Genomic DNA, 115,343 nt, shown 5'->3' with positions numbered 1-115,343 from the left:
ACCTGTTCGCCTTCTTCAAGCGCGACTACCGCCGCGTCGCGCAACTGCACATCGACTCCGGCTGGGTGCCGGCCGAGACCAAACTCAACGAATTCGAAGCGGCGATCCGCACGGTATGCGAACCGATCTTCGAAAAACCGTTAAAAGATATTTCATTCGGCCAGGTGCTGATGCGCCTGTTCCAGACCGCGCGTCGCTTCAACATGGAGGTTCAGCCGCAGTTGGTACTGTTGCAGAAAACCTTGCTGAACATCGAAGGCCTTGGTCGCCAGCTATACCCGGACCTGGACCTGTGGAACACCGCCCAGCCGTTCCTCGAACGCTGGATGCGTGAGCGCGTGAGCCCCAAAACCTTGCTGGGCAACGTGCAGAGCCAGTTCGAGCAGCTCCCGCACCTGGCCAACATGACCCGCGACCTGCTCGAACGCATGTCCCAACCCCACGCCCACGATCCCGCGCCGCCGTGGAAAGAGCGCGGGGACGACTGGTTCATGCGCCTGCTCGGCGCCGCTCACCTGGGTGGCGGTGCAGTACTGGCGAGCGGGGGTCCGTTGAGTCAGCTGGGCCACTGGCCCGCCGGCATCATGGTCATCGTTGGTTTGTATCTGGTCGTTCGTCGATAGCCAGCATCGGTTCACGCTGGCACACTGTTTCAAGGCTGGGCCCGTCGACTTGAGATGCGCGGCCCATTGTCGGAGTCGAAGATGAAAAACTGGCAGGACGAGATCAAATGGGACGCTGACGGCCTGGTGCCGGCCATCGCCCAGGATCACAAGACCGGGCGCGTGCTGATGATGGCCTGGATGAACCGTGAAGCGCTGGCCCTGACCGCCGCCGAGAACCGCGCCATCTATTGGTCACGTTCGCGTGGCAAGCTGTGGCGCAAGGGTGAAGAATCCGGGCACGTGCAGCACCTGCACGAGATGCGCCTGGACTGCGACGGCGACGTCATCATCCTGATGGTCGAGCAGGTCGGTGAGATCGCCTGCCACACCGGCCGTCAAAGCTGCTTCTATCGCGTCTTCGAGAACGGCGACTGGAAAACCGTCGACCCGGTGCTCAAGGACCCGCACGCCATTTATTCAGGACATACCCATGAGTGACACCCTGACCCGCCTGGCCCAGGTGCTGGAAGAGCGCAAAGGCGCAGCGGCCGACAGTTCCTATGTCGCCAGTCTGTACCACAAGGGTTTGAACAAGATTCTGGAAAAGGTCGGTGAAGAGTCGGTCGAGACCATCATCGCCGCCAAGGACGCCGCCATCAGCGGCGACTGCAGTGACGTGATCTACGAGACCGCCGACCTGTGGTTCCATAGCCTGGTCATGCTTGCCCAACTGGGGCAGCACCCGCAGGCTGTACTGGATGAACTGGACCGTCGTTTCGGTCTGTCCGGGCACGTCGAGAAAGCCTCGCGTCCGTCCGCCTGATCAACTTACGAGAGGAATAGCCACATGGGTATTTTTGACTGGAAACACTGGGTCGTCATTCTGGTGGTCGTGGTACTGGTGTTCGGCACCAAGAAACTCAAGAACCTGGGCACTGACGTTGGCGAGTCGATCAAGGGCTTTCGCAAGGCCATGAACGACGACGAAAAACCGGCCGACCCGGCAGCGACGCCAGCTCAACCAGCGCAGCCGAGCCAACCGGTACACCCACAGGCCACTCAACCTGTGAATGCCCCGCACACCATCGATGTGCAGGCACAGAAAGTCGAAGAGCCGGCCCGCAAAGACTCGTGAGCACTGACTAATGTTTGGGATCAGCTTCACTGAACTGCTGCTCGTCGGCCTCGTCGCCCTGCTGGTACTGGGCCCCGAGCGGCTGCCGGGCGCTGCGCGCACCGCAGGTCTATGGATCGGGCGGCTCAAGCGCAGCTTCAATGCGATCAAACAGGAAGTTGAACGTGAAATCGGGGCCGACGACATTCGTCGGCAACTGCACAACGAACACATTCTGTCTCTGGAGCAGGAAGCGCGGAAAATCTTCACCCCGACCCAGCAGGAGCCGACACCGGTTCAGCCAGCGGTCGAGCCGACGATTGCCCCCCAGGCGCCGGTGGATGACACGCCGCCTGTAGCAGCCGCGCCCGCGAACCCCGTGGAGCCCGCCCCGACAGTGGCGGCACCAGCCGTTCCTAACGACCCTACTTTGCCGCCGCGAGCCCCATGAGCGATATTCCTGAAAACGACCAGCCGATGCCGCTGGTATCGCACCTCACCGAGTTGCGCACCCGCCTGTTGCGTTGCGTGGCGGCGATTTTCGTCATCTTCGCCGGGCTGTTTGCCTTCACCCAACAGATCTACACCTTCGTTTCCACACCGCTGCGCCAGTACCTGCCGGAAGGCGCGACGATGATCGCCACCGACGTGTCGTCACCGTTCCTGACGCCGCTCAAGCTGACGATGATGGTCTCGTTGTTCCTGGCGATCCCGGTGATCCTGCACCAGATCTGGGGCTTCATCGCGCCAGGCCTGTACAAGCATGAAAAACGCGTTGCCGTGCCGCTGCTGGTGTCCAGCATTCTGCTGTTCTATACCGGCATGGCCTTCGCCTACTTCTTCGTATTCCCGTTGATCTTCAAGTTCTTTGCCGCCGCCACTCCCGCGGGCGTGGAAATGATGACCGACATCACCAGCTACCTGGATTTCGTCATGACGCTGTTCTTCGCCTTCGGCGTGGCGTTCGAAATCCCGGTAGCCGTGGTGCTGTTGGTGTGGATCGGCGTGGTCGACGTTGCGTACCTGAAGAAAATCCGTCCGTACGTGATCATCGGCTGCTTCGTGGTCGGCATGATCCTGACCCCGCCGGACATCTTCTCCCAGACCCTGCTGGCCGTGCCGATGTGGCTGCTGTTCGAGATCGGCATCCTGTTCGGCGGTCTGGTGCGCAAGCGCCGGGAAGAAGTAGACGATCAGCCGGTCGACGACCATAACGACCAGCCGCCAGCGACCCAAGCGTGAACCTGCTGCTGCTTGAAGAGGCCGACTTCATCGGGCCTGACCGCGTCGTGCTGAGCGATCGCCGCTTGACCCACATGCAGCAAGTGCACCGCAGCGCCGTCGGCGACAGTCTGCGGGTCGGGCGCATCGGCGGGTTGATGGGCACGGCCCAGGTGCTGCGCCTGGAAGCCCATGAAGCCGAACTGCAAGTGACACTCGACCAACCTGCGCCGGCCAAGCTGCCGCTGACACTGGTGCTGGCCCTGCCTCGACCGAAGATGCTCCGACGAGTGTTCCAGACCATCGCCAGCATGGGCGTGCCGCGCGTGGTACTGGTCAACAGTTACCGCGTGGAAAAGAGCTTCTGGCAGACTCCATTCCTGGAGCCCGAGGCCATTCGCGAACAACTGATCCTTGGCCTGGAGCAGGCGCGTGACAGCGTGCTGCCAGAGATCATCATCGAAAAGCGCTTCAAGCCCTTCGTTGAAGACCGCCTGCCGGCCATGGTGGATGGCACCCGCGGTCTGGTCGGTCATCCGGGGAACTACCCCCCCTGCCCTCGCGCGCTGGACGAACCCGTGACCCTGGCCATCGGCCCCGAAGGCGGCTGGATTCCTTACGAAATTGACCTGCTGGCCAAGGCCGGACTGCAACCGGTACAACTGGGCGAACGCATCCTGCGCGTCGAAACCGCCGTTACCGCGCTGCTCGCACGGCTGTTCTGAACCCCTGTCGCTTGCCCGTTTTTTGTGGCGAGCACCAGGATCCTCAGTTCATTTCTACAGATCCCTCCCGCCCCGCCGATACAGCTCCCATAAAACCAATTCAGTGCAGCAAGGGAGAAATCAGCATGTTCCGAATGCTTACCCAGAGTCTGGGAAACGTAAGCGTCAATCGCAAACTCGGCTTCGGCTTCGGTCTGGTGCTATTTCTAACCTTGATGATCGCTTTCACCGGCTGGAGCGGCTTGGGCAATGTCATCAGCCGTGGCGACAAGCTGGGCTACATTTCCAGCCTGAACGAGTTGAGCAAGGACCTGCGCCTGGCACGCCTGGACTACTACACCACGCGGGGTGAAAACGGTCCGCAGGAAGTCAACGATCTGCTTGCCAAACTCGAGACCGGCCTGACCGCAGCCCGCCAGATGATCGAGCAGCCGGCCGACGTGGCACTGATCGACAAACAACTGGCCGCTGTGGCCGAGTACAAAAGCGCCTTCGCCGAGATGGCCAGCGCCACCGTCAGCCGCGAAGATGCCCGCAGCAAACTCGGCGCCAGCGCCGACAACGCCGTGGCCCGCGTCGCCGAGGTTGAAAAAGCCACGCTGCAAAGCGAGAACGTCGCCCAGTTCAACAGCGTGGTATCCCTGAGCAAGGCGATCCAGCAAGCGCGTTATCAGGTTCGCGGCTACACCTACAGCGGTAAGAACGAAGCCCAGCAACCGGCCCTTGACGCCATTACCGATGCCCTCAAACTTCTCGCACGCCTACCGGCGCAGTTGCCTGAGGAGCACTCCGCCAACCTGCAGCAAGCCAGCGATTCGATCAACGCCTACCGTGCGGCGGTCAGTCAGTTTCGCGATTCCCAGCTTGATACCGCCGCGGCGCTCAAGCGCATGACCGAGCAAGGCGAAGTATTGCTTGAGTCCAGCAAAAGCCTGACCGTGTCCCAGACCGCCGTGCGCGACCAGGACGCCGCCCAGGCCAAGACCGTCCTGGTATCGGCTGCCGTGCTGGCCATGTTGTTCGGCGTGATCGCAGCATTGGTCATCACCCGGCAGATCGTCGGCCCGCTGGACCAGACCCTCAAAGTCGCCGAGCGCATTGCCGCGGGCGACCTGACCCACAACCTCACCTCCGAGCGCCGCGACGAACTGGGCCAATTGCAGCGCGCCATGCAGAGCATGACCGTGGGCCTGCGGCAATTGATCGGCGGCATCAGCGACGGCGTGACGCAAATCGCCAGCGCCGCCGAACAACTCTCGGCCGTGACCGAACAGACCAGCGCCGGGGTCAACAGCCAGAAAGTGGAAACCGACCAGGTCGCCACCGCCATGCACGAAATGACCGCCACAGTGCAAGAAGTGGCGCGCAATGCCGAGGAAGCTTCCGAAGCGGCCGTCGCGGCTGACCAGCAGGCACGCGAGGGTGAAAAAGTGGTCGGCGAAGCCATCGCCCAGATCGAACGCCTGGCCCTCGAAGTGGGTAACTCCACCACAGCCATGGGCGACCTCAAGCGCGAAAGCGACAAGATCGGCAGCGTACTGGACGTGATCAAGTCCGTAGCCCAGCAAACCAACCTGCTGGCCCTCAACGCGGCCATCGAAGCGGCCCGTGCGGGCGAAGCCGGACGTGGTTTTGCGGTGGTGGCTGACGAGGTCCGCAGCCTGGCCCAGCGCACTCAGAAGTCCACTGAAGAAATCGAAGAACTGATCGTCGGCCTGCAGTCGGGCACCGAGCAGGTCGCGACCATCATGGACAACAGCCGCACCCTGACTGACAACAGCGTCGAACTGACCCGCCGCGCCGGTGGATCCCTGGAAAACATCACCCGCACGGTCTCGGCCATTCAGTCGATGAACCAGCAGATCGCCGCTGCGGCCGAGCAGCAGAGTGCCGTGGCCGAGGAGATCAACCGCAGCGTGCTGAATGTGCGCGATGTGTCGGAGCAAACTGCGTCGTCCAGTGAAGAGACGGCCGCTTCGAGCGCTGAATTGGCGCGGTTGGGGGTTCATTTGCAGACGTTGGTGGGGCGGTTCAGGGTTTGACCCGGTGTGGTGTTAGGGTTGTGTGAATATCCGTTACCTAAATAACGGATATACCTACAAAAATACTGCGCCCCACAATCCGTCATCCCAAGGCTACGGAGCCTTGCACCATTGCCTACAACTACGCCAGAATCCGCCGGCTTGTGCGCCTGGGGCCTGGGGCCTAACGTTTGCAGGTCGCTGTCAGTTCAGCGATCGGGTTTAGCAGCCTGGACAATCCTAGACGTACGCTCCCACATGCGTGAGCAGGTTTCAGTGCCTGTACATTTATGTCATGGCGGTTGTGCGTGGGAGACCTACGGGTCTGCCGGGTTCTAGGGTCCCGGTCTGCTAACCCGCGTACAGCTGCCACCCTTCTCGTTTAGCAGCGATAGCTGGCGGCTCCACTACCCTAGGAGCGTCAACCATGTACAAGGTCACACCCAACCCACCAGCACCAGAAACCGACCCCAGGAAAATCCAGGAAGCCACCGATCGCGCGCTCGACTTCTACCTGAACCCCAAACAGACCAGCCCCGAAGACGAACAGCCACCGGGCCAGCTCTTCAAGGTAGTGGATGGCATCGACACCGAAAGCCTGCTCGCCAACCTCAGCGAAACCCTGGCTTCAGCCGATGCAATGGTCAGCGACCTGGCATTCGACCTGAAAGGCTCACGGCGCCATATCGCCCTTGGCATTCAGCAACTGATCGAGTTGAGTGGCTTGTTGGCGAGTCGAGTGCTGGATAAGGTCAATACACAACCCTGACCGCACCACGGGCAGTACTCACATACTCAAACAGCCCCCAACAAAAAGCCCCGCTTCCTTTCAGAAGCGGGGCTTTTTGCGTATCAGGCCAGTTGAGGCTGTGCGCTCATGGGCTGAAGCGGTAGTAGCGGTGCGTGAGGATCGGCCTTGACCGATGCACGCCACGCCGCCAGCCATTCGGTATGCCCCTCGCTCCAGACCTGCTCATGCAGGCGGGACAGGGCCACCGGGTCGCTCAGCAGCGCCAGTCGCTCGCTGTTGTTCAGGCCCGCCGGACCAACCTTGAGGGCATGACGAACCCGTTCGATCCGCAGCCATTCGATCGGCTCGGCCTGGCCGTGACGCGAGGTGGCCAGCGCAAAGGCCAGGGCGTTCTGTTGCGGATCGACCACTGCACGGATGAAACCGTCGTTCAGCGCATGCCAACGGTTTTCATGAGTGTACTGGTCAGTCGACAGCAGTTCCTGTGGCGGTGCGTATTCCTCGGGGATCAGGAACAGGCTTTCATCCCGGGACTTCAAGCCAAGGCCCACTCGGCTGGAGATCACCGACACCGGGATCGACAGCATCAGCGAACCGACGATCGGCACCAACCACCACAAAAAGCTCGGGTTCAGCCAGATCACCAGCAAGGCCCAGAAGAAGCCCAGCAGGGTTTGCGGGCCGTGGCGCTTGACGGCTTCGCTCCAGGGCGTGGAGTCGTCGTCACGTTTGGGCGAGTTCCAGGTAGCGGCCCAACCCAGGAAGGCGGCGAGCACGAAGCGGGTGTGGAAAATCATCCGCACCGGCGCCAGCAGCATGGAGAACAACATCTCCAGCAGCATCGACATCGTTACTTTGAACTTGCCACCAAACTCTTTCGCGCCCTTGGCCCAGATCAGGATGATGCTCAGCAGCTTGGGCAGGAACAGCAACACGATGGTGGTGGAGAACAGCGCGATGGCTTTTTCCGGATGCCACTGCGGCCACAACGGGTACAACTGGCGTGGCTCGAGGAAATATTGCGGTTCCATCAGCGTGTTCACCGCCAGCAGCGCGGTGGATAGCACCAGGAAGAAGAACCACAGCGGTGCGGACAGATAGGACATCACGCCAGTCAGGAATACCGCGCGATGCACCGGGTGCATGCCCTTGACCAGAAACAGCCGGAAGTTCATCAGGTTACCGTGGCACCAGCGACGGTCACGCTTGAGTTCGTCCAGCAGGTTCGGCGGCAACTCTTCATAGCTGCCCGGCAAGTCATAGGCAATCCAGACGCCCCAGCCGGCACGGCGCATCAGCGCTGCTTCAACGAAGTCGTGGGACAGGATGGCCCCGGCGAACGCCCCTTTACCAGGCAACGGCGCCAGGGCGCAGTGCTCGATGAACGGCTTCATGCGGATGATCGCGTTGTGACCCCAGTAGTGGGATTCCCCCAACTGCCAGAAGTGCAGGCCGGCGGTGAACAGCGGACCGTACACCCGAGTGGCGAATTGCTGCATGCGCGCATACAGCGTGTCCATGCCCGAGGCGCGTGGCGCGGTCTGGATGATGCCGGCATCCGGCGTGGCTTCCATCAAGCGCACCAGGCTGGTCAGGCACTCGCCGCTCATCACGCTGTCGGCGTCGAGCACGACCATGTACTTGTAGTCACTGCCCCAGCGACGGCAAAAGTCGTCGAGGTTACCGCTCTTGCGCTTGACGCGACGACGACGGCGGCGATAGAAAATCTTGCCAAAGCCCCCGGCTTCACGGCAGACGTCCAGCCAGGCTTGCTGCTCGGCGACACAGATATCGGTTTCGTTACTGTCGCTGAGTACGAAGAAGTCGAAACGATCCAGGTCCCCGGTGGCCGCAACCGACTCGAACGTGGCGCGCAAACCGGCGAACACTCGCGGCACGTCCTCGTTGCAGATCGGCATCACCAGCGCGGTGCGGGCGTCCTTGGGAATCGGCTCGTTGCCGGCACTGGCACCGGAGATGCGGTACTTGTCGTGACCGGTGAGCAGCTCGAGAAACCCCATCAGCGCCGTCCAGAAACCGGCCGATACCCAGCAGAACAGGATCCCGAACAGAATCAGGATGCTGGTCTGCAAAGCATAGGGCAGCACCTGGGTAGCGGTCTGCAACAGCGGCTGGTGCAGGACTTCGTCCAGGTCCACCAACGACCAGCCCTGGTACGGCATGATGCCCTTCATGTACCAGCCGGCGACGATGGTCTGGCCGAGCATCAGGATCAGCAGGATATAGCGACGGATCGAACCCACGGTGCGCCAGCGTGCGTGTGGCAGCACGCGCTCGTCCTTGGGTGGCTTCGGCGGGTTGGTGCGACCTGTCAGGCGACGCCAGGCGCGCACCAGGATATTGGTGCGCCACGGCTCCGGTACCACCTTGGTCCGACGAATCGGCGGCGTGGCTTTGAGACAGACACGCCCGCTGGCGTCGAGCGCCAGCATTTCGGCGTCTTCGAGTTCTTCGGCGGTGCTCAGGGTCAGCCGACGACCCACCGAGGCTTGCGCCGCCTCGGTGGGTGCATCGAAGGTCGACGACGAAAGGCGCTCGTGCAACTCGCTGAAAGACTTGCAGCCCGCCAGCTCGGCACGCTGCGCATCGGTCATGGGCAAATGGGCCAGATACTCGCTGAGCGTCTCTGGCTGTACTGGAGTATTACTCATCGGCTGGCAACTGATAGCTCCAGGTCTCGGTCAGGACTTGTTCAGTCGGTTCCGGTTCCTGCGGGGTTGGGGTCGACTCAGCGGCAGTGGACGCGTTGTCGGCCTTGGCTTCTTTTTCCTGCTCTTTTTCTTGCGCGGTTTCCTTATCGCTCTGCTGCCTGGCGACCTTGTCAGCCTTGGCAAGGGTCGTGGTCACCGCATGGGACGCGGCCGGCGCTTCAACCGGAACCAGCGGACGGACCAGCGCGGCGCGCAATTCAGTGGACTGTTTCGGGTCTTTGATCTTCAGTCGCAGGGTCAGGCGCCAGCCCTTGGTTTCAGGGTTGTAACGCACATTATTCTCGACGATCTCGCCGTTTTCGCCGACGCTCACCTGACTACGCACTTCGGCGTCTTCCGGCAGGGCTTGCAGGGAAGGACCTTCGAAGTCCACCAGATAAGCCACGCTGCCGTCCGGCTGACGGATCAGGTTGGACTGCTTCACGTCACCGGTCGAACGCAGGGTCTGCTTGACCCAGGCGCTGTCCGGCGAATGCAGGTTGGCTTCGTCGAGGGTCCAGTGCAGGCGATAGGCGAAGTCCAGCGGCTGACCTGGCTCAGGCAGCTTTTCCGGGCTCCAGAACGCCACGATGTTGTCGTTGGTTTCGTCAGCGGTCGGAATTTCAACCAGATCGACGGAACCCTTGCCCCAATCGCCTTTCGGTTCGATCCAGGCACTTGGACGCTTGTCGTAGCGGTCATCGAGGTCTTCGTAGTGGCTGAAGTCACGACCGCGTTGCAGCAGGCCGAAACCACGCGGGTTTTCTACCGAGAAGTTGCTCACGGCCAGGTGTTTCGGGTTGTTCAACGGGCGCCAGATCCACTCGCCGTTGCCGGCATGGATCGACAAGCCGCTGGAGTCGTGCAGCTCTCGACGGTAGTTCAGGATCTTGGACGGCTGGTTGGCGCCGAACAGGAACATGCTGGTCAACGGAGCAATGCCCAGCTTGGTGACGCGATCTCGCAGGAACACGCGCGACTTCACGTCGACGACGGTGTCGGTGCCCGGACGCAGGATCATGCGATAGGCACCGGTAGCCCGTGGCGAATCCAGCAGGGCGAAGATCACCAGGTGCTTATCGGTCGGCTTCGGACGCTGGATCCAGAACTCGCGAAAGCGCGGGAATTCCTCACCCGATGGCAGGGCGGTATCGATGGCCAGGCCACGGGCGGACAAGCCATAAACCTGACCCTTGCCGATGACGCGGAAGTAGCTCGCGCCCAGCATGGTCATGATTTCGTCTTGCTTGTCGGCCTTGTTGATCGGGTACAGCACGCGAAAACCCGCGTAGCCCAGTTTCTCCGTGGACTTGGGATCGAACTTGACGTCACCGAAATCGAAGCGCGTCGGGTCATACTTGATTTCATCGACGGTGGTCGCGGTGATCTCGTTGATCTTCACCGGCGTGTCGAAATGCATGCCTTGGTGATAGAAGGACAGCCTGAACGGCGTCTTCTGATCGGCCCACTCGGCTTTTTCGGTGCGGAAACGGATTTTTTGATAGTCAGCGAATTTCATTTCGCGGAATTCGTTCGGCAGATTGCTGCGCGGGGCTTCGAATTTTTGCCCGGCCAGTTCTTGAGCCTTCGCCGATACATCATCCAGGCTGAATGCCCACAGTTGGCCCGCGCCAAACAGGCACAGCAGGGCCGAGCCCGCTACCAGAGCGTTTCTAAACCGTTTGGCAGTCATTTTTGGTGCATTACAGGGACTAACAATCACGAGCAACCCTCGCCGAAAACAGATCAAAAAACCAACGGCCAGATAAAGTATCTGCACGGTATCGGCATTGAAAAACCGCACCTGCAGGCCACTCTTGCCAAGTTGGCGAGCATTGTTCCGACTCCGATGGGACAAAATGATTCCCCAAACGGCCCAGGACAAGTCTCTACCTAAGTCAAATGGACCAGCGAACGCTGGTCCCCCGTAGCGCGCGATTATCTAGTAGCCCGCGTGACAACGCATCAGGGGTAACAAAGTATTTATCGAGAAAACTCACTGTTTTGCCTCGAAACAGGACCGAAAAGATGTTTCAAACACTTTCAGACCTGTAACAGGAAGGTTACCGGGCCGTCGTTAACCAGATGCACCTGCATGTCGGCGCCGAATCTACCTGATGCCACAGTGCCATGCACCTGTTTCGCTTGGGTGAGCAGATAGTCAAAGAGTTCCTCGCCCAAGGCCGGAGGTGCGGCCGTCGAAAAGCTCGGGCGTAATCCGCTTTTGGTGTCCGCCGCCAGGGTGAACTGCGACACCAACAGCAAGCCACCACCGACATCTGCCAAGGACAGGTTCATCTTGCCATCAGCGTCGCTGAACACCCTGTAGTTCAGCAGCTTGTGCAGCAGCTTGTCGGCGCTGGCCCGGGTGTCCTCGGGCTCGACCGCTATCAGGACCAGCAGGCCTTGGTCCACCGCGCCAACGACTTCCCCTGCAACCTCGACCCGGGCGCCGCGGACCCGCTGCAACAAGCCCTTCATGCTTCTTCGGGCGGCAGGTCGAGCAGACGCCGGGCCATTTGTGCCGCGGCGCGCACCAAAGCATCGGTGATACCCGGCTCCGAAGCGGCGTGACCGGCGTCGCGGATCACCTGCAGTTCGCTGTTGGGCCAGTTCTGATGCAGTTCCCAGGCATTGTCCAGCGGGCAGATCACGTCGTAGCGGCCGTGCACGATGACGCCCGGCAGATGGGCGATCTTGCCCATGTCACGGATCAACTGGTTGGGTTCGAGAAAAGCGTTGTTGGTGAAGTAATGACACTCGATCCGGGCAATCGACAACGCCCGCTGCGGCTCGGAGAAGCGATCGACCACCAGCGGGTTCGGACGCAGGGTCGCCGTGCGGCCTTCCCAGGTCGACCAGGCCTTGGCCGCGTGCATCTGGGCGATCTGGTCATTGCCTGTCAGGCGTTTGTGAAAGGCGCCGAGCAGGTCGTCGCGCTCGTCCAGGGGGATCGGCGCGATGTAGTCCTGCCAGTAATCGGGGAACAGGCGACTGGCGCCGGCCTGGTAGAACCACTCGATTTCCTGCGGACGGCAGAGAAAGATCCCACGCAGAATCAGGCCATGTACCCGCTCGGGATGGGTCTGGGCGTAAGCCAAGGCCAGGGTCGAGCCCCAAGAGCCGCCAAACAGCACCCATTTTTCGATGCCCAGATGTTTGCGGATGCGCTCCAGGTCTTCGACCAGATCCCAAGTGGTGTTGTTTTCAAGGCTGGCATGAGGGGTGGAGCGGCCACAGCCGCGCTGGTCGAAGGTAACGATGCGGTACAGGTTCGGATCGAAGTAGCGACGGCTCTGGGCATCGCAACCGGCACCCGGGCCACCGTGAATGAACACCACAGGCAGGCCTTCCGGGGAACCGCTTTCATCGACATAGAGCGTGTGGGTGTCATCGACAGCCAGATCGTGCCGGGCATGAGGTTTGATCTGCGGGTACAAAGTCTGCATTGCGCGCTCCGTAAGGGGTCGAGTCATCCCTGGGGGGACTTCTATTTAATCTGCCGTCCGGCATCATAAACCCGAATTACCCGAATGAGCATGTCCCCTGCGCAGTCAAAGCGTGTCAGCCAGATACGCCAGCAGTGTGCGATACATCTGATCGACCTCCGGCACTTGGCCCCGGCCACGTAAACAGCCGTGAACCAATCCTCCCCCGACATACAGCACAGCATCCACACCTGCGCTGTTCAGCCGCTCGCTGTAAAGGACACCATCGTCGCGCAACGGGTCCCATTGCGCCACGACGACCAGCGCTGGCGGCAGGCCGCTCAGGTCATCGGCGAGCAACGGCATGGCGAGGGAAGACGGTTGAGCGTCGCTCAGATAGAGGGCGTGATAACTGTCCAGATCGCTGCTGCTCAACAGTGGCGCATCGGCACATTCGCGCCGCGAGGGCAGATGGGCCGGGCCACCGAGGGCGGGATAAATCAGCACCTGACCCCGTGGCAGCGCTTGCCCGGCATCGCGCAAGGCCAGGCATAACGCGGCGGCGAGATTGCCTCCGGCGCTGTCACCGGCCACCAGCCGACGGCGAGGGTCGATGGCAAAGGGGGTGGCCGCCAGGTGATGCCACACCGTGAGGCAATCTTCGAAACCCGCCGGAAACGGATGCTCCGGGGCCAACCGATAATCCACCGCCATGACCAGCACGTCGAGGGTCGCGGCCAGTTCCATGCAGATGAAGTCGTGGGAGTCCAGATCACCCACCACCCAGCCGCCACCGTGCAGATAAAGGATGCATGGCCAGCCTTCGGACGGCGGCGCGCTCCGAGGGCAGTAAGCCCGCACAGCTACCCCGGCCAGCTCGAAATCCTCGACTGCCAGCGCTTGCGGGCATGGCGGGGTGAAGGCCCGGCACATCTGGCTGTAGGCCTGGCGCAGACCAGGGAGGCTGTTGTCCGGGGCGTTGAAGCTCAGGGTTTGGTCGATGAAGGCGGACATTGCCTGGGAGAGTGGATAAGTAGCCATGGAACGACGCCAACATAGAGGATCGGGATGGGCGCTGATTATGTGGCGAGGGGATCTAAGCCTTGCTCCTACAGATAAATCCCCTCGCCACGATCATCTAATCGTCAATTCTTGAGACTGGCCTGCACCGCCGCCACGCCATCCTTGCCGTCAAAACTGGTCACCCCGGTGAGCCAGCGCTGCAGATCCTCGGGGTGCTCACGCAGCCATTGCCGGGCGACGTCCTGGGGTGTCTTGCGCGCCATGATCGGCACCATCAACTGGCTTTCCTGGGCGGCGGTGAAGGTGAGGTTTTCCAGCAAGCGGTTCACGTTCGGACAACGCTGGGCGTAGTCCGGCGCGGTCACGGTGGAGACCGTCGCGGCGCCTTCGTTCGGGCCGTAGACGTCTTCGCTGCCTGTCAGGTAGGTGATGTTCATATTGATGTTCATCGGGTGCGGGGTCCAGCCGACGAACACCACGAACTCCTTGCGATTCACCGCCCGCTGCACCGCCGCCAGCATCCCGGCCTCACCGGACTCGATCAGCTTGAAGTCCTTGAGGCCAAAGTGATTGGTTTCAATCATGGTCTTGATGGTGGTGTTGGCACCGCTGCCCGGCTCGATGCCGTAGATTTTTCCGCCGAGCTGCTCCTTGAACCGGGCGATGTCGGCGAAAGTCTTGAGGCCCGCTGCGGCCACGTAGTCCGGCACCGCCAGCGTGGCTTGGGCATCGGCAAGGCTTGGCTGGTCCAGGACTCTCACCTGGTTGGCCGCCAGGAACGGAGCGATGTTGTTGTCCATCGCCGGTTTCCAGTAGCCCAGGAAGATATCGAGACGCTTGTCACGGATGCCGGCGAAGATGATCTGCTGCACGGCGCTGGTCTGTTTGCTTTCATAACCCAGCCCCGTGAGCAACACATCGGCCATGCCACTGGTGGCGATCACGTCGGTCCAGTTGACCACGCCCATGCGCACGGTCTGGCAGGACGCCGGCTCGGCGGCCATTGCCCCGCTGCTCAGGATGACGGTACCGCAGAGGATCGACAGACAGCGTTTGAACAGTCTTTTCATCGGGAAGGTCTCGTGCGGCAGCGATTATTGTAGGTCGGTGTCTTAGTGCACCGTGACCCGAACATTACGCAGCGTCGAGGGGCTGAAGATGAACTGTGGCGACCCGGTTTTGCACGGTGGCGACCGTTCCCCTGCGAGGCTCAAGGACACATCTATCTGTGGGAGCAAGCCTTGCTCCCACACCCCCCTAGCCCCAGGAAACAGGCATTATTTCTTGTAGGCCTGCTGCCCCCACGCCAGCAAGCCTTCCAGCAATTCCCTGAGCACCACCTGGGTCGGTTCCGCCAGATCCGCACGGTAGTTGAACGGCTCGAACTCTTCCATGTAGGTGCTCTGGCACAGTTCCAGTTGCACCGCGTGGATGTCCTCAGCCGGGTTGCCGTAGTGCCGCGTGATATGTCCGCCCTTGAAACGTCCGTTGAGCACGTGGGTAAATTCGCCGTGGCGGGCGCAGATGGCTTCGAGCTGGTGGGCCAGCGCCGGGGCGCAACTGGCGCCGTTGAAGGTGCCGAGGTTGAAGTCCGGCAACTTGCCGTCGAACAGGTGTGGGATCACCGAACGGATCGAGTGGGCGTCGAACAGCAAGGCATAGCCGAATTCGGCCTTGAGCCGCGCCAGTTCCTGCCGCAGGGTCTGGTGGTAAGGCACCCAGATCTGTTGCAGATAAGTCGCCCGCTCCGCGGCGGACGGCTCCAGCCCCTGGCGAAACAACGGTACGCCATCGAACAGGATCGAAGGATACAAACCGGTGGTGGCACCAACGTACATCGGTTTGTCATCGTCGGGGCGGTTCAGATCGATCACGAACCGTGAATATTCAGCGGCCAGGGTGCTGGCGCCCAGTTCGGCGGCGAACTCGTAAAGCTTGGGAATATGCCAGTCGGTGTCCGGCAAGCTCTGGGCCTCAGGGATCAAACCAGTCTTCACCGCCGGGGTCAGGCGCAGGCCGGCGTGGGGCATGCTGATCAACAGCGGCACGCGCCCTTGCTTGAAATTCAGGACCTTCTCCACAACCGTTCTCCTTAATCGATTTCCACGCCGTGACGCACGACGCGTTTTTCCAGATCGCCACCCAGCCAGTACGACAGGTCGGCCGGGCGGTCGATGTGCCAGGCGACAAAGTCCGCGACTTTGCCGACTTCCAGCGAACCGTGAGTGGCAGCCATGCCCAAGGCCTGGGCCGCATGAATCGTCGCCCCCGCCAGGGCCTCCTCAGGGGTCATGCGAAAGCAGGTGCAGGCCATGTTCAACATCAAGCGCAACGACAGCGCCGGCGAGGTGCCGGGGTTGAGGTCGCTGGCCACGGCGATCTTCACGCCGTGCTTGCGCAGGGCATCCATGGGCGGCAGCTGGGTTTCGCGCAGGAAATAAAATGCCCCCGGCAGCAGCACCGCCACCGTGCCGGATTCGGCCATGGCCCTGGCGTCGTCCTCGGTCATGAACTCCAGGTGATCGGCCGACAGCGCCTGATAACGGGCCGCCAGGCTTGAACCGTGCAGCGACGACAATTGTTCAGCGTGCAGCTTCACCGGCAGGCCCAGTTGTTGGGCGGTGATAAACACCCGTTCGACCTGCGCCGGGGTAAACGCCAGGTACTCGCAAAATGCATCCACCGCATCCACCAACCCTTCGGCGGCGAGGGCCGGGAGCATTTCGGTGCAGATGTGCTCGATGTAGTCATCGGCGCGATCAGCGTATTCCGGTGGCAAGGCGTGGGCCGCCAGGCACGTGCTGCGCACGCTGACCGGCAGCTGTTCACCCAGGCGACGGATGGCCCGCAGGATCTTGCGTTCGCTGGCCAGGTCAAGGCCGTAGCCGGACTTGATTTCCACCGTGGTCACGCCATCGCGCATCAGGCTTTTCAGGCGTTTGGCGGCGCTGTTGAACAGTTCATCTTCGCTGGCGGCCCGGGTAGCGCGCACGGTGCTGGCGATGCCCCCGCCGGCCGCTGCGATCTCGGCGTAGCTGACGCCCTGCAGGCGCTGTTCGAATTCACCGCTGCGGTTGCCGCCGAACACCGTGTGGGTGTGACAGTCGATCAGCCCAGGAGTGACCCAGGCGCCCTTGAGGTCGTTGACGGCCGGATAGTCACCGGCCGGCAGCTCGGCGCGCGGGCCGATCCATTGAATCAGCTCGCCGTGGGTGACGATGGCGACGTCTTCGATGATCGAGTAGACGCCCTGGGCCATGGTGGCGGCGTGGCAGTTTTGCCAGAGGGTTTTCATCCCGGTTTCCTCGTCGCATTCAAAATCGAATCGCGAGCAAGCTCGCTCCCACAAGGGCCAGGGTGTATCCCAAATGAATGTTCAACCCCTACCCCTGTGGGAGCGAGCTTGCTCGCGATGAGGTCCTTACAGGCTCGGCAACAACTGCGCCGTGACCAGCTCATTCAGGCAACGACTGGCCAATAATTCGCTCGCCGCATTGATGTCCGGCGCGAAGAACCGGTCTTTTTCATAGAACGGCACTTCTGCGCGCAAGAGGGCGCGGGCCTGCTCCAGCTTGGCAGAGGTTTTCAAACCGCCGCGCAGATCCAGCCCCTGGCACGCCGCCAGCCATTCCACCGCCAGAATCCCCCGGGTGTTCTCGGCCATTTCCCACAGCCGCTTACCGGCGGCGGGGGCCATGGACACATGGTCTTCCTGGTTGGCCGAAGTCGGCAGGCTGTCCACCGAATGGGGATGGGACAACGCCTTGTTTTCGCTGGCCAGGGCAGCAGCGGTGACCTGGGCGATCATAAAGCCCGAGTTCACCCCGCCATTGGCCACCAGAAACGGCGGCAGTTGCGACATGTGCTTGTCCATCATCAGCGAAATACGCCGCTCACTCAGCGAACCGATTTCGGCGATTGCCAGGGCCATGTTGTCAGCGGCCATTGCCACCGGCTCGGCGTGGAAGTTGCCACCGGAAATCACGTCGCCCTCGGCGGCGAACACCAGCGGGTTATCCGATACGGCGTTGGCTTCGATCACCAGCACCTCAGCGGCCTGGCGGAACTGGGTCAGACAGGCGCCCATCACTTGTGGCTGGCAGCGCAGGGAATACGGGTCCTGGACCTTGTCGCAATTCTGGTGGGAAGCGGAGACTTCGCTGCGCTCGCCCAGCAGATCGCGATAAGCAGCGGCGGCATCGATCTGGCCTTTCTGGCCGCGCGCGGCGTGAATACGCGCATCGAATGGCGAACGCGAACCGAGCACCGCTTCTACCGTCAAGCTGCCCAGAGCCAGGGCGCCGGCGAACAGGTCTTCGCCTTCGAACAGGCCACGCAGGGCAAACGCAGTGGACACCTGGGTGCCGTTGAGCAGCGCCAGTCCTTCTTTTGCAGCCAGGGTCAGCGGCGCAAGGCCGGCCACTTTCAGCGCTTCGACAGCCGGCAACCATTCACCTTTGTAACGGGCCTTGCCTTCGCCCAACAGCACCAGGGACATGTGGGCCAGCGGCGCCAGATCACCCGAAGCGCCGACCGAGCCTTTCAACGGAATGTGTGGATAGACCTCGGCATTGATCAGCGCAATCAGCGCATCGATCACCTGCCGACGGATACCGGAAAAGCCCCGGCTCAGACTATTGACCTTGAGCACCATGACCAACCGCACCAGCGCATCGCTGATCGGCTCGCCCACGCCGGCGGCATGGGACAGCACCAGAGAGCGTTGCAGGTTTTCCAGGTCTTCACTGGCGATGCGGGTCGAGGCCAGCAGACCAAAACCGGTGTTGATGCCATAGGCCGTGCGATTCTCGGCGAGAATCTGCTCCACGCAGGCGACGCTGGCTTCGATCTGCGCCGAAGCACTGGCGTCGAGGCTCAGGGTCACGGGTTGCTGATAGATGTCACGCAATTGAGCCAGGCTCAATTGGCCGGGAATCAGGTTTAAGGCAGTCATGTATTGCTCCTTTTGAGAGTTTTGTTTTCACCCGCCAGTCGCTCCGGAATGTTCCGTTATCCGTCACCCTCGCCTTTTGGGCGGTGGATGCCTTGGCACGCTGGCGGTTTTTTGATCAATTCAAATTCGGTAAAGCGTTGTGCAGCACGGCTGGATCTTTAAGCAGCGCGGCGGCGCTAGCGATGTCCGGCGCCAGCCAGCGGTCCTGGTCGTAGGCCGGCACATGTTCACGCAGCAGTTTCCAGGCAACGTCAGTGCCGGCACCGAAGCGTTGCGTCTTGAGGAATTCAAAAGCCTGGGCGGCCAGCAGGTATTCGATGGCGAGGATCTGCGTGCAGTTTTCCAGCGCCCGGTGCAGCTTCAGGGCGGCGTTGGTGCCCATGCTCAGGTGATCTTCCTGCAAGCCCGAGGTGACAAAGTTGTCGAGCACCGCCGGCTGGGCCAGTTGGCGATTTTCCGCACACAGCGACGCGGCGACGTATTGCACGATCATCATCCCCGAATTCACCCCAGGGTTGGCCACCAGAAAGGCCGGCAGGCCGCTGACGTGGGGGTTGATCAAACGGTCGAGACGACGTTCGGCGATGGAGCCGATTTCGGCCATGGCAATCGCCAGCAGATCCGCCGCCAAAGCCACCGACTGACCGTGGGGGTTGGCCTGGGACATGACCCGGAAGCTCTCCGGCGTGCCCAGCAACAGCGGGTTATCGGTGGTGGCGTTGAGTTCGGTTTCGATCTGTTGCCGGGCATGCGCCAGTTGGTCGCGAGCGGCACCGTGGACCTGAGGAATCGAGCGGATGCTCAACGCATCCTGGGTGCGAATGCCCAGGCTCGAAGCGATGACTTCGCTGCCGTCCAGCAGTGCCCGCAAGTTGACGCCGACCTGTTGCATGCCAGGGTGCGGCTTGAGGGCGATGATTTGGGCATCGAACGCCGCGATCTGCCCGCGCTGGGCCTCGAAACTCATGGCGCCGATCACGTCGGCCCATTGCAGCAACCGCGTCGCATCGGCCAGGGCCAGGCAACTGAGGCCGGTCATGCACGGCGTGCCGTTGACCAGGCACAAACCGTCCTTGGCCCCCAGTTGCACCGGTTGCAAGCCCTCTGCGGCCAGAGCCTGTTGCGCCGAGACGATTTGCCCGCGATAGCTGACATTACCAACCCCCAACAACGCGATGCTGATATGGGCCATGTGGGTCAGGTAGCCCACCGAACCCTGGGATGGCACTTGCGGGGTGATGCCGCGATTGAGCAGCGCCAGCAGGGCTTCGACCACCCGGCGATGAGTGCCGGACTTGCCCTGGCTGTAGTTGAGAATGGCCGCGCAGATAATCGCCCGGGTCTGTTCATCGGCCAGCGGCGCGCCGACGCCACAGGCATGGCTGAGCAGTGTGTTGCGCGACAGCTGGCTGAGCTGTTCGTCCTTGAGCGAGACATTGCACAGGGCACCCAGGCCGGTGTTGACGCCATAAGCGCGCTCGCCGCTTTCGACGATGCGCTGGACGATGGCCTGGGCATTGTCGATCCGCGCCCAGGCCTGGGCCGACAGCTCAAGCTCGGCACCGAAGCGGGCGACGGCGACCACATCCTGCCAACGCAACGGCGCGTCGGCGATTACGATTTTTTCAGCCTGGGACATCTTCAACCTCATGCTTATAACCTGAACATTGATGCAGCTTTACCGGCGCCATCGCGAGCAGGCTCGCTCCCACAGGGATTTCCTTTGGACACAGAATTTGTGAACAGGAGAGATCCCATTGTGGGAGCGAGCTTGCTCGCGATGGGGCCAGCCCAGCCACCACACATTCCTCAAACCACCGCCGCACGCCGCTGCACAAACCGATCAACATACTCATCCGCCGGCGAGTGCAGGATCTCTCGGGGTGTGCCGACCTGGATCAGCTTGCCATCCTTGAGAATCGCGATGCGGTTGCCGATGCGCACGGCTTCGTCGAGGTCGTGGGTGATGAACACGATGGTCTTGTGCAGGGTCTTTTGCAGTTCCAGCAACTGGTCCTGCATTTCCGCGCGGATCAGCGGGTCGAGGGCGCTGAAGGCTTCGTCCATCAGGATGATATCGGTGTCCGCCGCCAAGGCACGGGCCAGGCCCACGCGCTGGCGCATGCCGCCGGAGAGCTGGTGCGGGTATTTGTTCTCGTAGCCCTTCAGGCCCACGGTGTTGATCCAGTGCAGCGCCCGCTCAGTGCAGACCTGCTTGCTCTCGCCACGCACTTTCAAGCCATAGGCGACGTTGTCCAGCACGCTCTTGTGGGGCAACAGGCCGAAGCTCTGGAACACCATGCTGATCTTGTGCCGGCGAAATTCGCGCAGGGCTTCCATGTCCAGTTGCAGGATGTCTTCGCCGTCCACCAGGATCGCACCGCTGGTGGGGTCGATCAGCCGGTTGAAGTGCCGCACCAGGGTGGACTTGCCGGAGCCGGAAAGCCCCATGATCACGAAGATCTCACCGGTGCCAATGCTCAACGACAAGTCGTTCACACCGACCACGCAACCGGTTTCGGCCAGCACCTGGTCCTTGGTCTTGTTCTGGCGGATCAGCTCCAAAGCCTCCTTGGAGCGATTGCCGAAAATCTTGAAGACGTTCTTGACTTCGATCTTGCTGATGGCTGCGTTGTTCATTTGCTCACCTCATGCCGAGGACGACCATAGGCCTGGGTAATGCGGTCGATGACCACGGCGAGAATCACGATCGCCAGCCCGGCTTCCAGGCCGCGTCCGACGTTGAGGGTCTGGATGCCCACCAGCACATCTTCGCCCAGGCCTCGGGCGCCGATCATCGAAGCGATGACGACCATCGACAGGGCCATCATGGTGGTCTGGTTGATCCCGGCCATGATGCTTGGCAGGGCCAGGGGCAGTTGCACGCCGAACAGCTGTTGCCAACGGTTGGCGCCGAAGGCATTGATGGCTTCCATCACTTCGCCGTCCACCTGGCGAATGCCCAGGTCGGTCAGGCGAATCAATGGCGGCGCCGCGTAGATCACCGTGGCGAAAATCGCCGGGACCTTGCCCAGGCCAAACAGCATCAATACCGGAATCAGGTACACGAAGCTCGGCATGGTCTGCATGATGTCCAACAACGGCATCAACACCGAACGCAGGCGATTGCTGCGGGCCGAGAGGATGCCCAGCGGAATGCCGATCAACACCGAAATAAATGTCGCCACCAGCATCAGGGCGAGGGTCTGCATCAGTTTGTCCCACAGGCCCACCGCGCCCACCAGGAACAGCAGGCCGACAATCACCGCCGTGGTCGCGACCTTGCGGGTGGCGTGCCAGGCAATGCCGCCGACGATGGCCAGCATCAACCACCAGGGTGCCATGCGCAGCAGGCCTTCGAGGTTGACGATGGCCCACAGCAAGGTGTCGGAAATGTGCCGGAACACATCGCCGTAGTTGGTCACCAGGGAGTCGACCCAACTGTTGACCCAGTCGGCGATGGAGAAGGTAAAGCTTTCGGGAAACATAAGAGACTCTCGATCAAGTGGATGCAGTGAACGTCCCGGCCAGCCCTAGGGTTGGCCGGGTGTATTCGACCTACAGAGCCGCGTCGATTTTCTTGGCCGCGTCTTCACTGACCCAGGCGTGCCAGACTTCAGGATGTTCCTTCAGGAAGATCTTCGCCAGTTTCGGCGACTCGATCCGCTCCTTGGCCATGCGCCCGAGGTTCTGGTTGAGGATATCGATGGGCAGGTTGACCTTTTCCAGCACGGCCACCAGTTCCGGCGCTTCGTCGTGGAAGGTCTTGGACAGGCCGACCTTGATGGTCACGCTTTTGTCCACGCCCGGTTTTTCTTCCAGTTTCACCAGGTCTACCTGACCCATGAGCGGGGTTGGCGACCAGTAGTAGAACAGGATCGGCTCGCCGCGCTTGTAGCTCGACAGCACCGCCGCATCCAGGGCCGGACCGGTCCCCGGGCGGAAGTTGGTGTAGGTTTTTTCCAGGCCATAGCTTTTCAGCATTTCGCTGTTGTCCAGCTCGCAGGTCCAGCCGGCCGGGCAGTTGTAGAAGCGGCCCTTGGATGGCTCTTCCTGGTCCTTGAACACAGCGGCGTATTGGCCCAGGTCGGCGATGTTCTTCAGGCCCGGCGCCTTGGCTTCAAGCTTGCGCTTGGCGTCGCCCTCGATCACATAGCGCGGCACGTACCAGCCTTCGATGGCACCCACCACCGGGGCGCCGACGCCGACAACCTTGCCTGCCTTCTCGGCCTTGTTCCAGACTTCACTGCGACCGACCCATTCTTCGGCGAACACCTGAATGTCGTTGCTGCTCAAGGCGTTCTCCATGGTGATGGAGTTGCCTGGCAGACTGTCGGTCTTGCAGCCGTAGCCTTTTTCCAGCACCACTTGCATGACGTCGGTCAGCAACATGCCGCTTTCCCAGTTCAGACCGGCGAATTTCACCGGCTTGCCCGACTCGCACCAACCCGCCGCTTGCGTGGCGCCGGCACTGGCCAGCAGGCCCATGCAAAGCAATGTGGTCAGCAGGGTCTTGTTCGATTTCATTATGTGACGCTCCTAATCAGTGAATTGGCTTACGGCAGTCAAGAGGCATCCAGCCCTGTCAACATCCCATCAGGCCGCTTGGATGCGACCCGCCCTGCTCGGTTGTGCGTCAACCGCGTCCTGCTCGACCGGCAGGATCAATTGATCGGGTACAGCGCTGTGCCACTTCCTGGCGGCGAGGTAATACAGCACCGCCGGAACCACCAGGCCGATGATCCAGGAAATATCCACACCACCCATGGCTTCCACCAGCGGACCGGTATAGAACTTGGTGGCGATGAACGGCAGTTGAACCAGTACACCGAAGACATAGACGCTGATACCAAGGGCATTCCAACGACCGTAGCGACCGTTCGGGTCGGCCAGCGCCGGCACGTCATAGCGCTCGCGAGTGATGCAGTAGTAGTCCACCAGATTGATCGCGCTCCAAGGCGTAAAGAACGCCAGCAAGAACAGGATGAAAGACTTGAACGCACCGAGGAACGAGTGCTGACCGAGCAGCGCGATCAGGGTCGCCGCGCCGACGATGACCAGCACGAAGCCTAGACGCTGCAAGCGCGTGACGTTCAGGTGACCCCGAAAACCACTGATGATGGTCGCAATGCACATGAAGCTGCCGTAGGAGTTCAGCGTGGAGATAGTGACCTTGCCGAACGCGATGCTGAAGTACAGCAGCGCAGCGGTGGCACCGGTACCACCCAGACCAACGATGTAGGCCACTTCGTGACCCGCGAACTGCCCATTGGCCGAGGCGGCGGCAAACACGCCGAGGATCATCGCCACCTGCGCGCCGATGACTGAACCTGCGCCTGCGGCAAAAAAGGTTTTCACCGAGGAAGTCTTGCTCGGCAGGTAACGCGAATAGTCCGCCACGTAGGGGCCGAAGGCGATCTGCCAGGAAGCCGCGAGCGACACCGCAAGCAGGAAACTGCTCCAGCTGAAATGGCGGATTTGCAGGAGTGCGCCAACGTCCGTCTGGCTCATCAGGCGAGCGAACAGGTAAACAAAGGCGATCACACCAATGACGCTGGCGACACGGCCAATGAAGTGAATCACCCGATAACCGAGCACCGTGACCAGCACGATGGTACTGGCGAAAATGAGGATGCCGACACTGTCGCTGACACCAAACAACTGGCCCAGCGCCTGGCCGGAAAGCACGGTTCCGGTTGCGGTGAAACCCAGGTACATCAGGCACACCAGCACGATCGGGATAGCCGCGCCGTACACACCAAACTGCACCCGGCTGGAGATCATCTGCGGCAGGCCAAGCTTGGGCCCTTGCGCGGCATGCAACGCCATGACGCCACCGCCGAGCAGTTGGCCGATCAGCAAACCGATCAACGACCAGAACACATCACCACCCAGCACCACCGCCAATGCGCCGGTGACAATGGCAGTGATTTGCAAGTTGGCACCCATCCAGAGGGTGAACTGGCTCAACAATCGGCCGTGTCTCTCCGCTTCCGGTATGTAGTCGATCGAGCGCTTCTCGATCAACGGCTTGCTGCTTGCGCGTGTGCGGGTGACGGCCATGGTTCAACCTCTGTGGATTGCTCTGGAATTCATCCCTGTGGGAGCGAGCTTGCTCGCGATGGCGGTGGGTCGGTACCTGTTGCATCGACTGACACGCCCTCATCGCGAGCAAGCTCGTTCCCACATGGGCTCCGGGGTTACTTGCCGGTGATCATCGGCAGGTTCAGCCCCTGTTCCTTGGCGCAATCAATCGCGATCTGATAGCCAGCATCAGCATGGCGCATCACCCCAGTACCCGGATCGTTGTGCAGCACGCGGGCAATTCGCTCGGCCGCTTCGTCGGTGCCGTCGCAGACAATGACCATGCCCGAATGCTGGGAGAAGCCCATGCCGACGCCGCCGCCATGGTGCAGCGACACCCAGGTCGCGCCGCTGGCAGTGTTGAGCAAGGCGTTGAGCAACGGCCAATCGGACACGGCATCGGAACCGTCCTGCATGGCTTCGGTTTCGCGGTTGGGGCTGGCCACGGAACCGGAGTCCAGGTGGTCGCGGCCGATCACGATAGGGGCCGACAATTCGCCGCTGCGCACCATTTCGTTGAACGCCAGGCCCAGCTTGGCACGCTGGCCCAGGCCGACCCAGCAGATACGCGCCGGCAGACCCTGGAAGCTGATGCGCTCGCGGGCCATGTCCAGCCAGTTGTGCAGATGGGCGTCGTCGGGGATCAGTTCCTTGACCTTGGCGTCGGTCTTGTAGATGTCCTGCGGGTCGCCCGACAGCGCAGCCCAGCGGAACGGACCGATGCCACGGCAGAACAGCGGACGGATATACGCCGGCACGAACCCTGGGAAATCGAAGGCATTTTCGACGCCCTCTTCCTGGGCCATCTGACGGATGTTGTTGCCGTAGTCGAAGGTCGGCACGCCCATTTTCTGGAAGGCCAGCATGGCTTTGACGTGGACGGCCATCGATTGTTTGGCCGCTTTGACCACGGCAGCAGGCTCAGTCTTGGCGCGGGCGCGGTACTCGTCCCAGGTCCAGCCGGCCGGCAGGTAACCGTTGAGCGGGTCGTGGGCGCTGGTCTGGTCGGTGACCATGTCCGGGCGCACACCGCGACGGACCATTTCCGGCAGGATTTCGGCGGCGTTGCCACAGAGCGCGATGGAGATCGCCTTGCCTTCTGCGGTGTACTTCTCGATACGGGCCAGGGCGTCGTCCAGATCAGTGGCCTGTTCGTCGACATAACGAGTCTTGAGGCGGAAATCGATGCTCACCTGCTGGCATTCGATGTTCAGCGAGCAAGCACCGGCCAGGGTCGCGGCCAACGGCTGCGCACCGCCCATGCCGCCCAGGCCGGCCGTGAGGACCCAGCGCCCCTTGAGGTTGGCGTCGTAATGCTGGCGACCGGCCTCGACGAAGGTCTCGTAGGTGCCTTGGACGATGCCCTGGCTGCCGATGTAGATCCAGCTGCCGGCGGTCATCTGGCCGTACATGGCCAGACCCTTGGCGTCCAGTTCGTTGAAGTGTTCCCAACTGGCCCAGTGCGGCACCAGGTTGGAGTTGGCGATCAACACGCGAGGAGCGTTGCTGTGGGTCTTGAACACGCCCACCGGCTTGCCGGATTGCACCAGCAGGGTTTCGTCGTCGTTGAGGTTGGTCAGGCTCTCGACGATCTTGTCGTAGCACTCCCAGTTACGCGCCGCACGGCCGATGCCACCGTAGACCACCAGTTCCTTGGGGTTCTCGGCCACTTCCGGGTCGAGGTTGTTCATCAACATGCGCAGCGGCGCTTCAGTCAGCCAGCTCTTGGCGGTCAGGGTGTTACCGCGTGGGGCACGGATTTCAACGTCACGGTATTTTTCGGGTTTGCGGGTAGCGTCGGTCACAGCAAGAACTCCTCAGCGATCAATCCAGACCAGCCCAGGCAATGGGCGCGATTTCCAGGCACGTTACGTTGAGCAATGGTGACTCATACGCATACGTCTTTACTTGTATGTACAAGCATATGCAATCAGGCGGCCAACTTGATGAATGCGCGCCCAAGGAAAACGACGAGCATGGTTGTGAGTCCCGTAATTAAAGGGCTCTAGCGGAAAATGAAATTTCTGAAGGGGATTTTTGGTACTGGAAGGAAGGGCCAATAAAGCGTGGCGTTGCGCCACGCTGGGGCATTCGGTAACAAGTTGGTGCGAGTAGAAGGAACAACGTTCAGGCTTTTTGTGGCGAGGGAGCTTGCTCCCGCTGGGGTGCGAAGCAGCCCTATATTTTTTGCGACTGCTGCGCAGTCGAGCGGGAGCAAGCTCCCTCGCCACAATGGCCTACACGTCTGAGGTCAGTGAGCAGTCAGCTCGATCACACAGCACTGGCCAGCAGTTGATATCTCCAGCAATCCGGTGTTACCGCTCAGTTGCAGGCAGTCATAAAGCCCCAGTGCCTCGACAGCCGTATCAATCTTGACCCTCAGCGTCGGAGCCGCACTGAACACCAACACCGTCCCCGCCTCACTGAAAAACCGCTGCTGGCCGCCCATCCACTGCAACCGCGCGCGGTAACGCAGTGGCGCGTAGATCAGGTTGAAATCACGAATCGGCCCGCCCAGCAACGTACAGTGCACATGGCTCTCGCCGTTGAATGCAAAAGGGTCCAGCGGATGCAAAGCCCGCGTAACCTGACCATCGACGTTCAGCGTCATGCCGTCACCCTGCAAGACACTGATGACCCGCTCGTAACCGGCGAAGCTGGAAAAGCCACCCGACTCAGCAATATCGGCAATCGACAGGCGCCAGCCGAAACCGTCCAGGCCGGTACCCGCATCACGGGTAATTTCTTCGGTGCTGCCGCCGCCGTTTTTCCATGGCATGCGTGGATAATCGGCGGCGCGCAGAACTTTCATCTGCTTGATCATTTATGAAAGCGTCCTTCCAGACGATGACGGGAACCGGGGTGAATCAGGCGCGCGGCGGTTACCGGCTGACGCCCCGACCAGGTGCGGCGGCGAATCAACAGGCATGGCTCGCCCCGTTCGATCTGCAGCAGCTTGCACTCGCTCGCCTCAGCGAGAATCGCTTCAACCACGTGCTCGCCTTCGGTCAGCGGCGCAACCTGATTGAGGTAGGCGTAGGGCGTTTGCAGGGTGAAGTCCTGCTTGAGGTAGTCCGGGGCCACCAGGGCATTGACGAAACGGTCCTCGATTTGCACGGGGATGTCGTTTTCGAAATGAACGATCAGCGAATGGAATACCTTCTGGCCTTCGCGCATGTCCAGGGCCAGGGCGCGCTCGGAACCGGCGGCCTCTTCCTCCAGTGTGATGACCTTGCACGTATGGCGATGGCCTCGGGAGGCGATCTCGTCGGCAATGTTATGCACTTCGAACAACGCCGACTGGCTCTTGGGCTCGGCCACGAAGGTGCCGACGCCCTGCATGCGCACCAACAGGCCGTCGGCGGTCATCTCACGCAGGGCACGGTTGATGGTCATGCGGCTGAAACCCAGTTGGCTGACCAGTTCGCTTTCCGATGGCACGCGGTAATGCGGCGGCCAGTTTCCACTGTCGATCTGCTGGGTGATCATCAGTTTGACGCGGGCGTACAAGGGCGCCGGACTGTCGCCCATGTTTGCGGCCAGCGGCGGTTTGGCAGGCGGAGTCGGCACGGCGGTTCCTTGTTCTGCAAAAGAAGGGTGCTAGCTTGCCGGAGTTTACCGGGCAGGCAAACGTCTGTATATGTATATACAAATTACGCACGATGAGGTTGAACCATGTCCGCCTTCTTTGCCGAACGCGCGCTGCTGCCTAGTGGATGGGCCCATGATGTACGTTTTGAAGTCGACGCCAGCGGCGTCTTGACTCATATCCAGGCCGATTCCCAGGCAAACGGCGCCGAACGGCTGGGCGGGCCACTGTTGCCTGGCATGCCGAACCTGCACTCCCACGCCTTCCAGCGGGCCATGGCCGGGCTGGCGGAAGTGGCGGGCAACCCCAACGACAGTTTCTGGACCTGGCGCGACCTGATGTACCGCCTCGTCGGAAAAATCAGCCCCGATCAGCTCGGCATCATCGCCCGACAGCTGTACATCGAAATGCTCAAGGCCGGTTACACCTCGGTCGCCGAATTCCATTATGTACACCACGACACCGACGGCACGCCTTACGCCGACCCGGCGGAACTGGCCCTGCGCATCAGCCAGGCCGCCAGCGCCGCCGGCATCGGCCTGACCCTGCTGCCGGTGCTCTACAGCCATTCCGGTTTCGGTGGCCAGGCCCCCAATGACGGGCAACGTCGATTCATCAACAGCACCGAAAACTACTTGAAACTTCAGTCACGCTTGCAGCCGATCCTGGCCGGGCAACCAGCCCAGGCGCTGGGTTTGTGTTTCCACTCGCTGCGCGCCGTGACCCCCGGGCAAATCCAGGAAGTGCTGGCCGCCAGCGACCGCCATTGCCCGGTGCACATCCACATTGCCGAGCAGCAAAAGGAAGTCGACGACTGCCTGAGCTGGAGTGGCGCCCGACCGCTCCAATGGCTGTACGAAAACACCGAGGTGGATCAGCGCTGGTGCCTGGTCCACGCCACCCACGCCAATGCTCACGAAGTCAGCCTCATGGCCAGGAGCCAGGCGATTGCCGGCCTGTGCCTGACCACCGAAGCCAACCTGGGTGACGGGATTTTCCCGGCCGTGGATTTCCTCGCCCAAGGCGGACGTCTTGGGATCGGTTCCGACAGCCATGTGTCGTTGAGCGTGGTGGAAGAGCTGCGTTGGCTGGAATACGGCCAGCGTCTGCGAGATCAACGGCGCAACCGCTTGTATCGGGCCGATCAACCGATGGTCGGGCGCACTTTGTTCGATGCCGCGCTGCAAGGGGGTGCCCAGGCGTTGGGACAACCGGTCGGCGCCCTCGAAGTGGGCAAGCGCGCCGACTGGCTGGTGCTCGATGGCAACGATCCGTACCTGGCCACCGCCAACGGCGATGGGATTCTCAATCGCTGGCTGTTTGCCGGCGCAGATCGTCAGGTGCGGGATGTGATGGTCGGCGGGCAATGGGTCGTGCGTGACGGGCATCATGCCGGGGAGGAGGACAGTGCGCGGGCGTTTACCGGGGTTTTGCGCGAACTGCTGGGCTGACGCCGATAGCAACCAACGAAACGATACTGGGGCCCCTTGACGCAAGCGCCCCAGGAAACCAGGTCGCCGATTGCCGATGAGAGGCTAAGCAATGGCTGCTTGGCCGAGACCCATCGACTCAGAAAAAACGCCCCCGGCAGGCAATACCGGGGGCGCTACCTCAGCGGCTAACGACCTCCATGTACTTGCCAGTCACCTTGGCTTGCCTCAGCGCATGCTCAATGACCACGGCATCGATGCTACGAACGCTGGTGCCCAACAGTTTCTTGGCGACGACCAGCCCGTATGCCGCCAGCTCGTCACTGGCGATGTCGCTTGCCATGGGCGGCACCTGTACCAGAAGCACGCCGTCACTGAGCAGGGTCACCTGCAAACTCAGACGATTTCCGTTGACCAGTGCGACTGAACCCTCGACCGAGCTGGCACCGGAGCGTTGCAACACGGGTGCTTGACGGTTCCCCGCATTGGCCAGTTCCAGCGTAAGGCTATTACCCAGATCGGTCGCGGAATACTGCCCTTCCCCACTCAGAGGTTCGCCAGCACGGGTGCGGTAAACCGCCAGGCTTTTTTGCACCGCAGGCTCGGAAACACCATCCGCCACCGCCAGACTCATCCTGCCATTGCCGTTGAGCACAGCGTCCTGCAGAACCAGATCATTTACGCTGACAAAATTGGCAGCAACGTTCGTCAGGTTCGGGGTATCGCTGAACAAGGCTGTAGACGGGATCGGCTGCGCAGGGGATAGCCCCTCTACAACCACCTGATCGCCCGGGCGCTTGATGGCGACTTCAGTGCCATTAGCCCCCTGCGCAACGTTGATCAACCCGACCGGCGTGTAAAAAGGCGCCTCAACGCTAGCCGTGCCCTGTACCGGTTGGTCAGCCAATTGATAGTTGGCCGCATCCTCGCCCTGCAACAACAGGTCGATCACACTCACAGTCTTGCCTTGACCCGCATCGGGTGTGTCAAAGAGCGCCTCGCCCGTCGCACCGACCACGTCGCCAGCGATCACCCCATCAAGCGCGATATCCCGAATGGTCGCAGTATTTCTACCGTCGAAAGGTTTATCGGCGATGTCTACCGTCGCATTCAGCAGCTTGCGGTCGATATCAGCGGTTCCGACTTGCGCCGTGGTATCGAAGACGTAGTTATTCGCCTCGTCACCGGTCAGGGCAACGCCCGAGCCGCTTACCGATTTGTCCTGGCCAGCATTCTTGTTGATGAAGGACCCGGTAGTGCCACTGGTGGCCACCTCGCCTTTATCACCGTTGACAACGCCCACCAGCAAGAGGTTACTCAGGTTGGCCGTGGTGGTGCCGTCGTAGGTTTTATCAGACACGTCGGCAGTGGCGGTCAAAACCTTGCGGTCGATATCAGCCGTGCCGATTTGTGCCGTGGTATCGAACGCGTAGTTGTTCGCCTCGTCACCAGTCAGGGCAACGCCCGAGCCGCTTACCGATTTGTCCTGGCCAGCGTTCTTGTTGATAAAGGTGCCGGTTGTGCCACTGGTGGCTACCTTGCCTTTATCAGCGCCAACGATACCCACCAGCAAGAGGTTGCTCAGGTTGGCCGTGGTGGTGCCGTCATAGGTCTTGTTGGCCACGTCGGCAGTGGCGGTCAAGACCTTGCGGTCGATATCCGCCGTGCCGATCTGCGCCGTGGTGTCGAACGCGTAGTTCTTCGCCTCGTCACCGGTCAGGGCAACGCCTGAACCGCTTACCGCTTTGTCCTGGCCGGCGTTCTTGTTGATGAAGGTGCCGGTCGAGCCACTGCTGGTCACCTTGCCTTCATCACCGCCAACGATGCCGATCAGCGCAAGGTTGCTCAAACTGGCGGCGGTGGTGCCGTCGTAGGTTTTGTTGGCCACGTCGGCAGTGGCGGTCAAGACCTTGCGGTCGATATCCGCCGTGCCGATCTGCGCCGTGGTGTCGAACGCGTAGTTGTTCGCCTCGTCACCGGTCAGGGCAACGCCTGAACCGCTTACCGCTTTGTCCTGGCCAGCGTTCTTGTTGATGAAGGTGCCGGTCGTGCCACTGCTGGTCACCTTGCCCTCATCACCGCCAACGATGCCGATCAGCGCAAGGTTGCTCAGACTGGCGGTGGTGGTGCCGTCGTAGGTTTTGTTGGCCACGTCGGCAGTGGCGGTCAAGACCTTGCGGTCGATATCAGCCGTGCCGATTTGTGCCGTGGTGTCGAACGCGTAGTTGTTCGCCTCGTCACCGGTCAGGGCAACGCCTGAACCGCTTACCGCTTTGTCCTGGCCGGCGTTCTTGTTGATGAAGGTGCCGGTCGTGCCACTGCTGGTCACCTTGCCTTCATCCCCGCCAACAATACCCACCAGCAAGAGGTTGCTCAGGTCGGCAGTGGTGGTGCCATCGTAGGTTTTATTGGCCACGTCGGCAGTGGCGGTCAAGACCTTGCGGTCGATATCCGCCGTGCCGATCTGCGCAGTGGTGTCGAACGCGTAGTTGTTCGCCTCGTCACCGGTCAGGGCAACGCCCGAGCCGCTTACCGCTTTGTTCTGGCCGGCGTTTTTGTCGATAAAGCTGCCGGTAGCGCCACTGGTGACCACCTTGCCTTCGTCACCGCCGACAATGCCGACCAGCGCAAGGTTGCTCAGACTGGCGGTGGTGGTGCCGTCGTAGGTTTTGCTCGCTGCATCGGCGGTGGCGGTCAAGACTTTACGGTCAATCAGGCCAATATTACCGCTGACGCTGGAAGCATCGACCTGATAGCCGTAGACCTTGACAGCCCCATTGGTCGCTTCGGACACATTGACGTTGTCCACGGTAACCAGCTTGCCTGCGCCGGCGTTCTTATCCGCGTAAGAGGCGGCACCGAACGAAAGCACATCGATGCTATCGCCATCGATTGCACCTGTCATGGCAAAGTTGGCGTCCGTCACGCTCGCGGTTGCGTTTCCATCATAGGTCTTGCGCACCTCCCCCTGCAGTTCAACATTGACCTTGGGCGCAAAACTGTAGAGGTGACCATTGCCCGTACCCAACACCGTATCGCCATACTGCGCAGCGTACTGCTTGAAGGCGGCAGCCAACCCTCCCCGGGTATCATCCAGCGGGCTGCTGGAATAGGTCAGCCAGCGACCGTTGTTGGCAACCAGCGCGTTGGCGCCAGCCTGGTTGATGAAATTGCCCGCAGCTACCAGCACGACAGCATCGCCAGTGCCCTGGGCGGTCACTGTGCCGCCGCTGCCGATGACCACATTCCCAGTGCCCGCTTGAGCGGTGAGGTGCCCGTTTGCATGGGTGTTGCGCAGCTCTCCATCAACCTGGATGTCACCGTTGAGCAGGGTCAGGTTGTTGTTGGCGCTGAAACCGAAGCCGGAGGCATCCACCGAGGTGGTGCCCGTACCATCGGAGCGGCCAATAGTGAGGTTACTGACCCCCAGCAGCTTGCTGATGTCGGTAGCTGGCGCGTTTGCGTCCAGAAGAATACCGCCGCCGGCATTGCCGCTGCTGCTGTTCAACTGGATGTTGGTGGTCACGTCGTAGGGCTCCAGGCGGATGCTGGCAGTACTTACGTTCTGCAGCGTTGCCTGGGTGAAGTCGACATTGTTGGCGCGTAGTGTCAGCTGGCCGGCGCCGGTGTCCAGGTTGAGCGTGTTGGTGAAGTTGATTGCCCCATCCGTATAGATCGAAGCCCCGCCAAGCATGGTCATCGGTGTACTGAAATTGACGTCGCCGCTCAGGTTGAGCAAGCCCGCCAAACGCTTCTCTCCGGTGGAACCGCCCAGCGCTTTGCTGCCCATCGCATCGCCGAAAAACAGCCTACCGGTACCCAGCGTAATATCACTGTTAAGGGTGGCGATGCTGTCAGCGAATGCGGTGGTTCCGAACGACAAGTAGAGGTTGCCGCCGTTGGTGTTGATTGGCGTATTGATGGTCAATGCGCCACGGCCACCGCTATCAGAGTCGCTGGACAACCTGACGTAACCGCCTCCGGTGGTCAGCGAGCCGGCAATGGTCAACCCGTCGGCACCGAGCAACGTGATGCTACCGGCTCCAGGGGTACCGCTACCGATGGACGAGACATTGTGATCGGGTAAATCGGCCACTGCGGGGTTTACGCCCGCTCCCGACGCAGAAAGGTTGAACACGTCAATAATAGAGCCGGTACCGCCACCGCCGGCCTGCATGTAGATGCTGCCCGTACCTGAAACTGCAAGCGTATTGCCTCGGTTGGCGAAGGTAATGGTGGCGTTGCTGCCACCCAGCGTCTCTGCCCGGAAGCTGACGTTCTCCTGCATGGTGATTGTGCCGTCACCACCATTGAGGTTCAGATCCGCAAAGTTAATGTTGTCGGTTGCCTGCATCAGCACGTTAGCCATTTGTGCTTCAAGCGTCTGCTCGTAGACCGTCACGTTGCCGCTGCCGGCGGACCAGTCACCACTGGTACCGCTGCCGCCGGAAACAGTGATGTTAGTCGGGTCGAGCAACAGGTCACCCGTACGCCCCTTGGCCGCACGAGCATCGGTCGTACCGGCATACTGCAGCGTCTGCTTGCCAGAGACTTCGGCCTTGCCACCGTTGCCACCCTTGGCGCCGCCGCGCACGGAAATATCGCCAGCAAAGCGGTTATTCCCATCTGCCCAGAACACGACAGTACCGCCGTTCCCGTCTGCGGTCGCATCCGCGTTCACTTTGACGTTGCGCTCGACCGTCACCTGCCTGGCATTGGCCACCTTGGCATCCTGGCCTTGCCAGCCGCCGCCGACCTTGATCGTGCCGCCACCGCTCGTCCCACTGGCATCAAGCGTTGCATCGGCAATGGCGATACGCTCACCCGTCACCACGATGTCACCGCCCTGCCCATGCTTGGAGGAGGCATCAAGTGTACCGGCGACCTGAGTCAGCCCCCCTTCGCTATCGCCGTCAAGCAGGATGCGGCCACCGCGCGCCACCAGGCCTTGGGCCTCGATGACGCCAGTATTGTTGATCACGCTGTTCAAAGCAGCGTCGGCGGAACGCGCGCTCAACGAAACCATGCCGCCGTCGGCGCTGATATGCCCATCGTTCTGAACCAATGCGTCGAGTACGCCGCGCTCGATGTTGACGCTCACCAGGCCGTCGCCTTGGAAGTCGAGGCTGACTTTATCGCCTGCGGCCAGCACCGTGCTGCCGCCTGGGGTACGGATTGTGCCGCTGTTGCCGACCTTAGGGCCGATCAGCGCGACCACGCCACCCGCCGCATTGACCGTGCCCTGGTTGAGTACTGCGCCGGCGCCAGCACCGCCACTCAGAGCAGTCTTGCCCGCGAGAAAATCCTGGTCGCTGATCCGCAGGGAGGACGCCACCAGACCGCCGACATTGACCTGCGCACCTTTGCCGATCACCACGCCGTTGGGGTTGAGCAGCCACACCTGACCATTGGCGTTGAGCTTGCCCATAATCTGGCTGGCGCTGCCGCCGCCGATGACGCGGTTGAGCGCGATGCTTTCGGCACCTGGCTGGCGGAAGGTGACGCTGGCACCCGCACCCACATCGAAGCTGTTCCAGTTGGTGACGAGTTTGCCTGTGTGCTGGTCAATGACCATATGGCTGCCGTTCTGCGAGATAGCGCCACTGCCACCGACGATGGCTCCGCCGGTGGGTAGATCAGCCGCCAGGGCCGCCCCGCTACCGATCAGGCCAAGGACGGCGAGGACACCGACTACGCCACCGCGTTTACCCCGCGAGGTGGAGTTTTCTGCTACGGCAACGAATGCCTGATCGGCATCGCTCCAGACAAGACGGTAAAGATGGTTCAACGAAGCGCGCTTCATGGGGAGCTCCTAAAATTCGTAGATGACCGCAACGGGCTTGATCAGAATGCGTATGCAACTTGGATCCAGGCGCGCCAGTCGCTGGCGCGGCCGTCCGCGTCCAGCCCGGACTGTCCCCGTCCCGGGTTGTCGCCCAGCGTGCGCGCCGCAGCGGTGCGGAAACTGAAATCGCCCGCCCACAGGTTGGCGCCCAGGCCGACGGCATGCAGGTCATAGCGATTGGTCTCGTCAGCGTTGTTGAGCGAGCCAGGCCAAGGATTCTCGTTCAGCCAGACACGACCGGTGTCGAGGAACCCCAGGCCCTGCAGCGTGACGCTGGGCAGGCCCAGATCGATGTTGCGACGCAGCTCCAGGGTCGCCAGCCAGCCGTGATCCGCGGAGGCTTCGCCGACCGGATAGGCGCGAACACCGGCAGGGCCGCCCAGCAGGAATTTTTCCGAAGAGTCGAGGTTGTCACCGGCCCATTGCGCTGAAACGCCGCCGAACAGCGTCCACGGGCTAGCGGCCCCCAGGCTCTGCAAGCGCGAGACACGCAGGTTGAGCTTCTGGAAGCTACCGTCACTTTTGGCACTTACACTGTCGGCAAACTCATCGTCGCGGTTACCGGACAGGTCAAGGTCGCCCAGCGTCAATGCCAGCATGGCATCCGTCACACCGCCACCGGCGAAGCTGTCAAAGCGGTTACCGCTCATGGCAACAATGAGATTGTTCAGCTCACGATCGCGCAGATTGGTACCCAGGCCACGGTCCTCAAGCGCTTTGTACTCATAGGTCGCGGACAGATTGAGATTCTGCAGGCGCGAGCGAATCAATGGATAACTCAGCCCCAGCGATCCGCTACGGGCAGTACCGCGCAGATCCAGCGAGCGAAATTGCTCCTGATCCACCTCATAGCGCAGATAAGAGCCACCGACATTCAGGCGCAGCCCGGAGGCTGTCAGTGGCACGCTGTAGGAGCCCCCGATGATGTCGCTGCCGGTGCTTTTGCTCAACCCGATGCTCAACTGGTCCCCGATACCCAGTGGGTCGTTGACGCTTATTTGTGCATTGGCACGGGCGGTACCGGTACTGCGGTTGCCATAGTTGTCCGCCGAAACCCCGCCATTGACCAGCGCATCCTGCTTGGCGCTAATCAACAGCCGGCTGGTGCCGGGTTCGTTGCCCCGCTCAAGCGCAGACTGGGCACTGACGCCAGGCTGGTCGTTGATCAGCAGCAAGGCCCGTTCCAGGTCCTCGACTTGCAGCACCTTACCTTCAGGGAGCGCAGCATCGGCGATACCCTGCAAGCGATCGTGGCTGCTGCGGGTATTGCCGTTCAGTTCGATGCGTGAGGCGCCAGACTGCAACCGCCCCTTGACCAGGGCGATCTCCAACTTGCCCTCCGTGAGGTCCTGACGGGGGAGGTAGGCGCGAGCCAGCACGTAGCCGCGTCCGCGCAGGTAGCGGGTGAGACTGTCGACCAGTTGCTGCAGACCTGCATGATCGAGCGTCTTCCCCAGGACAGGCTTGACCAGTTCTTGAAGATTTTCCGCTTCAGCAAGCTCCGTATCACCGCTGAAGCGAATCTCCTTGAGCTGCACGCGAAGCCCGGAATCTGCGGGACGGCGGGTGTCGGAGGGAAGTTCGAAGGCCGGCGGTGGCTCGGTAGAGCGAGGCTCGGAAGGCAGCGTCTGCTGGTGCTCGTTGAGTAACTGTCCGGCATCGGGAACACTTTGCGCGAGCACTAACGGGGCAGCGCCGGAGCTCGCCAGAGCGACGGCCCAATACAGCAGATGCTTGCCCGCGCGAACGCAACCTTTGTGAGGAACTGGCATCGTACAACTCCATGAAAAAAGGGAAACCACCCACCGCGCCTCAGCTCGACAGATGAACAACCCGCGGAGTCTACTTACGCCACCCACTAGCCGATTTTGCTCGACCGGACAGAAGCTTTGCCGGAGCGGACAAGACCGTTCAATCCACGGAAAAACTGTGACGCAGGATACATTTACAGACATGACGGCGCCCTGATGCGCAGCCAAAGCGCGCGGCGGGCCGCTGTGTGGCTAGGGAGCGTTACTGAGCGCCCGACTCAACGTATTGACGCAGTTGAGTAGATCATTACTCGATGCGGGCTTGAGCAGGGTCGCATCGAAGCGCAGATGTGCCGGCATCCCCGCCGGACGCAACGCGGGCACTGCCGAGTACAGAAGCACGGGAAGATCGGGCCAATTGGAACGCAGTTCGAGGAGCAACTCCCAGCCGCCCATTCCCGGCATACGCATGTCGGAGATCAACAGATCGAATGACTCACCGCGCAGACATTCCAGCGCCTGGAAACCACTTTGCGCCGTCTGTACGTCAAAGCCATAGCCCGACAGCAGATCACTCAGCCAGTCGCGATTCTGCGGCAAATCGTCGACCACCAGAATACGGCGCCCGTCACCATCGACGTGCGTGCCGTGACTTTCTATGAAGTTGTTTTCAAGCTCATCCTCACTGGCACGATCGAGGGCCAACTGGAAGCCGAAACGACTGCCTGTCGGCTCCAACCGCTGCAGCTCCAACTCGCTGCCCATGCCTTGCAGCAACTGGGTAACGATGGATAAACCAAGCCCGCTTCCGTCATAGCCTTCGACCCCATGGCCCCGCTGGAACGGCTTGAGCAACCGATCGCGCGCCTGTGCATCGATACCAATACCGCTGTCTCGAACGCTGAAACTCAACAGGGCCTGAGCGGATGGAGTGCCTTGATGGGTTACTTCAAAAACGATCAACCCGTCATAGGTGAACTTGGCGGCATTGCCCAGCAGATTAAGCAACACCTGACGTAAACGGCGAAAGTCGGCACGCACAAGCGCGGGCAAGTCATCGGCAAAATGGCACTCGAAACGATTGTTCTGTCGTGAAGCCAGAAAGGCCGCCTCTTCCTCCAGCTCTTGTAGAAAGCCATAGAGATAACCGGGGGCGAGGATCAACTCAAGCTGCTGCAATTCACTGCGGGAGAACTCCAATAGCTCATCGATCAGCTCCAGTTGCTGCCGTGCGTTGCGCTCCACTTTGCGTGGAAAATCCTGGGCCTCTCCTGCCTGCGCCAGCCGCGCATGATCAATAATGCTGACCAACGGCGAGCGCAGGTCATGACTGATGCGCGCCATTAACGAACTGCGCGCCCGTAATGACTCACGCAGTTGCCCGGTGCGAATCTCTACCGTACTTTCCAGACGTTCCTGCTCTGCCTTCTGCTGCCACTCCAAAGCCGTAAGTGCCTGCCGTTCACGGCGTCGGCTGCGCACGACCTCGGTGATCAGCGTGCACACGAGAATGGCCACGCCCGGCAACGTGGATGCCAAGCTGAGCACCCTCGCCCCTGCTTGCATGGGCACTGCGTCCAATTGCAATACATAGCGCACCACGAACTGCACGAGTAGCAGACCGGGTACGGCCCATGCCATCCAACTCAAATCCAGGCCGCGCCGCCAGGCGGCAAACAGCGTTGCAGGCAGCAGGATGTAGGCGGATAGGCGGACACACCATTCGACCAAAGGGCGTCCCGTCGCCGAATCGATCAGCAACCCCCAAGCAGACGCCCCCACAAACGCAAGCAGAACCAGGTTGTATAACCAGCCCCATAGGGCAGGCAGTTGACGCACCTGCAGAAGCTCTCGGGTGTAGGCAAGGCTAAGCAGGAAAGCAATGATGCCCAGCGCGGCCCGCAGCGGTAAGCTCCACGCCATCAACGATGGCCAGAAGATCAGGTAGCCGCTGGAAACGAGAGTCACCAGAACGTAACCGAACACCGTTACCGCATGAACGGCAAGCAAGCGCGAACGCACTATCCAGCCAACGATGAGACTGAACGGCACCACCAGCAGGACGATGCCCAAGGCGACACCATCAATCAGCGATACGCGTTGACGCTCTTGCAACAGTGCCGTGTCTCCCCACAGCACGGGCTGTAACAAAAAATGGGTCGGGGTGACTACACGCACCAGCACCTGGATATGCTCATCAGGCTTCAAACTCAGCTCAAAGACTGGTTGGCGCTCGGCGATCGGCCATTGCTCCAACGGGTAAGCGGCGCCCGCGACCTGCCGATACCAGCGCCCTGCGCGCAAGACGTGTACCTGAATATCGTGTAAACGGGGCTCCCCCACGGTGAGCCAGCGTCGACACGCTTGAGCATGGGCATTGGAAAGCTCGAAACGCAACCAGTAGGCGGAACGGCTGTACTCCTGGCCAAGCAGATTAGCCGTCAAAGGGTGAAATCGTGAGGCAGGCAACGCCATTACCTGAGTTGCATCCAACTGCGCATCCACGTCCTCGAATAGCTGCGCCTGGGGCGCCAGATTCACCTGTGACGTGCGGCAGGTGTTATCAGCCCGGACCAATGGGTTGACGAGGAATATGAGCAAGAGCAAACAGCCGTTCAGCCATCGCCGGTTGATCAGCGGTGCACGCCAGAACGGTGAAGCGCGCGGGGGCAGCGCGAGGATGAGGCCAATCCGTGCTTGCCTCACCGGTCTTCGGCAGCTCGCGGTGCCGAGCCCTTGCTCTGGGCTTGCTGGCGGTACTGGCTGGGCGTCATGCCAACCCGCTCACGAAACGCCGTTGTGAAGTTGCAGGCGCTACGAAATCCGATCTGATCGGCAATGCCTTGAATATCCATGGCACTTTCGGCGAGCAGTTCCTGCCCCCGGCGCAGCCTGGCTTCACGGATATAAGCAAAAACCGTAGACCCCAGATGCTCACGAAAGATGCTCGATAGGCGCTTTTCATGGGTGCCCACTTTGCGCGCAATCTGCGCCAACGATGGCATTTCCTCGAGGTGCTGGGCAATCAACCGCATGGCCGCGCGCAGCATCACCTCGTCGCTGCCCACCGGCTCGCGATCCTCCGGGCTTTGCGCCGTTACGGTTTCACGCCAGGCCAACTGCAAGTGAATACGAATGCGCGCCAGAATTTCGTGGGGGTCACACCCCTTTAGCACATAGTCCACGCTGCCCAACGACAACCCCTCGAGTCGTTCATCGACAGCTCCGGCAGATGTCAAGAAAATCACTGGAACGCGACAAGTAGCCGGCGCTTCACGCAACAGGCGGCACAGGGTGAAACCATCCATACCCGGCATGCGCACATCGAGCAGGATCAGGTCGGGTTTTAACGCCAGTGTACGTTGATAGCCTTGGCGGGCGTCGCTCGCCATGGACAAGCGCCAGGCCTGTTGGCGCAACAGCGCGACCAGTCCCCGCAACTCCTCGGGGGAGTCGTCTATGACGAGAATGTGCGGTGCATTATTAAAATTATTCTGCATGACTACGCCCATCAATGACATGGTTATGGCAGACGACCAGTCATGGGTCGATGCATCGTCCTTGCGCGCAAAGCGTTATCCGCCAATACAAAGGGCAGAGTAACAAAAGGCCATCAAGATAACGCAAAGTCCTGTAGATAGACACAATGCAGCGTCTCATTTACAGCTACATGTCTTCCCTTGAGCGACAGCGCTATACCACCGTCGCAAACGGTTGCCTTAAGTGATCTGTACGGGCTGGTTGGCGTGGTCGAGGCGGGAAGTTTTCAGCAACTGCCCAGCGTACTGGAATTAACCCGCCTCGCTACCCCTGGGCTCTCGCCCGCCCACACATTGATCTCGGGTAGCCATTAATCCGAAGTCTTGGCCATCTGCCGATCCGATGCACGCCAGATCAACCGAGTCGTGTCGTAACCCTGCTGGCGCGCCTTGCTCAGCAGTTCTTCGCGCACAACGCCATTGACCGTCGGGGTTCGGGACAGCAACCACATGTAGCGACGGCTCGGGTCACCGACGATGGCGGTCTTGTAATCATCGCTGACATACAGGACCCAGTATTGCCCCTTCGCCACACCCGGCACGATCCGCGAAAACCAGTTATCAAACTCGACCCAGAGCTTGTCGGTCTTGCCCGGCACTTGAGGCGTTGCAGTGCCCCTGGCTTCTTCCCACTGCCAGTCCGAGGTCAGGCAGCGGTTGAACACATCCACATTGCCGTCAGGCTCTAGGGTGTAGTGGGCTTCGGATTGCGCGCAGTTGCGCTGGAAGTACATCGGTAGACGGGCCAACTCGTACCAGGTCCCTTGGTAACGCTTGAGGTCGACGCTGTTGACAGTCTTTGGCGCCAACGGGTCTTCGCCAGAAGTGGCACAGCCAGCCAATACCAGGCCGGCAAAAAGCACTAACAATAACCGCATCATTATTTTTCTCCCGCGGGCCGGTGGCCCCGGTTTACTTCAGGCCTTGGCCGGAAAACATTAACACTTTGTCACCGGCGTACTGCACGCTGATAAAGCTCTTCTGGTCGCCCCAGGTGCAACTGGACATGCCGAGCGCGCCCGAACAATCGGTCGGTTTCCCCAACAACGCTTCGACTTCGGCCTTGGGCATGCCGGCAGACAGTTTCGAATAGTTTTCCTGGTTGACCTTGCTGCATGCCGTCAACAAGACGCACAAGGACAACAGGGCGATAGATCGCAGCGACATGGTGTAACTCCTGGAACGGAAGGGGGTGGCAGGGTGCCAACCAGAACCTTAGAAGAGAAAACCCCTATCTGGTTCCCCGACAAACCCAGTATTTGTTGGGCTTTGGGCAGGTGTTTCATGGATGAATCAACCCGTTTGTGACGCCGTCGTGTATTTCGTCGGGTTTAGCCTGCGCGCGCCTGATTCAAAGCGCTGTGGAGCCGATAAAAAGAGCAGCGCGATGCCAGGTGTTATGGCAAATTGACGCCCCTTCCTGACCAGCTCCTCTGCGGTAGCGTTCTTAATGACCAGAAACATGAAATTCAGCCACAAAATCCTGCTGGCTGCTGCGCTCGTGGTAGCCGTTGCATTCGCCTGCTTCATCCTGTTCAACGACTACCGTCAGCGCCAGGGCTTGCAAGCCAGCACCGAGACCTCCATGCAGGAGCTCGGCAGCCTGACCAGCCGCAACATTCAAACCTGGGTCGAAGGCCGCACCCAATTGCTGCAATCGTTGGCCCAGCAGATTGCCGTGGACGGCAGCAGTGCCGATAGTCTCAAGCGCGCCGTGGGCCTACCGGCCTACACCAGCAACTTCCAGCTCAGCTATTTCGGTGGCACCGACGGCGTGATGTTCTCGGTACCGGCCGGCAATCGTGCGGCCGACTACGATCCCCGCGCCCGTGGCTGGTACAAGGCCGCCAACAGCGCCCAACAAACCATCGTCACCGAACCCTACATCGCCGCCTCGTCGGGCAAACTGGTGATCACCGTCGCCACCCCGGTTCAGCACCAGAACCAGATGATCGGCGTGGCCGGTGCGGACATCGACCTGTCCAGCGTCAGCGCCATCATCAACTCGCTGAATTTCGGCGGCCATGGCCATGCGTTCATCGTCAGCGCCGACGGCAAGATCCTCATCCACCCCGACAGCAAGCGCGTGCTCAAGACCCTGGCCGAGGCCTACCCTGACGGTGCACTGCACGTCAGCCCAGGCATGAAAGAAGTCGAGCTCGACGGCAAGACTCAATACCTCTCCTTCACGCGGGTCAACGGCGTACCGGGGGCCGACTGGTACGTGGCGCTGGTGCTCGACAAGAACACTGCCCTGGCGATGCTCAGCGAGTTCCGTACTTCGGCGCTGATCGCCATGGTGATTGCCGTGGTATTCATCATCGCCCTGCTGGGCATGCTGATCCGCGTGCTGATGCAACCGCTGCTGACCATGGGCCGCGCCATGCATGACATCGCCGAAGGCGAAGGCGACCTGACCCGCCGCCTGACCATCCATGGCCAGGACGAATTCGGCGCTCTGGGCACGTCGTTCAACCGTTTCGTGGAGCGTATTCACACGTCGATCCGCGAAGTGGCCTCGGCCACCGGTCTGGTCAACGAAGTCGCGCTGCGTGTGGTCAGCGCGTCCAACTCGTCGATGGTCAATTCCGATCAGCAGGCTTCACGCACCAGCAGCGTGGCCGCGGCGATCAACCAGCTCGGTGCCGCCGCCCAGGAAATCGCCCAGAACGCCGCCCTCGCCTCGCAACATTCCAGCGATGCCCGCAGCCTGGCCGAAGACGGTCAACACGTGGTGGATAAAACCATCACCGCCATGCAGCAGTTGTCCGCCAAGATCAGCGATTCGTGCGGCAACATCGAAACCCTGAACAACAATACGGTGAACATCGGCCAGATCCTTGAGGTGATCACCAGCATTTCCCAGCAGACCAACCTGCTCGCCCTGAACGCAGCCATCGAAGCCGCCCGGGCCGGTGAAGCCGGTCGCGGCTTCGCGGTGGTGGCCGATGAAGTGCGCAACCTGGCTCATCGCACCCAGGATTCGGCGCAGCAGGTGCAGAAGATGATCGAGGAGCTGCAAGTCGGCGCCCGGGAAGCGGTCCTGACCATGACCGACAGCCAGCGCCAGAGCGAAAGCAGCGTCGGCATCGCCAACCAGGCCGGCGAACGCCTGGGCAGCGTGACCCAGCGCATCGGTGAAATCGACGGCATGAACCAGTCCGTGGCCACCGCCACAGAAGAGCAGACCGCCGTGGTGGAATCGATCAACGTCGACATCACCGAAATCAACACGCTGAACCAGGAAGGCGTGGAAAACCTGCAAGCGACATTGCGGGCCTGTGCCGACCTTGAACAGCAAGCGGCGCGGTTGAAGCAGTTGGTGGGTAGTTTCCGAATCTAGTGCCCGGGCGGGCCCCATCGCGAGCAAGCTCGCTCCCACAGTAGATCTCTTTGCCACAAAGATCCCTGTGGGAGCGAGCTTGCTCGCGATGGCGGCATCAGCCTCACAGCAAAATCAGAACCTGGATCCAGGCCTGTTCAAAAACTCGACTTCCTCAGCCGTGGACTCACGCCCCAACACCGCATTGCGATGGGGGAAACGTCCAAACCGCGCAATGATCTTCTGATGCCGCTCGGCGTAATCCAGGTTGTCTTCGAACACCGCCCGATCCGCCTCGGGCTGCTCGCGGGTCAGTTCGATGAAACGGGACACCGCTTCATTCTGCACCGCCAGGTTTTCGCAATGTTCGAGCACCAGGTAGATGAACACCCGCTGGATAGGTTCGAGTTGCCGGTCGAACCCCGCCGCCATGCCTTGGGCCACCAGCGCTTGGGCACGCAGGTCACCGGAAAAAGCCTTGGGAGAGTCGCGAAAGATCATCCGCGGGAGCTGATCAAGCAGCAGCACCAGAGCCAGCCAGCCTTCGGGGCGTTGCGCCCAGTCGGTCAATCCGCCGGCCAGTGCCTGCTCGACCTGATCGCCGAAGCGCTCTTGCGCTTGGCGATCATGCCGTTTGCCGAACCACAGCTTGCCCTTGTCAGCGGCTATTTCGTCCGGCGATCTGGCTGAGCCAAACCACCAATCGAGCAACGGCTGCCAAGGTGGGGCCATGATTTATTCCTTGTGGTAGGCCGTGGCGCGGGCGACCTCTTCCTTCGAGCCAAGGAACACCGCCACACGCTGGTGCAGGCCTTCGGGCTGGATGTCGAGAATACGCTGGTGACCGTCAGTGGACGCACCGCCAGCCTGTTCCACCAGGAACGACATCGGGTTGGCTTCGTACATCAGACGCAGTTTGCCCGGCTTGGACGGCTCGCGGCTGTCGCGCGGGTACATGAACAGACCGCCACGGGTCAGGATGCGGTGTACGTCCGCGACCATCGCGGCGACCCAGCGCATGTTGTAGTTCTTTTTCAGCGGACCTTCTTCACCGGCCAGCAATTCGCCCACGTAGCGTTGTACCGGGGCTTCCCAGTGACGCTGATTGGACATGTTGATGGCGAATTCCTGGGTGGTTTCAGGAATGGTGATGTCTTCGTGGGTCAGGACGAAGCTGCCCATCTCACGGTCCAGCGTGAAGCCCTTGACGCCGTCGCCCAGGGTCAGCACCAGCATGGTCTGCGGGCCATAGATGGCATAACCGGCGGCGACTTGTTCGGTGCCTGGCTGCAGGAACGCCTTTTCATTCAAGGCTTCATTCTGGCTCAGGTATTCGTTCGGGCAACGCAGTACCGAGAAGATGGTGCCCACTGGCGCGTTGATATCGATGTTCGACGAACCGTCCAGTGGGTCGAACACCAGCAGGTAGGCACCCTTGGGGTATTTGCCTGGGATCTGGTAGGCGTTGTCCATTTCCTCGGACGCCATGCCGGCCAGGTGGCCGCCCCATTCGTTGGCTTCGAGCAGGATTTCGTTAGAGAGCACGTCGAGCTTCTTCTGCACTTCACCCTGCACGTTTTCGGTGCCCATGCTGCCCAGGACACCACCCAGGGCGCCTTTGGATACGGCGTGGCTGATCTCCTTGCATGCACGCGCCACCACTTCGATCAAAAAGCGCAGATCGGCAGGGGTGTTGTTGCTGCGGGTCTGCTCAATCAAATAGCGACTCAAGGTAACGCGGGACATGGACGGCTCCGAAGAATAGGGGGCGGAAAAACCTGCGCAGTTTAGCGCGAGTCGGGACTTAATTCCTCCTATGAGACGGGGAATGGAGGATTGAGTTCACGGGGTCGCGCCTCGCTTGGGTATTTCTGTTGTCGAGAGGACGCTATCGCGAGCAGGCTCGCTCCCACATTTGATCTTCTGCGGACACAGTTTTTGTATACGCCATAAATCCAGTGTGGGAGCGAGCCTGCTCGCGATGGGTGCGCAGCACCTCAGTTTTTGACCGGCGGCTTGCGCAGCAAGCTCAATGCCATCGCCGCGAGGACCAGTACGCTGATCAGCAACACCGCCCACAAGCCGATCTTCTTCCAGTTGGTCTCGACGGTCGCAGGCGTGGCGGCGGTAACCGGTGTCGAGGTGGCCGCACCGCTCAGCGTCGCCGTACCCAAGGTCGCCAGGCGTGACGGCTTGTAATCGGGCACCAGCGTGGCCAGTGGCAGGCTGGCCGCTTTCGCCGTCGCATTGCCCAGCGCCAGGCTGTAGGGCCCCTCGCCCCGCGCCAGGAACACCACTTGGGTCGGGCGCACGGCAAAACGCAAGGCTGGCGCTTGGGCACCGAGGCCACCGCCACGTTCGTCCACCGTCAGCTTCAATTGCTGCACGGTCTGCCCCGACAGCTGCAGTTGGTTCTGCAACACATCCTGGCCGTTCTGAGTCAGGCGATACAGCAAGCCGCTGCCCAGCGATTGCCACGGCTGGCTGCTTTCACGCCGTCCGGCCAGGGTCACTGGTGCCAGGCTGTTGGCCTGGCTCAGTTCGACCTGCACCTGTTCGACATTCAACCCCATGGGCAACTGCCAGGTGTATTGTCCAGCCTTCGTGGTGCTACCGGCCAAAGGCTGCGACCAGACCAACGGCAACGGCAGGCTCTCGCGACTGCCGCTCTGCAACTGGGCCGAGGTCAACACCGGCGCCGATGACGGCGATTCCCACAACAACCGCAGATAACGCGCCGGCTGTCCTGGCAAGCTGACCTCATGCTGCTCCACCCGCTCATCAGCAAAGGTCAGCCGCGCCACCTGGCCTTCGCCCCACGCCTGCCAGTGTTGCAGGTCGTCACTGGCTTCGATGGTGAAGCGCTGGAAGCCGTCGCGCTCGCTGGTCCAGTCGAGGATCAACTGTTGCAAGGGCGCCTTGATCGCACTGGCATCCAGCAGCCAGCCGCGCAGTTCCTCCTCCCCCGCCTCGAGCCGGCTGGACGGTTGCACCTGCACCAGCGTGCCGTTGGCGCTCGATTGCACCCGTACGCTGGGCGCGCGCTCGTTGTCATCGGCGGCGTTGTACAACGGGAACCACTTCACGTCGGTGGTGCTGTGTTCCCGGCTCCGGGCCGTCTCGCGAACCAATGCGTAGGCCTGGGCCTGCCCGGCGGCGTTGAACACCCGCAGGTCGCTCAGATCGGTCTGGCGCGCTTGCAACTGAATCTCCAGGGGCAACGCCAGGCGATACCAGGGCCCCTCGCCGCTCAAGGCCAATGGCACCTGATGGGCAAAGTCCGCCGGCTGTTCCTGGGCCGTCACCGACAAGGCCACCCACAACCCCACCACGCCCAACCCGATGCGACTCAACTTGTGACTCAAGACGACACTCCCTCACTGACAGGTATTGGCGGCTCGGTCCGCGAGCCCCCTTCCGGGCGTTTTGGCGGCAGCGGCGCGAAGTAGCCCACCACCAAAAGCAATATACCCACGCCGATAAACGACACGATCCGCGCCAGACCGCCACGGTTGCTCAATTCGACAAAGAACAGCTTGGCCACCACCACGGCGATCAACGCCGCACCTATCAGCCAGACCTCACGACGATGGCGCAGATGCCCGCCGATCATCAGGCCCAAGGCAATCAGGGTCCAGACGATGGACAGCCCGGCCTGCACAAACATGGATTCGAGCAACGCATCCAGCTCGAACGGCACACCGATCCAATGGTGGGCACAGCGCATCACCACGGCGGTGAAGAACGCGAACAGCGACACGCCGGCGATCACCTGGGCGACGTGTCCGGCATGACCCCATCGGATTGCCAGTTGCGCCACCGCGCTGCGAGCCCACGCGTAGACGCCAAACAAGGCGAACAGCAAGCCCAGCTCCAACGGGTTGAGCAGCGGCACATAGGGCAACGGCTCGGCGCTGCCGTCGCTGAAGGTGTTGGCCAGCCAGAACCAGCCCAGCATCAACAGGGCCAGGGGTGCCGCCGCGTACACACGATATTCGCGTGGATGGGCCGAGACCGGCCACGGCCAGGCCCGCGGCGCGGCCATCAGCACCAGGTACAGGCTCGGCAGCATCGCCCAACCCAGCCAGCGCCAGGCGTTGTACTGCTCGGACAACAACAGCAGGCCGTAACGCACCTCCAGCGCCAGCACACCGATCAGCAGCCAGCAACCGAGCACATGGGCGGTGCTGCGCGCCCGGGCCGGTAGCAGCGGTGCCAGACGTTTCAGGGAAAGCAAATGCACGGCGAACACGGCCAACCAGGCCAGCCAGCCGAAATCCGCCGCCGGGTGATAACGGCTGTGCCCGGTCGCGACCAGCACACAGCCGGCCACAGGTATCAGCAAGGTGCATAGCAACCCCATCGCCGGCCATTTCAAACGCAGGGCCAGCAATGCCCACAGCGCTACACTGATTGCCGCGACGATCAGCATCAAATGACCTTGCAGGTGCTGCGGTGCAAAGCGCAGCACTTCGCTGCCCCACGCCAGTGCCCACCAGCCTGCGCCCCAGACCAGCAGCAACTCGGACAACCGCTGCAAGCTCAAGGCCTGGAACACCGCCGACGGATGGCCGCGCTGCAATCGCCATGCGCCCACCAGTGCCGCCAGTCCCAGCACCAGCGGCGTCCAGAACCCGCTGTGGGCCAGGGGCCGCAGATCCTCGGCACTCAGCGGCCCGAGCAGCGCCGACCCGGCGGCAAGAAACGCCGCGCCGCCGATCAACTGCAACAACAGGCCAAACACGAAACTCACGCGCTGCTTCAGGTACAGGCTCAGCCAGATGATCAGCAGGCCGCTGGCCGCCCATACACCGCTCGCCGTTTGCCAGGGCAGGACGAAGAGCACGGCAAGGTTGATCAGCACCAACCCAGCCAGCAGCACCACCGACAGCCCGCGTAGCAATCGGACATCGTTGCGCACCATGTCATCGCGTGCCGCCAACAGCATGCCGCCAATCAGCGCCAGGCCGATCAGGGAGGCGCTGAGCAAACCGCTCCAGCCAGCGCTGAACACGGCGGTCGAATCCCCTTCGGCCCCCTGCAAACGCAACAGAAACAACGCGCCACCCAGCAGTTGTACTGCGAACGCGGTAAACAGGAAGCTGCGCGATTGCAGGCGCAGGCCCGCGAACAGCGTCGCCAGACCGGCCAAGGCCCAGGCGATGGCAGTGCCGTGAGTGAAGAAGAACAACGGCGCCAGCAGATAGAGAAAACTCAAGCCCAGCACTGCCAGCACCGGCAGGCCTTGGCGCTCCCAGTGTGTGGCGTGCTCAGGCGCGGTCTTGCGCAACTGGTAGAAACTGAACAGCAAGGCGCCACCCAGCATCAACGCCCCCAGCGGGGCGCCATCGATCAGGCTGCTGTCGCCCTGACGCAACTCGCTGACAAAAGCCAGCGCCGAGCCCAGTTGCAGCAGCAAGGCAAAAGCCCGAGCCAAAGGCCGCTGCTGACGCAGGCCCAGCCAGAAAATCCCCGCCCCTTCCACGGCCCATGCCGCCGCGGTCCACCGAGCATCGAGGCCCAGGGGAATCGCCAGGCTGGCAAAAATCACCCCCAATGCCAGGCAGGTTTCGGCCAACAGGACGGCGCGCCCCCCCATCAATACCCGCGCCAGTCCCATATAGATGATGCCCAGGGCCAGGGCGCTGAACGCTGCGGCGAACTCCAGATGCTGCACCAGCGCGAACTGCAGACCGAACCCCACCAGGGGCGGGCCGAACAACAGGGTGCCGTCCACGTAGTCGCCCTTGCGGGCCGACCAGCGCAATAGCGCATCGCGGCCTTCGTCCTCGGGCCCGTCGCCCATTTCCAGCAGCTTGCGTCGGGTAAACAACAAGCCGATCGCCAGGTACATCAGGAAGAAAACAATCAGGAACGGCTCGGTGCTCCAGAGCAGTTCCGGCCCATAAGAGCGCAAGCCCCAGGCGAAACCGATGCCGAAGGTGCCGACAAAACCAATCAGGTTGAGCAGGCGCCAGGCCTTGAACCAGGCAATCGCCAGAATGCCGGCATTGAGCAGGATGAAGTAGCTGAACAGCGCGACATGGTTACCGCTGCCGGTGGACGTCAGGATCGGCGCGGCAAACCCGCCCAATGCTGCCACCGCAGCCAGGCCGAGGGCATTTTGGGTGACCGCCAGAATCGCCGAGAACACCGTGACCGCCACCAGCAAGCCCAAGGCCGCTTTCGAGTCGAGCAGCGGATGCAGGCGCATGGCGGCGAACACGGTCAGGTACAGCACGGCGATCCCGGTGCCCTGCAACATCAGCGCGTAGTTGCTGTTGCGCTGGCGCAGCCACCAGCCCAGGCCTAACAGGCCCAACGCACTGGCCGCGACGCCGGCATAACGCAACTCGATGGGCACGACCATGCCTTCAGTGGCATAGCGCAGCAGAAACGCCAGGCCGAGGAACAACAGCACCACCCCGACCCGCAATACGGTATTACCGCCAAACAGCCAGTTACGCGCCCCCGCGACGGCACGCTCGAACAGATTCGGACCACGAGGGGCAGCCGGTTCCGGCTGGACCGGTTTGGGGGCGGCCGGCGCAGACTTCCATACGTCGTCGGGCAACGGCTGACTGGCTTGTGTGGTCATCGCCGGAAGGGCTTCAAGGTCAGGCGGCAGTTCCCAGACCAGCTCCGGCTCAGGTGGGATTTCGGATTCCGGTGCCTGGGCCACGACGATCTCGGGCGATGGCGACGGTTCGGAGGCTGCGACCGTGCTGCGCTCAAGCGCGATCAGCCGCTGCTCCAGTGCGCTCAAGGTGCGCTGGGCCGTTTGCAACTGGTTCTGCTGTTCGGCGGCGTGGGCGCCGAGGCGACGCAGACCAATCCCCTGAGCGATGCCAAGGCCCAGCAACGCGCCTATCAGCGCATCGGCGAACGACTCATCCACCACCCAGCCAAATGCCAGGCCCAACAGCATCAAAATCCATTGCATGGTCGATATCCCTAAGCGGCCCTTTGCGGGCGTAACCGGGGTGAAGCGATGCCTGGTTCAGTCTAGTGGAACCACACAAACCTTGTGGGAGCGAGCCTGCTCGCGATAGCGGTCCGTCAGTTACCAAACAGGTTGGCTGACACACCGTTATCGCGAGCAGGCTCGCTCCCACAATGGATTGCTGGCGCCTCAAGCACTAAACCGGCCACACAGCCCGGCGAACTGGCGCTTAGTATATCGACCAAGCCCAACCACCGTTGGGCTTCGCTCACATTTCCTGCAACTGCTACTCCAGGGCTTTCCAGATGTCGGTGGCGTATTCCCGAATGGTCCGGTCGGAGGAAAACCAGCCCATGCGCGCGGTGTTGAGCACCGCCGAACGCCACCAGTGCTGGGCGTCGTGCCAACGTTCTTCGACCCTGGCCTGGGCATCCCAGTAAGAGTCGAAGTCGGCGCAGACCAGAAAGCGATCGTAATCCACCAGCGAATCGACAAGCCCGGTGTAGCGCATCGGATCGTCCGGCGAAAACACCCCGCCGCGAATAGCCTGCAACACATCGTTGAGGCGATGGGACGCGGCAATGTCCGGCGCGGCACTGAACTCGCCGTTCTGCTTGCGGGCCTCCACCTGCTCGGCCGTCAGGCCGAAGATGAACATGTGCTCACCGCCCACGCGCTCATGCATCTCCACGTTGGCGCCGTCCATGGTGCCGATAGTCAGCGCACCGTTAAGACCGAACTTCATGTTACTGGTGCCTGACGCTTCAAAACCGGCCGTGGATATCTGCTCGGAAAGGTCCGCCGCCGGGATGATGCTCTCGGCCAGGCTGACGTTGTAGTTGGGCAGGAACACCACTTTGAGCAGGCCACGCACGGTCGGGTCGTTGTTCACCACACGGGCGATATCGTTGGTCAGCTTGATGATCAACTTGGCCTGGTGATAACTGGCGGCGGCCTTGCCAGCGAAAATTTTCACCCGTGGCACCCAGTCCACTTCCGGTTCGGCGCGGATCGCCTGGTACAGCGCCACCGTGTGCATCAGGTTGAGCAACTGGCGCTTGTATTCATGGATCCGTTTGACTTGCACGTCGAACATCGCCGCCGGGTTCACGGCAACCCCCAAACGCTCGTGAATCAGATGCGCCAAGGCCTTTTTGCTGTGCAGGCGCTGTTCGGCGAACTGTTTGCGGAACGCCGGTTGATCCGCGAACGGCTCCAGCTCGATCAGGCGCTCCTCGGGGTTGTCGAGCACACTCGGGCCCAGCGCATCGACCATCATCGAAGTCAGTTCAGCGTTGGCCTGAAACAGCCAGCGGCGGAACGTGATGCCGTTGGTTTTGTTGTTGATCCGCTCAGGGTAGAGCTTGTGCAGTTCGGAGAACACCGTGCTGCGCATCAGTTGCGTGTGCAACCCGGACACACCGTTGACGCTGTGGGAACCGAGAAAGGCGAGGTTGCCCATGCGCACCCGGCGGCCATTGTCTTCTTCGATCAGCGACACCGCGCGCAGCACGTCGAAATCGTGCACCCCCTTGGACCGCAGAGCATCGATGTGCTGGGCGTTGATCAGGTAAATGATCTGCATGTGTCGGGGCAACATGCGCTCCATCAGCCCCACTGGCCAGGTTTCCAGGGCTTCGGGTAGCAGCGTGTGGTTGGTGTAGGAGAGCGTGTCCTGGGTGATCTGCCAGGCGGCGTCCCAGGCCACGTCGTAGACGTCCACCAATTGGCGCATCAATTCGGCCACGGCGATCGACGGGTGAGTGTCGTTGAGCTGGATCGCCGCGTGATCGCCCAAGGTCAATACCGAGGTGTGCATGTTGCGATGACGGCGCAACAAATCCTGCAGCGAGGCGGCGACGAAGAAATACTCTTGGCGCAAGCGCAATTCCTGGCCCGCCTCGGTGCTGTCGGCCGGGTACAGCACGCGGGAGATACTCTCGGCCCGGGCCACTTCCGCCACGGCGCCCAAATGGTCGCCGGCGTTGAAGCGTTCCAGGTGCAGCTCTTCCATGGCGCGGGCGCGCCACAGACGCAGGGTGTTGACGCTGGCACCGCGCCAACCCACCACGGGCGTGTCATAGGCGATGGCTCGCACGGTTTCACCCGGAGACCAGACTTGCTTGGTATTGCCGGAGGCGTCGGTCACGGTCTCGACGCTGCCGCCGAAGCCGATCGGGTAAACCACTTCCGGCCGCTCGAACTCCCAAGGGTTGCCGAAATCCAGCCAGTGTTCGGTTTGCTCCTGCTGCCAGCCATCGACAATCGCCTGGCGAAACAGGCCGTGCTCGTAACGAATGCCGTAGCCATGGCCGGCAATGCCCAAGGTGGACATGCTTTCCATGAAACATGCCGCCAACCGGCCGAGGCCGCCGTTGCCCAACGCCGCATCGGGTTCGAGCAGGCGAATGCGCTCCAGATCCACGCCCAGTTCGGTCAAGGCTTCGCGCGCAGTGTCCAGCAGGCCGAGGTTGCTCAGGCTGTCATAGAGCAAGCGGCCGATGAGAAATTCCAGGGAGAGGTAATAAACGCGCTTCTGGCCCTTGCGGTAAATCTGCCGCGTGTGGTCCATCCAGTGCTCGACCATATGGTCGCGGGCGGCCAGGGCAATGGCTTCGAACCAGTCGTGATCAAACGCATGATCCGGGTCCTTGCCGACGGCGTAAGTGAGTTTGGTCAACACGGCATCGCGAAATGCAGCCACTTCGGCTTCGCGAACAAGTGGTTCTTGAGTCATTGATGAGACCTCGAACGAGCATGAAATTGTCTGAGCCTAGACGGTCTGACAGGCACTACAGGCGCAGGTTCGTTGGTTTTTCCATGGCGACGGAGAATCGCCGCCAGGGAATTGCCGTATGGGTGAATGAATGCAGGGGCCGTGCCGGTCCTGGGAGAGTTTTACCGGGCTCGAAAAAAAACCGGCAGATGGTCGTTCAAAATTTCACCAGTCCCGGTATGATCGCGCGCCCTGATGCATGCTGGTAAACCTTGATGATGAAGCCCAACCTGATCGCCGCCGCGGAGATCGACCGAATCGATACCTGGGCCAAGTACTCCGCGCCAATGTGCGGTTCCTGCGTGTCGAGCTGCTGCACACTGCCGGTGGAGGTCAAGATCAAGGACCTGATCCGGATCGGTATCGTCGATGAATTCGAACTGGGCGACCCGCCGAAAAACATCGCCAAGCGCCTGCAAAAGGAAGGGATCGTCGAGCGCTATAACCAGAAATCCGAAATCTTCACGCTCCAGCGCATGAGCAACAACGATTGCCTGTATCTGGATCGCAAGAGCCGGTTGTGCACCATTTATGAGAAGCGCCCGGATACCTGCCGCAACCATCCGCGGGTCGGGCCGCGCCCGGGGTACTGCGCCTACAAGCCCAAGGAAGTGGAGCGCGAGCGTAATCCGCGGACGTTGGACAAATTCTGATCGAATGATGTTTTAGCTGCGCCTGGAACATCGCCATCGCGAGCAAGCTCGCTCCCACAGGGGATTTGCGGTGAATACAGATTTTGTGTCCGACCTGAATCCCTTGTGGGAGCGAGCTTGCTCGCGATGGCGCCCTGACAGCCACTACATAACTTCCAGGCATAAAAAAACGCCCCTGATCTCACAATCAGGGGCGTTTTTTTCAGCCATTAACTAAGTCGAAACTCAGTTACCGCTTTTCTTGGCAGCGCGGGTACGCTCGCTTTCGCCAAGGATCTTCTTACGCAGGCGAATCGACTTAGGCGTCACTTCGCACAGTTCGTCTTCCTGCACGAACTCCAGCGCTTGCTCCAGGGTGAACTTGACCGGCGGAACCAATGCGATGGTTTCGTCTTTGCCCGAAGCACGCATGTTGTCGAGCTTCTTGCCTTTGGTCGGGTTCACGCCCAGGTCGTTGTCACGGCTGTTGAGGCCGACGATTTGACCTTCGTAGATGTCCTGGCCGTGCTCGACGAACAGCTTGCCGCGCGCTTGCAGGGTTTCCAGCGAGTAGGTCAGTGCCTTGCCGGTCGCAACCGATACCAGAACACCGTTCTGACGGCCGGACATGTCGCCGGACTTCATCACGTCGTAACGATCGAAGATCGAAGTCAGGATGCCGCCACCGGAGGTCAGGGTCAGGAACTCGTTACGGAAACCGATCAGGCCACGGGCCGGGATGTTGTACTCAAGGCGCACACGGCCCTTGCCATCCGGAACCATGTTGGTCAGGTCGCCTTTGCGCAGGCCCATTTGTTCCATGATCGCGCCCTGGGATTCTTCCGGCAGGTCGATGGTCACGTTTTCGTACGGTTCGTGCTTGACGCCATCAACCATACGGATGATCACTTCAGGACGACCTACGCCCATTTCGAAGCCTTCGCGACGCATGGTTTCGATCAGGACCGAGAGGTGCAGCTCACCACGGCCGGAAACCTTGAACTTGTCGGCCGAGTCGCCTTCTTCAACGCGCAGTGCCACGTTGTAGAGCAGCTCCTTGTCCAGACGCTCCTTGATGTTACGGCTGGTCACGAACTTGCCTTCTTTACCGCAGAATGGCGAGTCGTTGACCTGGAAGGTCATGGAAACGGTTGGCTCATCGACGGTCAACGGCTTCATCGCTTCGACGTTCAGTGGGTCGCACAGAGTGTCGGAGATGAACAGTTGCTCGAAGCCGCTGATGCAGACGATGTCGCCGGCAGCTGCTTCTTCAACGTCGATACGGTGCAGGCCGTGGTGACCCATCAGCTTGAGGATACGACCGTTGCGCTTCTTGCCGTCGGCGTCGATAGCCACGACCGGCGTGTTCGGCTTGATGCGACCACGGGCGATACGGCCAACACCGATCACACCCAGGAAGCTGTTGTAGTCCAGGGCCGAGATTTGCATCTGGAACGGACCGTCACGGTCGACTTTCGGCGCAGGTACGTCGTCGACGATCGACTGGTACAGCGGGGTCATGTCTTCAGCCATGTTGGTGTGGTCCAGACCGGCAATACCGTTCAGGGCCGAGGCGTAGACGACTTTGAAGTCCAGCTGTTCTTCGGTGGCGCCCAGGTTGTCGAACAGGTCGAAAATCTGGTCCAGAACCCAGTCCGGACGCGCGCCTGGACGGTCAACCTTGTTGATGACCACGATCGGACGCAGGCCGGCTTCGAAAGCCTTCTTGGTCACGAAACGGGTTTGCGGCATAGGGCCGTCCTGGGCATCGACCAGCAGCAGCACGGAGTCGACCATCGACATTACGCGCTCTACTTCACCACCGAAGTCGGCGTGGCCCGGGGTGTCCACGATGTTGATGTGGTAGCCATTCCAGTTGATGGCGGTGTTTTTCGCCAGGATGGTAATACCGCGCTCTTTTTCCTGGTCGTTGGAGTCCATCACGCGCTCGTCGTTGAGCTCGTTGCGCTCCAGAGTGCCGGATTGACGCAAGAGTTTGTCTACCAGGGTGGTCTTACCATGGTCAACGTGAGCAATGATGGCGATGTTGCGTAGATTTTCGATCACTTGTGTATCTCGATCAGAGGATTCGGTGTGCTGACAGGTCGTGGCAGCGATTTACGTTGAGTCCGACAAAGCCGTTACAGCCTGTCGGCGGCGTCGGGGGGCCGGTGACGCAGGCCACAGGCAAACAGCCCCGGGCACTTAGCTCGGTCGATAAACGCGCACATTGGCATGCCCCTCACTGAGCAAATGGTGGGCATGCAGGCGACTCATCACGCCTTTGTCGCAATACAACAGGTACTGGCGAGTAGGGTCCAGTTCCTTGAAACGCGCGTTCACTGCATAGAACGGCATCGTTTGTACCTCGATACCGGCGATACTCAGCGGGTCGTCTTCAGCGTCGTCCGGGTGACGGATGTCGATGATGATCTGACCGGCCAGCGCTTCGCCGACTTCTTCAATCTGTATGTCCTGGCCCAATTCATCGATCACCCGATCGATTGGCACCAGCCTGGCGTTTTCGAGCGCACGCTCGAGCACCGCCATGTCGAATTCTTTCTCTTCATGCTCCACACGCCCGCGCTTGGCCGCAGTCTTCGGATTGACCGAGATGACCCCGCAGTATTCCGGCATGTGCCGGGCAAAATCGGCGGTGCCGATCTCGTTGGCCGTGTCGATGATGTCCTGCTTGTGGCTGGCGATCAGCGGGCGCAGCACCAGCTTTTCGGTCACGCAGTCGATCACTGACAGGTTCGGCAGCGTCTGGCTCGACACCTGGGAGATCGCCTCGCCGGTGACCAGCGCATCGATGTGCAGCCGATCGGCGATGCTGGATGCGGCACGCAACATCATACGCTTCAAAATGACGCCCATATGACTGTTATCGACTTTGCCGAGAATCTCGCCCAGGACTTCCTCGAACGGTACGCTCACAAATAACACGCGTTGGGAGCTGCCATACTTCTTCCAGATGAAGTGCGCCACTTCCATTACGCCCAGTTCATGGGCGCGCCCGCCAAGATTGAAGAAGCAGAAATGGCTCATCAGCCCGCGCCGCATGATCTGGTAGGCCGCGACCGTGGAATCGAAGCCGCCGGACATCAGCACCAGGGTCTGTTCCAGCGAACCCAGCGGATACCCGCCAATGCTGTCGTGCTGACTGTGGATCACGAACAACCGCTGGTCGCGAATTTCGATGCGCACTTCAATTTGCGGGTCTTTCAATGAAATTCCGGCGGCGCCACACTGCTTGCGCAACTGGCTGCCGACGTATCTCTCCACGTCCATCGAGCTGAACGGGTGTTTGCCGGCGCGCTTGCAGCGCACCGAGAAAATCTTGCCGGCCAGGGCATCACCATAATGCAGCTTGCACTTGGCGAGGATGTCGTCGAAATCCCCCAGCGGGTATTCGTCGACCTGCAGGAAATGCGCGATGCCCGGCATGCAGCTCAGGCGCTCGGTCATTTCCTTGAGAATCTTGGGTTCGCTGACGCGGGTTTCCAGTTCGAGGTTGTCCCACACGCCGTTCACCACCACAGCCGGGTCCAGATCGCGGAGCACGGCACGGATGTTCTTGGCCAACTGGCGGATGAAACGCATCCGTACCGGGCGGCTCTTGATGGTGATCTCGGGGAAGACTTTTACGATTAGTTTCATGAAAACAGCGCGCGAACGGCCAGCCGAAAAAGGGGGGCGCGGATTATAGCGGAAATTGCTCAAGGTTTAACCAGTTAATGTGCACTCGGTTTTCAACGCACCAAAACAGGTCATCTCTCGCAAGTTACGCCACATTGCAGTGCGCAATTGTTCGACAATCCGCGAATACAGGCTATAAAAGCGTGGATTTGGTGCAAAAAACCCATGCTGGGGCACTGGCATGCAAATTGCTCCCTTGTGAGGCAGGTTGCCTTGGCAGAGTATTCGCGCCGGCATCACCCATATCTAAGGGCACACCATTACCCGCCCGAAGCCACCCGGAGGACATATGTCGAAGTCGGTTCAACTCATCAAAGATCATGACGTCAAGTGGATTGATCTGCGCTTCACTGACACCAAAGGCACTCAACATCACGTGACCATGCCGGCCCGTGATGCGCTGGACGACGAATTCTTTGAAATCGGAAAGATGTTCGACGGTTCCTCCATCTCTGGCTGGAAAGGCATCGAAGCCTCCGACATGATCCTGATGCCGGACGACGAAACTGCCGTCCTGGACCCGTTCACCGAAGAGCCGACCCTGATCCTGGTCTGCGACATCATCGAACCTTCGACCATGCAAGGCTATGACCGCGACCCACGCGCCATCGCCCACCGTGCCGAGGAATACCTGAAGTCCACCGGTATCGGCGACACCGCTTTCTTCGGCCCTGAGCCTGAGTTCTTCATCTTCGACTCGGTCAAGTTCAAGTCCGACATCTCCGGTTCCATGTTCAAGATCTTCTCCGAACAAGGTTCGTGGATGTCCGACCAAGACGTGGAAGGCGGTAACAAAGGCCACCGTCCTGGTATCAAGGGCGGCTACTTCCCAGTTCCACCGTTCGACTTCGACCACGAGATCCGTACCTCCATGTGCAACGCACTGGAAGAGATGGGCCAGACCGTCGAAGTTCACCACCACGAAGTGGCGACTGCCGGCCAGAACGAAATCGGCGTGAAATTCAACACGCTGGTCAAGAAGGCTGACGAAGTCCAGACCCTGAAGTACTGCGTACACAACGTTGCTGATGCATACGGCCGCACCGCGACCTTCATGCCCAAGCCTCTGTACGGCGACAACGGTTCGGGCATGCACGTGCACATGTCGATCTCCAAAGACGGCAAGAACACCTTCGCCGGCGAAGGTTATGCCGGCCTGTCGGACACTGCCCTGTACTTCATCGGCGGTATCATCAAGCACGGTAAGGCCCTGAACGGCTTCACCAACCCGTCGACCAACTCCTACAAGCGTCTGGTACCAGGCTTCGAAGCACCGGTCATGCTGGCCTACTCGGCTCGTAACCGTTCTGCCTCGATCCGTATTCCTTACGTCAACAGCCCTAAGGCTCGCCGTATCGAAGCCCGTTTCCCGGATCCGGCTGCCAACCCGTACCTGGCCTTCGCTGCACTGATGATGGCCGGTCTGGACGGTATCCAGAACAAGATCCACCCTGGCGATGCCGCCGACAAAAACCTGTATGACCTGCCGCCTGAAGAGGCCAAGGAAATCCCACAGGTTTGTGGCAGCCTGAAAGAAGCCCTGGAAGAGCTGGACAAGGGCCGTGCGTTCCTGACCAAGGGCGGCGTATTCAGCGATGACTTCATCGACGCTTACATCGCACTGAAAAGCGAAGAAGAAATCAAGGTTCGCACCTTCGTACACCCACTGGAATATGAGCTGTACTACAGCTGCTAATCCAGTAAGCGCCGCCACGCACGGCGTGAAATAAAGAAAGGCCTCCTTCGGGAGGCCTTTTTTATGGACGCACGTTACGTGCATGATTGTCTGCGCCCTCCACTATTCGAAGACGAGATCACCCATGACTTCGCGCCTTTCACTCTGCCTTGCTCTGTCTGCCGCGTTGTTGGGCACCGCCGCCCAGGCCGCCACCGCACCCGCCACCCTCGCCCCACTGCTCGGCACCATAGGCGAGCGCCTGGCCATTGCCGATCAGGTCGCCCTGAGCAAGTGGGACAGCCGCAAACCGGTGGAAGATCGCCAGCGCGAACGCGAGGTGATCGCCGCTGCCGTCGCCCAGGCACCGGCTTACAAACTGAGCAGTGAAGCGGTAGAGGCGTTTTTCGCCGCACAAATAGAAGCCAACAAACTGGTGCAATACGCGCATCTGTCCGACTGGCAACTGCAAGGCAAAGCCCCGGCCGCGCCGCGCCCGGACCTGGTTGGGCAGATCCGCCCGCAACTGGATCAACTGCAAAAACGCCTGCTGCAACAACTGGCCGACTTCAGCCCCTACCGCACCGACCCGCAATGCCCGCAATGGCTGGCCCAGGCCACCCATACCGTCAGTAACGACCCGTTGCGGCAAATGGCGCTGGTTCGGGCGACCGCAGAGCTGTGCGTCCTCACAAAATCCTGAGCCCACACATCTTTCCCCTGTGGGAGCGAGCCTGCTCGCGATGAGGCCAGCCCATCTACCACTTGTGTGACTGACACTCCGTCATCGCGAGCCGGCTCGCTCCAACAGGGGTCCAGTGTTGAACCTGGAGGCTATGAACACCGCCCCCACAAGGGATTGCATGCAACAACCTGGGCCAACCGCCTCCCCTGACCTATGCTGCAATCCAACACTTTCGGTTTTCGGTTGATTTTATGGGTCGTGGCTTTCCAGGGTTGCTGTTGTTGCTGTTAATGCTGTTGGCGCTGCCAGCCGCCGCACAGATCTACAAATACACCGACGCCGACGGTAACACCGCCTATAGCAACCAGCCGCCCGATGGCATACCGGCCCAGGCAGTGGAGCTGCCGCCACTCAACAGTGTCGAACCCCAGCCCCCGACCAACCCGAACGCTGCTGCGCCTGCCGCGAACCGGGACGAGCCAGGCAACGCCTACGAAACCCTGGAGCTGACAGACATCCCCAGCGAAGAGGCCCTGCGCGCCAACAACGGCACCTTCACCGTTGGCGTCCTGGCTCGGCCGCGTCTGCAAAGCCCCCATCTGTTCAGGTTGTTGCTGGACGGCCAGCCCTATGGCCAGCCGAGCAACGTGCCGCGCCTGCAATTGGTGAATATCGACCGGGGCGAGCACAGCCTGGCGGTACAGGTCATCGACGGCGAACATCTTGTGCAACAGAGCGAAACCGTCATCTTCACCGTGCAACGGGTGCACCGCCCATGATCCGCCGGCTGCTCGCGCTGTGCCTGGCCGTACTGCCAGGGCTGGGGGCAGCGCAGGTCTATACCTACATCGACGCCCAGGGCAATCGCGTCTTCACCGATCAACCGCGTCCCGGTAACGCACAGAAAGTGCAACTGCCGCCCGCCAACCGGATGGCGACACCGCCCTCCGGCGCAGCCTCGGCGTCGGCGCCTGAAAAAAAGCCCGATCCCATGTTCCGTTACGAAATGCTGCGACTGTTGATCCCTGAACCGGATGCCACGATACGCAGCACAGCGGGGGAACTGATCGTCACGGTCACCAGCGAACCCGGTTTGCAAAAAGGCCACCGCTACCGCCTGCTACTGGATGGCAACCCCACAGGCGAACCGGGACCCAGCCCAGTGTTCGCGCTGAGCAACATTGATCGGGGCAGCCATCATCTGGCGGTAGAGATTCTCGATGAGCAGGGCCGTATCGTCGAACGTACCGCCAACCAGCCCTTCCACATGCAGCGCATTTCCCTGGCGCAGAAACGCCGCATCAAACCCTGCGCCACCGCCGACTACGGCCAGCGTCCCGAATGCCCCCTCACCGACAAGCCCGCAGAAGAGCAAAGCAGCATCCTGCCGTTCTTCTAACGCCCGCCTGGATGGCGCACTATATTGGTGCAAGCGTCTGCACCCTACTCAAATTCCAGCCCATTTTGGTTCGAAAGTACCCGAAAAAGCTGGCAGAACGCCACGCAATCGGGCGAAAAAGGTTCGTTTGAGGCTCTAAACGCTTCTTTTCGGAGCCTTGGTTTGGTTTTTGCATTTTCCTTGTATCGGCGCGTCATACGCGTGCTTGCTTACGCTCCAAAAGAGGTCCTGATGACCATTAGCGACGCACTACACCGCTTGCTACTCGATAACCTCACCACCGCAACCATCCTGCTCGATGCCGAACTGCGGCTCGAGTACATGAACCCGGCGGCAGAGATGCTGCTGGCCGTCAGCGGCCAGCGCAGCCACGGGCAGTTCATCAGCGAGCTGTTCACCGAATCGGCCGAGGCGCTCAACTCCTTGCGCCAGGCAGTGGAACAGGCGCACCCGTTCACCAAGCGCGAAGCGATGCTCACCGCCCTGACTGGCCAGACACTGACCGTGGATTACGCGGTAACACCGATCCTGAACAACGGTGCCACGCTGTTGCTGCTGGAGGTGCATCCCCGTGATCGCCTGCTGCGCATCACCAAGGAAGAGGCTCAGTTGTCCAAGCAGGAAACCAGCAAGATGCTGGTGCGCGGCCTGGCCCATGAGATCAAGAACCCCCTCGGCGGGATTCGCGGCGCGGCGCAACTGTTGGCCCGGGAGCTGCCCGAAGAAAGTCTCAAGGACTACACCAACGTCATCATTGAAGAAGCCGACCGCTTGCGCAATCTGGTGGATCGCATGCTCGGCTCCAACAAGCTGCCGTCCCTGGCGATGTGCAACGTTCACGAAGTGCTGGAGCGCGTCAGCAGTCTGGTGGAAGCCGAGAGCCAGGGGTGCATCACCTTGGTGCGCGACTACGACCCGAGCATTCCCGATGTGTTGATCGATCGCGAGCAGATGATCCAGGCGGTGCTGAACATCGTGCGCAACGCCATGCAGGCCATCAGCAGCCAGAACGAGCTGCGCCTGGGCCGCATCAGCCTGCGCACCCGCGCCATGCGCCAGTTCACCATCGGCCATGTGCGTCATCGCCTGGTGACCAAGATCGAAATCATCGACAACGGCCCGGGCATTCCCGCGGAATTGCAGGAAACCATCTTCTTTCCCATGGTCAGCGGCCGCCCTGACGGTACCGGGCTGGGCCTGTCCATTACCCAAAACATCATCAGTCAGCATCAGGGCTTGATCGAATGTGAGAGCCATCCGGGCCACACCACCTTTTCGATCTTCCTGCCACTGGAACAAGGAGCCACATCGACATGAGCCGTAGTGAAACCGTGTGGATCGTCGATGACGACCGTTCTATCCGTTGGGTCCTGGAAAAAGCCTTGCAACAGGAAGGCATGACCACCCAGAGCTTCGACAGCGCCGACGGAGTGATGAGCCGTCTGGCCCGTCAGCAGCCGGACGTCATCATCTCCGACATCCGCATGCCCGGCGCCAGCGGTCTGGACCTGCTGGCGCGGATTCGCGAGCAGCACCCACGGCTGCCGGTGATCATCATGACCGCCCATTCGGACCTGGACAGCGCTGTGGCGTCCTATCAGGGGGGTGCTTTCGAGTACCTGCCCAAGCCCTTCGACGTCGATGAGGCCGTGTCACTGGTCAAGCGCGCCAACCAGCACGCCCAGGAACAACAGGGCATGGAAGAGGTGCCTGCGCTGGCGCGCACCCCGGAAATCATCGGTGAAGCGCCGGCAATGCAGGAAGTGTTTCGCGCCATTGGGCGCTTGAGCCACTCCAACATTACCGTGCTGATCAACGGCGAATCGGGCACCGGTAAAGAACTGGTCGCCCATGCCCTGCACCGCCACAGTCCACGGGCGGCCTCACCGTTCATTGCGCTGAACATGGCGGCGATCCCCAAGGACCTGATGGAGTCCGAGCTGTTCGGTCACGAGAAAGGCGCGTTCACCGGCGCCGCCAACCTGCGGCGCGGGCGCTTCGAACAAGCCGACGGCGGCACCTTGTTCCTCGACGAAATCGGCGACATGCCGGCTGACACCCAGACCCGGCTGTTGCGCGTGCTGGCGGACGGCGAGTTCTATCGGGTGGGCGGCCATACACCGGTCAAGGTCGATGTACGCATCATCGCCGCGACCCACCAGAACCTGGAAACCCTGGTCCACGCGGGCAAATTCCGCGAAGACTTGTTCCATCGCCTGAATGTGATCCGCATTCATATCCCGCGCCTGGCGGACCGTCGCGAAGACATCCCGACCCTGGCCCGGCACTTCCTCAGCCGCGCGGCCCAGGAGCTGGCGGTAGAGCCCAAACTGCTCAAGAGCGAAACCGAGGAATACCTCAAGAACCTGCCGTGGCCCGGCAACGTGCGCCAGCTGGAGAACACCTGCCGCTGGATCACGGTGATGGCGTCCGGTCGCGAAGTGCACATCAGCGATCTTCCACCGGAGCTGCTCAGCCTGCCGCAGGACTCGGCCCCGGTGACCAACTGGGAACAGGCCCTGCGCCAGTGGGCCGACCAGGCCCTGGCCCGCGGCCAATCGAACCTGCTGGACAGCGCCGTACCGAGTTTCGAACGCATCATGATCGAGACCGCCCTCAAGCACACCGCCGGCCGCCGTCGCGACGCCGCGGTGCTGCTGGGCTGGGGCCGCAATACCTTGACCCGCAAGATCAAGGAATTGGGGATGAAGGTTGATGGCGGGGATGATGATGAGGGGGATGAGGGCTGAGCAGCCTTTAGCCCTTCACTGATCTTGAAGGCCAATCGCGAGCAGGCTCGCTCCCACAAAGGTTTGCGGTGTCGCGACTATCTTGTGGGAGCGAGCCTGCTCGCGATGCTTTTGAAGGCTTGATGCACCGCATCGATGCACTGAGAACCGCAATGGCACATGCGCCCCCCCGTCAAAACCAATCAGCCCAACTCGAAGAAACCGCACAAACAAAAGCAAAAGCCCCGAAATACGGGGCCTTGCGCATCATCAGCAGATTTTTTGTGACAAGCCATTTAAAACTGGCACGCCCCCTGCAATAACTCAATCATTACCCAGTTTCGGGGACCTTGGTACAGGCAGGCCGGGGATTCCCCATTTTACATCGGGCTCATCGAGCCCACTGTTTTGGGGGCCTTGATACAGGCAGGTCAAGGTTTCCCTTCTTTACACCCGGGGCTGCGCGTTTAACGCAAGCCCCTCCCGTTTGGGGACCTTGGTACAGGCAGGCCGGGGATTCCCTCTTTTATTGCTCTTGGAGACGGATCTCCAGCCGCCAGCGGTCATCGACCTCGCTGCCGGCCCACTCCCCCCGCAATGGACGCGCCGCCACCAGCGTCAGCAACAACCCTTTGTCACTCAAACGCACCCGCCAGTTCACGTCCTTGCCATTGAGTTTGAGCTGGCCCTTCTGCGGACGGCCCTCTGCCTGGAGCAACAGCGCCACCGAGCCGTCGATGATTTCCCCGTGCAGCTTGGGCTCGTTGTTGAACCAGGCCACCAGCGTCCCGTCGATCACTTCGACCTGTTGCAGCACGCTCGGCTCGGGCGTGGTCAGGCGACCGATCATCAGGCCGACCATCAGACCGAAGATCGCCAAAGACCCCATCACTCGAGGCAATAGCTTCGAACGCTGATCGGTTTGCGGCGTAGAATGCCGCTCATCTTTATCTGCGGAGCCGTGCATGTTTCACGTCATCCTTTTTCAACCGGAAATTCCGCCGAACACCGGCAACGTCATCAGGCTGTGCGCCAACAGCGGCTGCCACCTGCATCTGATCGAACCACTGGGCTTCGAGATGGACGACAAGCGCCTGCGCCGTGCCGGTCTCGATTACCACGAGTATGCCACCCTGCAGCGCCACGCCGACCTCGCCAGCTGTCTGGAGAGCCTGGGGCATCCGCGCTTGTTTGCCTTCACCACCAAGGGTTCGCGGCCATTCCATGATGCCAGCTTCGTCGCGGGCGATGCGTTCCTGTTCGGCCCGGAAAGCCGTGGCCTGCCGGCCGAGGTACTGGACGCCCTGCCCGCCGACCAGCGTCTGCGCCTGCCGATGCGCGAAGGCTGTCGCAGCCTGAACCTGTCCAACACCGTGGCAGTGGCCGTTTACGAGGCCTGGCGGCAGAACGGTTTCCGGTAACCCTGGCCAGAAACTTCTGTGGGAGCGAGCCTGCTCGCGATAGCGCTGTACCAGTCAACTCAATACTGACTGACATGACGCTATCGCGAGCAGGCTCGCTCCCACAGGTTTATACCTTGTGCTACAGCCGCGATACCGCTTACTGAACGGTCGCGGCGCCTTCTTGCTGCATGCGCTGCAGTTCTTGCGCGTACAGGGCATCGAAGTTCACCGGGGCCAGCATCAGGGCCGGGAACGAACCGCGGGTCACCAGGCTGTCCAGGGTTTCGCGGGCGTACGGGAACAGGATGTTGGGGCAGAAGGCACCCAGGGTGTGGCTCATCGAAGCGGCATCCAGGTTCTTGATCAGGAAGATCCCGGCTTGCTGCACTTCGGCAATGAACGCCACTTCGTCACCGTTCTTCACGGTCACCGACAGGGTCAGCACCACTTCGTGGAAATCATCTTCCAGGGCTTTCTGGCGAGTGTTCAGGTCCAGGCCTACGCTCGGCTCCCACTGCTGGCGAAAGATCGCCGGGCTTTTCGGGGCTTCGAAGGACAGGTCACGCACATAAATACGCTGCAAGGAGAATTGCGGTGCGGTTTCTTCTTCGCTGGCAGCTGTGTTCTGTTGGTCAGTCATCGCAGATCCTTCTTACTTTCAGGTTCTTAGTGGGGAATTCAGGCCTTGAGCATCGCATCGAGCTTGCCGGCGCGATCCAGGGCAAACAGATCATCGCAACCGCCCACGTGGGTGCTGCCGATCCAGATCTGCGGCACGGAGGTACGTCCGGCCTTTTGAGTCATTTCGGCGCGCAGTTGCGGCTTGCCGTCGACCTTGATCTCTTCGAAAGCCACACCTTTGTTCTTGAGCAGGAACTTGGCTCGGGAGCAATAGGGGCAGTAATCGCTGGAATAGACAACAACGTGGGTCATATCACTTCACCAGGGGCAGATTGTCGGCTTTCCAGCTTGCAACGCCACCGGACAGTTTGGCGGCGGTAAAGCCGGACTTCATCAGCTCGCGGGCATGAGTGCCTGCGTGCTGGCCCTGAGCATCCACCAGGATCAGCGTCTTGGCCTTGTGTTTTTCCAGTTCACCGATACGAGCGATCAGTTTGTCCTGGGGAATGTTCACCGCGCCGACAATGTGACCAGCGGCGAAATCCTTGCTCGGGCGGATGTCTACCACCACGCCGGTGTCCTTGTTGACCAGTGCCGTCAGCTCGCCAGTACTGAGGCTGCGACCGCCGCCCTGCATCGTATGGGCAACCAGCAACGCCAGCAGTACGACGAAGATACCGACAAGAAGGTAGTGGTTAGTGGCAAATTCAATCAGGTGAGCAACCATCGAAGGAGGTTCCAGGGCGTTAAAATGTCGGCCAGTATACACAGCACACAAGGCCGGCCAAACCCCGCCCGGCGGTGACGGCACCGGAACTTACCTTTAAACTGCCCGTCCCTTTTCCATCGCCTTCTTTTAATCAGCCACGAGTGGATTCCATGACTACCACGCCTAAACCTTTGGTCCTGATGATTCTCGACGGCTTCGGTCACAGTGACAGCCACGAATCCAATGCCGTGTACGCGGCCCGCAAGCCTGTGCTGGACCGTCTGTGGGCCACCGTGCCGAACGGCCTGATCTCCGGCAGCGGCATGGACGTCGGCCTGCCCGACGGACAGATGGGCAACTCCGAAGTCGGCCACATGAACCTCGGCGCGGGCCGCGTGGTGTATCAGGACTTCACCCGCGTGACCAAAGCGATCCGCGACGGCGAGTTCTTTGAAAACCCGACCATCTGCGCTGCTGTGGATAAAGCCGTGGCTGCTGGCAAAGCCGTGCACTTCATGGGCCTGCTGTCCGATGGCGGCGTGCACAGCCACCAGGACCACCTGATCGCCATGGCCGAACTGGCCTTCAAGCGCGGTGCCGAAAAAATCTACCTGCACGCGTTCCTCGATGGCCGCGACACGCCACCAAAAAGCGCCACTTCGTCGATCGAACTGCTCGACAGCACCTTCCAGGCTCTCGGCAAGGGTCGTATCGCCAGCATCGTCGGCCGTTACTACGCCATGGACCGCGATAACCGCTGGGACCGGGTGTCCCAGGCCTACAACCTGATCGTCGACGGCAACGCCGAGTTCAACGCCGCCACCGCCCAGGAAGGCCTGCAAGCCGCCTACGAGCGGGGTGAAAGCGACGAATTCGTCAAGGCCACCACCATCGGTGAGCCGGTCAAAGTCGAGGACGGCGATGCCGTGGTGTTCATGAACTTCCGCGCCGACCGTGCCCGCGAGCTGACCCGCGTGTTTGTCGAAGACGATTTCAAGGAGTTCGAACGCGCCCGTCAGCCGAAACTGGCCGGCTTCGTCATGCTGACCCAATACGCCGCCAGCATCCCCGCGCCGTCGGCCTTCGCCGCCGGCAGCCTGGAAAACGTGCTGGGCGACTACCTGGCGAAGAACGGCAAGACCCAATTGCGTATCGCTGAAACCGAGAAGTATGCCCACGTGACGTTCTTCTTCTCCGGCGGCCGTGAAGAGCCCTTCCCCGGCGAAGAACGCATCCTGATCCCGTCGCCGAAAGTCGCCACCTACGACCTGCAACCGGAGATGAGCGCACCGGAGGTCACCGACCGCATCGTCGATGCCATCGAGCACCAGCGCTACGACGTGATCGTGGTCAACTACGCCAACGGCGACATGGTCGGCCACAGCGGGGTGTTCGACGCCGCGGTCAAAGCGGTGGAATGCCTGGACACCTGCGTCGGGCGCATCGTCGAGGCGCTGGAAAAAGTCGGCGGTGAAGCGCTGATCACCGCCGACCATGGGAATGTCGAGCAGATGTCCGACGAGTCCACCGGCCAGGCCCACACCGCCCACACCACCGAGCCGGTGCCATTCATCTATGTCGGCAAGCGTGACTTCAAGGTCCGCGATGGCGGCGTACTGGCTGACGTGGCGCCGACGATGCTGATGTTGCTGGGGATGGAGAAGCCGGCGGAGATGACCGGGACGTCGATCCTGGTCTGATTGATCCATCAATCACCGCAAACCCTGTGGGAGCGAGCTTGCTCGCGATAGCGATCTTCCAATCAACATCTTTGTTGAATGTGCTGGCGCCATCGCGAGCAAGCTCGCTCCCACATTGGTTTTTGGTGTTTTTTGGGCCAGTTATCACACAGCCCCAAATGGGCGTTTTTTTTGCAGCGTGGGGCGGGCATACTAGGCCGTCCCTTTCCCTGGTGTCGCCCGCCTCTATGCTTCGCGTTCTGATAGCCCTCGCTCTGACCTGCCTGCTCCAACCGGCCTTCGCTGACGAGCGCGCACAAACCCAACAGCAGTTGGACGCCACGCGTCAGGACATTGCCGAGCTGAAAAAGCTGCTGGGCAAGTTGCAGGAAGAGAAGTCCGGCGTGCAGAAAGATCTGCGCGGTACCGAGACCGAGATGGGCAAGCTGGAAAAGCAGGTCGACGCCCTGCAACAAGAGCTGAAGAAAAGTGAATCCGAGTTGCAGCGACTCGATACGGAGAAAAAAAAACTCCAGAGCGCGCGCACTGAACAGCAAAAGCTGATCGCCATCCAGGCCCGCGCGGCCTACCAGAACGGTCGTCAGGAGTACCTCAAGCTGTTGCTCAACCAGCAGAACCCCGAGAAATTCGCTCGCACACTCACGTATTACGATTACCTGAGCCAGGCACGCCTGGAGCAACTCAAGAGCTTTAACGAAACCCTGCGCCAGCTGGCCAATGTCGAAAAAGAGATTGAATTGCAGCAGGCCCAGTTGCTGGTGCAGAAAAGCAGCCTCGACACCCAACGCGAAGAACTCGAGAAGGTTCGCAAGGAGCGTCAGGTCGCCCTGGCCAAGCTCAATGAGGACGTTAAGGCCCGCGACAGCAAGCTCAAGGCTCGCGAGCAGGACCAGGCTCAACTGGCAAAAGTCTTGAAGACCATCGAAGAAACCCTGGCACGCCAGGCTCGAGAGGCGGAAGAAGCGCGCCAGAAGGCGCTGATCGCCCAGCAGGAAGCCGAAAAAAAGCGCTTGCGTGAGGCCCAGGCCGACGCCAGCGATGCACCGCGCAAACCTGCCCGATCAAGCCCTGGCCCGTTGGTTTCCACAGGTGGCGAAACCTTCGGCGGCGCTTTTGCTTCGGCACGGGGCAAACTTCCATGGCCGGTCAATGGTCGATTGCTTGCACGCTTCGGCCAAACCCGCGGCGATGATACCCGTACCAAATGGGACGGCGTGATGATCAGCGCCACTGCCGGCAGCCAGGTGCATGCCGTGCATGGCGGTCGTGTGGTGTTCGCCGACTGGCTTCGCGGCGCCGGCCTGCTGGTGATCCTGGATCACGGTAACGGCTATTTGAGCCTGTACGGCCATAACCAGACGCTGCTCAAGGCGGCCGGCGATGTAGTCAAGGCCGGCGAGTCCATCTCTACGGTTGGTAACAGTGGCGGGCAGGATACGCCAGCGCTGTATTTCGCTATTCGTCAGCAGGGTCGCCCCAGTGACCCGACCCAATGGTGTCGTGCGCAAGGATAAGCGCGCCCATCCAACTCAGGAGTTCGTTCGACATGCTGCATTTGTCCCGCCTCACCTCGCTGGCCCTGACGATCGCCCTGGTGATCGGTGCGCCCCTGGCGTTCGCCGCTGAACCGGCCCCCTCGTCGACCGCCGCTACGGCCGCGACCACCAAGGCCCCGCTGCCGCTGGACGAACTGCGCACCTTTGCCGAAGTCATGGACCGGATCAAGGCCGCCTACGTGGAACCGGTGGACGACAAGCTGCTGCTGGAGAACGCCATCAAGGGCATGCTCAGCAACCTTGACCCCCACTCGGCCTACCTGGGGCCGGAAGATTTCGCCGAGCTGCAGGAAAGCACCAGCGGCGAGTTCGGCGGCCTGGGCATCGAGGTCGGCAGCGAAGACGGCTTCGTCAAAGTGGTTTCGCCCATCGACGACACCCCTGCTTCCAAGGCCGGCATCCAGGCCGGTGACTTCATCGTCAAGATCAACGGCCAGCCGACTCGCGGCCAGAGCATGACCGAAGCCGTGGACAAGATGCGCGGCAAGATCGGCCAGAAGATTACCCTGACCCTGGTGCGCGATGGCGGCACGCCGTTCGACGTGACCCTGACCCGCGCGATCATCCAGGTCAAAAGCGTGAAGAGCCAGTTGCTGGAGTCGGGCTACGGCTACATCCGCATCACCCAGTTCCAGGTCAAGACCGGCGAAGAAGTCGCCAAGGCCCTGGCCAAGCTGCGCAAGGACAACGGCAAGAAGCTCAACGGCATGGTCCTGGACCTGCGTAACAACCCCGGCGGCGTGCTGCAATCGGCCGTGGAGGTGGTGGACCATTTCATCACCAAGGGCCTGATCGTCTACACCAAGGGCCGCATCGCCAATTCCGAGCTGCGCTTTTCGGCCACCGGCAACGACCTGAGCGAAGCCGTGCCGCTGGTGGTACTGATCAACGGTGGCAGCGCTTCGGCATCGGAAATCGTCGCCGGCGCCCTGCAGGACCAGAAACGCGGTGTCGTCATGGGCACCACCAGTTTTGGCAAAGGCTCGGTGCAGACCGTCTTGCCGCTCAACAATGACCGCGCCCTGAAGATCACTACTGCGCTGTACTACACCCCTAACGGCCGATCCATCCAGGCCCAGGGCATCGTCCCGGACATCGAGGTGCGCAAGGCCAAGATCACCAGCGAGCAGGACAGCGAGTACTTCAAGGAAGCTGACTTGCAGGGTCACTTGGGCAATGGCAACGGCGGCGCCGACAAACCGACCGGTTCCGGCGCCAAGGCCAAGCCCATGCCGCAGGATGATGATTATCAGTTGGCTCAGGCCCTGAGCCTGCTCAAAGGACTGAACATCACCTCCGGCCGCTGAGATGGGCCTGCGCTTCATCCTGGGCCTGGTGTGCTGCCTGGCTGGCGCGGTCTTTGCCGCGCCCGCCACACCGGCACCGCACAAGGCCTACCTGAGCCTGATCATCGATGACCTGGGGCAAAACCTGCCTCGGGATCGCCGCGTGCTGGCCCTGCCCGGCCCGGTCACTGCGGCGATCATGCCCGATACGCCACACGCTGCCGAACTCGCCCGCGAAGCCCATCGCGCCGGCAAGGTCGTCATGCTGCACATGCCCATGGACCCGGCCACCGGGCCGTTCGCCTGGCATCCGGAACTGCCCCTTGAAGAGTTGGGAAAACGCCTCGACGCCGCATTCGCCGCCGTGCCCTTCACCAGCGGGATCAATAACCACATGGGCAGCCGCATGACTTCACAGCCGCGGGCCATGGCATGGTTGATGGCGAACTTGCAGCAGCGACACAAGTTCTTTGTCGACAGCCGCACCAGCGCCCAGACAGTCGCCGCCGCCGAGGCGCAAAAAATCGGCCTCGCCAGCGTGTCGCGCGATGTGTTCCTGGACGATGAGCGCACCGAAGCGGCCATCGCCCATCAGCTTCAGGTCGCCATAGAGCTGGCTCGCCAGCAGGGCTCTGCGGTGATGATTGGCCATCCCTATCCGCAGACCCTGGCCGTGCTCGAACGTGAACTGCCCAGGCTCAAGGCCCAGGGCATCGAATGGATCGACATCAAGTCGATGATCAGCTTGCGCAGCAATCGGGCGATGGCTGGGCATGGCAAAGATGGGGTTTATCGGTAGCGACTGAGCACTATCTCAAACCGCGGCGCCGCCATCGCGAGCAGGCTCGCTCCCACAGTGATCCATGGTGAACACATTATTTGCAGACACCCACAATACCTGTGGGAGCGAGCTTGCTCGCGATGACGGCTGTACATTCAACATCTCTTCAAGCTGACCCACCGCTTTCGCGAGCAAGCTCGCTCCCACAGATTTGCGCATTCAGAACCGAATCGGCGATCAGAGATACCGCGCCATGATCGCGTCCACCGCACCTTCCTTGCGCAGTTCATCCAGGGCCGCTTGAAGGCGGGCGACCACGTCGTCGGGCACGTTTTTGTTCAACGCCAGGTACAACTCGGCACTGTTGAACCGTAGCACGGTCTTGAGATCGCTCACCCCTTCCTCACGCGCCAGATAGCGCCCGGCCGGATCCCCGGTGGCCCACAGATCGATTTGACCATTGACCAGCTTCCTGGCGTTGTCCTGATCGCGCAACACGACAATCGGGTTCAGCCCTTGCTTGGCCAAGGTCTCGGCAATCGCGTCACCCTTGTAAGCCCCGATCCTGTATTGACGCGCCTGCTCCAACGAGTCCAGGGAAATCTTGCTGTCGGCCTTGGCGAGCATGATCCAGTCGTCCGGGCCAATCGGGCCGACCCATTTGAAGAGTTTTTCACGCTCGGGCAATCGCGCCGTGACAAACACGCCGTAGCCGGGATTATCCAGGGCCAGTTTATAAATTCGCTCCCACGGGAAACGCAGTGTCAGGCTGTAGCTGATATCGGCACGTTTGAATATCTCGCGGACAATATCCACCGCGATGCCATTGATGTTCTCGTCCTGAGCGAAGTTTTTGCCATTCTTGGCCATGTTGTAGGGCGGGAAGTTTTCCGTCAGCAACACCAGGCCGACGTCACGGCGATCTTGAGCTTGTGCCCCGCTGACGAACAACAAAGAGGCACTGGCAAGAACCAAAAGAATGCGTTTGAACATGTCTGGCTACCCGAATCCATGGCGTGCCCAAGAGTGCCTCGGGCCTGCGAGCATGTCCACAGCCCTTTGCTGCCCAGGCTGCTCAACGACTCAAATATAAAAGAGCACTCTCACCGTTGAGGTAACTATTTACCGCCAACCGTCAGCCCCTACCTGATTAATTGGAGAACACCGGCCACTGCCGGTTTTCATTCAACTAACCAAAGGTACTACTCGATGAAATCGATCTCCTTTCTGCTGACCGGCCTGCTCTGCTCGCTGAGTTTGCAGGGTATCGCCCACAGCCAGGACTTTGGCGAAGGCATGCAAAATTTTTCGGCCTCAAAGGTTCTTGAAAACGCGGATGGATCACACAACCACTGGCGAGGCGTCGGACGCCTGTTTATCGACGGCTCTTGTACCGCGACGCTCCTCGACACTCAGGATGCATCGATACCCCAACCAACACCCGCCTATGTACTCACTTCAGGACACTGTATCGAAAAAGGCAACGGCAACATCGTGACGGATAAACCGGTCAGCGGGGTCATGCAGTTCGATTACTTCGCCGACACCGAGTTATTCAAAACCTACGCGCTGAAAAAGGTGGCATGGCGCAGTATGCAAGGCGTTGATCTGGCGATCATAGAATTGGACGTCAGCCTTCAGAAACTCATTGAGGAAGGTATACAGCCCCTGGAGCTGGCCCGACAAAAGCCTGCCGACGGGACCGATGTGCTGATCGTGAGTGCCCCGCTGGGTTTCGACAACGCCACATTGCGCATGGCTGCCTGCACTTTGCAGCCTGCTCGGGAAATAGTGGAAGGCCCATGGGTGTGGCGAAACAACGTGATGACGCGCTGTCAGGATATAGCCGGCGGCAGTTCAGGGGGGCCGATTCTTGATCGTCACTCCAACGAGATAATAGGCGTAATAGGCACCGGTAACCTGGCGGCCGGTTTCGCTCCATGCGACGAACATGCACCCTGTACGCGGGTTGGGGATGTCTATAAGGCCATTCCCAAAAACGTTTATGGGAACCCGACGATCTTTCTCAACGGATGCTTTGTACAAGGCCACATTGCCAATGAGGCAACTTCCTCTTGTCCGCTTTATCCAGCGTTTACCGTGAGTGCTGATGCCAACGAGCCCGCAAGGTACAAGAGGCTCAAAAAACGGGATGACGGGACGATGGAAATTCCGACATGGGATTACCATTTCTCCATCAGCACCGCTTTTTATCGCCACAAGACCGTGCGCACTGCGAAGGACTGCGAAAGTGGCCATTACTACAGCGACGCAATAAGTTCTAACGACGCGTTTATCAACAGCGAGATCGGCGCCCAGCCCGGTTTCTATTTCCTTTGCATTCTTGGCGTTGATTCCGCGACTCAAGGAGCGCAGGTCGGACTCATCAAGAATGGACTGTCCCTTGTGGTGGAAGTCCTCGATGACACGCCAACGGCACAGCCCGATTTGTCGATCAGTAGCGGAGTCGGCGTGGAGCTGGCACGCGGTAGCGAGTACCGGACCTACGCCGTCAAATTTGGCCCGCTGGACACCACAGATTGCTCAAGGGATGAGCAGTATCTGACCCACACCTACATGGATTTCTGGTTTCCGGATGCAGAACTGCCGCTGAAATTCTGCACAATCGCCTACGACAAATCAGGACAGGCATCCGAGCCGAGGGTTGACGTACTGAGCCCTGCGACAGGGGCGCAAAACGCAACCCCCGTCGCCCCCTGAGGTGAGCATCGGGGCTCGGTTGTGCCCGCTTATCGAATGACGATTCCGCGCTGCGCCATGTAAGCCTTGGCTTCCGGCACGGTGTATTCGCCGAAGTGGAAAATGCTCGCCGCCAGTACCGCACTGGCATGGCCTTCAAGGATGCCATCGGCCAGGTGCTGCAGGTTGCCGACGCCGCCGGAGGCGATGACCGGAATGCCCAAGGCATCGCTGATGGCGCGGGTGACGCCCAGGTCGAAACCGTTTTTCATGCCGTCCTGGTCCATGCTGGTCAGCAAGATCTCACCGGCCCCCAGGCCTTCCATCTTCTTCGCCCATTCCACGGCGTCCAGGCCGGTGGGTTTGCGCCCACCGTGGGTGAAGATCTCCCAGCGCGGGGTTTCGCCCGGGCCGGACACTTTCTTGGCATCGATGGCCACGACAATGCACTGCGAACCAAAACGCTGGGCCGCTTCGCCGACGAATTCCGGGTTGAACACCGCGGCGGTGTTGATCGACACCTTGTCCGCACCGGCGTTGAGCAGGTTGCGGATGTCCTGCACGGTGCGCACGCCACCGCCCACGGTCAGCGGGATGAACACCTGGCTGGCCATGCGCTCGACGGTATGCAGCGTGGTATCGCGGCCGTCGACGCTGGCCGTGATGTCGAGAAAGGTAATCTCGTCCGCGCCCTGCTCGTCATAGCGACGGGCGATTTCCACCGGGTCGCCGGCGTCGCGGATGTTCTCGAACTTGACGCCCTTGACCACCCGGCCGTTGTCCACGTCCAGGCAAGGGATGATGCGTTTGGCCAGCGCCATGGTCAGTCCTCAGCCTTTGTAGGAATCGCAGAAGGCCTGGGCCTCAGCGACATCCAGCGTGCCTTCGTAGATCGCGCGACCGGTGATCGCGCCGATGATGCCTGGCGCCTTGGCGTCGAGCAGCGCCTTGATGTCGCCCAGGTTATGGATACCGCCGGAGGCGATCACCGGAATCTTCGTGGCGGCGGCCAGGGCGGCGGTGAACGGAACGTTGCAACCCTGCATCATGCCGTCTTTGGCGATGTCGGTGTAGACGATGGCAGACACCCCGTCGGCCTCGAAACGCTTGGCCAGGTCAATCACCTGCACGGTGCTGACTTCAGCCCAACCGTCAGTGGCGACGAAACCGTCCTTGGCATCCAGGCCAACGATGACCTTGCCCGGGAAGGCGCGGCAAGCTTCAGCGACAAACGCCGGGTCTTTCACTGCCTTGGTGCCGATGATCACATAGCTCACGCCAGCCTTGACGTAGTGTTCGATGGTTTCCAGCGAGCGGATACCGCCGCCGATCTGGATCGGCAGGTTCGGGTAGCGCTTGGCAATGGCTGTGACCACTTCGCCGTTCACCGGCTGCCCTTCGAAGGCACCGTTCAGGTCAACCAGATGCAGGCGACGGCAGCCGCCCTCCACCCACTTGGCGGCCATGCTCACCGGGTCATCGGAGAACACCGTGGAGTCTTCCATCCGGCCCTGACGCAGACGTACGCAAGCGCCGTCCTTGAGATCGATAGCGGGGATAATCAGCATCTGGCAAACCTTCAAATTCGAATGTTCAGCTTGGCTCGGAAATCAGTTTTTTTCGAGCGCCCACAAGTCGCTTTCGATACTTTCGAACCTTTCTTTAAGGTGCGTCTGCACATCGAAAATCGCCCTGTTGTAATAGTGCGGAGCAATTTCGCGGGTAAACAGCTCAAGAATTTCCGCCGCCTCGAACGAACCCAGGTCCAGTTCGAAACGATCCTCCATGAACCGTTGGATCTTGAGGTTCGCCTCACTTTCCTGCTCGGGCGTGAGAGTGAGGATCGGCGGTTTCTTGCGGGCCATTACCAGCGCCCGTCCCACGCCGCGAAGTTCTGCAGCAACTGCAGGCCATGGGTATGGCTCTTCTCCGGGTGGAACTGCACGGCGAAGCGCGAACCGTCGGCCAGGGCCGCGGCGAAGTCGACGCCATAGTGACCGCCGCCCACCACCTGCCGGGCGTTAGCGGCCGCGATGTAGTAGCTGTGCACGAAGTAGAAGCGCGCCAGGTCCGGAATGTTGTGCCACAGCGGGTGATCCACCGTCTGCTTCACCTCGTTCCAGCCCATGTGCGGGACTTTCAGGTGCTCGCCGTCTTCGTGCAGATCCTTGCCGAAAAACTTCACCTGGCCTGGAAACATCGCGATGCAATCGACGCCGTCGTTCTCCTCGCTGCTCTCGAGCAAGGCCTGCATGCCCACGCAAATGCCGAGGAACGGACGATCCTGACTGACTTCATGCACCAGCGAATCGAAGCCCAGGCGACGGATCTCGGCCATGCAGTCACGAATCGCACCAACACCGGGAAAGACCACCCGGTCGGCTTCGCGAATCACGTCGGCATCGCTGGTGATCAGTACCTTGCCGGCGCCCACGTGCTCGAGGGCCTTGGCCACCGAGTGCAGGTTGCCCATGCCGTAATCGATAACCGCGACCGTCTGCATTACAGGACGCCCTTGGTGGAGGGCATTTGCCCGGCCATGCGGTCATCGAGCTCCACGGCCATGCGCAGCGCGCGGCCGAAAGCCTTGAACACGGTTTCGATCTGGTGGTGGGTGTTGTGCCCGCGCAGGTTGTCGATGTGCAGGGTCACATTGGCGTGGTTGACGAAGCCCTGGAAAAATTCCTGGAACAGGTCCACGTCGAAGCCGCCAACGGTGGCACGGGTGTACGGCACATGCATTTGCAGGCCCGGACGACCGGAGAAGTCGATGACCACACGCGACAGCGCCTCATCGAGCGGCACGTAGGCGTGGCCGTAGCGACGGATGCCTTTCTTGTCGCCGATGGCTTTGGTGAAGGCCTGCCCCAGGGTGATACCGACGTCTTCCACCGTGTGGTGGTCGTCGATGTGCAGGTCGCCCTTGCTGACGATATCCAGGTCGATCAGCCCATGACGGGCGATCTGGTCCAGCATGTGCTCAAGAAAAGGCACGCCGATATCAAACCGGGCCTTTCCGGTGCCATCCAGGTTGATCGAGGCTTTGATCTGGGTTTCCAGAGTGTCGCGCTCGACAGACGCCTTACGTTCGGCCATCACCAGCTCCGCAAAATCATTGGGCGAAAAAGGCAGCCATTATAGGGGCGCGAGCGGCAAACAGAAACACGGGAGGTGATATCCCTGACGGGTTGTCGGCGATAGACATGTCCGTACAAGCAATTGTGGCCATCACCCAAAACAAATGTGGGAGCGAGCCTGCTCGCGATAGCGGTGGATCAGCCGACAATGATGCTGGCTGACCCTCCCTCATCGCGAGCAGGCTCGCTCCCACAAGATTCGCCCTCACCCCAGCGGGTTCGGGCTAGCGCATTACTGGAACAACACCGCCGTCTTCTGCAGGGTTACCCAGACACCCCACGCCAACGGAATGCCCACCACCAACCAGGCGGCGATCGCCAAAGGCTTGGTGCCCGGCGCGGCTTTCCACTCCAGCGAAGTGGTGCTGTCAGCGCCCTTGTCATGGCCCAGCGCCTGTTCGGCGGCCAGTTCGGCGTCGGTCATGAAGTACTTGTCGGCGACCGGACGGACCATCAGGTTGCACAGGAAGCCCAGTACCAGCAGGCCGGCGAGGATGTACAAGGTGATGTCATAGGCCGCAGCGCGTTCAACGCCGATGCTCAGCTGATATTCACGCAGGTAGTTCACCAGTACCGGACCCAGCACGCCTGCTGCGGCCCAAGCGGTCAACAGCCGACCGTGGATCGCGCCGACCATTTGCGTACCGAACAGGTCCGCCAGGTAGGCCGGCACGGTGGCAAAACCGCCGCCGTACATCGACAGGATGATGCAGAACGCCGCCACGAACAGCGCGACGCTGCCCAGATGACCCAGGTTCGGGATCAGCGCGTACAGGGCAAAGCCCAGGGCGAAGAACACGAAGTAGGTGTTCTTGCGACCCAGGTAATCCGAGCAGGATGCCCAGAAGAACCGCCCACCGATGTTGAACAGGCTCAGCAGACCAGTGAAACCGGCCGCAATGGCCGCGATCTGACCCAGTTGCGCAGCATCCAACTGACCGAAAGGCAAGTCATTGCCGAGCAACTTGCCGCCGAACACTTCCTGCAACAGTGGCGATGCCATGCCGATGATGCCGATACCGGCGGATACGTTCAGGCACAGCACCAGCCATACCAGACGGAACTGCGGGGTTTTCCAGGCCACGTTCACGTGAACGTGACGATGGGTGATCATCGCGTTCGCAGCTTTCTTCGGTGCAGGGGTCCAGCCTTCAGGCTTCCAGCCGGTCGGCGGGACGCGGTACGACAGGGCGCCACCGACCATGAACACGAAGTAGATCGCGGCCATGACCAGGAAGCTTTGCCATACGCCCACTTCAGTCGGCGAAGAGAAATGGCTCATCAGCGCTGCAGCCAGCGGTGCACCTACCATCGCGCCGCCGCCGAAGCCCATGATCGCCATGCCGGTGGCCATGCCACGCTTGTCCGGGAACCACTTGATCAGCGTCGAAACCGGGGAGATGTAGCCCAGCCCCAAGCCGATACCACCGATTACCCCGGAGCCGACCCACATCAGCCATATCTGGTGAGTGTAGATACCCAGCGCGGAAATCAGCAGACCGCCGCACCAGCACAAGGCCGATACAGCGCCAGCCTTACGCGGCCCGGCGTGTTCCAGCCAGCCGCCCCAGATGGCTGCCGAGCAACCCAGGAAGATGAAGAACAGGGTGTAGATCCAGCCGAGCATCGAGATCGGCCAGTCACATTGGGATGAAAAGACTTGTGCGATGAAGCTCATGTCCGGTGCACAGGCTACAGGCTTGGTGACGCCCAGTGCCTTGGACAACGGCAACCAGAACACCGAAAAGCCGTAGGCCATGCCGATGCAAAGGTGGATGGCCAGTGCGGCCGGTGGAACCAGCCACCGGTTGAATCCGGGCTTGGCGATAATGCGTTCCTTGGAGAGGAACGCAGGCTGGGCGGCAAAGCCGTCCGCCGTGATGCTCGTGCTCATTATGTATCCCCCAGTTATTGGTATGGCTCGCCAGCCATGCATCACCCTCAGCCTTATTGCACGCAAAGCGCGACTGTATTTTCTGGTGAAGCTTCATTTTGGTGCGACATTGAGTCGCAGAAGGACGGGCGAACGGGTAAAGGTTACCATTTGCTTATGACAGAAAAGCCAAAGTGCTATCACCTTTTTTACATCTTCTGTCTTATCGCGCCATTGCACGTTTTCTGTAGGGCGTGAATCGTTTATTTTTCAGGAATTTATATGCCCATCGTTGTCGAGCAGTTGAATGACGCCACCTGTCGGGACCGGCAGGACCTGCACAAAATCTACCAGGATGCCCCGGTCTGGCTGTTCGAGCCGTTCACTGACGGCACACAATTGATACACAAATGCCTGGAGGACGGCGCGTTGATCGCAGCCCGCTTCAATGACCGGTTGCTCGGTGCCGCACGGCTGCAACGGCACCAGGACGTCTGGCACTTGTCCCAAATGTGCGTGCGAAACGTCACCCGTCGTCGTGGGGTGGCGGAACGATTGGTCAGCGAAGCCCGGAAAATGGCTACGCAACACGGTGCTGAGCTGAAGCTCTTGGCCCCATCCGGTCATCTGGAAGCCCAGGCGCTGGCGGCCAAATTGAAACTGGCACTGGAGCAGGCCTAGATCCGGGAGCTCAGCGCGGCCCTCGCCACGGTTCCATGGCCCACAGGCCTGTCAGAAAGAACGATCACCCAACGCGCCACTAGGTCAGGGCGTTATACTCCCAGGCTAAATTTTGAACTCAACCTACAAGGACTCGCCCATGAAAGCGTTCGGCAAAATCCTGGGTCTGGTACTTCTCGGGCTGTTGCTGGTCATTGTGGCCTTGGGCTTTGCCCTGACCCACCTCTTCGATCCCAACGACTATAAAGAAGAGATCCGCCAGATAGCCCGCGACAAGGCCCACATTGAGCTGACCCTCAATGGCGACATCGGCTGGAGCCTTTTCCCGTGGCTGGGTCTGGAATTGCACGAAGCCAGTGTCGCCACCCTGGCAAACCCGACACAACCGTTCGCCGACCTGCAGATGCTCGGCCTTTCCGTGCGCGTGATTCCACTGCTGCGCCGCGAAGTGCAGATGAGCGACGTGCGCGTCGAAGGCCTGAACCTGCGACTCAACCGTGACAAGAACGGCCACGGCAATTGGGAAGACATCGGCAAGGCACCCGCCTCTAAAACCACGGCAAACGCCCCGGCACCGGCCGAACAGCCTGCCCCTGGGGACAGCGCCCCGGCGCAGAAACCGGCCCAGCCAACCCGCCTGGACATCGACAGCCTGACCGTGAACAACGCCCGGGTCGAATACACCGACGAGCAGGCCGGCCGGCAGTTCACCGCCGAAAGCATCCAACTGAGCACTGGCCCGATCCATGATTCCACCAACATTCCGGTCACGCTCACCGCATTCCTGGCCAGCAACCAGCCAGCCGTGCGGGTGCGCACCGAGGTCACGGGCGAGCTGCGCTTCGAGCGCGCCTTGCAGCGCTACAAGTTCGAAGACCTGAAGCTGTCCGGCGAAGCCACGGGCGACCCTTTGCAAGGCAAGACCGTGACGTTCGCGGCACACGGGCAGCTACTCCTGGATAAAGCGGCGAACGTCGCCGAATGGACCGGCATCAAGCTTTCCATCAATCAACTGCGGGCGTTGGGCGAACTGAAGGTCAATGATCTGGACAAGACCCCGCAACTGAGCGGCGGCATGTCGATCGCCCAATTCGACCTGGCGAAATTCGTCGACGGCGTCGGTCAGAAACTGCCGGCCATGGCCGAAGGCAGCTTGAGCAAAGTCGAACTGGTCACCCGTATTGCGGCCACGCCGACCAGCGCCGAATTCAATAGCATCAATCTGAAAATCGACGACAGCACCTTCAGCGGTCGTATCGCCGTGGAAGACTTTGCCAAGCAGTCACTGCGTGCGCAGCTCAAGGCCGATACCTTCAACGTTGACCGCTACCTGCCGCCAAAATCCGCCGAGGCCGACAGTTCCAAGGCGGCCCGAGAGGCGGAGGTCAGCAACACCGAAGCCAGTGCCATGGCGGGCGCCGGCAGCACACCGTTGCCGAGCGCGCCCACCCAGGGCGCCTGGAGCAACGACCGGCTGTTTCCGGTCGAACGCCTGGGCAAACTGGACCTGGATGCCGACCTGACCTTCGGCCAACTGACCCTCGATAAACTGCCGATCCAGAATGCCGCGCTCAAGGCCACCGGCCAGGGCGGCCTGCTGACCCTGGAAAACCTGCGGGGCGATTTGTACAACGGCAACTTCGAAGTCAAAGGCACGCTGGACGTGCGCCAGCCCACGCCGCAGTTGAGCCTGCAAACCCGCATCAACCGGGTACCGGCCGAGAAAATCATCGAAAGCCAGGGCAAGAATCCGCCCGTCAAAGGCCTGGTGACACTCAACAGCGCCGTGACCGCCAGTGGCAACAGCCAAAAGGCCCTGATCGACAGCCTCAACGGTACTGCCGGGTTCGTCATCAACGACGGCGTCCTGCTCAATGCCAACCTCGAGCAGCAATTGTGCCGAGGCATCGCCACCCTCAATCGTAAAACCCTCAGTGGCGAGCCCCGGGGCAAGGACACCCCGTTCGAGCAACTCAACGGCAATCTCACCTTCCGCAGCGGCGTGGCCAGCAACCCGGACCTGAAGGTCCGTATCCCTGGCATGACCGTCAACGGCAACGGCGATATCGACCTGCGTGTGCTGGGCATGGACTACCGCGTCGGCATCATCATCGAAGGCGACAAGAGCGACATGCCCGACCCAGCTTGCCAGGTCAACGAACGTTACGTCGATGTCGAATGGCCGTTACGCTGCCGCGGTCCGCTGGAGCTGGGCGCGAAGGCATGCCGGCTGGACAACGAGGGTCTGGGCAAAGTCGCCGCGAAACTGGCCGGCGACCGCCTCGGCGACAAGCTCAATGAGAAGATCGATGAGAAGCTCGGCGACAAGGTCAGCCCCGAGCTGAAGGACGCGCTCAAGGGGTTGTTCAAGCGATGACAGCCGAGCAGTTTTCCAGCGCCGTACTGGACTGGTTCGACCGCCACGGGCGCCACGACTTGCCTTGGCAGCAAGACATCACTGCGTATCGGGTGTGGGTCTCGGAAATCATGCTGCAGCAGACCCAGGTCAGCACCGTGCTCAATTATTTCGACCGGTTCATGGCCTCGCTGCCCACCGTGCAAGCCCTGGCCGCCGCGCCGGAAGACGAAGTGCTGCACCTGTGGACCGGCCTGGGCTACTACACCCGCGCCCGTAATCTGCAGAAAACCGCGAAGATCGTAGTCGACCAATATGGCGGTGAATTCCCCCGCGACGTGGAAAAACTCACCGAATTACCGGGGATCGGCCTGTCCACAGCCGGCGCCATCGCCAGCATCAGCATGGGCCTGCGGGCACCGATCCTCGATGGCAACGTCAAGCGGGTGCTGGCGCGCTTCACCGCCCAGGAAGGTTACCCGGGCGAACCGAAGGTCGCGAAGCAACTGTGGGCGACTGCCGAGCGCTTCACGCCTCAAGACCGGGTCAACGCCTACACCCAGGCGATGATGGACCTGGGCGCCACGCTCTGTACCCGCAGCAAACCCAGCTGCCTGCTGTGCCCGCTTAAAAAAGGCTGCCAAGCCCACATGCTCGGCCTGGAGACCCGCTACCCGATCCCCAAGCCACGCAAGGATGTGCCCAAAAAACGCACCTTGATGCCGATGCTGGCCAACCGCGAAGGCGCGATTCTGCTTTATCGTCGCCCCTCCACGGGCCTGTGGGGCGGTTTATGGAGCCTGCCGGAACTCGACGACCTCGACGACCTGCAACACCTGGCCCTGCAACACTCGCTGGAGCTGGGCAATCATCAGCAGATGCCGAGCCTGGTACACACTTTCAGCCACTTTCAGTTGGCGATCGAACCCTGGCTGGTCCGGGTCCGGGAAACCGGCCATCACGTGGCCGAGGCCGACTGGCTCTGGTATAACCTCGCCACCCCGCCGCGCCTGGGCCTCGCCGCCCCGGTCAAGACCTTGCTCGAACGCGCGGCCGCCGTATTGAACGCAGGAGAGTTGCAATGATCCGCACCGTGATGTGCCGCAAGTACAAAGAACAACTGGAAGGCCTGGAACGCGCGCCGTTCCCGGGCGTCAAAGGCCAGGACATCTACGACAATGTCTCGGCCAAGGCCTGGGCGGACTGGCAAAAACACCAGACCCTGCTGATCAACGAAAAACGCCTGAACATGATGAACGCCGAAGACCGCAAATACCTTCAAGGCGAAATGGAAAAGTTCTTTTCCGGCGAAGAATACGCCAAGGCCGAAGGCTACGTGCCGCCGTCCGAATAGGCCACCCAGAACCGGGGCGGATCGTAAGCGACGGTAATAATTAAATATTTTTTGATAACGTGCTTGACGACCCCCTGAAAAACCCGTTTAATGCGCCCCGTTGCCCAGATAGCTCAGTCGGTAGAGCAGGGGATTGAAAATCCCCGTGTCGGCGGTTCGATTCCGTCTCTGGGCACCAAATACCGAAAACCCCGATCAAGAAATTGATCGGGGTTTTTTATTGCCTAGGATTTACGGGAGCTGTGACGGCGCGTCGAGCTCTTCAACCTCACTGGGTGCCACATTGTTTGTGGTGGATTGAGATTCGAAGTGGTTGCCCTGAAGCTGTAGGATAGATCGCCTTATTTTCATGCCAGGAGTCTGCCCCCCTATGTCATCGGCAAACAAACAGCAGAAACGAAACCAGCGCGCCAAGGCGAAAGCCAAGAAGAACCGCATTCAGCGTGCTGCTGCGCCGAACGATTTCCTGGACCCGAACGATGAGCGCATCGATCTGGAATCCGTGGACCTGACGGAGCTGTTCCAAATCATGAGCTCATCTGAAAAGGTCAGCCAGAAGGCGATGTGCGAAGCGTTCCTGGCCTATCCACTGTTGACGCTGGTGCTGGAACAGGAAGGTGAGGACGAAGCGACCGACTTCATCATTACTGCATTGATCGAATACCGTCGCCTGACCAAAGGCGTCGATGAGCAGACCGCACTGGATTGGGTGGAGAGTGAGCAGTTCCAGGCCGATTATGTCGCCGCGTCCAAGGCGCTAGCCCAAGATCCGATCTGATGATCGTCCTCATTATGAGGACGTCGGCAGTGGATGACGCCATCCCGGGATAGCTCCTACAAGCCAGGGTCAGCCAAGATCAGGCGGCATCAAACCCGTCCTGCAAGAATCGGACGGCTTTCCTCCCACCTAATCAGACTCGCCCTGCATCATCGAAACGTCGTCCAGAGCATCCTTTTGGTCCGCCCATTCTCACGGCTGACATTTCGATGACCTCACTTCTCCCCCTAGACGACCCAAAGCTTGCTCCTCTGATTAATGAGCTAGGTGAACTGATCCGCCAGGCTCGCCAGAAGGTGCTGCGTGCCGTCGATACACTTCAGGTTCAGACCTGCTGGCAGATCGGGCGGCACATCATCGAATTCGAACAGGGAGGAGCATTTGGAACGCAGTGCGTTCCGAATTGAGCTGGCCCCATTACCGCACACTTCTGCGGGTAGAAGACCCAAACGCCCGTCATTGGTACCTGACGACGGGCAAATTGAAAGCCGACAGCTGATGACCGCTCGAAGGTAAAAAATCTGTGTAAGATTGATGCGCTTTTTTTCAGCAACGCTCCAGTCAACGAGCTCTATCCCGCATGTCACCGGCCGCGCCTCCCCCTTCTCTGATTCAGGCATTGCGGACCGAAACCGCTGAGCTGCACGTCGCCCTGGAAAAACGCTTGCCGTTTTTCTCCGAACAGTTGGACCTCGACCTGTACCGGCGCCTGATGGCCGCCTACTACGGTTTTTATAAACCGCTGGAACAGCGACTTCATGTCCTGACGCTGACACCGACGGGGTTGGACCAATCCCTGCGGATCAAGCTTCCCGTACTGCAGGCGGATCTCACGGCACTGGGCCTGGATGACCACGCTATCGAGGCACTGCCCACCTGCCGGGACCTGCCGCAGATCGATTCCCGTGCCGCCGCCCTGGGGGTTTCCTATGTGCTGGAAGGTGCAACCCTCGGGGGTCAGATCCTGCGGCGCAGAGTCGCCGAACAGCTCGGCCTTGATGCCTCCAGCGGCGCGGCGTTTCTCAATGTGTATGGCGAACTCACCGGTCGGCGCTGGAAGGACTTCCTTCAATATCTGGGCGACAGGAACCTTGGCGACGCCCAAACGCTCGAAGTCACACGTGCCGCCAAAGCGACGTTTACTCATTTTGAACACTGGCTGGACAGCCAAAAGGTATTGTTATGACCCCGGAAAACCAGGAAGCCTTCGAAGAACTGCTGGCCAATTGTGCAGACGAACCGATTCGCTTCCCCGGGGCCATCCAGCCTCATGGCGTGCTACTGATGCTGTCCGAACCCGACTTCGTCATCCGACAGGTCAGCGCCAACGTATTGCAATTGATGGGGCACGATTCTCACGATCTCCCCGGCCAGACGCTGGACGCACTGTTCGGGCAGCAGCAGGCCCAAGCCGTCCTCAAGGCCTGTCGCGCCGATGCGGACGGGGACAACGCGCCCGTGGAGATTGTCGTGAACCAGCTGCGTTTTGACGCCCTGGTCCACCGCCATCAAGGCGCCCTGATCGTCGAACTGGAACAGCACCTGAGCGACTACCATCCCGAAGGTGTCAGCGGCGAAGCCAACCTGGGGCGCATGCTGCAACGCCTGCAAAGCGCGAAAAGCCTTCAGGCTCTGTACGAAATCAGCGTTCGGGAAATTCAGGCCATGACCGGTTACGACCGGGTGCTGATCTATCGCTTCGAAGAAGAAGGCCACGGCCAGGTGATCGCCGAGGCCAGCGCGCCGTCGATGGAGCTCTACAAAGGCCTGTTTTTTCCGGCATCGGATATCCCTGAACAGGCCCGGGAGCTGTATCGCACCAACTGGCTGCGAATCATCCCCAACGCTGACTACACGCCGGTACCGCTGGTCCCGCAGTTGCGTCCCGACACTCAGACACCCCTGGACCTGAGCTTTTCCACCCTGCGTAGCGTCTCGCCGATCCACCGCCAATACATGAAAAACATGGGTGTGCTGTCGTCCATGAGCATTTCCCTGATGGAAGGCGACCGACTGTGGGGCCTGATCAGTTGCGGCAACCGTCAACCCCTGCTCGTGCCCCATGAAATGCGCATGGCCTGCCAGACCATCGGCCAAGTGCTGTCGCTGCAGATCAGCGCCATGGAAGCACTGGATCTGACCCGTCAACGGGATGCCAAGCTTGAGGACCTCAAGGTTCTCGCCACGGCCATGGCCGAGTCCAGCGACAATGTCTTTGACGGCTTGTCCCGCGAACCCCAAAGGCTGATGGACCTGACCGGCGCCACCGGCGTCGCGATCCTCGAGGACAACAAGCTGCACCGCCATGGCCAGTGCCCGAAAGCGGAGCAGATCCGCGAGCTGCATAAATGGATGCTGGAGACCGACCAGCCCGTTTTCTCCCACCACAACCTGAGCAGCGTTTTCGCTCCAGCCCAGGCCTATCAGGACGTGGCGAGCGGTGTGCTGGCGATCCACCTGCCCAAGCCTGTGGAAAATGGCGTGCTGTGGTTCCGCCCCGAGGTGAAGCAAACCATCCAGTGGAGCGGCGACCCGCAAAAACCTCTGGACCTGGAAAGCAGCGAGACAGGTTTGCGCCTGCGACCGCGAACGTCTTTCGAAATCTGGAAAGTCGAAATGGCCGGCATCAGTACCAAGTGGACCCACGGCGATCTGTTTGCCGCCAACGACCTGCGCCGCTCAGCGCTGGAAAACGATCTGGCCCGGCAAGTCCACAAGGAGCGTCAGGCGGTGCAGGCGCGTGATGAGCTGGTGGCGGTGGTGTCCCATGACCTGCGCAACCCGATGACGGTCATATCCATGCTCTGCGGCATGATGCAAAAGTCCTTCAGCTCCGACGGCTCCCATAGCTCCAAGCGAATTGCTTCAGCCATCGACACCATGCAACAGGCCGCCAGCCGCATGAACGTTCTGCTCGAAGACCTGCTGGACACTTCGCGCATCGACGCCGGGCGCTACACCATCCATCCCCAGCCGCTGGACGTCAGCCAGATATTCGAAGACGCCTGCTCGCTGCTGACGCCGCTGGCAACCGCCAAGGCCATCGATATTTCGTTCCACGCCGAACCCAATCTCAAGATCAATGCCGACCCCGAGCGGTTGTTCCAGGTGCTGTCGAACCTGATCGGAAACGCCATCAAGTTCACCCCCCAGCAAGGCAGCGTGGGCATCAGCGCGATGTCGGTGGGTGACGAGATCGTGTTCAGCGTTCGTGATACCGGCGAAGGAATCAAACCGGAGCAGTTGCCGCACGTGTTTGACCGCTACTGGACAGTCAAGGAAGGCAACCCGAACGGCACCGGACTGGGTTTGTATATTTCCAAGGGGATTGTCCAGGCCCATGGCGGTAAACTGCACGCCGAAAGCCAGCCAGGCAAGGGCAGCGAATTCAGCTTTACCGTGCCGAAAATCAACTGAGCCGGGCATCGCCCCCTAACAAACTGGAAACCGAAGCCCAATGGCCTCACTGAACAAACAGCAAAAACGCGCCAAGCGTGCCAAAGACAAAGCCAAGCAAATCCGCATGAGCGGACGTAAATCCATCCCCATGTATGGCGACCCGGCCCACGCCACCGCCCAGCCACCGGTCTACGTGCTTGAGCTGTTCGCCAAGCTACGCGAAGCCGAGGCCATCAGCCGCAGCGAGATGCTCGACACGCTGCTCGCGTCCCTGAGCGTGATGATCAGCGAACGCCCCGGCCTGCTGGATCTGAAAAACGCCGAGAACGAAAGCATGGCCGCCACCAACCTGGCCGCGGACATGCTGGTCGACTACCGCATGTGGGCCGACGACATGGATCGCGAGACGGCCCAGCGCTGGCTCAGCACCCCGGAGTTCATCAAGGACTTCAGCGAGGCGCTGGATCGTTATCGTCAGTTGATGGAAGAGCCCGCCAGCGAATAGAACGCGATCAGCCTCACGGAGAAGAGGACAGCCAGCTAAAACTTCCTATGGACGATAAAAACGCACAACGGCAACACTCATCCGATTAACCCTTCCAACCCCCAGCCAAAGCTGGCACCATCGCGCCTTTTTTTACGCGACTCCCCGGGATTTTTACCGGTAAACAGAGTTCGAACGGCCGTTCGGTTGTTGATGGCGCGACAGTCTGCTGCGCCGATGCGACAACCTGCCGCACATTCGCGGTTTACCACCCGTAGCGCTGTTGGCTGCCATTCGGACGCTATGCTAGCTTGGCCGCCTCGCCAGGAAGGCCGCCAACAGCAAGGGAGCACACACCATGAGGACCGCACATGGCCCAGGCCACGCCCGCGCTTGAAATCCGCAACCTGCACAAACGCTACGGAAAGCTGGAGGTGCTCAAAGGCGTCTCGCTGACCGCCCGCGACGGCGATGTGATCTCGATCCTGGGTTCCTCCGGTTCCGGCAAGTCCACATTCCTGCGCTGCATCAACCTGCTGGAAAATCCCAACCAGGGCCAGATCCTGGTGGCCGGCGAAGAACTCAAGCTCAAGGCCGCGAAAAACGGTGAACTGGTGGCCGCCGATGGCAAACAGATCAACCGCATGCGCAGCGAAATCGGTTTTGTGTTTCAAAACTTTAACCTCTGGCCGCACATGAGCGTGCTCGACAACATCATCGAAGCCCCACGCCGGGTGCTCGGCCAGAGCAAGGCCGAGGCCGTGGAAGTGGCTGAAGCCCTGCTGGCCAAGGTCGGCATCGCCGACAAGCGTCATGCCTACCCTGCCGAGCTTTCCGGTGGTCAGCAGCAGCGCGCCGCCATCGCCCGCACTCTGGCGATGCAGCCTAAAGTGATTCTGTTCGACGAACCCACCTCTGCCCTTGACCCGGAAATGGTCCAGGAAGTACTTAGTGTGATCCGCGCCCTGGCCGAAGAAGGCCGCACCATGCTGCTGGTGACTCACGAAATGGGCTTCGCCCGTCAGGTTTCCAGCGAAGTGGTGTTCCTTCATCAAGGCTTGGTCGAGGAGCAAGGATCGCCACAGCAGGTCTTCGAAAACCCGCTTTCGGCGCGCTGCAAACAATTCATGTCCAGCAACCGCTAACGGAGCAGTACATATGCAGACCTACAAGAAATTTCTCCTGGCCGCTGCCGCCAGTCTGGTCTTCTCGGCCAGCGCCATGGCCGCGGAAACACTGAAGATGGGCATCGAAGCGGCCTACCCGCCGTTCAATAACAAAGATGCCAGCGGCAACGTGGTCGGCTTCGACAAGGACATTGGCGACGCCCTGTGCGCCAAGATGAAAGTCGAATGCAGCGTGGTGACCTCCGACTGGGACGGCATCATTCCGGCCCTGAACGCCAAGAAGTTCGACTTCCTGATCTCCTCGCTGTCGATTACCGAGGAACGCAAGCAGGCCGTGGACTTCACCGAACCGTACTACTCCAACAAGCTGCAATTCATCGCACCGAAGGCCACCGAAGACTTCAAGACCGACAAGGCCTACCTGAGCGGCAAGACCATTGGCGCACAACGCGCCACGCTGGCCGGCACCTGGCTGGAAGACCGCAACATGGAAGATGACTACAACGTAAAGGTCACGCTCTACGATACCCAGGAAAACGCTTACCTGGACCTGCTCTCGGGCCGCGTTGACGCCATCCTGGCGGACAAATACGTGCAATACGAATGGCTCAAGAGCAAAGACGGCGCCGCCTTCGAATTCAAAGGCGACCCAGTGGTGGAAAGCGACAAGATCGGTATCGCCGTGCGCAAGGGTGACGACGAACTGCGCAACAAGCTGAACGCCGCGCTCAAGGAAATCGTTGCCGACGGCACCTATAAAAAGATCAACGACAAGTACTTCCCGTTCAGCATCTATTGATACTGACGTGCCTGGCCGGCGCCGCTTCATTGCGGCGCCGGCCCTTAGCAAAGCCTGCCGCGATATGAACACACACCCATGATGATCGATCTCTACGGATTCGGCCCGGCGCTCGCCGCTGGCGCGCTGATGACCGTCAAACTGGCGCTCTCGGCCCTCTGCCTGGGGCTGGTGCTCGGCTTGCTCGGCGCCTTGGCCAAGACTTCCCCGTACAAGCCGCTGCAATGGCTGGGCGGCACTTATTCGACACTGGTTCGCGGCATCCCCGAATTGCTCTGGGTGCTGCTGATCTACTTCGGCACCGTCAATCTCATGCGTGCCCTGGGCGAATACTTCGGTAACCCGGACCTTTCCCTCAACGCCTTCGCCGCCGGGGTCATCGCTCTGGGCCTGTGCTTTGGCGCCTACGCCACGGAAGTATTTCGCGGCGCGATCCTGGCCATTCCCAAGGGCCATCGCGAAGCTGGCGTGGCGCTGGGGTTGTCCAAGTGGCGGATTTTCACTCGGCTGATCATGCCGCAGATGTGGCGCATCGCCCTGCCCGGGCTGGGCAACCTGTTCATGATCCTGATGAAAGACACCGCGCTGGTGTCGGTGATCGGCCTGGAAGAGATCATGCGGCACGCGCAAATCGGCGTGACCGTGTCCAAGCAACCGTTCACCTTCTATATGGTGGCCGCGTTCATGTACCTGGGCCTTACCGTGCTGGCCATGATCGGCATGCATTTTCTGGAACGACGTGCCGCCCGCGGCTTTGCCAGGAGCACCCAATGAACTGGGAAGTCATCATCAAGTGGCTGCCGAAACTGGCCCAAGGCGCGACACTGACCCTGGAGCTGGTCGCCATCGCCGTGATCGCCGGTCTGCTGCTTGCGATTCCGCTGGGCATCGCCCGCTCCTCACGCCTGTGGTACGTGCGGGCGTTACCCTACGCCTACATTTTCTTTTTCCGTGGCACGCCGTTATTGGTTCAGCTGTTCCTGGTCTACTACGGTCTGGCGCAGTTCGACGCCGTGCGCAGCAGTTCGCTGTGGCCCTATCTGCGGGATCCGTTTTGGTGCGCCACGGCCACCATGACCCTGCACACCGCCGCCTACATCGCCGAGATCCTGCGCGGCGCGATCCAGGCCATCCCTCGTGGTGAAATCGAAGCCGCGCGAGCCCTGGGCATGTCCCGACCCAAGGCGTTGTTCTACATCATCCTGCCTCGCGCCGCGCGCATCGGTCTGCCGGCCTACAGCAACGAAGTGATCCTGATGCTCAAGGCCAGCGCCCTGGCGAGCACCGTGACCCTGCTGGAGCTGACCGGTATGGCCCGGACCATCATTGCTCGGACCTACCTGCCGGTGGAAATCTTCTTCGCGGCCGGCATGTTCTACCTGCTGATGGCGTTCGTGCTGGTGCAGGGCTTCAAACAGCTGGAGCGCTGGTTGCGCGTCGATGCCTGCCAAGGGCGCTGACAGCGGCGTGTTGACGGGCGAGGCGCTACTCGCCCGTTTCACCGCGCTGGATGCTTTTCTCACAACGCACCAGGCATTGTGGAAACCGCGTCCGTTCACCCATCTGCAACTGCCATGGGAACGGTCCTACCCTGAGCTGGCCCAATGGCTACGCCAGCGTTCGCTGGAAGACGCAGAAAACGACCATCACCAACCCTGGCTGATTCAACATGCACCCGCGCCATTTCCAGAACTGGCGGCCACTTCCCATGCCTTGAGCGTCGTCGCAGAACTGCCGGGCAAAGAGCTCGAAACCGCCGCCCATCGCCTCAGCGTCGACGTGCCAGGGCGCAAATGGCAGCAAATCGAAGCCTTCGCCAGCCGCCTGCACTTCGCTACCAAACCGACCCACTGGCTCGATTGGTGCGCCGGCAAAGGTCATCTTGGCCGACGCTTGCTGCAGGCTGAACAACAACTGACTTGCCTGGAATACGACCCAGCCCTGATCGCCAGCGGCCAGCAACTGAGCCAACGCCACCGTCTGCCCGCCACGCACTTGCAGCAAGACGTGCTGGCGGCAGAGGCAGTCCTGGCGATCCGCCCTGAACACACACCGGTAGCCCTGCACGCCTGCGGCGACCTGCATGTGCGCCTGATGCAATTGGCGAGCGCCGCTGGTTGCACGCAACTGGCAATCGCCCCGTGCTGCTACAACCGCATCAGTGCTGAACGTTATCAACCGCTGTCCGACGTCGCCAAGGGTTCGGTCCTACAGCTAACGCTCGATGATCTCAGCCTGCCACTGACCGAAACGGTCACCGCCGGCGCCCGCATCCGGCGGCAACGGGACCAGTCCATGGCTCGGCGCCTGAGCTTTGACCTGCTGCAACGACAGATCCGGGGCCGCGACGAGTATCTGCCCACCCCCTCGCTCCCCAGCGCCTGGCTGGAAAAATCCTTCATCGAGTACTGCACCGATCTGGCAGCCCTGAAAGACTTATCCACAGTCGGCTCGCCTGACTGGTCGGCACTGGAAGCGGCCGGCCATCAACGCCTGGCCCAAGTGCGCAACCTGGAATTGGTCCGCGGCCTTTTCCGGCGGCCTCTTGAGCTGTGGCTGGTGCTGGATCGGGCGCTTTTCCTCAGCCAGGAAAACTACCGCGTCCGCCTCGGCACCTTCTGCGAAACGCCCCTCACGCCGCGAAATCTGATGCTGCTGGCCGAACGTCGCTGACACGAAACAGCCTGTGGATAACTCTGTTGATGAAATTGTCTTGGATCCAATTAATCCGCGATTTTCTGCTGGAAGCGAGGCTGGTCATTTTTTGTTCATATGGATAAAAAACCATTAAAACAGGCATTTGCGAGCAAACGAGAAAGCTGTCACAAAATCGCAAGATGGCAGTCGCCCCACCCCGCCCGTTGTGCATAAGCGTTCAAGCAAAACGACATAACCGCCGAACTCAGTGCTCCCACACGCCAACAATTGCGCCCATCGCGCCTGTGCAGTACAACAGCCTTTCGTATCGTGATTGACACAATGCCGACACACACAAGGACTGGCCGTGACGTTCATTTCCTACGCACAGAACTTCGAAGACATACGCCTGTGGCGCGCCCTTCAATCGGTGGAAAACGGCTTTTATCTGGACGTAGGCGCCAATCATCCAACAGATGATTCCGTGACCCGGGCGTTCTACGATCACGGCTGGCACGGGATCAACATCGAACCGGTGCAGGCCTACTACGACGCTCTCTGCCAAGAACGGCCAAACGACATCAACCTGCAATGCGTAGCCGGCGAAAACGCCGACAGCCTGACCTTCTACACCATCGCCGACACGGGTCTGTCCACCGTCGAAGCCAGCGTCGCCCAACAGCACCGCGACGCGGGCATGAAGGTAAGCAAGCAGACCGTCCAGTCCCGCACCCTGACTTCGATCTGCGAGCAATACGCCCAGAACCGCCCCATCCACTTTCTGAAAATCGACGTCGAAGGCCACGAAGATACCGTGCTGCGCGGCATGGACTTCACCCGCTGGCGCCCCTGGATTATCCTCATCGAAACCCCATGGGCCCGCGACCAGACCTGGGAAACCCTCGTCACCGAAGCCGGCTATCACTCCATCCTGTTCGACGGCCTCAACACCTTTTACCTCGCCGAAGAACACCTGGCGCTCAAACCCGCTTTCGACATCCCCCCGTGCAACCTCGACGGGTTCCAGTTCTGCAAAGGCCACAAATTCAGCCATCCCCTGAGCGAACCCGACCAACAACTCACCGCCGCCCTGCAACGCGCCGAACGGGCCGAAGCCCAACTCCATGCCCTGCAAAACAGCCGTACCTGGCGAACCTTGCAGAAAGTGCGCAACCTCGTGCGCCGCGCCTGAGCCGAGGTCCTGCAAAAATAGTCAGAATTCAGGGGTTTACAGAACGCACCCAATCGCTATAATCGTCGCCCACACGCCGGTATAGCTCAGTTGGTAGAGCAACTGACTTGTAATCAGTAGGTCCCGGGTTCGACTCCTGGTGCCGGCACCATACAAAACGAAGCCCTCGCAGAAATGCGAGGGCTTTGTTGTTTCTGCACATCCACTTTCAATCCACACACTGAATACTGTGGGAGCGAGCCTACTCGCGATGAGGCCATCACCACCGACACTCTGCCATACAGGCGCAAGCTCGCCCCGCCCGCCCCAGATGCGTTAATCCCGGACACATAATTTCTAGCCCCCGCCAGCATGGCGCCACGATTGTCCCCTATCCAATCGACCGCTACCCTCCAACTGTCGCTGCCAATTCAGCGACCGGGCGTAGGAAACCCGAAGTAAATCAAGGCGTATCAGCTGCGCCTCGCTTACTATTGCAGGCGCTTTTTTGTGTCTGCGATATGCGTTATGGCGGCTGTGCGCGGGACACCTTCGGGTGTGCCGGGTGCCTTGATTCCCGGTTTTCCTACCCCGTGCATGGCCGCCACCCAATCCCGTAGGAAAGGAAGGTTGCGGCTCTCACAGTCAAGGAGCCAGACAATGCCAAACCCGCACGACCTCAAAACCCCAGGCCTGACCCCCTTCTCTTACCACTCCGACCGCCCCCTCTTCCGCATCAACAGCGGCATTCCCATCGGCGAAGCCTTATCCCACGCCTCCGACCTGCTCCACGTTGCCAAGCTCTTGGCCGAGGACGCGGCGATGATTCGCAGCACGGATCGGTACGCCTGGGCGTCGTGTTATTTGCAGGATATGAGCAAAGCCGTCATCGATGACATGGTGAAGGTGCTGGAGGCGCCGGGGAGTCATCCGGCTTAAGAGCCGCGGGGCAATGCTGCTCCAAGGGGGCAGCATTGAATTGTATTTGCAGGAGCGGATTAAAGAAGGGCTGCTTCGCAGCCCAGCGGGAGCAAGCTCCCTCGCCACGGGGGCTACGGACAGAGCACGATTACTGGCAGTAATGAATAGGCGGATACCAAATCAACCATGGTCTGTCCCCCATTTTCCTACGGGAACGCTCTGGCGCTGCGGCCCAATACCCACGCAAGCGCATCATGTCGCCAAGCGATAGGTAGACTGCACCAACCCCGAAGTAAACCAGCGGCTGGATACCAGTTTCAGATCTACGTCCCGCTCAAGAGCCCCGAACAATGGCCTTCCGGAGCCGATCAGCACAGGTACAGTGGTAATCACCATGTCGGTGATTAATCCATCGCGCAGGAATGACTGCACCACCTGTCCGCCATCGACATAGACCCGACGTACGCCTTGTCTCGTCAGTTCCTCCATCACGTCCTTGGGCGCGAGGCTAGAGAACCGGAGCTTGCCCTTCAGCGCTTCGGGCACTGGCGCATCCAACAGGCTTTCAGACAGCACCACCACGGGGCGCTCGTAGAACCAGGTGTCGAAGGTCCGGACCTTCTCATAGGTTCCGCGCCCCATCACGATCACGTCCTTGTCAGCGATGAAGTCTGAGTAGCCATGGTCCTCGGTTTGATCATCGCGCTGTAAAAGCCAGTCGATGTCACCGTCGGGCCTGGCGATGAAGCCATCCAGGCTGGTGGCAATGAAAACATGTGCAGTGGCCATCAGGATCTCCTTATTCATACGGGGTATTTCGATGCCCGGCGTCGAGAAACACCTGCTGGCATTGATCATCCATTGTGCAATCGCTCCCATCGCTTGTCTTCGGGCCCGCAGGTCGTTGGCGTTATCGGCAAGCGGGCGTGAGCGCCCGAAGCAATCAAAGCGAACCTCCGAGCGCTCCGCCGGCCCTCAACTACACTTGCCCTGAAATCCCGCTCTCTCTGGAGTAGTAGGCGATGAAGATCAGGACCAAGATCATAGGCTCGGGGTTGATCAGCCTTTTCTTTGCCCTCGTGCTCGGCGGTATCGGGTTGTGGGGCTATATCAGCATGACCAGCGCCCTGGCGCGTAGCGAGACCAGTATTTCGGCCATGCGCAAGCACATGGAGGCGGACATGATGCACGACGCCATTCGTGGCGATGTGTTGGCCGCTTTGCTGGTGGCGCCGGGGGATGCCGCGGGAGCCAAGGAGGTGAGGGAGGCGTTCGATGAGCATGCGCAACGGATGCGCAAGGTCATCGCCGAGAATGCCGAGGCCCAGTTGCCGCAAGCGATCGCTCAGGCTATTACCGAGCTGAAGCCGCAAGTGGAAACCTATATTGCATCGGCTCAGCAGGTGATCGATAAGGCGTTGGAGGGTGCCCAGGATGGCCGGGCGCTGCGGACGGAGTTCGACGGGGCGTTTTCGGCGCTGGAGGAGCGTAACGAGGCGGTGAGTGAGTTGATCGAGAGCCAGGCCCATGCCACCCGCGAGCATCAGGACCACAGCATTCAAACGTCGGAGCGCTGGTTGGTTTTCACATTGCTGGCCACCTGCGTGGCGTTGGCGCTGTTGTCCTGGAGCCTGCTCAAGGCGGTGCTCACGCCGCTAAACAAGATCATCCTCAATACCCAGGCTATTTCCCAAGGGGATTTGCAGCGCTCGATGGGAGCTCAAAGCAAGGATGAGCTGGGTCAGTTGCAAGGTGTGATCGAGCAGATGCAGATCAACCTGCGGCAAATGATCGCCACGATCCGCAGCCAGAGTGACGAGTTGCATGGCACGTCGCGCGTATTGGGCGATACGGCGCGGCAGATTGTGTCCAGCGCCGATCAGCAGGCTCAGAGCGCCACCAGCATGGCGGCGAGCATGGAGCAGATGATGGCGAACATCAGCCAGATCCATCAGCACGCCGACAGCGCCCGGACGATTTCAGCGCAGTCCGAACAACTGGCCAGCAGCGGCGGGCAAGTGATTCTTGGGGTGGTAGAGGGCATGAGCCGGATCGCCGAGGTGGTCAATCAGTCGTCCAGCAAGATCACCGCGCTGGATGCGTCGTCCGAAGACATTCATTCCATCATTCAGGTGATCAAGAGCATCGCTGAGCAAACCAACCTGCTGGCCCTCAACGCCGCCATCGAAGCCGCCCGCGCCGGTGAGGCGGGGCGCGGCTTTGCGGTGGTGGCCGATGAGGTGCGTAACCTGGCAGCGCGCACCACCCAGTCCACTCAGGAAATCACCGCAATGATCGAGCGCATCCAGACCAGCGCCCGGGATGCGGTGGCGAACATGCAGGCTTGCGTCAGCCGCGTGGACGAAGGCGTCTCACTGGCCCAGCAGGCCGGGGTGTCCATCAGCGAAATCCGCACAGGCGCCCGGCATGCGGCAGAAGTGGTGGAGGAAATTTCCCAGACCATTGCCGAACAATCGAAGGCCAGCGATGAAATGGCTCAGAGGGTGGAGTCGATTGCCGCGCAGTCCCGCGAGAACACCCGCTCGATTCACAACCTGACGCAAACAGCGGATCAATTGAACGATGCGGCGGGGTCGATGCAGTCTTCGGTGCAGCAGTTCAAGATTTGATCAATCGGCCGGCCCCACTTTTGTGGCGAGGCCGCTTGCTCTCGCTCGGCTGTGTAGCAGCCTGTGCTTTCAATACTCGCGAATTATTGAAAATTTTGGCTGGGCAATAATTATTGCCCAGCCAAAACACCCTAAAGACCTGCCTCACACCTCGCTCACCTCAAACACAAACGAAATCTCCCGCTTCTGGGCGCTCCAGACGTAACGGATATGCTTGCCCTGCACCGGAATCGAAACCGCCGGTGGACGAAACGCCGCCACGCATTCGTGGCCGGGCAGGCGGACGCTGTTGTACAGCAAGCCCCAGGACAAGGTTTCGCGCAGTTGCCGGGCGAACACCTGGGACGGACCGTAGGCGGTGGGATCCGGGTCGTGCAGGTGCGGGTAATCTTGGCGGATGTCGTGCAGCGGCTTGATGACCTTGTTGACGTAAGTGCGCATGGTCAATTCCAGATCCGGCTCGTTGGTCGCTCCGAGGAATCGCGCCTGGTGGTAGCAGGTCTCGGCAATGGCCGCTTCCTGGCTGCTGGCGGCGTAGTAGACGCCGAAGGTACCGTCACTGAAGCGGCTGCTTTTGCCGATATGGGTAAACGCGGCCATCACCGGCGAGGAGCCGGGCCCGGAAATGCGGTCCTCGGGGCGTACCCGGGACAGCACCCCGGCTTCTTCCATGAGCCGATCGTTGGTCAGTGCTTCCAGGGCATACGCGGTGGGCAGGTCCTCGGGATCGAGCACGTCTTCGAACAGCGCAATCGGCGGGAAGCTGCTGTTGACGATCCGGTAGGCACGCTTCCATTGCGGGTCCGCCAGTGGTGGCGTCATCAACCGCGCACTCCGTCGAGGTAACGCCGCACATCGGCAATGTCCACCACCCGCCCGGCAAGCATGTAGGCCAGTGCCGACTGGCCGTTGAAGGGCGCAGCGGTATTAGGGCTGTTGACCCACTGGTAAGCGCGGTCCCGGCTGTTGCTGAAGATGATGCTCAGCGCCTTGTGAATACCCATGAGGTAGGAAATGCGCTCCAGTGTGTCGTGAGGCAGCCTGACGTTCTCCGGTAATTGCTTGTACTTATAGAAAGTCGTGTTGCCTACCTTGCCCAGCAATGTGCGCTGCTGCTCGACACTGCAGCCCCACAACGCCATGAGATTGAAGAAAAACTTCAACGCGACCCGACCCGCGTCCGGGGAGTCCAATTGTTGCTGCGCGTTGAGGGTGATGGAGGAGGTTGCCATAAAATTTGGGCTCCATTGCTAGGGGGTGACACCTAGAGAGTAGTACAAATACGGATAAATTATTATTTTTTATTCGCAGACGGATTTTTACCACCCTCAACCTGAACCATTCAGCAAGCTGTGTGCAGGAATTTTCTCTGCTCCAGCCACTTACGGACTCGCTGACCGCCCCGATTACCGTTGATCAGGCAAAAAACCCAAATCCCGCATAAGCTCCAACCATCGTCTGCCGGAGCTTTTCGCCACAAAACCGCGACAACCGTGGCAAGGTACATGATGATAGCCGGCATGCACTGCCTGACCGGGCCAGGTGCACAACAATAGCGAGCCCACTTAAGCAGAGGGCATTACCTCATGGATAGCAGAACCTTACGCAACCTCATGCGCATCGTGCAGACCGGCTCCTTGTCGGCGGCGGCGGAACATTCGTGCCTCACGGTGCAGGCATTGGCGGCACAGTTGAACAAAGTTGAGGAGCAGTTCGGCTTCCGGTTGTTCCGGCGGTCGAACAAGGGCCTGACGTTGACGAGCCAAGGCTCGGAACTGACGCCGTTCATGGATCAGGTGCTGGTTGCCACGCGGCAGTTGGAAGAGAAGGTCGCGGCGCTGAAGACGCCTCGGGAGCGCACGCTGAGAGTGGCGCTCAATACCACGCTGCCGGCGGAGTTCAACCGGCGGATGATCGATCGGCTGATCGCCGTGTTTCCCCAGTATCAGTTGGAGTTCAGCTACGCCGAGTCGATGGAGAACCTGAGCAAGCTCAAGAACGAAGATTTTGACCTGGCGATCCTGATCGGTCCGCAGCAGAGCGGCTTTTCCAGCATCACAATGCCGGACGTCCAGGTGCAGGTGGTCGGCGCCCATTGTGGCGAAGAGGACGACTCCCTCGGTTTGCTCGGCGATAAGTTTCAGGTGCGTCCGGCCGAGGAATGTCCGTATTCCCACAGTTTCCTTCGCTTCCTGGATGCCGGCCTGGGCGAGTACGGCTCGAGTCAGCGGATGGTGTATTCCTGCAGTGAAACGCTGACATTGTCGTTGATTACCCAACTCGATGGCCTGGGGCTGGTGTCCCGGGAAGCGGCGCTGCGTAACGACTTGACGATTTTCCCGGACTTCGAGGATTTCCTCGAGGTCCGCCTGGCGGTGAATAATCCAGAGTTGTCCGGCCAGGCGCTGCACGATGTTGTGGATCTGACGCTAAAGGAACGAACCGAGCGCGATGTACGCCGCCGTGCCCACCGCCACACTGAGAAACAGGTTGCGGCTGAAATACGCACATAACAGCGTCGGAATCGCGGCATAGAATTCCGGGCGGTCGAGTTGTATCTGCTGATCCTTGATCAACAACGGGGTGAGGCTGATGGCAGCGACGATCGCCACCGGCAGGTATTCCAGGGCGCGGGCGACGAACGGTGGCCAGTTTTCAGTATTGACCTGCAGCGGCAGGGCCCGTGGAAGAAAGGTCACCGCCATCATCAGGGCCACGACCAGAATCAGGAACGTTTGGTCAGGCATACGCCCACCCCGCAGCCAACGAACGTGGCAATGAAGACATTGAACGGCGAGCTGCCCAGCAGGCTCAGCCCGCCCATGCAGACGACCGCCGCCAGGGCAGCGATCAGTTTGTTACGGGTATTGCACAACGAAACCAGCACGTAGAGCATCATCGCAGTCAGGGCGTAGTCGAGCTGGTATTTGATCAGGTGCGCCGCGTATTGCGCACACACCGCTCCCAACAAGCCACCCAGCACCCAGGAGGTGTGGCAAAAAAGGTTGAAGCCGATCAGGTAACGCACGCTGACCGGCGCACCGGTGCCGAGCTTGACGCTGTGGAAAGCGAACGACTCGTCCGTAAGCCCCGCCGCGTAGCACCAGCGCTCGAAACGACTGAGCCCCAGCGCACGCAATGCCTTGGCCATGTAGACCGACATCAGCATGTGTCGCGCGTTGATCAGAAAGGTGGTGAGCACGATGGTGGTCAGCGATGCGCCACTGGAAATCAACGCCAGTGCCGCGAATTGCGAAGCGCCCGCGTAAACGAACAGGCACATCGCCACCGGCAGCCACAAGGGCAACCCGGCGTTGACCGCCATCAGACCGAACACAAACGAAACCGTAAAATAACCCGCTACCACCGGACTGGCTTCAGCAAAGGTACGCGAGGCTTGTGGTTCGACCACCAGCGGCTGGCTGGAAGTCTTGCTCATAGATCCCTCTCGAAAGTGATTTCACCCCGAGGCTCACAAAAGCCTTGGGCTGCCCAAAACCGCTTGCCGGCCAGATTAGCATCGTCGACGAACAGGAACATGCGCAGTACGCCGACCCGTTTCATGTCGGCCGATGCAGCCTCCACCAGACGCTGGCCCAAGCCTCGGGTTCTATGCCCCGGGCTGACGGCCAGGTGATTGATGGTGCCACGGGTGCCGAGCATGCCGCCAATCACCGCCCCCACCACTTCACCGCTGACATCGACGGCCAGGTACGCGGTGGTGGTGTCCTGCAACAATACCCCGCGCAAGAATCGGGCATCCTGCCACTCGCAGAACGACACTTCGTCGAAACCGCGAAAAAACTGCTCCAGTCGTTCGGCGTCCCTGACCATTGCCCGGCGCAACAGAACCTGTTGCTCCAGATCGTCCATGGGTTCGAGCTGTTCAGCGAACAATGTCGAAAGCGGTCCCGGGCCGCGAGAAGGAAATCGCCAGGATCTGCCTGAAAGCCATTTCATGGCTGTGGACGTTCCGGGCCGGGGTGACGTAATGGCGCATGTCGCGGTCGAGGAAAAACGTGGTGTCGAGAATGTCCTCGTAGGTAATCGCCGCCAGTTGTTCTTCCTGGGCGGTGTACAGACGACTCTCTGCGCCGGCCACATTATGACGGCCCCAGAAGTGCACGCCGCTGAACGGATACCCGTCGCAATGGATCCCTTCAGGGGTGATTTCCAGTTGCTTGCCCGGCTTGATCTCGATACGGATCTGGTGGATCTGGCACTGCCAGATTTCCTCGTGCAGCTCCTGAGGAAGGACGTTCTTGTACACCTCAAAGTCCGTGTCGATCAGACTGCGTATCACCGGTGAGTTGATCACTTCGTTGGAAAAGTCCTGGAAGTGCCGCTCCAGTCCACCGACATAGCTGTTGTTGGCCTTGGACTGAATGTAGGCCCGATGCTCGAGCTGCGTAAGGTCGCGGGTCCTGGGGTTGTATTCGAAGTCGCTATAGCGGCGAAAACGCATGCCTGACTCGGCCTGGCCGTAGTAGCTGTCGGGCTCCATGTTTTCCCAGCTCTTGGTCAGCCGGACAAAGTCGCCGAAATGACCGTAGAGATTGAAGTCTCCACCGCGGACGTTGACGTATTTGTCACGCCTCAGCGCTTCGCCTACTTCCCTGTTCAGAACGATCATTTTTCATAGGTCTCCACTGCATTGAGCAGCCTAATCTAATAGGTACAGGATTTACGTCCATGAGAAAGTATTTGAGGCATTTCAAGCCATGCTTGAAACGGTGGACAATGTTTCATTAGTACGACTTTTTCTCGGGAAAACAGACTGTTCCAACGTTTTTTTGCCGTCCAAAGAAAAAACCCCGAGTTTGCGCTCGGGGTTTTTCATCAGACGCTTGTAACGTGATCAGGCATCAGAAGACGCTGATCGGATAATCCACGAACACCCGCAGCTCATTGCCGCTGACGTTGTACTCGCTGGATTTCTGCGAAACACGCAGGAAGGAACTGCGCAACCGCACGCTCAGGTCTTTGGCGGGACCGTTCTGGACCACGTACTTGAACTGGTTGAAGATCTCGCGCTCGGTGCCACCTTCGCTGGTGGAGGTGGTGATGTTATCGCCACGCACATAAGCAACGTTATACGTCAGACCGGGAATCCCGAACGTGGTGAAATCCAGGCCATAACCCAGTTGCCAGCTGCGCTCGTCTTCAGCATTGAAGTCGGACCAGTAGGAGTTGGCCAGGTAGATCGTATTGCCGCCGTCCCCTACACGATTCTGCCCGCGCTGATAACCGCCATAGGCGTAGCCCAGGTTGCTGTCACCAGTGCTGCGCTGGTGAGCGAGGGTGAAACTGTGCGGGCCGGTGGCGAAGGTGGCGGCCAGGCTCCAGATCTTGTTGTCGTCGCCGGTAACGTTGTTTTCGCGAACATAGCTGTTGTCCAGCTTGGTGCGATAGCCGTTGAAGTCCAGGGTCAGGGATTGATCCTTGGCCAGCGGGAATACGTAGTTGGCGTTCACGTACTGCTTCTTCAACACGTCCTCGACATCCGAGGCGTAGAGCGAAGCCTTGAACTGTTCGGTGAACTGATAGCTGCCGCCCAATACGTTGATCGACTTCAGGCCACCGCTGTCACGACCCTCGGCGCTCTTGCGCGACTCGGCGGTGAAACGTCCAGCGTTCAGCTCCAGGCCCTTGATCTCTTTGGAGGTGATCAGCGTGCCGGTGTAGCTTTCCGGCAGCAGGCGCGAGTTGTCGTAGCTCAGCACCGGCAACGCCGGCATCTGGTCACCGTAGGCCAACACGGTATTGGAAACACGGAATTTGACCGCCGCACCAAACTTGGACAGGTCATCGGCCGCGTTGCCGCTGTCGCCTTGCTTGAAGAAGTCGATGCCGCCCGCACCGCTGCGACCTTTGCCGCCATCCAGACGCAGCGCGTACAGTCCGAAGGCGTCCACCCCTACACCGACAGTGCCTTGGGTAAAGCCGGACGAGAACGTTCCGATGGCGGCCTGCCCCCATTCGGCTTTGTCTTCATTACCGTTTTTGTAGTCGCGATTGATATAGGCGTTGCGTAACAGCACGTTCAGGCTGCTGTCCTCAACGAACCCCTTGGACTCAGCCTGGTCGCTGGCCATGGCATATGTCGTGTTTAAAATCCCCAGTGCGATCAGAGCAATGCGCTTGTTCAACATGATTATTTTCCTTATACGGGTTGATACGCACTGCGACGGCAGCCGAAACGGCGCTTTTGCGCTCTTTTTCGGACTCTTGCTCCTGAAAATAATGAAAAGGCCCGCCCACGAATGATCGTGGCGGGCCTTTTTATTATTTAAGAGTCATGGCTGTTAGCCACAGGCGTGGACGAATCCTAGTCCCGCCTTCAATGATGTGTCAATTTCGTGAATCGTCTGTAATCAGGCGAAAAACTTCTAAAAACAACCTTCAAATGGGCTCAGTGTTCAACACAGAACCATCAGCCACAAAAAAAGCGCTGCCATCCTGGCCAGCGCCTTTTCTCAATCCGTCGAATTCTATCCTTGCATCACGTCCCACAGTGCTTCCAGCTCAGCCTCGCTGAACAGGCCATCCGGGTAGCGTTCCATGATCATCCGACGCGGATCGGGTTCTCTGGTCTGACGCGTTCCGTTGGACTTCAACCACTGTGCCAAAGCTTTAAGCGACTCACCATTGACAACGGCCAAGGGATGGTATGTGCGCTCGCTTATCATATTCATTCCAGCGCCCTCTCCTGGTTGATGAGCGGCCAATTTATCCAAGGTTTATGACAAAACAACTCAGCTCCGCTCCCCAGAACTGCCGGGATACAGATACAAGAGCTATGCCAATGTGCCTGCACTGCCGATCTGCAGACATAAAAAAGCCCGCATCCCCAATCAGGCCGCGGGCTAAAGCAAAATGGATCCAAAAAGCCCGGCGCAGAGCTGCCGCCAGCGCTATTACCTGGCTGTTACATCACCACTCATTTTGTGCGCGGCGCAGGCTGTTGTTGGGTAAGGCAGTGGATGTTTCCGCCCCCCAGTAACAGTTCGCGCCCCGGCACCATGACCACTTCGTGCTCTGGAAAAAGCCCTTGCAGAAGCGCCTTCGCCGGGCCATCCAGTGGATCGTCGAAACTCGGTGCGATGATGCCGCCGTTGACGATCAGGAAATTCACGTAGGAACCGGCCAACCGCACGGTCGGATTGCGCTCCTGGGAACCCTGCACCGCGTCCACGCCGGCGCATTCCTCTTCAGTGGCATACAACGGCCCCGGAATTGGCATTTTGTGCACTGTGAACGGGCGTCCCTTGGCGTCAGTGCTGTTTTGCAGGACGTCCATCGCGGCGTGGCAGCGGGCGTAGTTCGGGTCCTGCGGGTCATCGGTCCAGGCCAGCAATACTTCGCCAGGGCGCACGTAGCAGCAGAAGTTATCCACATGCCCGTCGGTTTCGTCGTTGAACAGGCCGTCCGGCAGCCAGATGATCTTGTCCACCGCCAACTGCGCGCTGAGCACCGCCTCGATGTCTTCGCGGCTCAAGTGCGGGTTGCGATTGCGGTTGAGCAGGCATTCCTCGGTGGTGATCAGGGTGCCCTCGCCATCGACGTGGATTGAGCCGCCCTCAAGCACGAAGCCTTCGGTGCGGTAACGCGGGCTACGTTCGATCTCGAGAATCTTGCTGGCCACTTGCGAATCCCGGTTCCACGGCGCATACAGGCCACCGTCAAACCCACCCCAGGCGTTGAAATCCCAGTCGACGCCGCGCACTTCGCCACTATCATTGATGACAAACGTCGGGCCAGTGTCCCGGACCCAGGCATCGTCGCTGGACATTTCCACCACGCGGATATTCGGCACGTCGAGATGCGCCCGGGCATTTTCGTATTGGTTCGCGGACACCGCCACGGTTACCGGTTCGAAGCGGGCGATGGCTTTGGCGACCGCCACATGAGCGGCCTGCGCGGGCTTGCCGCCCAGGCGCCAGTTGTCCGGGCGCTCGGGCCAGACCATCCAGACCTGGGTCTGGGGTGCCCACTCGGCAGGCATGTGGAAACCATCCGCGCGGGGAGTGCTGTGCAACGTTGTCATAAATCAGGACTCCAGTGAGCCATCGAGGGTTTTGATCGAGCCGTACAGGTCCGCACGACGATCACGGAAAGTGCCCCAGGCACTGCGAATGTGTTCCAGCTCGTCCAGGTCAAAGCTGTGCACCAGCACGCCTTCTTCGGTTTCGTTCAATTCCTGGACCTTTTCACCGAACTGATTGGCGATGAACGAGGAGCCGTAGAACGTGATGTCGTAGCCATCCTGCTCTTCGTTGCCGATGCGGTTGCTGGCCACCAGCGGCATTACGTTCGCGCCGGCATGGCCTTGTTGCACGCGCTGCCAGTGATCGCGGGACGAAATGCTCTTGTCGTGCGGCTCGCTGCCAATGGCGGTCGGGTAAAACAGGATTTCCGCACCTTGCAGCGCCATGCTGCGGGCGCACTCGGGAAACCACTGGTCCCAGCAGATGCCCACGCCGATCCTGGCGTAGCGGGTATTCCAGACCTTGAAACCGGTATCGCCAGGGTTGAAATAGTACTTCTCATGGTAGCCAGGACCGTCCGGGATGTGACTCTTGCGGTATACCCCCAGGTTACGGCCGTCGGCATCAATGATCGCAATACTGTTGAAACGCGCACGACCGGCCCGTTCAAAAAAGCTGATGGGCAAGACGACCTGAAGCTCCCTGGCAACTTTCTGAAAATGCCTGATGGCGACGTTATCTTCGACCGGAGTCGCCAATTGCAGGTAGTCCGGGTTGGGCTTCTGGCAAAAGTACGGCGTCTCGAACAACTCCTGAAGCAGGATGATCTGCGCCCCTTTGGCAGCGGCCTCGCGAACCTGCTGTTCAGCGATCTCGATATTGGCCTCCAGGTCCCAGGAACAGGCCATCTGGGTGGCGGCAACGGTGACGATACGACTCATGAAGGGAGCTCCAGAGCATGTGTGGTGCCGACTTTATAACCGATAAAAATCGACTTTAGAAGCGATACAGATTTAAAACCACACGCCAGTCGCAAAAAATACCGACAAAAATCGAACTATCAACCACGCAAAACCTTGTGGGAGCGAGCCTGCTCGCAATGCGATCCCCCATCTGACATCGCTGCAGACGGGTTCACCACTATCGCGAGCAAGCCCGCTCCCACAGGGAAAGCGTTTGCCTCAGTTAGTCAAAGCCCCTCGTCCAACACCTTCACCAACATATCGACAAAGAAATCCACGCTCTGGCGGGTGGTGACCATCGGCGGTTTGATCTTGAGGATGTTCAGGTAGTCGCCGGTCGGTTGCATGAAAATACCCAGCTCCCGCAGGCGATTGCACAGCGCCGTGGTTTCTTCGGTGGCCGGCTCAAGGGTGTCGCGGTTGCGGATCAGTTCCACGCCCAGGTAAAAACCGGAGCCATGCACCGCACCGACCAACGGATATCGGTCGATCAAAGCTTGCAGGCGGGCCTTGAAATGCCCACCCACTGCCCGGGCGTTTTCCCACAGTTTTTCTTCTTCCATGACGTCCAGCACGGCCATGCCGATCTGGCAACTGACCGGGCTGCCGCCGGCTGACGAGAAGAAATACCCTTCTGCTTCCAGCGCCTCGGCGATTTCCCGACGGGTGATGACCGCTCCCAGCGGCTGGCCGTTACCCATGCCCTTGGCCATGGTGATGATGTCCGGTACTACATCCTGTTCTTCGAAGCCCCAGAAAAATTCGCCCATGCGCCCGTAGCCGACTTGCACTTCGTCAGCGATGCAGACGCCGCCGCGCTCGCGCACCAGCGCGTAGACCTGCTTCAGATACCCTGGCGGCAATGCAATCCCGCCAGCATTGCCGTACACCGGTTCGCAGATGAAGCCAGCGAGCTGGCGCTTGTGTTCGGCGATTTTTGCCAGGTTGTGCTCGACGCTGCGCAGGTAGTCCGGCGCGCTGTTGGGGCCGCGGAATTCACCGCGATAAGTGTTTGGCGCGGTCACCGGATGCACCCAATCCGGGCGACTGCTCAGGGCCTGAGGGTTGTCGGCAATGGACGTCGAGACCGCATCGGCCGCTACCGACCAGCCGTGATAGGCCTCCAGCACACTGAGCATGTCCCGGCCGCCGCTGTAGGCCCAGGCCAGGCGGATCGCCAGGTCGTTGGCCTCGGTGCCACTGTTGACCAGAAATACCCGATCCATGCCGGGCGGCGCCAGCGCCAGCAAGCGCTCGGAAAACTCGGCAATCGCGGCATAGTGAAAGCGGGAGTTGGTGTTGAGCAGCGACCACTGCCGGGCGGCCACCGCCGCCATGCGCGGATGCCCGTGCCCCAGTACCGCGACGTTGTTGAGCATGTCCAGGTAGGAGCGGCCCTGCATGTCGATCAGGTGATTGCGCCAGCCGCGCTCAATGCGCGGCGGATCAACGTAATAGTGCTTCTGCGAACGGGCAAAGCTCGCATCGCGACGGGCCAGCAACTGCTGGGGGTCGATCTCTGGCTCGGCATCGCAGGCCAGTCCCAGCAGCACCGCTGGTGAGGGGCAGAGCGCCTGCCAGGCCGGCGCCCTGGATGGCGTGCAGAACAACGGCGGATTGAGCTGAGCGCCGCGACACAACTGCACCCGCAACGGTCCATCGACTTCGCCCAAGACCTGGCCCTTGACCAGCGCAGCCCCGGAATGCAGCGGCGATGTCACGCCCCACAGCCGAATGCTCAGTTGCACGCTGTCCAGTTGCAACATGCCGTCGGCAGCCTTGTGCACCACCCCGGCGAACGGCGATTCCAGCGGCGTGCCCCGCGGCACCTGCAATTCTACGTGTAATGGATAAGTATCCGGTTCAACGGCGCTGTCCGGCCGAGTCCGAGACAATCGGTACTGCCCGTAGCGGCTGGCGGCCAATCCATGGACCGCGGCGGCTTCGCTCAGCAGACGCTGGTCGATCCCCTCCTGCTCCCAGTTACCGGCTTCGAAATGCGGGCTCAGGACACCCAGGTCGATCAGGGCGAACTCGCGGCCCACCAAGGTCGGCAACAGCGGCACAAAGCCTTCACTGGCAACGGGTGGCAGATGGTGGCCCACGGACGTGAGGATCGCCGCTTCCATCAGTTCGAACGGGACCGACTGAGCAATTCGGAAAATCTCCCACTCATGGTCCAGATTATCGCGGCTGTATTGATTTTCCGGGTCAATGGATACCTGCTGTTCACCGCTGAGCACCAGCACGGCAGCGCGGGCAACGATCAGCGGCCAAAGCGCCAGCAGCTCCTCATATTGCAGCGGGTTGAGCGCGTTGTAAGCCTTGATCGCCGGCAGGATGAAAAACGGATCGCCGTCGGCATGGTGCAACAAGGCTGCACAGGTCACCGACAGATCGGTAACGCGCCAGGTGCGGATCAGGTCGCCGAAATCGATGACGCCCTGCAATTGCCATTGGCGCTGGGCATCGCGCTGCCAGACCACGTTGTCATCGGTGATGTCCATGTGGATCGCCTGCACCGGCAGGCTGGCCTTGAGCGGCTGCAAGCGGCGTTCGGCCTGTTGCGCCGCCTCAGCGATCAGGTTGCGTTCTTGATCATCGTCGATGACGGGCAGCAGATGGCCGACCAGTGCATTGGCGTGGCGGGCGTCCCATTGCAGGGTGCGCTCCAGGCCAGGGTGATCGAACGTGGCCAGCGCCAGGTCGATTTGTGCGCACAAGCGCCCCAGCCCCGTGACCAGTTCAGGTCCCAATGGTTAAGCTGGGTAAGCGACTGGCCGTCGATGTACTCCAGCAGTCGCACATGAACCGCTTGTCCTGCGAGCTCCAGGGTCAACAGGTCCTGGCCATTATTGGCGGCGATCACCCGCGGCACTTTTACCGCGCCGTGCTCGGCCAGGTGCTTGAGGGCGGCATGCTGGGCCTGGAGTTCCTGGACGGCATAGTCACCATGGCAAATCTTCAGCACAAACCGTCCGCGCTCGCTGTCGACGCGATAGTTGAGGTCCTGCTGGCTGCCCAAGGGTCGCAGGTCACCGCTGAGTCCGTAATTCGAGCGCAGCAGCACCAGCGCCTGTTCGGCACTGATCTGTGGGCTTGGCAAACTGGCACGGTGAACCAACGTAGCGAGTGGCATACAACGACCCCTGAGGTGGTTTTATCGGATGTCTATCTCGCCATTGAGTCGGGGGATAAGCAACCCCTTTGCCGCAGGTGAATTGCCAAGCGCGTGAGCGTGCCCGGAAATATCCTGCTTGCACCGCCCTCGCCATGCCGACAAGCTATGCTCCAATGCTTTGTTGTTCCACGGAAAAAGGCTTGATCGGATGCGCATTCTCATCACTGGCGGTGCCGGTTTTATCGGCTCGGCGCTTATACGGCACTTGATCCTGGAGACTGGACATCAGGTCCTGAACCTCGACAAGCTGACCTATGCTGGCAATCTCGAATCGCTGAGCAGCATCGAGCACGACAGCCGCTACGAGTTCGTCCAGGCCGATATCGTCGATCAACCGACGGTCAGTGCGATACTGGCAAGGTTCAAGCCTGAGGCCATCATGCATCTGGCGGCCGAGTCCCACGTCGACCGCTCCATCGACGGCCCGGCGGACTTCATCCAGACCAATATCGTGGGCACCTACAGCCTGCTGGAAGCCACCGCGCCTATTGGCAGACCCTGGCCGAGCCGCAGAAGCGCGCGTTTCGTTTCCATCACATTTCCACCGACGAAGTGTATGGCGACCTGCACGGCGTGGATGATTTGTTCACCGAAACCACCGCCTACGCCCCCAGCTCGCCGTACTCGGCGAGCAAGGCGGCTTCCGACCATCTGGTACGCGCCTGGCAACGCACTTACGGCTTGCCCGTGCTGCTGACCAACTGCTCCAACAACTATGGGCCGTTTCACTTTCCCGAGAAGCTGATTCCGCTGGTGATCCTCAATGCCCTGGCCGGCAAGCCGTTGCCGGTATACGGCGACGGCCAACAAGTGCGCGACTGGCTGTACGTCGAAGACCATGCCCGGGCGCTGCTCAAGGTCGTGGTCGAAGGTGCCGTGGGCGAGACCTACAACATCGGCGGCCACAATGAACAGAAGAACATCGACGTGGTGCGCGGCATCTGCGCCTTGCTCGAAGAACTGGCGCCCCACAAGCCCGACGGCGTGGAGCACTATGCCGACCTGATCACCTTCGTCAAAGACCGCCCCGGCCACGACCTGCGCTACGCCATCGATGCCGGCAAGATCGAGCGTGAACTGGGCTGGACGCCCCGGGAAACCTTCGAGACCGGCCTGCGTAAAACCGTGCAGTGGTACCTCGAAAACCTGCTGTGGTGCCGACGTGTCCAGGACGGTAGCTATCAGGGCGAGCGCCTGGGCTCGCTCGACAACAAGGATGCGATTGCACGATGAAAGGCATTGTTCTGGCCGGCGGCTCCGGCACCCGACTGCACCCGATTACCCTTGGGGTTTCCAAGCAGTTACTACCGGTTTACGACAAGCCGATGATCTATTACCCGATTTCGGTGCTGATGCTCGCCGGCATCAAGGACATCCTGGTGATTTCCACCCCTCAGGACTTGCCGCAATACCGCAATCTGTTGGGCGACGGCAGTCAGTTTGGCGTGCAATTTCAATACGCCGAGCAGCCATCGCCCGATGGTCTGGCCCAGGCGTTCCTGATCGGCGAGCAATTTATCGGCAACGATCCGGTGTGCCTGATCCTGGGCGACAACATTTTTCACGGGCAGCATTTCGGCGAACAACTGCAGACGGCCGCCGCCCGGCAGACGGGCGCGACGGTATTCGGTTACTGGGTCAAAGACCCTGAGCGTTTTGGCGTGATCGATTTCGATGCTCAAGGGCGGGCCATATCCATTGAAGAAAAACCTACCGCGCCCAAATCCAGCTACGCGGTAACCGGCCTGTATTTCTACGATAACGACGTGATCCAGATCGCCAAGACCATCAAACCTTCCAAACGAGGCGAACTGGAAATCACCGACGTCAACAACGCCTACCTGCACCGCGGCGACCTGCACGTCGAGCGTTTCGGCCGTGGTTTCGCCTGGCTGGACACCGGCACCCACGACAGCCTGCTGGAGGCTTCGCAATATGTGCAAACCATCGAGCACCGCCAAGGTTTGAAAGTCGCTTGTCTGGAAGAAATTGCCTACCAACAGGGCTGGGTCAGCCGCGAGCACATCCTTGAGCGCGCCCAGTACTTTGGCAAGACCGGCTACGGCCAATACCTGTTCCAGATCGCTGGAGAGACACGTTGAACGTCATCGCCACCCGCCTGCCTGAAGTCCTGATCATCGAACCGAAGGTTTTCGGTGATGATCGCGGCTTTTTCTATGAGAGTTTCAACGCTCGGGCGTTCGCCGAGGCCACTGGCTGCGCGTTGCAGTTCGTCCAGGATAACCACTCGCGCTCGGCCAGGGGCGTGTTGCGCGGCCTGCATTATCAAATCGAACAGGCCCAGGGAAAACTGGTGCGGGTCATTGCTGGGGAAGTGCTCGACGTGGCGGTGGACATTCGTCGCAGTTCGGCCACTTTCGGGCAATGGGTGGGCGTACGCCTGTCAGCGCAGAACCATCGGCAACTGTGGGTCCCACCAGGCTTCGCCCATGGCTTCGTCGTGCTCAGCGATTACGCTGATTTCCTCTACAAGACCACTGACTACTACGCGCCCTCGGCCGAGCGTTGCATTCGCTGGGATGATCCGGACCTGGCCATCGACTGGGAACTGGAGAGTGCGCCGATCCTGTCACCCAAGGACCAGGCCGGCAAGGCTCTGCACGAGGCCGACCTGTTCCCATGAGTACCTCCTTGCGCATCCTGATCATCGGTCAGAACGGCCAGGTCTCCCGAGCACTCCAGTCGCGCCTGGCCGGCATGGCTGAGTTGATCGTGCGCGGCAGCGACCAACTCGACCTGGCGCGCCCCGATCACCTTCGTTCGCCCATCACTGCCCTGCGGCCTGACCTGATCATCAACGCCGCCGCCCACACCGCCGTCGACCAGGCCGAGAGCGAACCGGAACGGGCCTTCGCCATCAATGCCACGGCGCCGGGCGTCCTGGCTCAAGTGGCGGTCGAGTTGGGTGTCCCGCTGATCCACTACTCCACCGATTACGTCTTCGATGGTCGCAAGCCTGAGCCCTACACCGAGACCGACCCGCCCAACCCGCTGAGTGTCTACGGGCGCAGCAAGCTGGCCGGCGAGGACGCCATTCGCCACGTCGCCGGGCAGCACCTGATTTTGCGCACCAGTTGGGTGTACTCCAACGAAGGCCGCAACTTCCTGTTGACTATGCAACGCCTGCTGCAGGAAAAATCGCACCTGCGGGTGGTGGACGATCAGATCGGCGCACCGACCTGGGCCGGGACTATCGCCGACAGCACCGCCCACTTGATTGAACGTTGGCAGGCCGGCCGGTGCGGCGCCTGGGGGACTTACCACCTGACGGCGCAGGGTGAAACGTCCTGGTTCGGCTTGCCCAGGCCATCGGCGAGCACCTGATCGAGCAGCACAAACCCTGCGCGGTGCTTGAGCCCATCCCCTCCAGTGCTTACCCGACCCCGGCCCCACGCCCGCTGAACTCGCGTCTGGATTGCACACGCCTGCTTCAGCAATGGGGTGTAAGTCAGCCAGACTGGCAAAGCGCGCTGCACCAGTGCCTTGCCGCCGGACACTAGGCATAATGCGCCTGTCCCCACAGGCGCCTGATGCTCATGAATTCACTCTTCCCCGCAGACCCCGCTGGCGCAGCCTGGCCTTGCTTGCGCTGTGCCTGGCGCCGTTGCTGTGGCCGCTGGAACATCTGGCCGAGCGTTACTACCGCAGTGAACTGGCGGGGCAGAACCGCCAGACCCTCGATCTCTACGTCGCCAACCTGTTGGGCACCCTGCATCGCTATGAAGTGCTGCCACAGATTCTCGGTGAGCTGCCGGCCCTGCGCGCCACTTTACTGGCACCGGACGACGGCATCATCCAGGGCAATGCCAATCGACTGCTGAAAAACATCAGCGCCCAGACCGGCGCAGAAGTCATGTACCTGATGGACCCCACCGGCAAAACCCTCGCGGCATCGAACTGGGATAAACACGACAGTTTCGTCGGACGCAATTTTGCCTTCCGGCCGTATTACATCGAAGCAATGGCCGGGCGGCTGGGACGCTTCTTCGGCTTGGGCACCACCTCGGCCAAGCGCGGTTACTTCTTCGCCGCTGCCGTGCGCGACCGGGAAAAGGTGATCGGCGTACTGGTGGTCAAGGTTGATCTGGACCACACCGAAAGCCTCTGGGGCAAAACCCCGAACAACTGCTGGTGACCGACCACAACGGCGTGGTTATCCTCACTTCGCGACAAGAATGGCGATTTCGCGCGACCCGCCCCTTAAGTGACGAGGAGCGCCAGTCCATCAGCGCCGTACAGCCCTACCCGACCCGCGACCCCAAACCGCTGAACCTGGATGCGAACGCCTGGCTGATCCAGACCCAGTCCATGGAGGAGACCGGCTGGAGCGTGAGCATTCTCGCCCCGCGTACCCTGATCGACCGTCCGGTGCGCACCGTGGTGGTCATCGGCGGTGCGGCCTTGCTGGTCCTGATGCTGTTGCTCGGGTTGATGATG

The 115,343-nt window shown here is 60.6% G+C and carries 95 protein-coding genes, 2 tRNA genes and 5 pseudogenes (1 of these 102 running past the window's edge); 49 read left to right on the top strand and 53 right to left on the bottom strand.

Annotation, left to right across the window (positions count from 1 at the left end; translation table 11 throughout):
- From ubiB to GKKCFE_RS00470, 9 genes are all read left to right on the top strand, one after another.
- A protein-coding gene (ubiB, locus tag GKKCFE_RS00510) for a ubiquinone biosynthesis regulatory protein kinase UbiB (RefSeq protein WP_047225986.1) crosses the window boundary here: on the top strand, nucleotides 1-623 show its end. It extends 982 nt beyond the left edge of the window; only the last 623 of its 1,605 coding nucleotides appear in the window; its start codon lies off the left edge, out of view; the stop codon is at nucleotides 621-623.
- Between the two features lie 81 nt (nucleotides 624-704).
- Complete coding sequence (hisI, locus tag GKKCFE_RS00505; protein ID WP_003196931.1) at nucleotides 705-1,103, top strand: phosphoribosyl-AMP cyclohydrolase; 399 nt, start codon at nucleotides 705-707, stop codon at nucleotides 1,101-1,103.
- Nucleotides 1,096-1,428, top strand: coding sequence for a phosphoribosyl-ATP diphosphatase (locus tag GKKCFE_RS00500; protein WP_003186671.1), 333 nt, complete (start codon nucleotides 1,096-1,098; stop codon nucleotides 1,426-1,428). The genes hisI and GKKCFE_RS00500 overlap by 8 nt, the downstream gene beginning before the upstream one ends.
- A gap of 24 nt (nucleotides 1,429-1,452) precedes the next feature.
- Entirely contained in the window at nucleotides 1,453-1,740 is a 288-nt protein-coding gene (locus GKKCFE_RS00495) for a twin-arginine translocase TatA/TatE family subunit (protein ID WP_047225988.1), read from the top strand.
- A 10-nt stretch (nucleotides 1,741-1,750) separates the two neighbouring features.
- A complete protein-coding gene (tatB, locus tag GKKCFE_RS00490) occupies nucleotides 1,751-2,170 on the top strand; it encodes a Sec-independent protein translocase protein TatB (RefSeq protein WP_047225989.1) in 420 nt (139 codons plus the stop codon).
- Complete coding sequence (gene tatC / locus GKKCFE_RS00485) at nucleotides 2,167-2,961, top strand: twin-arginine translocase subunit TatC (protein ID WP_047225990.1); 795 nt, start codon at nucleotides 2,167-2,169, stop codon at nucleotides 2,959-2,961. The genes tatB and tatC overlap by 4 nt, the downstream gene beginning before the upstream one ends.
- Nucleotides 2,958-3,665, top strand: a complete 708-nt coding sequence (locus GKKCFE_RS00480; RefSeq protein WP_445577364.1) for a 16S rRNA (uracil(1498)-N(3))-methyltransferase — start codon at nucleotides 2,958-2,960, stop codon at nucleotides 3,663-3,665. Before tatC ends, GKKCFE_RS00480 begins: the two co-directional genes overlap by 4 nt.
- Before the next feature lie 134 nt (nucleotides 3,666-3,799).
- Complete coding sequence (locus tag GKKCFE_RS00475) at nucleotides 3,800-5,707, top strand: methyl-accepting chemotaxis protein (RefSeq protein ID WP_445578076.1); 1,908 nt, start codon at nucleotides 3,800-3,802, stop codon at nucleotides 5,705-5,707.
- Between the two features lie 406 nt (nucleotides 5,708-6,113).
- Nucleotides 6,114-6,455, top strand: a complete 342-nt coding sequence (locus tag GKKCFE_RS00470) for a DUF6124 family protein (protein ID WP_139048866.1) — start codon at nucleotides 6,114-6,116, stop codon at nucleotides 6,453-6,455.
- An 83-nt stretch (nucleotides 6,456-6,538) separates the two neighbouring features.
- On the opposite strand, the gene mdoH is transcribed toward GKKCFE_RS00470, so the two are convergent.
- The 17 genes from mdoH to hutC all read right to left on the bottom strand — a co-directional run bounded on the left by mdoH (nucleotide 6,539) and on the right by hutC (nucleotide 28,168).
- A complete protein-coding gene (mdoH, locus tag GKKCFE_RS00465; RefSeq protein WP_188251794.1) occupies nucleotides 6,539-9,109 on the bottom strand; it encodes a glucans biosynthesis glucosyltransferase MdoH in 2,571 nt (856 codons plus the stop codon).
- Entirely contained in the window at nucleotides 9,102-10,841 is a 1,740-nt protein-coding gene (locus GKKCFE_RS00460; RefSeq protein ID WP_218277732.1) for a glucan biosynthesis protein G, read from the bottom strand. Before GKKCFE_RS00460 ends, mdoH begins: the two co-directional genes overlap by 8 nt.
- Nucleotides 10,842-11,191: 350 nt before the next feature.
- Complete coding sequence (gene dtd / locus GKKCFE_RS00455) at nucleotides 11,192-11,629, bottom strand: D-aminoacyl-tRNA deacylase (RefSeq protein ID WP_139048863.1); 438 nt, start codon at nucleotides 11,627-11,629, stop codon at nucleotides 11,192-11,194.
- Nucleotides 11,626-12,597, bottom strand: coding sequence for a prolyl aminopeptidase (gene pip / locus GKKCFE_RS00450; RefSeq protein ID WP_092401505.1), 972 nt, complete (start codon nucleotides 12,595-12,597; stop codon nucleotides 11,626-11,628). The genes dtd and pip overlap by 4 nt, the downstream gene beginning before the upstream one ends.
- Before the next feature lie 105 nt (nucleotides 12,598-12,702).
- Nucleotides 12,703-13,617 carry an alpha/beta hydrolase gene (locus GKKCFE_RS00445; protein WP_445577363.1) on the bottom strand — a complete coding sequence of 305 codons (915 nt, stop codon included), beginning with the start codon at nucleotides 13,615-13,617 and terminating at the stop codon, nucleotides 12,703-12,705.
- 104 nt (nucleotides 13,618-13,721) lie between these two features.
- A complete protein-coding gene (locus tag GKKCFE_RS00440) occupies nucleotides 13,722-14,669 on the bottom strand; it encodes a choline ABC transporter substrate-binding protein (protein ID WP_139048861.1) in 948 nt (315 codons plus the stop codon).
- A 207-nt stretch (nucleotides 14,670-14,876) separates the two neighbouring features.
- Entirely contained in the window at nucleotides 14,877-15,680 is an 804-nt protein-coding gene (hutG, locus tag GKKCFE_RS00435) for an N-formylglutamate deformylase (RefSeq protein ID WP_445577362.1), read from the bottom strand.
- A gap of 11 nt (nucleotides 15,681-15,691) precedes the next feature.
- On the bottom strand, nucleotides 15,692-16,894 hold the full coding sequence (hutI, locus tag GKKCFE_RS00430) for an imidazolonepropionase (RefSeq protein ID WP_445577361.1): 1,203 nt from the start codon (nucleotides 16,892-16,894) through the stop codon (nucleotides 15,692-15,694).
- A gap of 126 nt (nucleotides 16,895-17,020) precedes the next feature.
- The gene (gene hutH / locus GKKCFE_RS00425; RefSeq protein ID WP_047226936.1) at nucleotides 17,021-18,553 is read right to left on the bottom strand and encodes a histidine ammonia-lyase; all 1,533 of its coding nucleotides are present in this window, start codon (nucleotides 18,551-18,553) and stop codon (nucleotides 17,021-17,023) included.
- 115 nt (nucleotides 18,554-18,668) lie between these two features.
- Complete coding sequence (hutH, locus tag GKKCFE_RS00420; RefSeq protein ID WP_445577360.1) at nucleotides 18,669-20,192, bottom strand: histidine ammonia-lyase; 1,524 nt, start codon at nucleotides 20,190-20,192, stop codon at nucleotides 18,669-18,671.
- Nucleotides 20,193-20,362: 170 nt separating this feature from the next.
- On the bottom strand, nucleotides 20,363-21,193 hold the full coding sequence (locus GKKCFE_RS00415) for a quaternary amine ABC transporter ATP-binding protein (RefSeq protein WP_052915294.1): 831 nt from the start codon (nucleotides 21,191-21,193) through the stop codon (nucleotides 20,363-20,365).
- Nucleotides 21,190-22,041, bottom strand: a complete 852-nt coding sequence (locus tag GKKCFE_RS00410; RefSeq protein ID WP_047226934.1) for an ABC transporter permease — start codon at nucleotides 22,039-22,041, stop codon at nucleotides 21,190-21,192. Before GKKCFE_RS00410 ends, GKKCFE_RS00415 begins: the two co-directional genes overlap by 4 nt.
- A 70-nt stretch (nucleotides 22,042-22,111) precedes the next feature.
- Entirely contained in the window at nucleotides 22,112-23,080 is a 969-nt protein-coding gene (locus GKKCFE_RS00405; protein WP_047226933.1) for an ABC transporter substrate-binding protein, read from the bottom strand.
- Nucleotides 23,081-23,149: 69 nt separating this feature from the next.
- The gene (locus GKKCFE_RS00400) at nucleotides 23,150-24,616 is read right to left on the bottom strand and encodes a purine-cytosine permease family protein (RefSeq protein WP_107323042.1); all 1,467 of its coding nucleotides are present in this window, start codon (nucleotides 24,614-24,616) and stop codon (nucleotides 23,150-23,152) included.
- Between the two features lie 137 nt (nucleotides 24,617-24,753).
- A complete protein-coding gene (gene hutU, locus GKKCFE_RS00395) occupies nucleotides 24,754-26,442 on the bottom strand; it encodes a urocanate hydratase (protein ID WP_047226931.1) in 1,689 nt (562 codons plus the stop codon).
- A 446-nt stretch (nucleotides 26,443-26,888) separates the two neighbouring features.
- Nucleotides 26,889-27,458 (bottom strand): HutD/Ves family protein, encoded by a 570-nt coding sequence (locus GKKCFE_RS00390; protein WP_107323306.1) that lies wholly within the window; start codon nucleotides 27,456-27,458, stop codon nucleotides 26,889-26,891.
- Nucleotides 27,458-28,168: a histidine utilization repressor gene (gene hutC / locus GKKCFE_RS00385; RefSeq protein ID WP_178129683.1), complete on the bottom strand. Its 711-nt coding sequence runs from the start codon at nucleotides 28,166-28,168 to the stop codon at nucleotides 27,458-27,460. Before hutC ends, GKKCFE_RS00390 begins: the two co-directional genes overlap by 1 nt.
- Before the next feature lie 144 nt (nucleotides 28,169-28,312).
- On the opposite strand from hutC, the gene GKKCFE_RS00380 reads away from it, so the two are divergent.
- A complete protein-coding gene (locus tag GKKCFE_RS00380; RefSeq protein ID WP_445577359.1) occupies nucleotides 28,313-29,677 on the top strand; it encodes a formimidoylglutamate deiminase in 1,365 nt (454 codons plus the stop codon).
- A 160-nt stretch (nucleotides 29,678-29,837) separates the two neighbouring features.
- On the opposite strand, the gene GKKCFE_RS00375 is transcribed toward GKKCFE_RS00380, so the two are convergent.
- The 6 genes from GKKCFE_RS00375 to GKKCFE_RS00350 form a co-directional block, all read right to left on the bottom strand.
- Complete coding sequence (locus tag GKKCFE_RS00375) at nucleotides 29,838-35,459, bottom strand: YDG domain-containing protein (protein WP_445577358.1); 5,622 nt, start codon at nucleotides 35,457-35,459, stop codon at nucleotides 29,838-29,840.
- Between the two features lie 41 nt (nucleotides 35,460-35,500).
- On the bottom strand, nucleotides 35,501-37,273 hold the full coding sequence (locus GKKCFE_RS00370) for a ShlB/FhaC/HecB family hemolysin secretion/activation protein (RefSeq protein WP_445577357.1): 1,773 nt from the start codon (nucleotides 37,271-37,273) through the stop codon (nucleotides 35,501-35,503).
- Between the two features lie 231 nt (nucleotides 37,274-37,504).
- The gene (locus tag GKKCFE_RS00365) at nucleotides 37,505-39,853 is read right to left on the bottom strand and encodes a hybrid sensor histidine kinase/response regulator (protein ID WP_445577356.1); all 2,349 of its coding nucleotides are present in this window, start codon (nucleotides 39,851-39,853) and stop codon (nucleotides 37,505-37,507) included.
- 101 nt (nucleotides 39,854-39,954) lie between these two features.
- Nucleotides 39,955-40,752: a response regulator gene (locus GKKCFE_RS00360; protein ID WP_445577355.1), complete on the bottom strand. Its 798-nt coding sequence runs from the start codon at nucleotides 40,750-40,752 to the stop codon at nucleotides 39,955-39,957.
- A 350-nt stretch (nucleotides 40,753-41,102) separates the two neighbouring features.
- Nucleotides 41,103-41,672, bottom strand: coding sequence for a lipocalin family protein (locus GKKCFE_RS00355; protein ID WP_186658416.1), 570 nt, complete (start codon nucleotides 41,670-41,672; stop codon nucleotides 41,103-41,105).
- A 31-nt stretch (nucleotides 41,673-41,703) separates the two neighbouring features.
- Entirely contained in the window at nucleotides 41,704-41,958 is a 255-nt protein-coding gene (locus GKKCFE_RS00350; protein WP_047226926.1) for a lipoprotein, read from the bottom strand.
- A gap of 283 nt (nucleotides 41,959-42,241) precedes the next feature.
- Between GKKCFE_RS00350 and GKKCFE_RS00345 the strand changes: the two genes are divergently transcribed.
- Nucleotides 42,242-44,134, top strand: coding sequence for a methyl-accepting chemotaxis protein (locus tag GKKCFE_RS00345; protein ID WP_445577354.1), 1,893 nt, complete (start codon nucleotides 42,242-42,244; stop codon nucleotides 44,132-44,134).
- Nucleotides 44,135-44,248: 114 nt separating this feature from the next.
- Here the strand turns inward: GKKCFE_RS00345 and GKKCFE_RS00340 are convergent, their stop codons facing one another.
- The 5 genes from GKKCFE_RS00340 to GKKCFE_RS00320 form a co-directional block, all read right to left on the bottom strand.
- The gene (locus tag GKKCFE_RS00340) at nucleotides 44,249-44,845 is read right to left on the bottom strand and encodes a DUF924 family protein (RefSeq protein WP_445577353.1); all 597 of its coding nucleotides are present in this window, start codon (nucleotides 44,843-44,845) and stop codon (nucleotides 44,249-44,251) included.
- Between the two features lie 3 nt (nucleotides 44,846-44,848).
- Nucleotides 44,849-45,859, bottom strand: coding sequence for a class 1 fructose-bisphosphatase (locus GKKCFE_RS00335; protein ID WP_047226923.1), 1,011 nt, complete (start codon nucleotides 45,857-45,859; stop codon nucleotides 44,849-44,851).
- Between the two features lie 251 nt (nucleotides 45,860-46,110).
- Nucleotides 46,111-47,478: a DUF3999 domain-containing protein gene (locus GKKCFE_RS00330; protein WP_445577352.1), complete on the bottom strand. Its 1,368-nt coding sequence runs from the start codon at nucleotides 47,476-47,478 to the stop codon at nucleotides 46,111-46,113.
- Nucleotides 47,475-51,056 (bottom strand): DUF2339 domain-containing protein, encoded by a 3,582-nt coding sequence (locus tag GKKCFE_RS00325; protein WP_445577351.1) that lies wholly within the window; start codon nucleotides 51,054-51,056, stop codon nucleotides 47,475-47,477. Before GKKCFE_RS00325 ends, GKKCFE_RS00330 begins: the two co-directional genes overlap by 4 nt.
- 286 nt (nucleotides 51,057-51,342) lie before the next feature.
- Nucleotides 51,343-53,793, bottom strand: coding sequence for a glycogen/starch/alpha-glucan phosphorylase (locus GKKCFE_RS00320; protein WP_076383354.1), 2,451 nt, complete (start codon nucleotides 53,791-53,793; stop codon nucleotides 51,343-51,345).
- Nucleotides 53,794-54,047: 254 nt separating this feature from the next.
- On the opposite strand from GKKCFE_RS00320, the gene GKKCFE_RS00315 reads away from it, so the two are divergent.
- A complete protein-coding gene (locus GKKCFE_RS00315) occupies nucleotides 54,048-54,485 on the top strand; it encodes a YkgJ family cysteine cluster protein (RefSeq protein ID WP_047226919.1) in 438 nt (145 codons plus the stop codon).
- 225 nt (nucleotides 54,486-54,710) lie between these two features.
- Here the strand turns inward: GKKCFE_RS00315 and typA are convergent, their stop codons facing one another.
- A complete protein-coding gene (typA, locus tag GKKCFE_RS00310) occupies nucleotides 54,711-56,531 on the bottom strand; it encodes a translational GTPase TypA (RefSeq protein ID WP_047226918.1) in 1,821 nt (606 codons plus the stop codon).
- Between the two features lie 138 nt (nucleotides 56,532-56,669).
- Nucleotides 56,670-58,124 (bottom strand): tRNA uracil 4-sulfurtransferase ThiI, encoded by a 1,455-nt coding sequence (gene thiI / locus GKKCFE_RS00305; RefSeq protein ID WP_047226917.1) that lies wholly within the window; start codon nucleotides 58,122-58,124, stop codon nucleotides 56,670-56,672.
- A 328-nt stretch (nucleotides 58,125-58,452) separates the two neighbouring features.
- Here thiI and glnA point away from each other — a divergent pair, with 328 nt between their 5' ends.
- The 6 genes from glnA to ntrC all read left to right on the top strand — a co-directional run bounded on the left by glnA (nucleotide 58,453) and on the right by ntrC (nucleotide 64,672).
- On the top strand, nucleotides 58,453-59,859 hold the full coding sequence (gene glnA, locus GKKCFE_RS00300; RefSeq protein WP_014336114.1) for a type I glutamate--ammonia ligase: 1,407 nt from the start codon (nucleotides 58,453-58,455) through the stop codon (nucleotides 59,857-59,859).
- 124 nt (nucleotides 59,860-59,983) lie between these two features.
- Nucleotides 59,984-60,541, top strand: coding sequence for a chorismate mutase (locus GKKCFE_RS00295; RefSeq protein WP_445577350.1), 558 nt, complete (start codon nucleotides 59,984-59,986; stop codon nucleotides 60,539-60,541).
- A gap of 233 nt (nucleotides 60,542-60,774) precedes the next feature.
- Nucleotides 60,775-61,302, top strand: coding sequence for a DUF4124 domain-containing protein (locus GKKCFE_RS00290; RefSeq protein ID WP_445577349.1), 528 nt, complete (start codon nucleotides 60,775-60,777; stop codon nucleotides 61,300-61,302).
- Nucleotides 61,299-61,922, top strand: coding sequence for a DUF4124 domain-containing protein (locus GKKCFE_RS00285; RefSeq protein WP_439125322.1), 624 nt, complete (start codon nucleotides 61,299-61,301; stop codon nucleotides 61,920-61,922). Before GKKCFE_RS00290 ends, GKKCFE_RS00285 begins: the two co-directional genes overlap by 4 nt.
- 231 nt (nucleotides 61,923-62,153) lie before the next feature.
- Nucleotides 62,154-63,239, top strand: a complete 1,086-nt coding sequence (gene glnL / locus GKKCFE_RS00280) for a nitrogen regulation protein NR(II) (protein WP_047226914.1) — start codon at nucleotides 62,154-62,156, stop codon at nucleotides 63,237-63,239.
- On the top strand, nucleotides 63,236-64,672 hold the full coding sequence (gene ntrC, locus GKKCFE_RS00275) for a nitrogen regulation protein NR(I) (protein WP_047226913.1): 1,437 nt from the start codon (nucleotides 63,236-63,238) through the stop codon (nucleotides 64,670-64,672). The genes glnL and ntrC overlap by 4 nt, the downstream gene beginning before the upstream one ends.
- A 505-nt stretch (nucleotides 64,673-65,177) precedes the next feature.
- On the opposite strand, the gene GKKCFE_RS00270 is transcribed toward ntrC, so the two are convergent.
- The gene (locus GKKCFE_RS00270; protein ID WP_076383353.1) at nucleotides 65,178-65,618 is read right to left on the bottom strand and encodes a hypothetical protein; all 441 of its coding nucleotides are present in this window, start codon (nucleotides 65,616-65,618) and stop codon (nucleotides 65,178-65,180) included.
- On the opposite strand from GKKCFE_RS00270, the gene trmL reads away from it, so the two are divergent.
- On the top strand, nucleotides 65,617-66,072 hold the full coding sequence (gene trmL / locus GKKCFE_RS00265) for a tRNA (uridine(34)/cytosine(34)/5-carboxymethylaminomethyluridine(34)-2'-O)-methyltransferase TrmL (protein WP_047226911.1): 456 nt from the start codon (nucleotides 65,617-65,619) through the stop codon (nucleotides 66,070-66,072). The two genes, GKKCFE_RS00270 and trmL, sit on opposite strands and share 2 nt — an antisense overlap.
- A gap of 139 nt (nucleotides 66,073-66,211) precedes the next feature.
- Here trmL and secB read toward each other — a convergent pair whose 3' ends face one another.
- Genes secB through GKKCFE_RS00250 form a run of 3 tightly spaced genes read right to left on the bottom strand, consistent with a single transcriptional unit; the run spans nucleotide 66,212 to nucleotide 67,402 of the window.
- On the bottom strand, nucleotides 66,212-66,694 hold the full coding sequence (secB, locus tag GKKCFE_RS00260) for a protein-export chaperone SecB (protein WP_047226910.1): 483 nt from the start codon (nucleotides 66,692-66,694) through the stop codon (nucleotides 66,212-66,214).
- Between the two features lie 38 nt (nucleotides 66,695-66,732).
- Complete coding sequence (gene grxC, locus GKKCFE_RS00255) at nucleotides 66,733-66,987, bottom strand: glutaredoxin 3 (protein WP_047226909.1); 255 nt, start codon at nucleotides 66,985-66,987, stop codon at nucleotides 66,733-66,735.
- A gap of 1 nt (nucleotide 66,988) precedes the next feature.
- Nucleotides 66,989-67,402, bottom strand: coding sequence for a rhodanese-like domain-containing protein (locus tag GKKCFE_RS00250; RefSeq protein ID WP_047226908.1), 414 nt, complete (start codon nucleotides 67,400-67,402; stop codon nucleotides 66,989-66,991).
- 152 nt (nucleotides 67,403-67,554) lie between these two features.
- On the opposite strand from GKKCFE_RS00250, the gene gpmI reads away from it, so the two are divergent.
- From gpmI to GKKCFE_RS00230, 4 genes are all read left to right on the top strand, one after another.
- Nucleotides 67,555-69,084, top strand: coding sequence for a 2,3-bisphosphoglycerate-independent phosphoglycerate mutase (gene gpmI / locus GKKCFE_RS00245; protein WP_076383352.1), 1,530 nt, complete (start codon nucleotides 67,555-67,557; stop codon nucleotides 69,082-69,084).
- Between the two features lie 227 nt (nucleotides 69,085-69,311).
- Nucleotides 69,312-70,598 carry a murein hydrolase activator EnvC family protein gene (locus tag GKKCFE_RS00240; protein WP_445577348.1) on the top strand — a complete coding sequence of 429 codons (1,287 nt, stop codon included), beginning with the start codon at nucleotides 69,312-69,314 and terminating at the stop codon, nucleotides 70,596-70,598.
- A 32-nt stretch (nucleotides 70,599-70,630) separates the two neighbouring features.
- Nucleotides 70,631-71,947 (top strand): S41 family peptidase, encoded by a 1,317-nt coding sequence (locus GKKCFE_RS00235; protein WP_047226905.1) that lies wholly within the window; start codon nucleotides 70,631-70,633, stop codon nucleotides 71,945-71,947.
- Nucleotide 71,948: 1 nt separating this feature from the next.
- Nucleotides 71,949-72,725 (top strand): divergent polysaccharide deacetylase family protein, encoded by a 777-nt coding sequence (locus tag GKKCFE_RS00230; RefSeq protein ID WP_445577347.1) that lies wholly within the window; start codon nucleotides 71,949-71,951, stop codon nucleotides 72,723-72,725.
- Nucleotides 72,726-72,944: 219 nt separating this feature from the next.
- Here GKKCFE_RS00230 and GKKCFE_RS00225 read toward each other — a convergent pair whose 3' ends face one another.
- Nucleotides 72,945-73,700, bottom strand: coding sequence for a substrate-binding periplasmic protein (locus GKKCFE_RS00225; RefSeq protein ID WP_445577346.1), 756 nt, complete (start codon nucleotides 73,698-73,700; stop codon nucleotides 72,945-72,947).
- 216 nt (nucleotides 73,701-73,916) lie between these two features.
- Here GKKCFE_RS00225 and GKKCFE_RS00220 point away from each other — a divergent pair, with 216 nt between their 5' ends.
- Complete coding sequence (locus GKKCFE_RS00220) at nucleotides 73,917-75,428, top strand: trypsin-like serine peptidase (RefSeq protein WP_445577345.1); 1,512 nt, start codon at nucleotides 73,917-73,919, stop codon at nucleotides 75,426-75,428.
- A gap of 29 nt (nucleotides 75,429-75,457) precedes the next feature.
- Here GKKCFE_RS00220 and hisF read toward each other — a convergent pair whose 3' ends face one another.
- The 6 genes from hisF to GKKCFE_RS00190 form a co-directional block, all read right to left on the bottom strand.
- Nucleotides 75,458-76,228: an imidazole glycerol phosphate synthase subunit HisF gene (gene hisF, locus GKKCFE_RS00215; RefSeq protein ID WP_047226901.1), complete on the bottom strand. Its 771-nt coding sequence runs from the start codon at nucleotides 76,226-76,228 to the stop codon at nucleotides 75,458-75,460.
- A gap of 9 nt (nucleotides 76,229-76,237) precedes the next feature.
- The gene (hisA, locus tag GKKCFE_RS00210; protein ID WP_047226900.1) at nucleotides 76,238-76,975 is read right to left on the bottom strand and encodes a 1-(5-phosphoribosyl)-5-[(5-phosphoribosylamino)methylideneamino]imidazole-4-carboxamide isomerase; all 738 of its coding nucleotides are present in this window, start codon (nucleotides 76,973-76,975) and stop codon (nucleotides 76,238-76,240) included.
- 42 nt (nucleotides 76,976-77,017) lie between these two features.
- A complete protein-coding gene (locus GKKCFE_RS00205; RefSeq protein ID WP_047226899.1) occupies nucleotides 77,018-77,272 on the bottom strand; it encodes a DUF2164 domain-containing protein in 255 nt (84 codons plus the stop codon).
- Nucleotides 77,272-77,910: an imidazole glycerol phosphate synthase subunit HisH gene (gene hisH / locus GKKCFE_RS00200; protein WP_160894010.1), complete on the bottom strand. Its 639-nt coding sequence runs from the start codon at nucleotides 77,908-77,910 to the stop codon at nucleotides 77,272-77,274. The genes GKKCFE_RS00205 and hisH overlap by 1 nt, the downstream gene beginning before the upstream one ends.
- Nucleotides 77,910-78,503 carry an imidazoleglycerol-phosphate dehydratase HisB gene (hisB, locus tag GKKCFE_RS00195; RefSeq protein WP_003186751.1) on the bottom strand — a complete coding sequence of 198 codons (594 nt, stop codon included), beginning with the start codon at nucleotides 78,501-78,503 and terminating at the stop codon, nucleotides 77,910-77,912. The genes hisH and hisB overlap by 1 nt, the downstream gene beginning before the upstream one ends.
- A gap of 273 nt (nucleotides 78,504-78,776) precedes the next feature.
- A complete protein-coding gene (locus tag GKKCFE_RS00190; RefSeq protein ID WP_445577344.1) occupies nucleotides 78,777-80,438 on the bottom strand; it encodes an OFA family MFS transporter in 1,662 nt (553 codons plus the stop codon).
- Between the two features lie 261 nt (nucleotides 80,439-80,699).
- Here GKKCFE_RS00190 and panM point away from each other — a divergent pair, with 261 nt between their 5' ends.
- The 18 genes and pseudogenes from panM to GKKCFE_RS00100 all read left to right on the top strand — a co-directional run bounded on the left by panM (nucleotide 80,700) and on the right by GKKCFE_RS00100 (nucleotide 96,142).
- Nucleotides 80,700-81,098: an aspartate 1-decarboxylase autocleavage activator PanM gene (gene panM / locus GKKCFE_RS00185; protein WP_316912478.1), complete on the top strand. Its 399-nt coding sequence runs from the start codon at nucleotides 80,700-80,702 to the stop codon at nucleotides 81,096-81,098.
- Nucleotides 81,099-81,237: 139 nt separating this feature from the next.
- The gene (locus GKKCFE_RS00180; RefSeq protein ID WP_139048845.1) at nucleotides 81,238-83,475 is read left to right on the top strand and encodes an AsmA family protein; all 2,238 of its coding nucleotides are present in this window, start codon (nucleotides 81,238-81,240) and stop codon (nucleotides 83,473-83,475) included.
- Nucleotides 83,472-84,539, top strand: coding sequence for an A/G-specific adenine glycosylase (mutY, locus tag GKKCFE_RS00175; protein ID WP_047226894.1), 1,068 nt, complete (start codon nucleotides 83,472-83,474; stop codon nucleotides 84,537-84,539). Before GKKCFE_RS00180 ends, mutY begins: the two co-directional genes overlap by 4 nt.
- A complete protein-coding gene (locus GKKCFE_RS00170) occupies nucleotides 84,536-84,808 on the top strand; it encodes an oxidative damage protection protein (protein ID WP_047226893.1) in 273 nt (90 codons plus the stop codon). The genes mutY and GKKCFE_RS00170 overlap by 4 nt, the downstream gene beginning before the upstream one ends.
- Before the next feature lie 102 nt (nucleotides 84,809-84,910).
- Nucleotides 84,911-84,986: transfer RNA gene (locus tag GKKCFE_RS00165), tRNA-Phe, on the top strand.
- Between the two features lie 192 nt (nucleotides 84,987-85,178).
- The gene (locus GKKCFE_RS00160; protein WP_445577343.1) at nucleotides 85,179-85,586 is read left to right on the top strand and encodes a hypothetical protein; all 408 of its coding nucleotides are present in this window, start codon (nucleotides 85,179-85,181) and stop codon (nucleotides 85,584-85,586) included.
- A 209-nt stretch (nucleotides 85,587-85,795) separates the two neighbouring features.
- A pseudogene (locus tag GKKCFE_RS00155) lies at nucleotides 85,796-86,073 on the top strand (PDDEXK nuclease domain-containing protein); the annotation flags it as partial.
- A 93-nt stretch (nucleotides 86,074-86,166) separates the two neighbouring features.
- The gene (locus GKKCFE_RS00150; RefSeq protein WP_076383345.1) at nucleotides 86,167-86,772 is read left to right on the top strand and encodes a biliverdin-producing heme oxygenase; all 606 of its coding nucleotides are present in this window, start codon (nucleotides 86,167-86,169) and stop codon (nucleotides 86,770-86,772) included.
- Nucleotides 86,769-89,003, top strand: coding sequence for an ATP-binding protein (locus GKKCFE_RS00145; protein ID WP_445577342.1), 2,235 nt, complete (start codon nucleotides 86,769-86,771; stop codon nucleotides 89,001-89,003). Before GKKCFE_RS00150 ends, GKKCFE_RS00145 begins: the two co-directional genes overlap by 4 nt.
- Before the next feature lie 40 nt (nucleotides 89,004-89,043).
- The gene (locus GKKCFE_RS00140) at nucleotides 89,044-89,490 is read left to right on the top strand and encodes a hypothetical protein (RefSeq protein ID WP_047226889.1); all 447 of its coding nucleotides are present in this window, start codon (nucleotides 89,044-89,046) and stop codon (nucleotides 89,488-89,490) included.
- A gap of 350 nt (nucleotides 89,491-89,840) precedes the next feature.
- Complete coding sequence (locus GKKCFE_RS00135; protein WP_047226888.1) at nucleotides 89,841-90,614, top strand: ABC transporter ATP-binding protein; 774 nt, start codon at nucleotides 89,841-89,843, stop codon at nucleotides 90,612-90,614.
- Nucleotides 90,615-90,627: 13 nt separating this feature from the next.
- Nucleotides 90,628-91,395 (top strand): ABC transporter substrate-binding protein, encoded by a 768-nt coding sequence (locus GKKCFE_RS00130; RefSeq protein WP_047226887.1) that lies wholly within the window; start codon nucleotides 90,628-90,630, stop codon nucleotides 91,393-91,395.
- 78 nt (nucleotides 91,396-91,473) lie between these two features.
- Nucleotides 91,474-92,169, top strand: coding sequence for an ABC transporter permease (locus tag GKKCFE_RS00125; protein WP_076383342.1), 696 nt, complete (start codon nucleotides 91,474-91,476; stop codon nucleotides 92,167-92,169).
- Complete coding sequence (locus GKKCFE_RS00120) at nucleotides 92,166-92,855, top strand: ABC transporter permease (protein ID WP_047226885.1); 690 nt, start codon at nucleotides 92,166-92,168, stop codon at nucleotides 92,853-92,855. The genes GKKCFE_RS00125 and GKKCFE_RS00120 overlap by 4 nt, the downstream gene beginning before the upstream one ends.
- Entirely contained in the window at nucleotides 92,836-94,068 is a 1,233-nt protein-coding gene (locus GKKCFE_RS00115) for a methyltransferase (RefSeq protein ID WP_445577341.1), read from the top strand. The genes GKKCFE_RS00120 and GKKCFE_RS00115 overlap by 20 nt, the downstream gene beginning before the upstream one ends.
- A gap of 331 nt (nucleotides 94,069-94,399) precedes the next feature.
- On the top strand, nucleotides 94,400-95,224 hold the full coding sequence (locus tag GKKCFE_RS00110) for an FkbM family methyltransferase (RefSeq protein WP_445577340.1): 825 nt from the start codon (nucleotides 94,400-94,402) through the stop codon (nucleotides 95,222-95,224).
- A 75-nt stretch (nucleotides 95,225-95,299) separates the two neighbouring features.
- Nucleotides 95,300-95,375 (top strand) — tRNA-Thr (locus GKKCFE_RS00105).
- 488 nt (nucleotides 95,376-95,863) lie between these two features.
- On the top strand, nucleotides 95,864-96,142 hold the full coding sequence (locus tag GKKCFE_RS00100) for a DUF3077 domain-containing protein (RefSeq protein WP_445577339.1): 279 nt from the start codon (nucleotides 95,864-95,866) through the stop codon (nucleotides 96,140-96,142).
- A 234-nt stretch (nucleotides 96,143-96,376) separates the two neighbouring features.
- On the opposite strand, the gene GKKCFE_RS00095 is transcribed toward GKKCFE_RS00100, so the two are convergent.
- Nucleotides 96,377-96,913 carry a dihydrofolate reductase family protein gene (locus GKKCFE_RS00095; protein ID WP_445578075.1) on the bottom strand — a complete coding sequence of 179 codons (537 nt, stop codon included), beginning with the start codon at nucleotides 96,911-96,913 and terminating at the stop codon, nucleotides 96,377-96,379.
- Between the two features lie 233 nt (nucleotides 96,914-97,146).
- Between GKKCFE_RS00095 and GKKCFE_RS00090 the strand changes: the two genes are divergently transcribed.
- Nucleotides 97,147-98,754 carry a methyl-accepting chemotaxis protein gene (locus tag GKKCFE_RS00090; RefSeq protein ID WP_445577338.1) on the top strand — a complete coding sequence of 536 codons (1,608 nt, stop codon included), beginning with the start codon at nucleotides 97,147-97,149 and terminating at the stop codon, nucleotides 98,752-98,754.
- A 144-nt stretch (nucleotides 98,755-98,898) separates the two neighbouring features.
- Here GKKCFE_RS00090 and GKKCFE_RS00085 read toward each other — a convergent pair whose 3' ends face one another.
- Together GKKCFE_RS00085 and GKKCFE_RS00080 are read right to left on the bottom strand one after the other, a co-directional pair.
- Complete coding sequence (locus GKKCFE_RS00085; RefSeq protein ID WP_047226876.1) at nucleotides 98,899-99,576, bottom strand: RES family NAD+ phosphorylase; 678 nt, start codon at nucleotides 99,574-99,576, stop codon at nucleotides 98,899-98,901.
- On the bottom strand, nucleotides 99,576-99,986 hold the full coding sequence (locus GKKCFE_RS00080) for an MbcA/ParS/Xre antitoxin family protein (protein ID WP_047226875.1): 411 nt from the start codon (nucleotides 99,984-99,986) through the stop codon (nucleotides 99,576-99,578). Before GKKCFE_RS00080 ends, GKKCFE_RS00085 begins: the two co-directional genes overlap by 1 nt.
- 354 nt (nucleotides 99,987-100,340) lie before the next feature.
- On the opposite strand from GKKCFE_RS00080, the gene GKKCFE_RS00075 reads away from it, so the two are divergent.
- Complete coding sequence (locus GKKCFE_RS00075; protein WP_445577337.1) at nucleotides 100,341-101,267, top strand: LysR family transcriptional regulator; 927 nt, start codon at nucleotides 100,341-100,343, stop codon at nucleotides 101,265-101,267.
- Here the strand turns inward: GKKCFE_RS00075 and GKKCFE_RS00070 are convergent.
- The 9 genes and pseudogenes from GKKCFE_RS00070 to GKKCFE_RS00030 form a co-directional block, all read right to left on the bottom strand.
- On the bottom strand, nucleotides 101,184-101,501 hold the full coding sequence (locus GKKCFE_RS00070) for an AzlD domain-containing protein (RefSeq protein WP_047226873.1): 318 nt from the start codon (nucleotides 101,499-101,501) through the stop codon (nucleotides 101,184-101,186). The two genes, GKKCFE_RS00075 and GKKCFE_RS00070, sit on opposite strands and share 84 nt — an antisense overlap.
- The gene (locus tag GKKCFE_RS00065) at nucleotides 101,480-102,193 is read right to left on the bottom strand and encodes an AzlC family ABC transporter permease (protein WP_047226872.1); all 714 of its coding nucleotides are present in this window, start codon (nucleotides 102,191-102,193) and stop codon (nucleotides 101,480-101,482) included. Before GKKCFE_RS00065 ends, GKKCFE_RS00070 begins: the two co-directional genes overlap by 22 nt.
- Nucleotides 102,190-102,627 (bottom strand): GNAT family N-acetyltransferase, encoded by a 438-nt coding sequence (locus GKKCFE_RS00060; RefSeq protein ID WP_171061302.1) that lies wholly within the window; start codon nucleotides 102,625-102,627, stop codon nucleotides 102,190-102,192. The genes GKKCFE_RS00065 and GKKCFE_RS00060 overlap by 4 nt, the downstream gene beginning before the upstream one ends.
- 13 nt (nucleotides 102,628-102,640) lie before the next feature.
- Nucleotides 102,641-103,387 (bottom strand): 2OG-Fe dioxygenase family protein, encoded by a 747-nt coding sequence (locus GKKCFE_RS00055; protein WP_445577336.1) that lies wholly within the window; start codon nucleotides 103,385-103,387, stop codon nucleotides 102,641-102,643.
- A gap of 232 nt (nucleotides 103,388-103,619) precedes the next feature.
- Nucleotides 103,620-104,906, bottom strand: a complete 1,287-nt coding sequence (locus tag GKKCFE_RS00050) for an OprD family porin (protein ID WP_188251767.1) — start codon at nucleotides 104,904-104,906, stop codon at nucleotides 103,620-103,622.
- 339 nt (nucleotides 104,907-105,245) lie between these two features.
- Nucleotides 105,246-105,449 (bottom strand): hypothetical protein, encoded by a 204-nt coding sequence (locus GKKCFE_RS00045; protein WP_047226869.1) that lies wholly within the window; start codon nucleotides 105,447-105,449, stop codon nucleotides 105,246-105,248.
- A gap of 245 nt (nucleotides 105,450-105,694) precedes the next feature.
- Entirely contained in the window at nucleotides 105,695-106,801 is a 1,107-nt protein-coding gene (aguA, locus tag GKKCFE_RS00040; protein WP_047226868.1) for an agmatine deiminase, read from the bottom strand.
- Between the two features lie 3 nt (nucleotides 106,802-106,804).
- Entirely contained in the window at nucleotides 106,805-107,683 is an 879-nt protein-coding gene (aguB, locus tag GKKCFE_RS00035) for an N-carbamoylputrescine amidase (RefSeq protein ID WP_076383287.1), read from the bottom strand.
- A 248-nt stretch (nucleotides 107,684-107,931) separates the two neighbouring features.
- A pseudogene (locus tag GKKCFE_RS00030) lies at nucleotides 107,932-110,843 on the bottom strand (aminotransferase).
- A 190-nt stretch (nucleotides 110,844-111,033) separates the two neighbouring features.
- Here GKKCFE_RS00030 and rfbB point away from each other — a divergent pair.
- The 5 genes and pseudogenes from rfbB to GKKCFE_RS00005 all read left to right on the top strand — a co-directional run.
- Nucleotides 111,034-112,118, top strand: a pseudogene (rfbB, locus tag GKKCFE_RS00025) (dTDP-glucose 4,6-dehydratase).
- A complete protein-coding gene (rfbA, locus tag GKKCFE_RS00020; RefSeq protein ID WP_445577334.1) occupies nucleotides 112,115-112,987 on the top strand; it encodes a glucose-1-phosphate thymidylyltransferase RfbA in 873 nt (290 codons plus the stop codon). The pseudogene rfbB and the gene rfbA overlap by 4 nt, the downstream one beginning before the upstream one ends.
- Nucleotides 112,984-113,529, top strand: a complete 546-nt coding sequence (rfbC, locus tag GKKCFE_RS00015; RefSeq protein WP_139048818.1) for a dTDP-4-dehydrorhamnose 3,5-epimerase — start codon at nucleotides 112,984-112,986, stop codon at nucleotides 113,527-113,529. The genes rfbA and rfbC overlap by 4 nt, the downstream gene beginning before the upstream one ends.
- Nucleotides 113,526-114,406 (top strand): annotated as a pseudogene (gene rfbD / locus GKKCFE_RS00010) (dTDP-4-dehydrorhamnose reductase). The gene rfbC and the pseudogene rfbD overlap by 4 nt, the downstream one beginning before the upstream one ends.
- Before the next feature lie 5 nt (nucleotides 114,407-114,411).
- A pseudogene (locus GKKCFE_RS00005) lies at nucleotides 114,412-115,343 on the top strand (cache domain-containing protein); the annotation flags it as partial.

Source organism: Pseudomonas sp. E141, assembly GCF_052659885.1.
This window is presented reverse-complemented; position numbering and strand designations above follow the sequence as displayed.

What these genes read in the sequence shown, in the direction of transcription:
- ntrC (WP_047226913.1), top strand. Translation starts at nt 63,236, where the DNA reads ATGAGCCGTAGTGAAACCGTGTGGATCGTCGATGACGACCGTTCTATC.
- glnL (WP_047226914.1), top strand. Translation starts at nt 62,154, where the DNA reads ATGACCATTAGCGACGCACTACACCGCTTGCTACTCGATAACCTCACC.
- GKKCFE_RS00350 (WP_047226926.1), bottom strand. Translation starts at nt 41,958, where the DNA reads ATGTCGCTGCGATCTATCGCCCTGTTGTCCTTGTGCGTCTTGTTGACG.
- GKKCFE_RS00120 (WP_047226885.1), top strand. Translation starts at nt 92,166, where the DNA reads ATGAACTGGGAAGTCATCATCAAGTGGCTGCCGAAACTGGCCCAAGGC.
- hisH (WP_160894010.1), bottom strand. Translation starts at nt 77,910, where the DNA reads ATGCAGACGGTCGCGGTTATCGATTACGGCATGGGCAACCTGCACTCG.
- GKKCFE_RS00115 (WP_445577341.1), top strand. Translation starts at nt 92,836, where the DNA reads ATGCCTGCCAAGGGCGCTGACAGCGGCGTGTTGACGGGCGAGGCGCTA.
- GKKCFE_RS00225 (WP_445577346.1), bottom strand. Translation starts at nt 73,700, where the DNA reads ATGTTCAAACGCATTCTTTTGGTTCTTGCCAGTGCCTCTTTGTTGTTC.
- GKKCFE_RS00335 (WP_047226923.1), bottom strand. Translation starts at nt 45,859, where the DNA reads ATGTCCCGCGTTACCTTGAGTCGCTATTTGATTGAGCAGACCCGCAGC.
- GKKCFE_RS00440 (WP_139048861.1), bottom strand. Translation starts at nt 14,669, where the DNA reads ATGAAAAGACTGTTCAAACGCTGTCTGTCGATCCTCTGCGGTACCGTC.
- GKKCFE_RS00500 (WP_003186671.1), top strand. Translation starts at nt 1,096, where the DNA reads ATGAGTGACACCCTGACCCGCCTGGCCCAGGTGCTGGAAGAGCGCAAA.
- hisA (WP_047226900.1), bottom strand. Translation starts at nt 76,975, where the DNA reads ATGCTGATTATCCCCGCTATCGATCTCAAGGACGGCGCTTGCGTACGT.
- hutI (WP_445577361.1), bottom strand. Translation starts at nt 16,894, where the DNA reads ATGAAAACCCTCTGGCAAAACTGCCACGCCGCCACCATGGCCCAGGGC.
- GKKCFE_RS00095 (WP_445578075.1), bottom strand. Translation starts at nt 96,913, where the DNA reads ATGGCCACTGCACATGTTTTCATTGCCACCAGCCTGGATGGCTTCATC.
- GKKCFE_RS00270 (WP_076383353.1), bottom strand. Translation starts at nt 65,618, where the DNA reads ATGCACGGCTCCGCAGATAAAGATGAGCGGCATTCTACGCCGCAAACC.
- GKKCFE_RS00295 (WP_445577350.1), top strand. Translation starts at nt 59,984, where the DNA reads ATGACTTCGCGCCTTTCACTCTGCCTTGCTCTGTCTGCCGCGTTGTTG.
- GKKCFE_RS00320 (WP_076383354.1), bottom strand. Translation starts at nt 53,793, where the DNA reads ATGACTCAAGAACCACTTGTTCGCGAAGCCGAAGTGGCTGCATTTCGC.
- thiI (WP_047226917.1), bottom strand. Translation starts at nt 58,124, where the DNA reads ATGAAACTAATCGTAAAAGTCTTCCCCGAGATCACCATCAAGAGCCGC.
- hutH (WP_047226936.1), bottom strand. Translation starts at nt 18,553, where the DNA reads ATGACTGCCTTAAACCTGATTCCCGGCCAATTGAGCCTGGCTCAATTG.
- GKKCFE_RS00315 (WP_047226919.1), top strand. Translation starts at nt 54,048, where the DNA reads ATGATGAAGCCCAACCTGATCGCCGCCGCGGAGATCGACCGAATCGAT.
- GKKCFE_RS00080 (WP_047226875.1), bottom strand. Translation starts at nt 99,986, where the DNA reads ATGGCAACCTCCTCCATCACCCTCAACGCGCAGCAACAATTGGACTCC.
- GKKCFE_RS00050 (WP_188251767.1), bottom strand. Translation starts at nt 104,906, where the DNA reads ATGTTGAACAAGCGCATTGCTCTGATCGCACTGGGGATTTTAAACACG.
- GKKCFE_RS00250 (WP_047226908.1), bottom strand. Translation starts at nt 67,402, where the DNA reads ATGGTTGCTCACCTGATTGAATTTGCCACTAACCACTACCTTCTTGTC.
- GKKCFE_RS00400 (WP_107323042.1), bottom strand. Translation starts at nt 24,616, where the DNA reads ATGGCCGTCACCCGCACACGCGCAAGCAGCAAGCCGTTGATCGAGAAG.
- GKKCFE_RS00345 (WP_445577354.1), top strand. Translation starts at nt 42,242, where the DNA reads ATGACCAGAAACATGAAATTCAGCCACAAAATCCTGCTGGCTGCTGCG.
- GKKCFE_RS00495 (WP_047225988.1), top strand. Translation starts at nt 1,453, where the DNA reads ATGGGTATTTTTGACTGGAAACACTGGGTCGTCATTCTGGTGGTCGTG.
- GKKCFE_RS00235 (WP_047226905.1), top strand. Translation starts at nt 70,631, where the DNA reads ATGCTGCATTTGTCCCGCCTCACCTCGCTGGCCCTGACGATCGCCCTG.
- hisI (WP_003196931.1), top strand. Translation starts at nt 705, where the DNA reads ATGAAAAACTGGCAGGACGAGATCAAATGGGACGCTGACGGCCTGGTG.
- GKKCFE_RS00170 (WP_047226893.1), top strand. Translation starts at nt 84,536, where the DNA reads ATGATCCGCACCGTGATGTGCCGCAAGTACAAAGAACAACTGGAAGGC.
- GKKCFE_RS00445 (WP_445577363.1), bottom strand. Translation starts at nt 13,617, where the DNA reads ATGGCTACTTATCCACTCTCCCAGGCAATGTCCGCCTTCATCGACCAA.
- pip (WP_092401505.1), bottom strand. Translation starts at nt 12,597, where the DNA reads ATGCAGACTTTGTACCCGCAGATCAAACCTCATGCCCGGCACGATCTG.
- GKKCFE_RS00190 (WP_445577344.1), bottom strand. Translation starts at nt 80,438, where the DNA reads ATGAGCACGAGCATCACGGCGGACGGCTTTGCCGCCCAGCCTGCGTTC.
- glnA (WP_014336114.1), top strand. Translation starts at nt 58,453, where the DNA reads ATGTCGAAGTCGGTTCAACTCATCAAAGATCATGACGTCAAGTGGATT.
- GKKCFE_RS00285 (WP_439125322.1), top strand. Translation starts at nt 61,299, where the DNA reads ATGATCCGCCGGCTGCTCGCGCTGTGCCTGGCCGTACTGCCAGGGCTG.
- GKKCFE_RS00475 (WP_445578076.1), top strand. Translation starts at nt 3,800, where the DNA reads ATGCTTACCCAGAGTCTGGGAAACGTAAGCGTCAATCGCAAACTCGGC.
- GKKCFE_RS00045 (WP_047226869.1), bottom strand. Translation starts at nt 105,449, where the DNA reads ATGAATATGATAAGCGAGCGCACATACCATCCCTTGGCCGTTGTCAAT.
- GKKCFE_RS00460 (WP_218277732.1), bottom strand. Translation starts at nt 10,841, where the DNA reads ATGACTGCCAAACGGTTTAGAAACGCTCTGGTAGCGGGCTCGGCCCTG.
- GKKCFE_RS00125 (WP_076383342.1), top strand. Translation starts at nt 91,474, where the DNA reads ATGATGATCGATCTCTACGGATTCGGCCCGGCGCTCGCCGCTGGCGCG.
- GKKCFE_RS00380 (WP_445577359.1), top strand. Translation starts at nt 28,313, where the DNA reads ATGTCCGCCTTCTTTGCCGAACGCGCGCTGCTGCCTAGTGGATGGGCC.
- GKKCFE_RS00060 (WP_171061302.1), bottom strand. Translation starts at nt 102,627, where the DNA reads ATGGACGATCTGGAGCAACAGGTTCTGTTGCGCCGGGCAATGGTCAGG.
- GKKCFE_RS00180 (WP_139048845.1), top strand. Translation starts at nt 81,238, where the DNA reads ATGAAAGCGTTCGGCAAAATCCTGGGTCTGGTACTTCTCGGGCTGTTG.
- GKKCFE_RS00370 (WP_445577357.1), bottom strand. Translation starts at nt 37,273, where the DNA reads ATGCCAGTTCCTCACAAAGGTTGCGTTCGCGCGGGCAAGCATCTGCTG.
- tatB (WP_047225989.1), top strand. Translation starts at nt 1,751, where the DNA reads ATGTTTGGGATCAGCTTCACTGAACTGCTGCTCGTCGGCCTCGTCGCC.
- GKKCFE_RS00085 (WP_047226876.1), bottom strand. Translation starts at nt 99,576, where the DNA reads ATGACGCCACCACTGGCGGACCCGCAATGGAAGCGTGCCTACCGGATC.
- GKKCFE_RS00150 (WP_076383345.1), top strand. Translation starts at nt 86,167, where the DNA reads ATGTCACCGGCCGCGCCTCCCCCTTCTCTGATTCAGGCATTGCGGACC.
- GKKCFE_RS00340 (WP_445577353.1), bottom strand. Translation starts at nt 44,845, where the DNA reads ATGGCCCCACCTTGGCAGCCGTTGCTCGATTGGTGGTTTGGCTCAGCC.
- GKKCFE_RS00220 (WP_445577345.1), top strand. Translation starts at nt 73,917, where the DNA reads ATGAAATCGATCTCCTTTCTGCTGACCGGCCTGCTCTGCTCGCTGAGT.
- GKKCFE_RS00325 (WP_445577351.1), bottom strand. Translation starts at nt 51,056, where the DNA reads ATGCAATGGATTTTGATGCTGTTGGGCCTGGCATTTGGCTGGGTGGTG.
- GKKCFE_RS00090 (WP_445577338.1), top strand. Translation starts at nt 97,147, where the DNA reads ATGAAGATCAGGACCAAGATCATAGGCTCGGGGTTGATCAGCCTTTTC.
- GKKCFE_RS00070 (WP_047226873.1), bottom strand. Translation starts at nt 101,501, where the DNA reads ATGCCTGACCAAACGTTCCTGATTCTGGTCGTGGCCCTGATGATGGCG.
- GKKCFE_RS00410 (WP_047226934.1), bottom strand. Translation starts at nt 22,041, where the DNA reads ATGTTTCCCGAAAGCTTTACCTTCTCCATCGCCGACTGGGTCAACAGT.
- GKKCFE_RS00055 (WP_445577336.1), bottom strand. Translation starts at nt 103,387, where the DNA reads ATGATCGTTCTGAACAGGGAAGTAGGCGAAGCGCTGAGGCGTGACAAA.
- hisF (WP_047226901.1), bottom strand. Translation starts at nt 76,228, where the DNA reads ATGGCGCTGGCCAAACGCATCATCCCTTGCCTGGACGTGGACAACGGC.
- mdoH (WP_188251794.1), bottom strand. Translation starts at nt 9,109, where the DNA reads ATGAGTAATACTCCAGTACAGCCAGAGACGCTCAGCGAGTATCTGGCC.
- GKKCFE_RS00130 (WP_047226887.1), top strand. Translation starts at nt 90,628, where the DNA reads ATGCAGACCTACAAGAAATTTCTCCTGGCCGCTGCCGCCAGTCTGGTC.
- grxC (WP_047226909.1), bottom strand. Translation starts at nt 66,987, where the DNA reads ATGACCCACGTTGTTGTCTATTCCAGCGATTACTGCCCCTATTGCTCC.
- mutY (WP_047226894.1), top strand. Translation starts at nt 83,472, where the DNA reads ATGACAGCCGAGCAGTTTTCCAGCGCCGTACTGGACTGGTTCGACCGC.
- GKKCFE_RS00240 (WP_445577348.1), top strand. Translation starts at nt 69,312, where the DNA reads ATGCTTCGCGTTCTGATAGCCCTCGCTCTGACCTGCCTGCTCCAACCG.
- aguB (WP_076383287.1), bottom strand. Translation starts at nt 107,683, where the DNA reads ATGAGTCGTATCGTCACCGTTGCCGCCACCCAGATGGCCTGTTCCTGG.
- GKKCFE_RS00355 (WP_186658416.1), bottom strand. Translation starts at nt 41,672, where the DNA reads ATGATGCGGTTATTGTTAGTGCTTTTTGCCGGCCTGGTATTGGCTGGC.
- GKKCFE_RS00470 (WP_139048866.1), top strand. Translation starts at nt 6,114, where the DNA reads ATGTACAAGGTCACACCCAACCCACCAGCACCAGAAACCGACCCCAGG.
- GKKCFE_RS00075 (WP_445577337.1), top strand. Translation starts at nt 100,341, where the DNA reads ATGGATAGCAGAACCTTACGCAACCTCATGCGCATCGTGCAGACCGGC.
- GKKCFE_RS00415 (WP_052915294.1), bottom strand. Translation starts at nt 21,193, where the DNA reads ATGAACAACGCAGCCATCAGCAAGATCGAAGTCAAGAACGTCTTCAAG.
- GKKCFE_RS00205 (WP_047226899.1), bottom strand. Translation starts at nt 77,272, where the DNA reads ATGGCCCGCAAGAAACCGCCGATCCTCACTCTCACGCCCGAGCAGGAA.
- GKKCFE_RS00145 (WP_445577342.1), top strand. Translation starts at nt 86,769, where the DNA reads ATGACCCCGGAAAACCAGGAAGCCTTCGAAGAACTGCTGGCCAATTGT.
- secB (WP_047226910.1), bottom strand. Translation starts at nt 66,694, where the DNA reads ATGACTGACCAACAGAACACAGCTGCCAGCGAAGAAGAAACCGCACCG.
- GKKCFE_RS00135 (WP_047226888.1), top strand. Translation starts at nt 89,841, where the DNA reads ATGGCCCAGGCCACGCCCGCGCTTGAAATCCGCAACCTGCACAAACGC.
- gpmI (WP_076383352.1), top strand. Translation starts at nt 67,555, where the DNA reads ATGACTACCACGCCTAAACCTTTGGTCCTGATGATTCTCGACGGCTTC.
- GKKCFE_RS00405 (WP_047226933.1), bottom strand. Translation starts at nt 23,080, where the DNA reads ATGAAATCGAACAAGACCCTGCTGACCACATTGCTTTGCATGGGCCTG.
- hutC (WP_178129683.1), bottom strand. Translation starts at nt 28,168, where the DNA reads ATGGGCGACAGTCCGGCGCCCTTGTACGCCCGCGTCAAACTGATGATC.
- GKKCFE_RS00290 (WP_445577349.1), top strand. Translation starts at nt 60,775, where the DNA reads ATGGGTCGTGGCTTTCCAGGGTTGCTGTTGTTGCTGTTAATGCTGTTG.
- GKKCFE_RS00140 (WP_047226889.1), top strand. Translation starts at nt 89,044, where the DNA reads ATGGCCTCACTGAACAAACAGCAAAAACGCGCCAAGCGTGCCAAAGAC.
- tatC (WP_047225990.1), top strand. Translation starts at nt 2,167, where the DNA reads ATGAGCGATATTCCTGAAAACGACCAGCCGATGCCGCTGGTATCGCAC.
- GKKCFE_RS00100 (WP_445577339.1), top strand. Translation starts at nt 95,864, where the DNA reads ATGCCAAACCCGCACGACCTCAAAACCCCAGGCCTGACCCCCTTCTCT.
- rfbA (WP_445577334.1), top strand. Translation starts at nt 112,115, where the DNA reads ATGAAAGGCATTGTTCTGGCCGGCGGCTCCGGCACCCGACTGCACCCG.
- hutH (WP_445577360.1), bottom strand. Translation starts at nt 20,192, where the DNA reads ATGTCCCAGGCTGAAAAAATCGTAATCGCCGACGCGCCGTTGCGTTGG.
- hisB (WP_003186751.1), bottom strand. Translation starts at nt 78,503, where the DNA reads ATGGCCGAACGTAAGGCGTCTGTCGAGCGCGACACTCTGGAAACCCAG.
- GKKCFE_RS00065 (WP_047226872.1), bottom strand. Translation starts at nt 102,193, where the DNA reads ATGAGCAAGACTTCCAGCCAGCCGCTGGTGGTCGAACCACAAGCCTCG.
- panM (WP_316912478.1), top strand. Translation starts at nt 80,700, where the DNA reads ATGCCCATCGTTGTCGAGCAGTTGAATGACGCCACCTGTCGGGACCGG.
- GKKCFE_RS00160 (WP_445577343.1), top strand. Translation starts at nt 85,179, where the DNA reads ATGTCATCGGCAAACAAACAGCAGAAACGAAACCAGCGCGCCAAGGCG.
- dtd (WP_139048863.1), bottom strand. Translation starts at nt 11,629, where the DNA reads ATGAAGGGCTTGTTGCAGCGGGTCCGCGGCGCCCGGGTCGAGGTTGCA.
- aguA (WP_047226868.1), bottom strand. Translation starts at nt 106,801, where the DNA reads ATGACAACGTTGCACAGCACTCCCCGCGCGGATGGTTTCCACATGCCT.
- GKKCFE_RS00230 (WP_445577347.1), top strand. Translation starts at nt 71,949, where the DNA reads ATGGGCCTGCGCTTCATCCTGGGCCTGGTGTGCTGCCTGGCTGGCGCG.
- GKKCFE_RS00360 (WP_445577355.1), bottom strand. Translation starts at nt 40,752, where the DNA reads ATGCAGAATAATTTTAATAATGCACCGCACATTCTCGTCATAGACGAC.
- GKKCFE_RS00375 (WP_445577358.1), bottom strand. Translation starts at nt 35,459, where the DNA reads ATGAAGCGCGCTTCGTTGAACCATCTTTACCGTCTTGTCTGGAGCGAT.
- trmL (WP_047226911.1), top strand. Translation starts at nt 65,617, where the DNA reads ATGTTTCACGTCATCCTTTTTCAACCGGAAATTCCGCCGAACACCGGC.